Below are 115,343 nucleotides of genomic sequence, written 5' to 3'. Positions count from 1 at the left end.
TCGACATGCGCCCCAAGAGCCTTGTCGAAGCGATGAGTCAGGCCGACTGACGCACCGCCCCCGGAGCAGCCAGGGATCATGTCGCGAGGCGGCGTGATCCCTGGCTGTGTTCCGTGGTGCGGGCGAGGAAGAATTGAATGGATAATCCGCACCCGCTTCGGGTGCCTCGAATTCCTCGGGTACTCCCCGGCGCCGTCACCGGTTCACCATCGGGATTCTCTCGTTTCCGCATCGCGGGGCACGGACGGTGCCTGCCGCAGCCGATAGCGCGCTGATAGCCGGTCGATGAGCCGGGCGGGAAGCATGGGCCGCGCCGGTCGCAGGAACGCCCGGCAGCCGCCGCGGCGCATCGACGGGGGCACGCTGCGAAGACGCAAGCACTGATGGCGCGGCACACGTATGCGACCTGAAGGAGGCTGTCCCGTAATCCCCGGCGGGCGCGCGACGACAGCCACCGCACCTCGCGGTGTTGCCGGAACGTCCGCGTGCATCCAGTGTGCGGACGTCCCCCTGCCGTGCGACGCACCGCGTCCGACGCCGCGCGCTGACCCGCCAGCGATCACGGGACAGCCTCTGCCGCCTGGCCGAGGAATGGTTTTCCCTCTTTCTCACTGACCCATGGGAGGAGTTCGCGGTGGAACTGGTGGAGCGCGAAGCACCGTTGGCACTACTGACCTTGCTGGCCGAACAGGCGCGGGACGGACACGGATGCGCCGCGCTGGTCTCCGGACCGGTGGCGGCGGGCAAGAGCGTGCTGGTGCACAACTTCGCCGATTGTGCCCCGGGCCTGGGAATGCTCCCGTTGTCCGCGCTGGGATCCGAGGACGAGCGGCACCTGCCCCTGGGAGTGGTACGGCAGTTGGTCGACGACGCGCCGCTGGACTCCCAGGACCGGGCGCGGGCCGTCGCGCTGATCGAGGACGGCGTGCGCGCCGCCCGGTGCCGGGGCACCGGGGCGCAGGTGGACGACGGCATCGTGCACGGGCTCTGCACCGTTCTGCTGGAACTGGCCGAACGCCGCCCGCTGTACATCGCCGTCGACGACGTGGAGCAGGCCGACCAGGCTTCGCTGACGTGTCTGGCGTATCTGACGCGGCGGCTGAAGAGCGCCCGGGTGCTCGCGGTGTTCACGCACAGCGGGCACGGGTGCGACACCGAGTTCCGCTTCGGGGCGGACCTGCTGCGACAGCCCAACTGCCACCGCGTCGAGGTGACGCAGCTCTCCCCGGCAGGCGTGCGGCAGTTGGTCGCCCAGCACCTGGGCGAGGTGACCGCCGATGAGCGGTCCGCCGACTGGCACGCCTACAGCGGGGGCAACCCGCTGCTGGTCGAAGCGCTGGTCCGCGACCACCTCGGTGGTGACGAGGCGGGTCCGCGCTACCGCGAGGCCGTACTGTCCTGCCTGCGCCGCGTCCGCCCGGACACGGTCCGGGTGCTGAGCGGCTACGTGGTGCTCGGCGAACTGGACAACCTGGACAGCCTGGTGGGGCTGAGCCCGGCCCGGACCACGGAGGCGGTACACGCGCTGATCGCCGGCGGACTGCTCACCATGGACGGCTTCCGGCACGGGGCGGCCCGCGACGCGGTGGTCGGCTCGATCGACTCCGAGGAGCTCGCCCGGCTGCACGTCCGGGCGGCGGTCCTCGCCCACGAGCGCGGTGCCGGCACCGCGGTGGTCGCCGACCACCTGCTGCACGCCGGTGCGCCGGCCGACGGCGGCGCGCTGGAGGAGCCGTGGGCGCTGCCGGCACTGGAGGACGCCGCGGCGCACGCCCTGCGGGACGGCGCGGCCGGCCGCGCCGTGGACTGCCTCCGGCTCGCCCGGCTGGTCTGCACGGACCCGCTCCGGCGGGCACGCATCACCGCCGCTCTGATCCGGGCCGAGTGGAGCATCAACCCCGGTGTGTCCAGCGGCCGGCTCGGCGAGCTCGTCGAGGCGATGCGAAAGGGCTGCCTGCGTGGTGCCGACGCGCTCACGCTGGTCCGGGCGCTGCTCTGGCACGGCCGTTTCGAACAGGCCCAGGAGGTGCTCGGTCACCTGGCCGCCTCCGGGCAGGCGATGGACCCGGAGACGGCCACCGAGCTGCAGATCACCCGGCGTCGGCTGCGGCACACCTATCCGTCGTTCCTGGCCGCTCTCGGCCCGCGGTCCGGCGCCGGACGTCCCCCCACGCACTCGGTGAGCGCCGACCGCCGGCTGCAGGCGGTGTCCGCGCTGGCCGCCGTACTCGGAGAGGGTTCCCATCCGGAGGCCGTCGGTGTGGCGCAGCGGGTGCTCCACGGCACCCGGCCGGACGAGTTGTCCACCGAGACCGTCGAAAGCTCCCTCCTCGCCCTCGCGTACAGCGGGCGGGCCGAGCGCGCGGCAGCCTGGTGCGATCTGTTCCTGGACCGGATGCAGGCACGGCACACACCGGGCAGACAGGCGAGACTCGGCGCGGTACGGGCCGAGATCGCCCTGCGCCGGGGTGACCTCACCGACGCCCTGCGGTACGCGAGTGACGCGCTGGCCACCCTGCCGGCGATCAGCTGGGGTGTCACCGTCGGCGCGCCGCTGAGCACGCTGATCCTGGCCACCACCGCGATGGGCCGCTACGACGAGGCACAGGCCTACCTGGACCACCGGGTTCCGGAGGCGATGTTCGAGACCCGCTACGGCATGCACTACCACTACGCGCGGGCGCGGTTCGGGCTCGCCACCGGCCATCTGGAGATGGCCCTGGAGGATCTGCGCCGGTGCGGTGCCAAACTGTGCCAGTGGGGAATGGACACACCCGGCCTGATTCCGTGGCGTACCGACGTCGCCGAGGTGTATCTGGGGCTGGGGCGTCCGGACGACGCCAGGCGGATACTCGAGGAGCAGTCGGCCAAGTTCGCCGTCATGCCGAACCGGGTCCGCGGCACCGCGACCCGGGTCCTGGCCGGGGCCGGCGCTCCGGCGCACCGGCCGACGCTGCTGCGCCGGGCGGCGGAACTGCTGCAGTCCGACGACGGCGACCGGTACGAACTCGCCCTGGCCTTCGCCGATCTGGCCCGCGCCTACCGGACCCTGGGTGAGTTCCGGCGTGCCGCGGCGGCCGAGCGCCGCGCGGTCATCGTGGCCGCCGACTGTCACGCCGAAGCGCTGGTCCGGGGCCTGGCGGTGGAGAGCGCCACCGCGCTGCCGGCACTGGCCGACGGCGGTGACGGGCTCACCGAGGCGGAGCGCCGCGTGGCCGCGATGGCCGCGGTCGGCTGTTCCAACCGGGAGATCGCCGAGGGTCTGCACGTCACGGTCAGCACGGTCGAGCAGCATCTGACCCGCACCTACCGAAAGCTGCGTATCAGCCGGCGCGCGGACCTGCCCTCCCTGCTGGGCGGACCGGCGATGGTGGACCTCACCGACGCGCGGCGACGGTGACCGGACCGCCGAACCGGCTTCCCTCCGCGGCCGAAATCCCGCCAATTCGGCCCGGTCGCCTTCTCGGCGCCCGTGGGTGAATCCGCGCATTTCTTCCCGTCACTGAATCTCCGGTCACTTCAGTGACACCGTTCACTGGATAGACCCGATCGAGTCAGGTAGATATGATGTTGGTGCGTAGCTGACCGGCGGGAACTGTGTCGTGGATGTGAAGGACGGTCATGCGCTTTCGTCTATTAGGGCCGTTGGAAGTGGTCGGCCCTGGTGGCCCAGCGCTGATCACCGCCGAGCGTCAGCGAATTGTCCTGGCGGTTCTGCTGCTGGAGCCCAATCGGATCGTTCCGATGGATCGGCTGGTCGACGCGGTCTGGGGCGCTTCTCCGCCACCCACCGCACGCGCCCAGATCCAGATCTGTGTCTCCATGGTCCGCGCCAGCATGGCGAAGGTCGGTCTGCCCGATGTCATCCAGACCAGGTCACCCGGCTACCTCGCCGAGGTCGGGGATGACGAGCTGGACCTCCATGCCTTCGAGCGGGCCGCTTCGGCCGGACGTGCCGCGGAGGAGGCCGGCCGCTTCGACGAGGCGGCGTCCGCCTTCGAAACCGCGCTCGGGCTCTGGCGCGGGTCCTCGTGCTTCGGCGGTGGCATCACCAGCACGGCGCTTCAGGCTCCGGCCGCGCGGCTGGACGAGCAGCGGCTCGCCGTCGTGGAGCAGTGGGTGGACGCGCGGCTGGCCCTCGGCCTGCACCAGCGGCTCGTGGCGAGGCTGATCGACCTGGTCATGCAGAACCCGCTGCGTGAACGCCTCCGCGCCCAGCTCATGGTGGCGCTGTCCCGGTCGGGCCGCAAGGCCGAGGCGCTCGAGGTCTACCGGCGTGGCCGGCGCGAGCTGATCGACGAACTCGGCATCGAGCCGGGGGAGGAGCTCCGCCGGCTGCAGGAGTCGATTCTGTCCGGGCGGCTGGACGGCGCGCAGCCGGTGAGTACGCCGCCCGCATCGCCCTCGGTACCGGCGACGCCCGCGGCCCCCGAAGCGGCGCCGGCACCGGCGCCGGCCGCGTCCTTCGCCGGGCCGCCGGCGGTGCCCCGGCTGCTGCCCGGCACGATTGCCGATTTCACCGGACGCGACGACCTGCTCGCCAGGCTCGAAGCGGCGCTGGAAGAAGCCACGGAGACGCCGTACGCCCTGCGGATCGTCTCGATCACCGGCAGAGGAGGCGTCGGCAAGAGCACCCTCGCGGTACATCTCGGACACTCCCTGGCGAATCGATACCCCGACGGCCAGATGTTCGCCAAGCTGAGAGGACCCTCGGCCCAGCCGATCCTGCCGACACGTATCCTCGAACGCTTTCTGCGCAGCCTGGGGGTACGGGGCTCGGCCATGCCGTCGAGCATCGAGGAACGGGCGGAACTGTTCCGGAACCTCGTCGCCGACCGGCGTATGCTCATCGTCCTCGACGACGCGATCGACGAGGAACAGGTGCGCTGGCTGTTACCCGGATCGTCCAACTGCCCGGTTCTGATCACGAGCCGGTCCCGGCTGGCCGGTCTGGAGGGCACGAGTTCCGTCCAGGTCGATGTGTTCTCCACCGAACAGGCGTTACAGCTGCTCAGCCGGATCCTCGGCACCGAGCGGATCCACAGTGAACTCTCCAGCGCCCTGCACCTGATAAAGCTGTGCGGCAATCTCGCGCTGGCGCTGCGGATCGTGGCGGCGCGGCTGGCCGCCCGGCCGCACTGGCCCCTGAGCAAGATGGTGGCCCGGCTCCGTGACGAACGCCAGCGGCTGGATGAACTGACCCACGGCGGGGTCGGCGTCCGGGCGGGTCTGGCGATGGCCTATCAGGGCCTGCCCGCCGACGCGCAGCGTCTGTTCCGGCGTCTGTCGATGCTGGAGGCGGCGGAGTTCTCCAGCTGGGTCGCGGCGCCCTTGCTCGACGTCGCCGCGGCGGAGGCCGAGGACACCCTGGAGTTCCTCGTGGACGCCCAGCTCGTCGATGTCGAGGTGGTGAGGGGCAGCCGCCCCCGCTATCGCCTGCACGACCTGGTCCGGGTCTACTCCCAGGAGTGCCTGGCCCAGTACGAGAGCACCGCCGAGCGGTCGGCCGTGCTCGGCCGGGTGCTGAGTACGTGGCTGTTCCTGGTCGAGGAGGCGCACCGGCGGGCCTACGGCGGGGACCACACGCTGATCCACGGGAACGCGCCGCGCCTGGCACTCGACCGTTCGGTCATCGACCGGGAACTCGGCGATCCGCTGGGGTGGTTCGAGGGGGAGCGGACCTGTCTGATCACGGCGGTCAGACAGGCCGCCGCCGCGGGCCTCGACGAGCTCTGCTGGGATCTGGCGCTGACGCTGGTCACGCTGTTCGAGATGTACGGCTACTTCGACGACTGGCGCACGACGCACGAGATCGCGCTCGCGGCCACGCAGCGCAACGACAACCGGCGTGGTCAGGCGGCGATGCTCTACTCGCTCGGCACCCTGCACATGTTCCAGTACAGGCTGGACGAGGCGCGGGGCCGCCTGGGGCTCGCCGGTGAACTGTTCCGTCAGGTCGGCGACGTGCACGGTGAAGCGCTGGCCCTGCGCAATCTCGCGTTCGTCGACCGCGTCCAGGGCCGCCTCGACGAGGCGATGGCGGGCTACGAGAAGGCACTGGCCATGCTCTCCGAGGTGAACGACCCGACCGCCGAGGCGCATGTGCTGAGCAACATCGCGCAGATCCATTTGGACCGCGGCCTGGTCGCGGAGGGGAAACGCACCATGACGGCCGGTCTGGCCGCGGTGGAGCGCTCGGGCAACCGGCGGGTGCGCGCGCAGATTCTGTGCCGCCTGGGCGAGGCGCATCTGCAGATCGACGAGGTGGCCGAGGCCGAGCGCGTGTTCGCACGGGCTCTGGAGACCGTACGTTCGGTCGGGGACCCGGTGGGCGAGTGCTACGCGCTGCGCGGTCTGGCCGTCGTCCGGTCGCGCCGGGGAAGTCACGGCGCGGCCTACGAGATGCTGGAACAGGCCATGGTGATCGCTTCCCGGGCCCATGAGCACCTGGCCATCGGACGGATCCAGCTCTCGCTCGGTGAGGTGGCCGCGGACAGGGGCAGCCATGAACGCGCCAAGGAGCACCTCGCCTCGGCACTGGACATCTTCGGGCGGATGCGGGCCACCAAGTGGCAGAATCAGACCTTGCGCCTCCTGAGCGACGTCCGCGCGGCCTCCGACGGCGTGGCCCCGGACAACGCGGCCGCTGCCTACGCGCGGGCGAGCCCGGGCTGATGCCGGGCCTCGGAGCGGCCGGCGGCAGACCCGTCCGCCGCCGTCCCCGGGTCCGGCAGCCGGACCCGGGGACCCGGCACCGGAACCGGCCAAACTGGAAACGGAACTCCGGTGTCCCTTCCGGCCGCGTGGCACGATGCCCACCTCGGCGGGAGGCTCCGTCCGGACAGCGGATGCCGGGCGGTGGGATTGAAGGACCGAACCGTCGCGGCGGCGGCGGCGGACGGGGCTGATGTTCGCAGACGGGACGCATCCGGTGTTCCGTCCCACAAAGGATGCAATCGATGAGGCCGGTGTTACGTGAAGCTCGGAGTGTGTGTCTCTGATGGAACCAATGGGCGGCCCGTCGACGGGCTGATGATCCGCATCGAACGGCCTGGCCTGGACGAGTGGCAGACCGTGTGGCACGGGCTGACCGGGAGGGACGGGAGGCTGGATCGTCCATCCCTCCCGGAGGACACCCCCGGGCCGTTCCGGCTGGTCCTGGAGAGCGACCGGTATTTCGCGACGCTCGGGAGACGGCCGTTCTACAGTCACATCGTGGTCGCGTTCGCCGAGTGGGAGACGGATCAGGAGATCCCGATCGTGATCGCTCCCTACGGATACGCGGTGTGCGCCGTCGGCCAGTAGCCATGGCGCACGAATGACGAACGAGGCCGGGAGCCCCCACCCCGGTCATCTCCCCCGCGGTGGCGCGGACGCGTGACGTCCGGCGGTTCGCCGCCGGCGCGGACGGAACCCGTGCCCACGTCGACGGGGCAGCGGCGGGCGAAGGCGATCCCTGTCCCGCACACCTCGCCGAGCGCGGCGCCCGCCGGGTCGCCGACCACGCCGACCTGCGACGACCGTGGCCCCACGAGTGGGTTTCGCCCTCCAACACCCCCTGCTTAAGGGCTGTCCCGCAATTCCTGGCGGGCGCACGACGACAGCCACGGCACCTCGCCGCGTTGTCGAAACGCCCGAATACATCCAGTATGCGGGCGCCTCTCCGCCTTGCGATGCACCGCATCCGACGCCGCGCGCTGATCCACCAGGAATTGTGGGACAGCCCTTAGCGAGTACTTAGCGTTCCAGTAGGAGGACGAAAAGGGAACTCACTAGAACTGGAGGAGTCCACCCGGACCTCCGGGACACGAGTTTCCGCATGGGAGATCGCTATGTTGGCTCTGCCGTACAACCTGGCCGAATTCGCCGGCGTCCACGTCCTGGACGACACCATCTGGGGCTGACTTTCCGCCACTCGGCAGGCGGTCGTCGCCGGAGCCGGCGCGGGCCGCCCACCACACGGCGCGGGGGAAGGGCCGGACGGAGTGCCATGAAGGGCGCTCCCCGGCCCCGGTGGTGATTCGGCTCGGGCGAGGAACACCCCGGACCGCATTCGGCCGGCGAGCGCCTTCACGTACTTATGACGCAGGATGTGATGCGGTGTTGATGGCATGTGAGGAGCGGACGGTGAACGGCCTGCGCCGACCGGGAGGTGACGGCACATGAGCATCTCGGTCCGGGTCATCGATTCCACCAGTGGCTGTCCGGTCGAGGATCTGGTCGTCACCCTGCACGCCCGGGAGCACGGCGCATGGCCGGCCGTGGCCCGGTCGCGGACCGACAGCGCGGGGAAGATCGCTTCGCTGTCCGACGAGGCCCTGCCCCACGGGTCCTACCGGCTGGTCTTCGAAACCGGTGAGTACTTCGCCGAGCGGGCGGTCGACAGCCTGTACGGGGAGGTCATCGTCTCGCTCCACTACCAGGGTGACCCGGGCCACCTGCACGTTCCGTTGCTGTTGAGCCCGTTCTCGTACACCACCTACCGGGGGCTCGTCCCCAGGACAGCGGCGGCCGAGAAGGTGTGAGAGGGGGCGGGCGACGTGCGCGTGCCGGAGTCCGCCGGTCCCTGTGTCACCGGCCGTGCTCCGCCCGCGGGCGACCGCGACGGCACGGCGGACCGTCGAAGCGCGACGGTGCGACGACGCCCTGGGCCTGAACCGGCCCCACCCTCCGCGGGACGTGTGCGCCTGCCGGTGCGCAGGGAAGCACACAGGCGAACCTGCCGCAGGGCCCACCCTCTTCCGCATGCGACCCGCACATCACAGCGGCCCGTTCGAACAACTCCACAATGCCTTCGTCCGACCTGGACGGCCCGGCCGTCGCCCTCGTCCCCTTCGCCGTCGCACCGGCGCTCACCTGTCCTCGCGGGATCGGCGCGGGGCGCGGACGGGCGAAGGCTCGCAGTGAAGGCGCCCGCGGACACGGCCCAGGGGCACCGCAAGCAGAAGGGGTGGAACAGTTGTCTGACGCATCGCAGTCGACGATTCACACAGTGCCGGTCGAATCCCTGCTGCCGGCGGACTCGCCGCGTCTGGAGGGTCTGAGCGAGGGCCACGCGCTGGCACTGGCAGGGAGCGGGACCGAGTTCGAACCGATCCTCGTGCACCGGGACACGGGACGCGTGGTCGACGGCATGCACCGGCTCCGCGCCGCGACCCTGCGCGGAGAACACCACATCACGGTCCGCTATGTCGAGGGCGCGTCGGCCGATCTGTTCATCCGGTCGGTGCAGGCCAACATCAGCCACGGCCTTCCCCTGACACTCGGGGACCGCAAGGCGGCGGTCCTGCGCATCCTCGCGACCCACCCCCACTGGTCGGACCGGGCCATCGCCGCCGTCACAGGGGTGTCGCCGAAGACGGTAGGGGCAGTACGGGGGAGATGTTCGACCGAGGAACCTCCTCAGTCGAATCCCCCGGTCCCACGCGTGGGCAGGGACGGCCGGGCGCGCCCGACGGACATGCCGGAGCGGCGGGAGAAGGCCCGGTCCCTGCTGACGGAGCGGCCTCGCGCGACCCTGCGCGAAGTGGCCCAGGAGGCCGGTGTCTCCGTCAGTACGGCGCACCGCCTGCGGCAGGAACTGAGGTCCTGCACGGCCGCGGGCGAATCGGACGAGCGGACACCGGCCGCCGCTGACACGCACGAGGACTCGGCGTGCCTCCCCTCGCTCGTGGTCGCGGCCCCTCAGCGCTGTTCCGTCCCGGTGTCCCTCCCGGCCCCGGTGGAGCCCTCCCCGCGGGCAACGGCGCGCATCCGGGTACGGGCCATGGACGTTCTCTCCAACGATCCCTCGATCCGCTTCACCGACAGTGGCCGCGCTCTCCTGCGCTGGCTCAACGGCCAGGCCCACGGGCTGGCGGCGGGCGAGCAGCTGCTGGCCGCCGTTCCACCGCACTGCGCGCGGGCCCTTACCGAAGTGGTGAGCCACTACGCCAGGGAGTGGGAACGGCTGGCCGCCGGGCTGCAGAGACCGAACCGGTGAACGGCTCCCGGCGAGCGGTCCGGTGGGACCACCCCCGGAGCGCCGCCGACCGCTGCGCCACGGCATCGGCGCGCATTTCCCGGGACGGTCGGCGGACATGGGAAACGCTCGGTGACGAAGCTCACGTTTGATGCGCGGATCGCATCCGCTTGGTCCCATTTGAGTGGGGACAGGGTGGCGAATATGCCCAATGACCGGACTCGTGCGCATGGGTGAAACCTTCTGCGGCGCTCACTTCGTGGCTACGGTGAGACGCGAAACGAGGGGGCAGGCATCGAGCCCCGGGCTTCGCGGCCGTGCTCCCCTCGCCCGGATCCGTTCTGCTGATCCGAGTGATGCGGTCCGCACGTCAGGGACCTCGTGTTTCCCGGGTACCGGTGGCGGTCCGTCAGAGGCGGACCCCGATGTCATCGGTGACGTCGACGCGTCGGAGCACGGGACGGCCCGCGTCACGAACAGGTGACCGGCGGGCCCATGCGGCAGGTGCGATGTGTTCTGACAGGAGCAGAGTGAACATCTCGGTGGACGATGTCAGAGTCAAGGCCAAGGCCCTTTACGAGTCACGTGCGACGGGCCGTCCCATCCCTCCCTTCACCGACGAGCATCCGGCGCTGGACATGCACGACGGATACGCCATCCAGCGCGAACTGGTCGGCATGCTCACAGCGGCCGGCGACAGCGTCGTCGGCTACAAGGCGGGGCTCACCTCCGCCCCGATGCAGGAGCTGTTCGGTGTCAGCACCCCGGACTACGGACCGGTGCTGGGCTCGACCGTGTTCGAGAACGGAGCCACCACGCCGAGCGGCTCGTTCATAGCGCCCAAGGTCGAGGCGGAGATCGTCTTCCGGCTCGGAACGTCCCTCAAGGGGCCCGGTGTCACCGTGGCCGCGGCACGGGAGGCGATCTCCGAGGTCATGGCGGGGCTGGAGATCGTCGATTCCCGGATCGAGGGCTGGCGGATCCGGCTCGCGGACACCATCGCCGACCTCGCGTCGAACGGCGCGGTGGTGCTCGGCCCTCCGGCCGCACTGCCCGAGGACTGCGATGTGCGCCTCGTCGGTATGGCCTTCTCCCGCAACGGCGAACTCGTGGCGACCGGAGCCGGTGCCGCCGCCCTGGGGGATCCGGTCGCGGTGGTCGCCTGGCTGGCGAATGTGCTCGGCGAGCACGGTGTGACGCTCGAAGCGGGTCAGCTGATCATGACGGGCGCCCTTCACGCCGCCGTCGCGATGCGTCCGGGCGACAGCTTCGTGGCCGAGTTCGACCGGCTGGGCACCGTCACCCTTCACGTGGGCGACGCGTAGACCACCGGCGCGCCCCAAGGTGAATCTCCAGCGAGGGAAGGGCAATGCAGCCATGAAGCGAAACGGGCGCCTGCCCGTGGCCGTCCTCGGCGCCGGTCTCATCGGAGTCGATCTGGCAGAGAAGATCATGCGTTCGGAGTTCCTCGACTGCGGTCTGGTCGTGGGACGCGACGAGAAGACGCCCGGCCTGCGGCAGGCGGCCGAACTCGGTCTCGCCATCGGTACGCGCGGCATCGAGTCCCTCCTGGACGCCCCGCAGCCGTTCGCCATCGTGTTCGACGCGACCAACGCCATGGCCCATGCCGAGCACGCGGAACGCCTGGGTCTGTCGGGTACGAAACTCGTGGACCTGACACCGAGCAAGGTGGGGCGGATGGTGATTCCGAGCGTGAACGGGGCGGAGGTCCTGAGCTGCGACGACATCAACATGATCAGCTGCGGCGGCCAGGCGTCGATACCGGTCCTGCACGCGATCACCCAGGGACACAGGGTCGAGTACGTCGAGGTCGTCACGACGGCCGCCAGCGCGAGTGTCGGGCGCTCCACCCGGCTCAATCTCGACGAGTACGTCGAGACCACCCAGGACGCGGTGCGTGACTTCACCGGCGTCAAGGACGTCAAGGCGATCCTCAACGTCAGTCCGGCCAGGCCGCCGGCGACCTTCCGGGTGGCCATGTCGATGCTGGGGGAGGGGTTCGGCTCGGCCTCGGTGAACGCGGCCGTGACGGCCGCGGCCGAGCAGGTCCGCTCCTTCGCCAAGGGGTACCGGATCACCGCCTGCGTCGTGGAGGAGAACAAGGTGTTCGTCGCCGCGGAGGTCACTTCGTCCGGCGGACGCATCCCCCGGTACGCGGGCAACCTCGACATCATCAACTCCGCCGCGGTCCATGTCGCCGAACAGTGCGCGGCGGCCGGCCGGGCGAGCACGGGTACGGAGGCGTCATGAGCGCAGCAGCATCCCCCGGCGGCGCCGGAAAGCCGGTGCTCATCTACGACGCGTCCCTGCGCGACGGCCATCACGCCGTCCGCCACCAGCTGGACCGTGAACAACTGCGGGCCTACGCGCGGGCGGCGGACGCCGCCGGCGTCCCCCTGGTCGAAGTGGGGCACGGCAACGGCCTGGGAGCCTCCTCCCTCCAGGTCGGGCAGGCCCGGCTCGGCGACGACGAGATGCTCTCGATCGTGCGGGAGTCCCTGCGCGACAGCAGGATGGCCGTCTTCATGCTGCCGGGATGGGGCACGACCGCGGACCTCGAACGGGCCATCGCCCACCAGGTGGACGTGGTGCGGATCGGCACCCACTGCACCGAGGGAGACCTCGCCGAACGGCATCTGGGCTTCCTCCGCGAGCAAGGGGTCCAGGCCCAGGCCGTTCTTCTGATGAGTCACATGGCGAGTCCCGAACGGCTGGCGCGTGAATGCGCCCGGCTGGTGGAGTTCGGCGCCGACGCGGTGGGCATCATGGACTCCTCCGGCCACTATCTGCCGGCCGACGTCACGGAGCGCGTCGCCGCCATGCGCGAAGCCGTCGAGGTGCCGGTGATGTTCCACGCCCACAACAATCTCGGGATGGCGGTCGCGAACTCGATCGCCGCCGCGGAAGCGGGTGCGGACATCCTGGACGCCTGCGCCCGGGGGTTCGGAGCGGGCGCGGGGAACACCCAGCTGGAGGTCCTGGTGCCCGTGCTGGAACGGATGGGCTTCTCGACGGGAATCGATCTGTACGGTCTGCTCGACGCGGCCGACATCGCCGAGCGCGAACTCATGCCGGCCCCACCCACCATCGACTCGGTGAGTGTCGTCAGCGGGCTGGCCGGAGTGTTCTCCGGGTTCAAGAACCGGGTCCTGGACATCTCGCGGCGTGAGGATGTCGATCCGCGCGACGTCTTCTTCGAACTGGGCAAGAGGCAGGCCGTGGCGGGTCAGGAGGACCTCATCGTCGAGGTGGCCCTCGGCCTGAAGGCGGCTCGTGGTGCGTGAGAGCCGCGAGCCCGCGGCTTTCGGTCGGGTGAGGACAGCGAGCGAGGGAAGAGCCAGTCGTGTACGACGTACTCAAGGACATCCTGGTCGGCGAACTGCACGTACGCGAGGAGGATGTCGTGCCCACGGCCACCCGTGAGGAGGTCGGGCTCGACTCCCTCGCGGTGCTGGAACTCGCCGGCGCGCTGAACGAGCGGCTCGGCATCGAGGTCCACGACTACGAGCTGCTGGACGCCGCCACCCTCGCCGACGTGGCCCGTCTGATGGCGGAACGGCGGCCGGGAGGCTGAGCCCCACAGTCGATTCGGGCGCCGTTCGCACCACTGGGCGCGCGGCGTCCTCTCCACCGGGAGTCCCATGTCTCATCCACCGCTGCGCGCGGTTCTCGAAACCGTCGCCTCCTACAAGCCGTCCGAAGGTGTCCACGGACCGACGGCACGAACGCGCCCGCTGTCGGCGAACGAGTCGCCGCACACTCCTCTTCCCGGCATCGTCGAGGCGATCGAGGAGGCCGGTTCCACGGTGAACCGCTATCCGGACCCCGGCTGCGGAGCGCTGACAGGAGCCCTCGCCCGGTCCCACGGGATCGCGGAGGACCGGATCGTGGTCGGTGCCGGTTCCGTCGCCCTCCTGCAGACCCTGTTCCAGTCGATCGCCGATCCCGGCGCCGAAGCCGTGTACGCCTGGCCGTCGTTCGAGGTCTACCCCACGCTCGCCGCCCTGGCCGGCGTGGAGTCCGTACAGGTGCCGCTGGACGGCGAGGCCCATGACCTGCGGGCCATGACCGCCCGGATCTCCTCGCGGACCAGGCTCGTCATCATCTGCAACCCCAACAACCCGACGGGCACGGCCATCGGCCACGAGGAACTCCGGGAGTTCGTCGAGGCCGTGCCGCCGACCTGCCTGGTGGCCGTGGACGAGGCCTACCACGAGTACGTCCGCGGCCCGGAGGTGACCAGTGCCCTGGGGCTGTGCGCGGCGCATCCGAACCTGGTCGTGCTGCGCACGTTCTCGAAGGCGTACGGACTGGCCGGACTGCGGACCGGATATCTGGTGGGGGACGCCCGTGTCGTCGAGCGGCTGCGCAAGGCATGTCTCCCCTACGCGGTGAACACCGTCGCGCAACGGGCGGCCGTCGCGGCCCTCGGACTTGAGGAGCAACTGCTGCGGCGCGTCGACAGCACGGTCGCCGAACGCACTCGCGTACGTGACGCCCTGGTGCGCCGCGGCTGGGAGATCCCGGACAGCCAGGCGAACTTTCTCTGGCTGCGACTGGGCCGGAACGCCGCCGGCTTCGGCGCGTGGTGTGCCGGCAGGGACATCGCGGTACGGGCGTTCCCGGACGTGGGCGTACGTGTGTCGATCGGTTCCGCCGAGGACAACGACCGGTTCCTCGCCGCGGCCGAGGAGTGGCGCTCCGCGAGGCGGACGGCAGCGGCCGGAGCCGGCCGGACGCGTCAGGCACGAAAGAAGGCGGAAGCATGACCACTCTTGACACCCCACGAGGTGCTCAGGCCGCGGACGACGCCGGGGTCTCCCGTCATGTGGTCGTCGCGCCGGGCATGTGCAGCGGCGGTTCCACGGTGTTCGGCCGGATCGGGGACTGGACCTGGGAGGTGGTGAGCGAGTCGTGCCGGATCAACGTACACGCGGCCCGGACCGCCGGGGGAGACCCCGCCTACCTGTCCTTCTACTACTTCCATGTGCGCGGCGGCGACGTCGTCCATCCCCACGGGCTCACCTTCGGCGACGAACTCCGGGTGGACTCCAGGGCCTTCCAGTTCGGCAGCCAGTCGGTCATCACCCTGCACCGGCTGGCCCCCGCCGGACTGGAACTGCCGGACGGACCACTGGACCCGGCGGAGGTGTACGAACACCCGCACCCGCACTGCCTCTACGCGGAGAACTTCAACCGGTGGATCGCCCGCGGCACCGCGGGCAGCAACCGGGGTCTGGCTCAGGTGACACCCCCGGACTTCGGCTACCAGGATCTGGCGCCGCTTCCGAACGCCTACTCCCCCCGGTCCCTCGTGGGCCGGGCGCGGGCCACCGGAAGCTTCCACCCGGCGGGCCCGCCCGGGTTCCAGGAGGCCGGGCAGCCCCGGACCTTCACATACGCCCTGGACGTCGTGCGCGACCTCAACGGCGCCGGACTGATGTACTTCGCCTCGTACTTCTCCGTCTTCGACACGATGCTGCTGCGTCTGTGGCGGTCGCTGGGACGGACGGACGAACAGTTCCTGCGGCGCAGGGTGATCGACCAGAAGATCGGCTACTTCGGCAACGCCGACCCCGGCACGGTCTTCGAGGTCACCGTACGCAGGTGGCGGAGCACCGGCTCGTCGGACGTCGAGGTGGCCGACATGGCCCTGCGCGACACGGCGACCGGACAGCTGATAGCCGTCACCGCGATCGAGATCGGGATCGAGGCGGCGGGCGTCCGCACCTCGGACGGCGGGTGAGGTCACGGCCTGCGGCCGCCCGCCCGCAGGGGAATGCTCTCTTCGACGAACCGTACCCCGGACGGAGCACATGAGCGACGCATGCACGAACGGTGGCGCGGCCGGCGCGACGGTGTGGCTGACCGGCCTGCCCAGCGCGGGCAAGACCACGATCGCCTCGACCGCAGCCGCCGAACTGCGCTCCGCCGGGCGCCGGGTGCACATCCTGGACGGCGACGAACTGCGCGCACACCTGACGGCCGACCTCGGCTTCTCCCGCGAGGACCGGGAGGCGAACGTGTGCCGCATCGGCTATGTCGCGGAACTGCTCGCCTCCCACGGAGTGACGGTGCTGGTCCCGGTCATCGCCCCGTACGCGGACGCCCGCGCCGCGGTGCGCGAACGGCACGGGGCGGCCGGTACCGCGTATGTCGAGGTGCATGTGGCCACGCCGGTCGAGGTGTGCGCCACGCGCGATGTGAAGGGTCTGTACGCCAGGCAGGCGCGGGGCGAGCTGACCGGACTGACCGGGGTGGACGATCCGTACGAGCCGCCGGCCGCACCGGACCTGCGGATCCCGGCGCACGAGCAGAGCAGGGCGGAGTCGGCGCAGGCGCTCGTCGCGCTGCTGCGGGAGAGAGGGCTGGCATGACGACGGCGACGACACAGTCCGGGAGAACCGGCAACCCGTGCACGGCGACCCACGCGGACGTGCTGGAGTCGGAGGCGGTGCACATCCTCCGCGAGGTGGCGGGGGAGTTCGAGCGGCCGGTGATTCTCTTCTCCGGCGGCAAGGACTCCATCGTCATGCTGCACCTCGCGCTCAAGGCGTTCGCGCCCGCCCCGGTGCCGTTCGCGCTGCTGCACGTGGACACCGGACACAACTTCCCGGAGGTCCTGGAGCACCGGGACCGTGTGGTGGCGGCACATGGGCTGCGTCTCCATGTGGCCTCCGTACAGGACTACATCGACCGCGGGGCGCTCAAGGAGCGTCCCGACGGGACCCGTAATCCGTTGCAGACGCTGCCGCTGACGGAGAGGATCCGGTCGGAGCGGTTCGACGCGGTCCTCGGTGGCGGCCGTCGTGACGAGGAGAAGGCGCGGGCCAAGGAAAGGGTGTTCAGCCTCCGGGACCAGTTCTCGCAGTGGGACCCGCGCCGCCAGCGCCCCGAGCTGTGGCAGCTCTACAACGGCCGGCACGCCCCCGGTGAACACGTACGGGTCTTCCCGCTGTCCGACTGGACGGAGCTGGATGTGTGGCAGTACATCGCCCGCGAGGGCATCGAGCTGCCGGAGATCTACTTCGCCCATGAGCGCGAGGTCTTCCAGCGCTCCGGGATGTGGCTGCCCGTGGGGGCATGGGGTGACCCGAAGGACGGCGAGAGGGTCGAGAAGCGGCGCGTCCGCTATCGCACCGTCGGCGACATGTCCTGCACCGGCGCGGTCGAGTCCGACGCGGTGACCCTGGACCAGGTCATCGCGGAGATCACCGCGTCCCGGCTGACCGAACGGGGTGCGACACGAGCCGACGACAAGCTCTCCGAGGCCTCCATGGAGGACCGCAAGCGCGAAGGGTACTTCTGAGCATGACCACGACCACGGAACTCCCGGCCACCACCCTTCTGCGGTTCGCCACCGCCGGCTCCGTCGACGACGGCAAGTCCACGCTGGTGGGCCGGCTGCTGCACGACTCCAAGTCGGTGCTGGCCGACCAGCTGGAGGCCGTGGAGCGGGTGTCGGCCGGCCGTGGCCAGGACACGCCCGACCTCGCCCTGCTCACCGACGGTCTGCGCGCCGAACGGGAACAGGGCATCACGATAGATGTCGCCTACCGCTACTTCGCCACCCCGAAGCGGCGGTTCATCCTGGCCGACACACCCGGGCATGTGCAGTACACCCGCAACATGGTCACCGGTGCCTCCACCGCGCAACTGACCGTGATCCTGGTCGACGCCCGCAACGGTGTCGTCGAGCAGACCCGCCGTCACGCCGCCATCGCCGCGCTGCTGCGCGTCCCGCACGTCGTCCTGGCGGTCAACAAGATGGACCTGGTCGGCTACCGCGAGCCGGTGTTCGCCGCGATCGTGAAGGAGTTCACGGCGTACGCGGCCGAACTGGGCATCCCCGGGGGCACCGCGATCCCGGTCTCGGCACTGGCCGGGGACAACGTGGTGGAGCCGTCGGCGGTCATGGACTGGTACACCGGCCCGACGCTGCTGGAGCACGTGGAGACGGTCCCGGTCGGCCACGACCCGGCCCACCGGCGGGCCCGGCTGCCGGTGCAGTACGTCATCCGGCCCCGGACCGCCGAACACGCCGACTACCGCGGCTACGCCGGCCAGATCGCGGCTGGTTCCCTTCGCGTCGGCGAGCCGGTCACGATCCTGCCGTCCGGCCGTACGACGAGGATCTCCGGTATCGACCTGCTCGGCAGGCGGGTCGACACCGCCTGGACCGGGCAGTCGGTGACCGTCCTGCTGGCGGACGACATCGACGTCTCGCGCGGTGATCTGATCGTGCCGACGACGGACGCCCCGGCGACCACCCAGGACATCGAGGCGACCGTCTGCCATGTGGCCGACCAGGCACTGACCGTGGGGCAGCGGGTGCTGCTCAAGCACGGCACCCGCACGGTCAAGGCCATCGTCGAGAACATCCCCTCCCGGCTCACCCTCGATGACCTGTCCCTGCACCCCTGCCCCGGCCGGCTCGTCGCCAACGACATCGGCCGCGTCAGGATCCGCACCGCGGAGCCGCTGCCCGTCGACCTCTACGCCGACTCGCGCCGCACCGGCTCGTTCATCCTGATCGACCCCGGTGACGGCACCACCCTGACCGCGGGCATGGTCGGCGGGTCCTGCGCCGTACCCGAACCGGCCGAGGGCCCCGCCGCCGACGACGGCTGGGACTTCTGACACGCGGCCCTCGCCCGCGCGGGCAAGGACGCCCGCCTCGTCCCGGCCCGAGGGGACCCGGTGGGCCGTCCGCCGCCGGGTCCCGTTCCCGCACGCCCGTTCATCGCCCCGCCGCCCCCTCCGCGACCCTGTCCGACAGCACCGCGCCGATCGAGGCGAGCGGAGCGGGATCCAGCATCTCGTAGTGGCCGCACGCGACGTCGACGGCCGAGAGCCGCCCGCCGCCGTACGCCCGCCAGGCGTCCGGGGCGGCGTCCGCGCCGTCCGACGCGGCGCGGAAGTGGAGAACGTCCACACCGCGCGTCCGCGCCGGGGCGGTCCGCAGCGCGTCCACCGCCGAGCGCACCGCGAGCCGCGCGCCTTCCACCGCCCGCTCCCCGAGCAGCGCGATCTGCTCCGACGGCGTCCCGTCCGCGGCGAACCCGGCCGACCCGGCCACGTGCCGGTGCGTCTCCTCCCAGTCGGGCAGCCCCTCCCCGGGCGCCGGGTACGAGTCGAGCAGGGCCACGAACTCCACGGTGTGCCCCGTCCCCACCAGCTCCGCGGCCACCCCGTAGGCGAGGGTGCCGCCGACCGACCAGCCCAGCAGCCGGTACGGCCCCTCCGGCTGCACCTCCCGGATCCGCCGCGCGTACTCGCGCACCAGTTCCTCCGGCTTGCGCGCACCGCCCTCCGGATCGGCGAGGCTCGGCGCCTGAAGCCCGTACAGCGGCACCCGCGGATCCAGGTGCGGCAGCAGCCGGGCGTACGGCCAGGCCAGGCCGCTCGCCGCGTGCACCGCGAACAAGGGCCTGAGACGCCCGCCGGTCCGCAGCGGCAGCAGGACGTCCAGGCCGGAGCTCTCCGCCTCCCCGTCGAGCCGGCGCGCCAGGGCCGCCGGGGTCGGCGCCTCGAACAGGGCTCGGACGGAGAGCTCGGTGCCCAGGACCGCACGCACCCGGCTCACCAGCCGGGTCGCCAGCAGGGAGTGCCCGCCCAGATCGAAGAAGCCGTCGTCGGGTCCGACCCGCTCCACCCCGAGCACCTCGGCGAACAGCGCGCACAGCGGCTCCTCGCGCGCGTGGGCCGGCCCCCGGTGGGCGGTGGCGCCGTACATGGGGGCCGGCAGCGCCGACCGGTCCAGCTTGCCGTTCGGCATCAGCGGGAAGTGCTCCAACTGCACCACCGCCGACGGCACCATGTGGTCCGGCAGCGCGTCGCGGGTGAAACGCCGCAGCTCCGCGCCGTCGAGCGGCGTCCCGGGCTCGGCCGCCAGGACGTACGCGACCAGCCTGCGGTCTCCCGCCCGGTCCTCCCGTACGACCGCGACGGCCTGCGTCACGCTCCCGTGCCGCAGCAGGGCCGCCTCCACGTCGCCGAGCTCGATCCGGAAGCCGCGGATCTTCACCTGGCCGTCGAGCCGGCCCAGATACTCCAGCTGCCCGTCGGCCCGCCACCGAGCCCGGTCGCCCGTGCGGTACATCCGGCCGCCGGGGGCGCCGAACGGACAGGCCACGAAGCGCTCCGAGGACAGCGCCGGCCGGTTCAGATAGCCGCGGGTGACGCCCGCCCCGGCGATGTACAGCTCTCCCGGCTGCCCCACCGGGACCGGCTGCAGCCAGGGATCCAGCACGTACATCCGGGAGTTGGGCACGGGACGGCCGATCGGCGGATCGACGTCGGCGTCCTGGTCGCCGCCGCGCCACCACGTCGAGTAGGTGGTCGCCTCGGTGGGGCCGTAGATGTTGGTGACCGCGCAGCCGGGCACCCGCTCCCGCAGCTCGCGCAGCAGGGCGTGCGGCACCGCCTCCCCGCCGAGCACCACGTGCCGTGCCGACACCTCGAAGGCGTCACCCGCCAGCATGCCGGCCATGGCCGAGGGAACGCCGCTGACCAAGGTCCCCTCCCAGCCGTCCCGTTCGAGCAGTGCGAACAGGTCGTCGACCAGCTCCAGACAGCCGCCGAGCGCCAGGGTCGAGACGATCTCGAAGACCGACACGTCGAAGCTCAGCGAGGTGGACGCCAGGACCCGCGCCATGCCGTCGGCGCCGAAATGGTCCTCGACGGTCGCCACGAAGTTGACGGCGTTCGCGTGCTCGACGACCACCCCCTTGGGGACACCGGTGGTGCCCGAGGTGTAGATGACGTACGCGGGGTGCCGGGGGAGGAGCGGTCCCGGCCGCTCCTCGTCCACGACGTCCGCCTCCTCCTGCTGAGCGACGCGCCGTGCCACGGAGGGGTCGTCCAGGACGAGCGCGGCCGTCCCCTCCGGCAGCACGCCCCTGGTCGCCCCGGTGACGACCGCGAGCAGGGGCCGCGCGTCGCCGAGCATCCGCGCCACCCGGTCGGCCGGATAGCGCACGTCGACGGGCACATAGGCGGCCCCGGCCTTCAGCACGGCGAGCAGGGCGACGACCATGTCCGGGGCCCTCGGCAGCGCCAGGGCCACCCGGGTCTCCGGTCCCGCACCCTCGGCGAGCAGTACGCGCGCCAGACGATTCGCCCGGCGGTTGAGCTCGTCGTAGCCGAGGGCCCGCCCCCGGTACGAGAGGGCGGTCCCGCGCGCTATCCGCGCGGCTCGCGCCTCGATCAGGGCGGGCAGCGTGGCCGGTGCCACCGGACGGGCGGTGGCGTTCCATTCCTCCAGCACTTGCCGGCGCTCGCCGTCCGAAAGACCGGGCAGGCAGCCGGCCGCGCGGTGCGGATCCTCGGCGATCGCCTCCAGGATCCGTTCGAGCCGCTCGGCGATCCCCTCGACCGTCCCGCGCCCGAGCAGATCGGGCCGGAAGTCGATCCGTATGCCCAGCTCCTCGCCCGGAGTGCAGATCAGGGAGAGCGGATAGTGGGTGGCGTCGAACCCCGTGACGCCGACGAGCAGCGCCTCGCCGAGACGGCGTTCGCCCGAGCCCATCGGATAGTTGTCGAAGACGGTCGTGGTGTCGAACAGGGACCCGAAGCCCGCCTGCTGCTGGATCTCCGTCAGCCCGACATGGTGGTGCTCGAACAGATCGAGCTGCTCGTCCTGGACCCGTTCGAGGAGTTCGAGCAGCGTGTCCCGCGGGTCGATCCGCACCCGGGCCGGAACCGTGTTGATGAGCAGCCCGACCATCGTCTCGACCCCGTCGACCTCGGCGGCCCGCCCCGACACCGTCATCCCGAACAGCACGTCGCCCTGCCCGGTCAGCTGCCGCAGCACCAGTGCCCAGGCCACCTGCGTCACCGTGCCGAGAGTGACCCCCGCCTGCCGCGCCCGGTCCGTCAGCGCGGCGGTACGCGCGGCGGACAGCGTGCGCACCACCCGTTCGGGCACCACCGTGCCCCGCGCCCGCGGCGCCACCAGCGTCGGCCCCTCGATCCCGGAAAGCGCCTCCGCCCAGGCGTCCCGGGACCACTGGGGGGCCACCCCGCCGAGCCAGTCCAGATAGGAGGTGTACGAGGGGGCGGCCGGCAGCGGGTGCGCCGCGGCACCGGCGCCGTACAGCTGGAACAGTTCGTCGAGGAGGACCGAGGTGGACCAGCCGTCCAGAATGATGTGATGGTTCGTCAGCGCGAAGCGCCACCGGGCGCCGTCCAGACGGATCAGCAGGAAGCGGACCAGCGGCGGCCGGGCGGTGTCGAAGCGCCGCCGCCGCTCCTCATCGACCAGCCGCGCCGCCTCGGCCTCCCGGTCGTCGGGCGGCGTCGCGGTGAGGTCGGCCGTCCGCCAGGCCAGCTGGACCCGGGGCGGTACGAACCGTACGGGCGCGCCCGACGCGTCCGTACGGAACCCCGACCGCAGGCTGTCGTGCCGGTCCTGGAGCACCTGGCAGACCTCCCGCAGAAGCACGGGGTCGACCGGCCCTTCGAAGTCCAGTGCCAGCTGGGTGGTGTAGATGTCCTGGCCGTCGGTGTCGAACGCCGTGTGGAAGAACAGTCCTTGCTGGAGCGGCGCCGGCCTCGACGTCCGCTCGTGGGTGCTATCTGGTGTGGTCACGCCGTCTCTCCCGGTTCGCCGGTGCGTGCGGTCAGGGTGGTCAGTGCCTCGGACCAGGCGTCGGCCAGGGCCTCCACCCGGGGCCGCTCCAGCACGGCCTTCGGATATGCCCAGGTGACGTGGAGTTCCGGACCCTGTCCGCGGTCGTGGACGACCGCGGACACTTCCAGCAGGTGCGTCAGGGGCATCTGGGGGTCGCCGCCTCCGGCGACCGCGCCGGCTTCCGGCGCCAGGCCCCAGTCCGACTCGTCCGGCCGGTCGAACCGGCCCAGGTAGTTGAACAGGATCTGCGCCCCCGGCCGCGCCCCGAGCACGGGCGCGGTCTTCGGATCGAGATGGCGCAGCAGACCGTAGCCGAGCCCCTTGTCCGGCATGCTCCCGAGCTGGCGGTCCACGGCCCGTACGGCGCCTTCCGGATCGTCCGCCCGCCCCGGGAGCCGTACGGGGAACATGCTGGTGAACCAGCCCACGGTCGACGACAGGTCGAGGCCGGCGGCGATCTCCTCGCGTCCGTGCCCCTCCACGTCCACGAGGAACGGCGCGTCGTCGTCGGCCGCCGCGCCGTCAGAAGCGCCGCCGGGGCCGGGCGCCGCACGCCAGTGCCCCGCGGCCGTGCTCAGCGCGCCGAGCAGCACGGCGTTCACGCCGACGCCGAGCCGGGCGGGCACGCGGGTCAGGAGCGGCTCCGTCCGGTCCGCGGGAAGGACACGGGTGACGGTGTGCTTCGAGCCCTCGACATCACGGGCCGCCACGAGATCCGCGCCGTCGACGAGATCGTCCGTTCCCTCGACGAGCCCCAGCCAGAAGGGGAGTTCGGACGCCCGCCCGCGTGCCTCGCGCTCCAGCAGGCGCCCCCAGTCGGCGAACGACACGGGCGCGAAGCCCGGCCCCGCCGTCCGCGGGGCGGCTGCCGTGCTCAGGTCCTCCAGGAGGATCCGCCACGAAACGCCGTCCACGACGAGATGGTTGATCATCAGGAGCAGCCGGCCCGGCCGGCCGGGCCCCGCGTCGAACCACACGGCCTGGAGCATGTTCCCGTCCCCGGGCGCCAGGCGCCGCCGGGCCGCGTCCGCCTCGGTGCGGACCAGGTCCGCGAGCGTGCCGGCGTCGAGGCCGGCCGCGTCGATCCGTACGACGCGCCCGGCCGCGTCGGCCGCACCGCGCGGCAGGACCTCAAGGCGCCACGCGGGGGCGCGCGTCAGCCGTATCCGCAGCGCTTCGTGCCGGTCGAGCAGCGACTGGATCAGTGCCCGCAGCCGCGGCAGGGACAGGTCCGCCGGGGTCCGTACGAGCACCGACTGGTGGAAGCCGTCGACGGGGCCGCCCCGTTCGCGCTGCCAGTGGACGATCGGGGTGAGCGGCACCTCGCCGGCCGCCGGCGCCGGGGCGGTTCCGGTCGCCGTGCCCGCCCTGGGGGTCCGTACCTTCGCGTGGAGGGCCAGTCCGGCGACGGTCCGGTACCGGAAGACGTCCCGGGTGGAGATGGCCAGACCCTGTGAGCGGGCCCGGGACACCAGCCGGATCGACACGATGCTGTCGCCGCCGAACTCGAAGAAGTCGTCCTCGACGCCGACGTCGGGCCGTCCGAGGACGGCGGCGAACAGTTCGCGGAGGATCCTCTCGGCGGGGCTGTTCGGTTCCCGGTTCTCCCGGGCGGGGGAGGCGGATCCGTGCGGTGCGGGCAGCGCGGACCGGTCGAGCTTTCCGTTGGGCGTCAGCGGCAGCCCGTCGGGCAGCACGACGACGGCGGGGACCATGTACGGCGGCAGCTCCTGCCGCGCCCGCTCGGCGAGTTCGGCGACGAGGCCGTCGGCGCCGCCGGCGTCCCGGGCGGGTACCGCATAGGCGACGAGCCGGCGCTCGCCCGGCCGGTCCTCGCGCACCACGACGGCGCAGCGGGTGACGTGGCGGTGCCGGTCCAGGACCGCCTCGATCTCGCGGGGCTCGATACGGAAGCCGCGCAGCTTCACCTGGTCATCGGTGCGCCCGAGGAAGTCGAGTTCCCCTTGCTCGGTCCACCGGACCAGGTCGCCGGTGCGGTACAGGCGGGCGCCGGGCGGACCGTACGGGTCGGCGACGAACCGCTCGGCGGTCAGCCCCGGGCGGCCGAGGTAGCCCCGGGCCACGCCCGCACCCCCGATGTACAGCTCGCCCGGCACTCCCACGGGCACCGGCCGCAGTCCGTCGTTCATGACGTGGACCCGGGTGTCGCCCAGCGGGGAGCCGAGCGGCGGGCGCTCCGCGTTGTGCGGGTCGATCGGGGCCGCGAGGGACCAGATGGTCGTCTCGGTGGGCCCGTACACGTTGGTGACCTCCGCGGCCAGGGCGATGAGACCACCGGCCAGGGCGGGCGGCAGCGCCTCGCCCCCGACGAGGACGCGCAGCCCCCGGACCGCGTCGGGGACCTCGGCCACGAGGCCGGACCACAGGGAGGGCGTCGCCTGGAGGGCGGTGACCCCGTGCCGTCCGATCAGCCAGCCGAGGGCATGCGGCTCGCGCACCTCGTCGGGGGAGGCGAGGACGACGGCGGCGCCGTGGAGCAGCGGCAGGAGGAGTTCCAGATGGGCGATGTCGAAGGCGACCGTCGTCACGGCGAGCAGACGGTCGGTGGGGCCCAGCGGCAGCCGCTCCCGCATGGCGGCCAGCAGATGGGCCACATTGCGGTGGCTGACCACGACCCCCTTCGGCCGGCCCGTCGAACCGGAGGTGTAGAGGACGTACGCCGTGCCGTCGGCCGGGATCGCCCGGTGCGGGACGGGGCCTTCGGTACCGGCCCCGGCGGTGCGCGCGGCGACGGACCGGGGGTCGTCCAGAGCGAGCCAGTCGTCGGTGCCGAGGGTGTCGCGGGTGGCGCGGTCCGAGAGCACCAGGAGCGGCGCGGCCTCGGACAGCACCCTCGCCACCCGGTCCCTGGGGTGGTGCGGATCGACCGGGAGGTACGCGGCACCGGTCCGGTGCACGGCGAGGAGTGCGACCAGGAGGTCGGGAGTACGGCTCATGGCCACGGCGATCAGCCGTTCGGGGCCGGCGCCGAGCTGTTGCAGCCGCCCGGCCAGCCGGTCCACCCGCGCGTCGAGCTCCCCGTACGTGATCCGGCGGGCCCCGTGGAGCACCGCCACCGCGGCGGGTGTCCTGGCGGCCTGATCACGGAACCACTGCGGCACCGAGCCCGCCGGCGGCCGCGAACCGGCCGCCGGAGCGCCCCACCGGGTGAGGACGGTGTGCCGCTGGGCGGGCGACAGGACGTCCAGCTGCCGCACCGGCCGGGTGGGACGGGCCGCCGCTTCGGCGAGGAGAGTGGTGAAGCACCCGGCGAGCCGTTGTGCGGTGGCGTGGTCGAAGAGGTCGCGGGCGTAGACGAGGGTGCCGTCCAGGCCCCCGCCGGACTCGGTGAGATCGAGGAGCAGGTCGAAGGGAACGGTCCGGTTCCTGCCGTGGCCGAGCACGCCGACGCGGAGGCCCGGCAGTTCCACGGCGCCCGCCGCGTTGTTCTGCAGACTCAGCATGACCTGGAAGAGCGGGTGCCGGGCCGCCGACCGTGCCGGGTCGACGGCGTCCACGACCTGCTCGAAGGGCACGTCCTGGTTCTCCAGCGCGGCGAGGACTGCGGTGCGGACGCGGTCGAGCAGGCCGCCGAAGTCCGGATCCCCGGAGACGTCGGTCCGTACCACCACGGTGTTCACGAAGCAGCCGACCAGGTCGTCGAGAGCGCTGTCGGCGCGTCCGGCGACCGGGCTGCCGACGAGGATGTCCGTCCCGGCGCCGAGTTGCCGCAGCAGGGCCGCCAGGGCGGCGTGCAGCACCATGAACACGCTCGCGCCGTGCTTCCGCGCCAGGGCGGTGACACGCGCGTGGTCCTCCGGGGCGAGCCGGAACGGCACCTCGCCGGCGCGGTGGGTGGCGGCGGCGGGACGCGGCCGGTCGGCGGGCAGCGGGATCTCCTCGGGAGCGCCGGCCAGCGTGCCGCTCCAGTGGGCGAGTTGCCGGGCGAAGGAGCTGCCGGGGTCGTCGGGTTCCCCGAGTCCCGCACGCTGCCACAGTGTGAAGTCGGCGTATTGCACGGGCAGTTCCGGGAACTCCGGGGGCCGCCCCCGCAGCCGGGCGGCATAGGCCCCGGAGAGGTCGCGGAGGAAGGGTGCGGCGGACCAGCCGTCGAAGGCGATGTGGTGGATCGTGACCGCGAGAACGTGCTCCTCGGGGGCGCAGGCGAAGAGTTCCGCCCGCACAGGTCTCTCCCGCGCCAGGTCGAAGCCGTGCTCCGACGCCGCGGCCACCGCCGCCTCGACCTCCCGCTCCGGCACCTCCCGCACCGGGAGGTCGAACTCCACGGCATCCAGAACCAGTTGACATGGCACCCCGTCGGCGACCGGGAAGACGGTGCGCAGGCTCTCGTGCCGGGCCGCCACGTCCCCGAGCGCCGCCGACAGCGCCCCGGTATCCAGCGGACCCGAAAGCCGCAGGGCGGTGGTGACGGTGTGCGGGGCGGCGCCCTCCGCCAGCTCGCCCTGAAGCCAGAAACGCAGCTGGGAGAACGACGCCGGCAGGACGTCCCCGCGTGGCCGGGGCCGCAGCGGGCCGCGGCCCGCACCCGTGGACCCGAACCTCCCGGCGAGTCGGGCGGGCGTCGGCGACTCGAAGACCGCACGCATCCCGATCCCGTCGTCCAGCACCTCGCGCAGCCGGTTCACCAGCCGGACGGCAAGCAGGGAATGGCCGCCGAGCACGAAGAAGTTGTCGTCCGCACCGACCGCCGGCACGGCGAGGATCTCGGCGAACAGCGCGCACACGAGCCGCTCGGCGGACGTGCGCGGCGGGCGTGACCCGCTGCCCTCCGCGGGGGCGGGCAGCGCCGCCCGGTCGAGCTTGCCGTTGGGCGTGAGGGGAAGCCCGTCGGGGAGCACGACGACGAGGGGGACCATGTAGTCGGGCAGGGTCCGCCGGGCGTGCTCGGCCAGTTCCGGTGCGAGGTCGCCGCCGATGTCCGCGGCGGGGACGACATAGGCGACCAGGCCGCGCTCCCCGGGCCGGTCCTCCCGTACGAGGACGGCGGCGCGGCCGACGGCCGGATGGCGCTCCAGAGCCGCCTGGATCTCGCGGGGCTCGATGCGGAAGCCGCGGATCTTGACCTGGTCGTCGACGCGGGTGAGGAAGTCGAGCTCCCCGCCGGCGGTCCAGCGGACGACGTCACCGGTGCGGTACATGCGGGTGCCGGTCGCGCCGTACGGGTCGGCGACGAAGCGCCCGGCGGTGAGTGCCGGGCGGCCGAGGTAACCGCGGGCCAGCCCGGCGCCCGCGACGTACAGCTCGCCGGGCACCCCCACGGGCACGGGCCGGAGCCACTCGTCCAGCACGTACACGCGTGTGTTCGCCATGGGCCGGCCGATCGGCGGCTTGCCGCCGTCCGCGTCCCGGGCCGGATCCAGGCGCCCGGAGGTGGTGAACGTCGTGTTCTCGGTCGGCCCGTAGACATGGGTCAGCGCGGTGCCGGGGAAGTCCGTCAGCATCCGCCGCACGGCCCCGGCCGACGGCTGCTCCCCGCCCGTCCAGACATGTCCGAGCCGGCCGAGCACCGGACTTCCCTCGGCCACCAGCAGGTTGAACAGCGCGGTGGTGAGGAAGGCGCTCGTCGCGCCGCCCTCGGCCACGGCCCGCTCCAGTGCCTGCTGCGAGGAGTCACCGTCCGGCACCATCACGACCGTGCCGCCGCCGAGCAGCGGCACCCACACCTCGTACGTCGAGGCGTCGAAGGAGTGCGGCGAGTGGGCGAGCACCCGCGTGTGGCCGCCGTCCGCCGCCCAGCAGGGATCGGCGGCGAGAGCGACGATGTTCCGGTGGGTCACCAGGACGCCCTTGGGGCGGCCGGTGGAGCCGGACGTGTACATCGCGTACGCGGCGCGGTCACCCGTGATGTCCGGCCACCCGTCCGCATCCGGACCGGGGCCGGCCGGATCGTCGCCGTCGACCAGGACCAGCGGCAGGCCGGGCGGAGCCCCCGCGAGATCCTCGGCCCGCTCCTTCGTGGACGCGTCCGCCAGGAGCAGACAGGGCCGCGCCTCCTCCAGGACCGTGCGCTGCCGCTCATCCGGGTTGCGCGGGTCCAGGGGAAGGTAGGCGGCCCCCGTCCTCAGTACGGCGAGCAGGGCGACGACCAGGTCGGCCGAGCGGTTCACGGCCACGGCGACCAGCTGTTCCGGACCCGCGCCCCGCCGGCGCAGACGGCGGGCGAGGACCTCGGCCCGAGCGTCGAGCTCCGCGTAGGTGAGCCGGGATTCGCCGCAGATCACCGCGGTGTCCTGGGGTGAGGAGGCCGCACGCCGCCGCAGGAGCTCCGGTACGGAGTCGGCCGGGAGCGCGGTGTCGGGGCCGTTCCACCTCTCCAGCAGGGTGCGGCGCTCGGCGGGGGCGAGCAGCTCCAGACGGCCGACGCGCCGCTCCGGCGCGGCGACCGCCTGGGCCAGGAAGTCGGTGAAGCGGCGGACGAGGAGCCCGGCGGTGTCGTGGTCGAAGAGGTCGAGGGCGTGGACCAGGGTGCCGTCGAGCGCCCCGTCGGTCTCCGTGATGTCGAGGAGCAGGTCGAAGGCGACCCTCCGGTGGTTGTCGCAGTCCAGCAGACGGGTGTCGAGATGGGGAAGGTCCACGACGGCGCCCGCGTTGTTCTGCACGCTGAGCATGACGTGGAAGAGCGGGTGCCGGGCCGCCGACCGCACCGGGTTGACGGCCTCAACGACCTGTTCGAAGGGCACGTCCTGGTGGTCGAGCGCGGCCAGGACGCCTGTCCGGGTCTGCCGGAGCAGGTCGTGGAAGTCGGGGTCGCCGGAGGCGTCGGTCCGGATGACGACGGTGTTGACGAAGCAGCCGACGAGGCCGTCGAGGCCGACGTCGGTACGGCCGGCGACCGGGCTGCCGACCAGGATGTCGGTGCCCGCACCGAGCCTCCGCAGGAACCCCGCGAGCGCCGCGTGGAGGACCATGAAGGTGCTGGCGCCGTGTTGGAGGGCGAGCCGGGAGAGATGCCGGAAACTGTCGGGCGGCAGGTGGAAGGGGACGGACCCGGCCCGGTGGGTGGCGGTGGCGGGGCGCGGCCGGGCGGTGGGGAGGGGGAGTTCGGCGGGCGCGTCGGCGAGGACGCGCGTCCAGTGCGCCAACTGCTCGGCGAAAAGGCTGTCGGGGTCGTCGGGAGCGCCGAGCTCCTTGCGCTGCCACAGGGTGAAGTCCACGTACTGGAAGGGAAGTTCCTCCCAGGACGGAGGACGTCCGTCGGCCCGCGCGGTGTAGGCGCATGAGAGGTCGCGGAGGAACGGGGCGACGGACCAGCCGTCGAAGGCGATGTGGTGCACGGTGATCGCCAGCACATGGTCGCCGTGGGAGCCGACGGAGAGCAGGACGGCCCGCAGCGGGATCTCACGCTCCAGGTCGAAGAGGTGCCCGCCCGCTTCGGTCACGGCCGCCTCGACGTCCTGCTCCGCGATCTGTCGTACGGGCAGCTCGACCGTCACCTCCTCCACGACGCGCTGCTCGGGCACTCCGTCGACGAGAGGGAAGACGGTGCGCAGGCTCTCGTGCCGCGTCACCACGTCCCGCAGCGCGCAGCGCAGCGCCACCGCGTCCAGCCGCCCCGTCAGCCGGAGAGCCATCGAAGTGTTGGGCGATTCGCCCCCGGGTTCCATCTCTCCCTGGAACCAGAACCGCAGCTGCGAAAACGACAGAGGGATCACGGTGGTCTCGGCCTCTCGGGTCTCTCGGATCAGTTCACTGCGCATGCTTCGCGGAGGGCGTTCAGATGGCGCAGCCCGTCCAGCACGGTCTTGGTGTCGATGCCGTAGTCGATCAGGCAGGCGATCTCGTCCACGCCGATGCCGCGCAGCCGCTCGACCGTGGCCGCCGCCTCCTCCACCGTCCCGAACAGTCCCCGCTGCTCGAAGTAGGTGTCGAAGGACTGGGCGACGAGGAAGTCGAGGTCCTCGTCCTCCAGCGCGTCGATGTCGAAGTCGGGGTCGAGGGCTGTGAACGAGCGGGCGATGAGATGGACCGAGCTCCTGAGATAGGCGCGCAGCGGCCCGTCGACGGTGGCGCGCACCTCGTCCCGGCCGGTGCCGAGGAAGGTGTGCAGCATCAGGACGACATGTCCCTCCCAGCCGTCGTGCGTCGCACGCGCCGTCCGCCGGTAATCGGCGATCTTCACGGCGAGTTCGTCGACATCCTGGTGCAGAAGGTGGGTGAGGACGCCGGCCCGCGCCGACGCTGCCGAACGGAAGGTCTCCGCGTCCCCGGCGCTGGTCACCCAGAGCGGCAGCTCCCGCTGCACCGGCGGCGGGAAGATCCGTACGGTCGCCGGGGCGCCGTTGCCGTCCACGACCTCGTGGCCGTCCCCGCGCCACAGCCCGCGGAGCTGCTCGATGCTCTCGGTCAGCAGGCGTTTGCGGTCCCCGTACGGCACCCGGCTCAGCGCGAAGTCCACCGGGTGCCAGCCGGAGGCGAGGGACACCCCGGCCCGGCCGCCGGAGAGGTTGTCCACGACCGACCATTCCTCGGCGATCCTCAGCGGATGGTGGAGGGGCGCGACGACGCTCCCGGCGCGGATGGCGACGGTGCTCGTGACCATCGCCAGGGCCGCGCCCACCACGGACGGGTTCGGGTAGAGCCCGCCGAAGGGGTGGAAGTGACGCTCGGGCGTCCACACCGCGCGGAAGCCGTGCCGGTCGGCGAAGCGGGCGCCCTCAAGCAGCAGTTCGTACCGTCCGGCGTCCCCCTCCGGTGTGCTGTCGTCGGCGAAGTAGAAGAGGCTGAAGTCCATCGCGAATCCTTCGATAACCCTTGCCGTAGGTGATCCGGTCGGTGTCGCGGGCCGCGACGAGGTGGCGGACATGCCGCTGTCGGCCCGTGCCGCGTCAGCCGGGGCGAGGCATTCTCCGCAGGCCCGGTCTCGCCCTGCGGGCCCCCGCGAGCCGGGACGCGAGTCCGGCCACCGTGGGCGCGTCGAAGACCGTGCCCACCTGGAGCTCCACCCCCAGCTCGGCGCGGACACGGCTCACCAGCCGGGTGACGAGCAGCGAATGGCCACCGAGGGCGAAGAAGTTGTCGTCGATCCCCACCGCGTACGCCGTGTCCGCCCCGCTCGACGCGTCCACCGCGCTCGCCGTGCCGGCCGGGTCCGTTCCGTCCGCCGGTTCCGCCGTGACCAGCCCGAGGACCTCCGCGTACATCCGGCACAGCGCCGCCTCCCGCGGATTCCGCGGCCCGCGGCCCGCCCCGCGCCGGGCCCGGGCGCGGCGGGAGTCGGGCAGGGCGGCCCGGTCGAGCTTGCCGTGCGCGGTGAGCGGGAACTCGTCGAGGACGACGACCTCGGACGGCACCATGGACACGGGGAGGTACTCGGCCGCCCACGCGGTGACCGACCTGATGAGCTCCGCGTCGTCGGCCGCCGCGAAGGGAACGCTGACATGGCGCTCGGGATCCACCAGCGGCTCGGTCCCGCCCTCCGCCGGGAAGTCCCGCTCCCCGAAGGAGAACTCGGCGTCGACGTGTTCGGGCCCCGCCTTCGCGGACCAGCGCACGGCGGCGCGGTACCCCAGCCGTTCGCCGAGCCGCGCCAGCTCCTCCGGGTCCTCCGGGTGCGCACGGGAGACCGGCGGCCTGCCGGACGCGCGCAGGTCCTCGGTGAGGCGCGCGTTGGGCACCCCGGCCACCCGGACGGGTGCGGCGTCCCGCGCGCGGTCCCGCAGGATGCCGGCGAGGCCGTCGAGCGTACGGACGTCCGCTCCCCAGAGCAGCTCCGTCACCGCACCGGTGCGAGGCCGTGTAGCACCGGCACGGCGCAGGACGACGTCGTAGCGGTAGCGGGTCAGTTCGTTGTGATGGGATCCCCGCTTCAGCCGTACGTCGCAGGTCGCGAAGCGCGGCCCGTCCCCCTCGCCCGGGACCGTCAGCGAACGGAAGAACTCCGGATCCACCAGCAGCTCCGGCTCGGTGACCATGCCGTGTGCCACGGCCCGGCGGTGCTCCGCGCTGCCCGGTACGGCGTCCGCCGAGCGGGCCGCGACCGCCCCGTGGAAGGGCTCCACAAGACCCAGGTGCCGGACGTCGCCGACGAACACCGAGCCACCGGGCGCCAGGGCTGCCGCGGCGAGCCCGAGCACCCGGGCGAGATAGCGCCCGCTGGGGAAGTACTGGAGAACGGAGTTGAGGACGACCACGTCGAAGTACCCGCGCGGGACGCCCCCGTGGTCGTCGGCCGGCCGGCTGTGCAGGACGACGCGCCCGGCCAGGTCCGGTTGCCCCGCCACCTGCCGCCGCAGCCGCTCGATCACCCGGGGCGAGAGGTCGAGCCCCCAGTAGGCCTCCGCCCCGGGGGCGAGGCGTGACAGCAACAGGCCGTTGCCCACACCGAGTTCGAGGATGCGCCGGGGCCGCAGGGCGCGGATGCTCCGCACGGTCTCCTCGCGCCACTCGCGCAACTGCTCCAGCGGCAGCGCGCTGCCGTCGTACCGGCTGTTCCACCCGCTGAAGTCCTCGCCGAAGGCCGTCGGTCCGTCGTCGGCCGGTACGGCGTCGTGGACGCGCCGCCAGTCGGCCACACGGTCCGCCTCGCTCGGGCGATCGGCACCCGCCGGCGCGGCCGGCTCGCGGCGGACGTAGGCGACGAGCCTCCGGTCGCCGTCCTGGTCCTCACGCACGGTCACCGCGGCGGCGGACACCCGGGGGTGGCCGGCGAGCCGCGCCTCGATCTCGCCCGGCTCGATCCGGTGCCCGCGCACCTTGACCTGGTCGTCCGCGCGCCCGGCGAACTCCAGCTCGCCCGATGCCCTTCGGCGGGCCAGGTCGCCGGTGCGGTACATCCGCGTCCCGGCCGGGCCGTACGGGTCGCAGACGAAGCGCCGCGCCGTCATCGCCGGCCGGTCGAGATAGGCGCGCGCCAGGCCCGCTCCCGCGACGTACAGCTCGCCCACCACTCCGGCGGGAACCGGTCTCAGGGCGGCGTCGAGCAGGTAGAGGCGCGTGCCCCGGATCGCCCCGCCGATCGGCGGCGTGCCGGAGCTCTCCGTCAGCGGCCGGCTCATGGTGGCGCAGACCGTGGTCTCCGTCGGTCCGTACGCGTTGATCAGGGTCCGGCCGGGAGCCCAGCGCCGCCGCTGTTCCGCGTCCAGGGCCTCCCCGGCGGCGATCAGGACACGTACGCGCGGGAGGGCGTCGGACGGCAGCACACGCAGCACCGAAGGGGGCAGGGTGGCGTGGGTGATCCGCTGCTCGTCGGCGAGACGGCGCAGGCCGGGACCGGGCAGCAGGGTGCGGGCCGGCGCCAGGACGAGCGCGGCCCCCGCGGAGAGCGCCATCGCCAGCTCCCAGAAGAACGCGTCGAAGCTGGGCGAGGCGAACTGCAGGACTCGGCTGTCGGCGTCCACCGCGAGGGTGCCGCGCTGGTGGGCGGTGAGGTTGGCGAGACCGGAGCGGGTGACGACCACGCCCTTGGGCAGGCCCGTGGACCCGGAGGTGTAGATGACGTACGCGGGCAGATCACCCCGTGCGCGCCGGGCGCCGGCCGGCGGGGCGGACGCCGGGGCGCGCCGCAGCGCCGCGCGGGTCTCCGGATCGTCCAGGTCGGTGCGGGGTACCGCGGTGCCGGCCGGGAGGACCGTGCCGGAGTCCGCGAGGAGCAGTGCCGGGGCGGCGTCGCCCAGGATGTGGGCGATGCGCCGCTCCGGGTATCCGGGGTCCACCGGAAGGTGGGCCGCCCCGGCCTTCATCACCGCCAGGACCGCGACGACCAGCTCCACCGAGCGGTCGAGCGCCGAGGCGACCACCGTCTCCGGCCCGGCGCCCCGGGCGGCCAGCACGTGGGCCAGCCGGTTCGCGCGGGCGTCGAGCTCCCCGTACGAGACATGGTCCTCCCCGAACACCAGGGCGGTGGCGTCCGGGCCGGTCCCGGCGCGCTCCTCGAAGAGGTCGAGCAGCGGCCGTGCCGGGGCGTCGGGGGAGTCCCGCGGTGCGGGGACTTCCGGGGCGCCGGGCGCGGGGAGGGCGGCCCGGTCATCGGTCCCGCCCGGCTCGAACCGGCCGTCCGCCCGGCCGAGGGGGGCCAGGTGTCCGCCGGGGAGCCGGCGAACCCGGTCGCCGGTGCGGTACATCCGGGTGCCGGCCGGACCGTGGGGGTCGGCGACGAACCGCTCGGCGGTCGGCCCGGGGTGGCCCCCGTACCCGAGGACGACACCCTCGCCCGCGAGGTACAGGTCCCCCGGCGCGCCCTCGGCCACCGGCCGCAGCGCCCCGTCGAGGACATGCGCGCGTGCGGCGGGCAGCGGCGAGCCGAGGTGGGGCAAGGGGCCGGTTACGGGTGCGGCGGTGGAGACGGACGTGCACTCCGCCGGCCCGTACAGATGGAAGGCGTCCACCCGTCCCCGCTCGGCGAGCCGCGTCAGGTCCGCCCAGAGCGCCCGGGACACGGGCTCTCCGCCGAGGAGGAGCCGCAGCGGAGGGCGCTGCGGCCCCTCGGGCACCACGTGGGGGCGCAGCGCCTCCCACTGCGACGGGGTGACGTCGAGGTCGGTGGCCCCGTACTCCCTCAGGAACCGGGCGAACAGCTCCGGGTCGGCGCGCAGTCCGTCGGCCGGGAGGAGCAGTGTGTCGCCGCGGCAGATCCGGGTCCACTGCCGGACCGAGGCGTCGAAGCCGAGGCCCGCGTTCCACACGACCCGCGCCGGGGCCGGGGGAAAGACGCCGCTGTCCTCCAACGCGCGGACGAGGCAAGCGGTGTTGCGCCGCGTGAGCGTCACGCCCTCGGGGCGCCCGGCGTTGCCCGGGACGTGGACGACGCACGCCGCGGTCCCGCCCGGCACATCGCGTGCCGGCGCCGGTGTGCCCGGGGCCGACGGGCCGGGGCCGGAGGCCGGATCGACACATCGGATGCCCGTCGGCCACTCGGTGCCGTGCTCCCCCGCGGTGAGCACCAGGCGTGCCCCGGCATCCTCGGCGAGCCGGCGCCGCCGGTGCGCCGGGTGGGCCGGGTCCAGCGGTACGTAGGCCGCGCCGGCCCGCCACACCGCGAGCATCGCCGTCACCAGGCCGATACCGCGGGGGAGTTCGAGGGCGACGGTCGTACCGGGCTCCGCGCCCGCCGAGCTCAGCACCCGGGCGGTCCGCTCCACCCGCTCGCCCAGTCCGCCGAACGTCACCGACTCCGACGGTGTGACCACGGCGGCGCGCTCGGGGTGCCGGGCCGCCTCCCGCACAAAGCGTGTGAGGAGGTCGATCGCGCTGGTGACCACGGACAGCTCCTTGCGGGGGAAGGGGGGCCGGTGTGGGGCGGGGCGGAGGGACCGGGGGCGCTCGCGGCGCCATCGGAGCGGGCCGTCGCCAGTGCGGGCGCCATGTCCGTCGCGGTGCGCGGGCTCGCCGGCCGCATTCCGAATGCCGCGTCCACCCGCCCGGAACACGAATTCCGAGGGCCGGAGGGAGTGCTGGTCATCCTCGATGACAGAGACCAGGAAATGACCGCGATCATCCTTGAACGGATGGGTCGTCCGGGCCGACCTTCCCACGGGCACCGTTCGTTGGCAATGAACGAGGTCGACCCCGTGAGCTGTCTTTGTGGGAAAAGGACGCCCTGGTTTCCGGGGCGATGAACTTGTACGCTCCAGCCCGAACCAGCGGCCACCGCACCTGCTCCGTGGCGCGTCAGAAATCAGTCGGTTGTCGAAGTCCGGAGGCCCCTGATGGAATCCGCCGTGCCCTCCGCCGCGCAGTCCGCGAAGGACCAGGACCGGCGGCCCCACCGGAACTTCCGGCTGCTGCTGATCGGCGAGACCACCAGCAAGCTGGGCACCAGCGTGACGTCCGTCCTGCTGCCGCTCGTGGCCGTCACCACTCTGCACGCCTCACCGTTCGTGATGGGTGTGCTCACCGCCGCTCCATGGCTGCCGTGGCTGGTCATCGGCCTGCCCGCCGGCGCGTGGGTCGACCGTCTCGCGCCGCGCCGGGTGATGCTCGTGTGCAACGCCGTCTCCGCGGCGGTGTTCGCGAGCGTGCCGGTCACCTGGTGGCTGGGAGCCCTGACCATCGGGCACCTGCTCGGGGCTGCCCTGATCTCCGGTGCCGCCTCCGTCTTCTTCTCCACCGCCTACTCGGCGTATCTGCCCCAACTGGTCCCCAGGGAAGACCTGATGGCGCGCAACGCGCAGCTGCAGGCCGGAGATCAGACCGCCAGGGTGGCGGGCCCCGGTCTCGGCGGGCTGATCGCCCGGACCGTGGGCAGTGTGCCGGGGCTGCTTCTCGACGCGGTCTCCTTCGTGGTGTCATCGCTCTGCCTCATGGCCATCCGCTCCGACGGACCGCGCCCCGTCCCGGCACCCCGGCGGCGGTTGAGCCGCGAGATCGCCGACGGCCTGCGCTTCGTCGTCGGCAATCCGTGGGTCCGGGCCGTCACCGCGTTCGGCGCGGCGGTCAACCTGGCGATGGCCGGCCTCCAGGCCGTCCAGATCGTCTTCCTCGTGCGGACCGTCGGCGTCGGCTCCGACACGCTCGGCTGGCTCGTCTCCTGCGGCGGTCTCGGCGGGGTGCTCGGCGGTCTCGTGGCCGGCCGGCTCGCCGAGCGCCTGGGCACGGCACGCGCCCTCCTGGCCATCCAGTTCGCCGCCTCGCCCTTCGGCCTGCTGGCCTCGCTCACCGGGCCCGGGACCGGGCTGGTGTTCTTCGCGACCGGAACGGCCGTGATGCTCGCCGGGGTTGTGGCCTGCAACGTCATCATCGTCAGCTTCCGGCAGGCGTACTGTCCGCCCGAGCTGCTGGGCCGCGTCACCGCGACCACCCTGTTCCTCAACTACAGCACCATCCCGCTCGGCGCCCTCCTGGGCGGCTCTCTCGCCTCCCTGTTCGGCGCACGCCCCACGATGTGGGTCGTCACCGCCGCGCTGGTGGCCGCGGGCGGATTCCTGCTCGTGGCGCCGCTGCGCGGCCTCCGCGACCTGCCGGGCGCACCCGGCGCCGACGGCTGAGAGCTTCGGCCAGGACCGAGCAGAAGAGGGCTGAGCACGGCCTGCCGTTCTCGTCCGGAGCCCGGTGCGGCCGGGCGAATTCCTGGTCGCCGCATTGTGTCGCTTCCCTCTCGGCGTCATCGGCCACACCAGCTGCAAGGAGCGGAAGCCTGGTCGGTCGCTGCATCATCTGGCGGAAAAGCGCCGCCGACGAATGCTTTCGCGAGGTCGCGGACAGGGAGAACGTTGTCCGATAAGGCACTGGTCATGTGTCCGGCGGTAGTAGTGGGCTCTCAATAGGACACGTGGATGGTGATCGACCGGGCCGGAGCGCACCGATCGGTCCCGTCGAAGTCGGCTAAAGCTTCGGAAGGTCATGGTTGACACCAGATCGGCTTCGTTGTATCAAAAAGTGGTTATGGGGGTGGGCTTGTGCGATTCGCACCGGCACGATAATTTGCAGTCGGTCCCAGTACTTTGGGATGCTCCGGAGCGGGGGAAGCGTGCATGCTTGTCGGTGCATGTGTACCGGGGTGAATGCGGGCGCGGTGTCTCGGCAGTATTTTCCGAGTTGATGGGTCTCAGGTCTTCGCAGGCCTTCATGCGGTACTCGATCGCTGGTGGCGAAGGGTGGATGGACCCTCATTCATGGGTGCCGGCGCCGGCCGGATTCAAAAGATTGCGCAACTGCGCACGCATCTGGCATGAATAGCTGAACCACCATGACGCGTTGTGCCCTCGGGCTGCCTTCTGTTCGCCACGCCAACTTTCACTGAGCTGTACAGACCACGATACTTTCCGAATTCTTGAGGAGAAGGTCCATGCTCGATCTGCTGGGGATCGGATTCGGCCCGTCCAATGTGGCGCTGGCTGCTGCCATGACAGAGACGGAGAACCCGCCGAGAGCACTCTTCCTGGAGGCCAGAGAGAGACTTGCCTGGCATCCGGGAATGCTGCTGGACGGCGCCCGGATGCAGATTTCTTTCCTGAAGGACTTAGTGACGCTGCGCAATCCGGAGAGCCCTTACTCCTTCCTTGCTTATCTCAAGGCCAAGGATCGCCTGGAGGAGTTCGCGAATCTCCGGGAATTCTATCCCTCTCGTATTGAATTCCAGGACTACCTTCGGTGGGTGGCGGGGCACTTCGAGCACCAGACTGTCTTCGGGGCGCGTGTGGCCTCGGTCAGTCCGGACTTCGGCATCGACGGCATGGCGCGGAGCTTCACGGTCAGTGCGGAACTCGCGCATTCGGGGGAGTACGTCACCTATCAGACGCGCAACGTCGTGTACGCCCCGGGGGGAACGCCGAACCGGATCGAAGGTGTGGTTCCGCGCGACGAGCGTGTCATTCATACCGCGGAATTTCTTGAGCGTTTCCCGGAGAGCTTCCCCGATCGCTCGGCGGATCTGTCGTTCGCCGTGGTCGGCGGCGGTCAGTCCGCCGCGGAGATCATTGAGTACATCCTCGCGAAGTACCCCTTGAGCCGCATCCACGCGATTCTTCCCGGGTACTCCTTCCGGCCTGCGGACGACAGCCCGTACAGCAACGAGGTCTTCTTCTCCGCCGAGGTCGACGACCACTTCACCGCCCATGACCGCGCGGCTCGGCTGGCGGGGGCGCGCAGCACCAACTACGGCGTCGTGGACCTCGACCTCATCGAAGACCTGTATCGCATGGGCTACGAGGATCGGGTCCGGGGGAATGTGCCGCGGCTCACTCTCTGCCGTTCCAGCAGGCTGCTGTCGGCGGACGCCGGCTCGACGGGAATCGATGTGACCGTCGGTGGCCCGGAGGGCAGCCGGAGCCTGAACCTGGACGGCCTCGTGCTGGCCACCGGCTATCACCGCGAGCTCGATCCCGAGATGTTCCGGGATGTCATCCCGCATCTGCGGCGGAACGGATCAGGTGATTTCCTGGTCAGTCGTGCCTACCGGGCGGACAGTGCACCGGAACTGACGGCAGGCATCTATTTCCAGGGACTCGCGGAGTCGTCGCACGGTATTGGCGACACCTTGCTCTCGCTCCTGCCCTTCCGGTCCGCCGAGATCGCTGAAGAAGTGCGGAAGAGTTCGGAAGTACCCCCGGCGGACGAGATGGAGTACCCGCCGGCCCGGCATGTCGAGACGGATAATGTAGCCCTTCTGGAAACCGTGGAGCGTTTCCCGCTCGCGACGTTGATCTCCTCGGACGAGGACAGCGAGGTGTTCGCGACGCATCTTCCGCTGATCCTGGACAGGGAACGGGGGGAGCAGGGGGTTCTGTTCGGTCATCTCGACGTCGGGAATCCGCAGGTCCCGAATCTCAACGGCCGTCGAGTGCTTGCCGTGTTCCACGGTCCGAATTCCTATATATCGCCCAGGACCTACACGACGGACCAACTGCCGACCTGGAACTATGTAGCTGTCCATGTGCGGGGTCACGTGCGTGTTCTGGAGAACCAGGACCAGGTTGTTTCGGGTCTCGCCGGCATCAGTGAGACGGCCGATCGGTCGGAGGACGCGTACCGCTTGGACAAGAACGACTCGCGTATCGAGAAGCTCATCGGTGGAATCGTGGGGTTCGAGCTGGACATCGAATCGCTGACCGGCCGGTTCAAGCTCTCTCAGGACCGGAGCGACGAGGACCGGAAGCGTGCCATGGCGGTTCTCCGTGAGAGTGCGGGTGACGAGCACCATGACTTCGTGGCCCGCATACACCAGCAGTGAAGCGCTCCTCAGTGGCAACTGACCGGAACTTGGACGAGGGATGATGGAAAACCCCAGCGCATATGTGGTTGTCCGCAATGGTGAAGAGCAGTACTCGATCTGGCGCGCCGGTCGACGAGTTCCGGACGGCTGGACGGTGGTGGGCGAGCCCGCGGAGAGGGCCCAATGTCTGGACCGTATCGAGGAGCTGTGGACGGACATGCGTCCGAAGAGCGCGCGGTGAGGGCCGGTGCCGTGGGGGAATTCTCGATGAATGATGTCGGACCGGGCTGTGTGCACGAGCTGTTCGACCATCGGGCGACGCGGTCTCCCGAAGCCGTGGCTGTGCGGTCGGAGGGGATGGACCACTCGTACTCCTCGCTACGGAGGGCCTCCGACAGCATTGCCGCGGTACTCGCCGGCAAGGGGGTGCTGCCGGGCGACGTCGTGGCGGTCGCCTGCCCGAGGTCGTTCGACCTGATCGCCGGCATGCTGGGCATCCTCAAGGCGGGTGCGGCGTACCTACCGATCGAGCGGGAACTGCCCGACGCCCGGGTGCGGGGCATGCTGCGTACGTCCGGTGCCCGGTTGGTGCTCACCGGCGGTGCGGGAGCCGAGCGCGACTGGGCGGACCTCGGAGTGGAGCAGGTGTCCGCAGGTGAGCGCACGGCTCGGCGGCAGGCGCCAAGAGGCGCGGTCTCTCCCGCCGTTGCCGCCTATGTGCTCTTCACCTCCGGATCGACCGGGAAACCCAAGGGGGTTGTCTACCCCCACGCAGGCGCGGTGAACCGGCTCCGCTGGCTCCAGGGGACATACGGCCTCCGCTCGGGCGACCGGGTGCTCCAGAAGACACCGTACGGATTCGACGTATCGTTCTGGGAGTTCTTCTGGCCGCTGTCCGTGGGTGCCACCCTGGTCTTCGCCTCCGCGGGAGACCACAGGGATCCGGCGCGAGTGGCCGCACTGATCAGGGACGAGCGGATCACTGTCGCCCATTTCGTTCCGTCGGTCCTCCGTATCTTCCTCGACCAGAAGGACGTGGCGGAGTTCACCTCCTCGCTCCGTCATCTGTTCGCCAGTGGGGAGGCGCTCTCCCCCGAACTGGCGGAGGCTGTGCACCGGAAGCTGGGTATCCGGGTGGACAACCAGTACGGGCCCACGGAGTCGGGCGAGTGCACCTGGTGGACCTACCGGGAGAACCACGGCCATGCCTCGACGCCCATCGGGAAGGCCATTCCGGGGTTCCGTACCTACGTCCTCGACGAGCACCTCACACGGGTTCCCGACGGTGAGGCCGGTGAGCTCTTCCTGGGGGGCGACGGGAACCTCGCGCACGGCTACTTGGGGGAGCCCGTCCTCACGGCGGAGAGGTTCCTGCCGGACCCGTTCGGCTCACCCGGTGAGCGCATGTACCGGACCGGTGACCGGGTCAGGAATGACTCCGAGGCCGGACTGCTGTATCTGGGCAGGACCGACAGCCAGCTGAAGCTGCACGGCAACCGCATCGAGACCGGGGAGGTGGAAGCCGCTCTCCGGAAGCTGCCGGGCGTCCGGGAGGCCGCCGTCAAGGTCGTCTCCGACGAGACCGGTGGACAACTGGTCGCCTATGTGCTGACGGACCTTGCCTTCAGCCCCGGTGACGCACGGCGTCTTCTCTCCGAGACCCTCGTGGCGGCCGCCGTGCCGTCGCACTACGTGGTACTGGACGAGTTCCCCGTGAACCGCAACGGCAAGCTGGACCGTGACGCCCTGCCCGTACCCGCGCTCGATGCGGAGGCCGGGAGCGGGTCCATGGACGGTGCCTCGGAACTGCACGTCGCCGTCGCCGAAGTGTGGGCGGGAGTGACGGGCCGGTCACCGGTGTCGATCGATCAGGAATTCCTGGACTCGGGCGGCAACTCCCTGAAAGCGGTTCAACTCGTCGGTCGGCTACGCCGGCTGACAGGGCTCGACCTCACCGTGGAGGAGTTCTTCACGGCCGGCACCGTACGTTCCATCGCCACAGTCCTCGAGCAACGGTTCGAGAACCTCGATTCCCCCGGGATACCGTTATGAGTGAACCCCTGTCCCTGCTCGACCGGCTCCGGCAGGCACCGTCCGCGGCCGGGTTCCCCAGGAGAAGGACGGCCGACCGTGCCCCGGCATCGGCGGCGCAGCGCCGGCTCTGGTTCCTCGCGGAAGCTGACGAGAGCACCGTTGCCTACCACGTGCCCGTGGCCTTCCACATCGACGGCCCGCTGGATGCCGGGGCTCTGGAGCGCGGTGTCTCCCGGGTCGTCGAACGCCACGAGGCGCTCCGCACCGCGCTGGTCGTGGACGCCGACGGCCTTCGCCAGGAGATATCCGAACCGTCACCCATCGTGGTCGAGCGCGGGACCGCGGAGTCCGTCGACGATTTCCTCGATGCCGCGCACCAGGACGCCTGCAGGCCCTTCGACCTCTCCCGTGCGCCGCTGCTGCGGGTCCACCTCTACGCGCTGGCGGACGGCGGTCATGGACTCCTGTTCGTCTTCCACCACGCCGTGATCGACGCGTGGTCGCTCGACATCTTCTTCGGCGATCTCAACGCCGCCTGCGCCGATGTGGCCCTGCCCGCCGTGGCCCACCAGTACGCGGACTACGTCCAGTGGCAGGAGGACTGGCTGTCCGGCGACGAGGCGCGGCGATCCCGTCACCACTGGACGGGGGCGCTCGCACAGGGGTACCCGCCCCTCTCCATCCACCCGCGTCGCCACCACGGCTCCGACGGTCCGCGTGCGGGTGCGGTACACCGGTTCGGTGTTCCCGCCGCACCGGTCGAGGAGGTCTCCTCCCTGGCTTCGGCGACGCCGTTCTCCGTCCTGCTGGCGGCCTTCCAGACGCTGCTGCACCGCTACTCGCTCAATGACATGGTGAGCACGGGGGTGCCGGTGGCCTGCCGGACGACCCCGGAGAGCGAGTCGATACTCGGCTACTTCGCCAACACCGTGGTCGTTCCCACCGAGTTCGACAAGGGAACCTCGCTCACGGATGTGGTCCGGAGCGTCGTGCAGCGCATGCGTGAGGCACTGAGCCATCAGGAACTGCCGTTCGACGAGGTTGTGGGTGTCGTCGCACCCCATCGGAGCGCGGATGTGAACCCCCTGTACGACTCCGTCTTCGTCATGCAGAACACGGAGTCGGCAACCGCTCTCTCCCTGCCCGGCTGCACGACGCGGCCGGTGCAGGTCCACAACGGAACGGCAAAGTTCGACCTCACGCTGTCCCTCGTCAGGGAGTCGGACACGTTCAGCTGCGAGCTCGAATACGCGACGGACACCTTCGACGCCGACTGGGCCGAGGAATTCGGCCTGGCATTCGGCGAATTGCTGCGCAGGGCGCCAGTCTCCGGCGCCCTTCCCGTCGGGGAAGCCCCGCTGCTCTCGGAGGAGACGAGGGCCGGAATCCTCCGGGACACCGCGCAGGGCGTGGAGCCCTACCGGATCGATGCGACCATGCACGGCCTCGTCGCGGAACAGGCCGCCCGAACCCCTGACGCGACCGCGATCGTCGCGGGCACAGCGCACACCACCTACGCCGAACTGGACCGGCGATCCGGCGCACTGGCTGCCGTCATGGCCGCACGGGGCATCGGCCGGGAGTCCGTCGTCGGTGTGTGCATGCAGCGCTCGGTCGAGCAGATCGTCTCGCTGCTGGCGATACTGAAGGCCGGTGGGGCGTTCGTGCCGCTCGACCCGCGGCTGCCGAGGGCACGCCTGGCCGGCATAGCCGACGACGCTTCGCTCGCCCTCGTCGTGAGCGACGAGCAGTGCCTCGACCTGGTCGACGGCCTGGCACCCCTGCTCGTCCCGGGATCAGAACCGGTTCCGGACGCCGTCCCGGCTGTCCGCACCACTGATCCGTCCGGCCTGGCCTACGTCTACTACACCTCGGGTTCCACCGGTAGGCCCAAGGGCGTGGCCATCGATCACGCGTGTGCGGGAATCCGGCTGGAATGGCTGCGGCGCCGCTACGCGCTGGGCGGCGGGAAGGCGGTGCTCCACAAGACGCCGCTCATCTTCGACGTCGCGATCTGGGAGATCTTCCTCCCCCTCATGACCGGTGCGACCGTCGTCATGGCGGATGCCGAAGCCGAGTCCGACATCCAGCACATCGCGGACCTCCTCCAGCAGCACCCCGTCGTGCTGGCACACTTCGTGCCGTCGATGCTGGAGGTCTATCTCGAAGGAGTCGCCCCGCAGGAATACGCCCACCTCCAGTGGGTCGCGCTCAGCGGAGAGGCGGCTTCGGCCGCCCTGATCAAGCGGGCTGTGGAGCACTTCGGCGTGCCCGTGCACAACCAGTACGGCCAGACCGAGACCTCCGAGGTCGCCGTATGGGAAGGCGACGGTGACTCCTTCCCCGAACTGTCGGTCATCGGCACGCAGGTGGGTGCCTACCGGCTCTATGTGATGGACGAGTCGCAGGAGCTGGTTCCCCACGATGTGCCGGGCGAGCTCTGCGTGGCCGGCCTGGACGGCCTGGCCCGCGGCTACGTGGGCAGGCCGGGTCTCACCGCACAGGGCTTCGTTCCCCACCCGTACCCGGCACGGCCGGGCGAACGCCTCTACCGCACCGGGGACCTGGTCCGGCGCCGCGCCACCGGTGAGATCGTCTATCTGGGCCGTGGCGACCACCTGGTGAAGATCCGGGGCTGCCGGGTGGAGACCGGTGAGGTCGAGAGCGTTCTCCTGGACCACCCTGCCCTCACCTCCTGCGTGGTGATCGCGCGTCCCGGACCGGGCGGTGACCTCTGCCTGGTGGCCTACACCGTCGGGCGGGAGGCTGGGCGCGCGGAGCTCGCCGGCCACGCCGCGGCCAGCCTGCCCTGGTACATGGTTCCCAGCGCGTTCGTCCACCTCGGCGAAATGCCGCGCACGGCGAGCGGAAAGATCGATCGGAACCGGCTGCCCGAACCGCGGCCCTCCGATTTCGAGGAGGAGAGGCCCTGGGAGGAACCGCAGACGCCTCTGGAGACTCATCTCGCCGCTGTGTGGTCGCAGGTGCTGGGAATGGGGAGAATCGGCCGTCGCGACAGCTTCTACGCCCTGGGCGGCAACTCGCTCCAGACCACGCGCGTACTGGCGGCGCTCAAGGCCTCGTTCGAGATCCGGCTGTCGGTCCGGGACTTCATGCACGCCCCCACGGTGGAGGGACAGGCACGGATGGTGATGGCCGCCCTGGACAAGAAGGCTGCCGCACTGCTGGAGGAGAACGGCGCATGAGCGAGCACCTCACCGGATCCGCCTCCCGCCACGAGCAGTTGGTGGCCGAGTTGCTCGCGCGGGGGCTGGGCCGGACGGCACCCGGAGCCGGAGCCGGAACGCACACCGTGGGGCCTCTGTCGGCCGCCCAGCGCCGGCTGTGGTTCCTCGAACAGCTGAAGCCGGGGACGGCCATCCACAACATCGCCCTGATGGCGGAGTTGCACGGGACACCGTCCCCCGACGTCCTTGGGAACGCCCTGCGGATCGTGCAGGACCGGCACAGTGTGCTGCGCTGCCGCTTCACCGAGCAGGACGGTGAACCCCGGCAGGAGGTCGTGCCGGGCGAGGGCGTTCCCCTCGTCTGGCACGACCTGCGGGCGCCGTCCGCGGACGCGGACCCCGACGGGACGGCACGCCGGATCGCCGCGGACTACGCCGAGCGTCCGTTTCGGCTGGACGAGGCGCCGCTCTTCCGGTGCGCGGTCGTCCTTCTTCCCGATGACCGCTGGCACCTCGTGCTGTGCTTCCACCACATCGTCGTGGACGGCTGGTCCGTCGGCGTCCTTCTCGAAGAGCTGGGCACCCTGCTGGGCGGCGGTAGCCCCGGCCCGGTTCCGTCCTTCCGGTTCCTCGACTGGGTGGCCGACAACCCCGGGCAGTCGCTCGATCCCAAGGACGAGGCGTACTGGACCGAGAAGCTGTCCGGCGCCCCGGCCGCGGTGACTCCGTTCAACGATGCCCCGGGCCGGCCGTCGGATCACGCCACCGGCAGGCTGATGAGCTTCGTCGTCCCGGCCTCCACGGTCTCCGCCCTGGAGCGGCTCGCCACGTCGGCCGGAACGACCGCCTTCGTGGTCCTCCTGTCCGCGTTCAAGGTGCTGCTGCAACGGGTGGGCGGCATGGACGATGTCGTGGTCGGCACACCGTTCGCGGGACGCCCCGACCCGCGCCTCGACAAGGTCGTCGGCTTCTTCGTCAATACACTCCCGCTGCGCACCGAGCTGGCCGGCGCCCGGACGTTCCGGGACGTCCTGGAACGGGTGCACGTCACGGTCATGGAAGCGCAGGACCACCAGGACACGCCGTTCGACCGCATCGTCGAACTCCTCGGCCTCAGCGGGACCACCTCGCAGAGCGCGTTGTTCCGCACCATGCTGGCCTGGCAGAACACTCCGGGCGGACAGCTGCGGTGGCAGGGCAGGACGGTGGCTCCCACACATCTGGACACCGGCACGGCCAAATTCGACCTGACGCTCTCACTCGAGCAGACGGGCCGTGTGATCGAGGGGCAGGCCGAGTGGCTCCTCGAATCGGCGGACACGGCGTTCGTGGACGGCTTCGTCCACGCCTACCTGGAGTTGCTCCGCTCGCTCACCGGCCGGCCGGACGCCCAACTGGCGGCGCACGCACTGACCGGTCCCCATGACGAGGAGACGGTCGTCCCGCCCGCCGCCTCGCCCCGGCCGACGGTGCCCCACCGGACCCTCAGCGAGCCCTTCGGAGAGCAGGCGCGGCGGACACCGGACGCCGTGGCGCTCCTCGGTGACGAGGGGACGCTCACCTACGCGCAACTGTCGGAGAGAGTCGAGCGGTTCGCCGCCGGCCTGTACGAGCGCGGTGTACGGCCCGGCGACAGGGTGGGCGTACTCATGCGGCGCTCCTTCGACATGGTTGCCGCCCTGCACGCGGTGTGCGCGATCGGCGCGGCCTACGTCCCCCTGGACCCCTCGGCCCCGCAGGAACGTCTCCACGGCATGCTGTCGACTCTGGAGATCGCCCATGTCGTGGCCCATGGCGCGACCGCTGACAAGGTCCCCGACGGGCCATGGGAGGTCGTGCGCACCGAGCACCTGGCGGATCCGGACGCGGCGGCCGATGTTCTTCCGGACGCCGCCGGCGACGCGCTGTCGTCGCAGAGCACGGCCTATGTGCTGCATACCTCGGGGTCCACGGGACGGCCGAAGGCCGTTGCCTATCCCACCGACGCGTCCTTGGCCTTTCTCGACTGGCTCCAGGGCCTGATACCGGTGGGCCCGGGTGATCGCCTCCTTCTCAAGACGCCCTACGGCTTCGACGTGTCCGTGTGGGAGCTCTTCTGGCCCCTCCACCACGGGGCCACGATCGTGGTGGCGGAGCCCGACGGCCACCTGGACCCGAGCTATCTCGCGCGGTTCGTCCAACGGCATGAAGTGAACGTGGTGAATTTCGTCCCTTCGATGCTGGAGAGCTTCCTCGGGCAGCTCGACGCCGCCGGCTGCCCTTCACTGAGCCATGTGCTGTCCGCCGGTGAGGAGCTCAAGCCGGGGCTGGTGGCCCTGACCCACCGGAAGCTCGAAGCCGAACTGATCAATCTGTACGGGCCCACCGAGGCCGGCGGGGTGAGCTACCACCTCGCCCGGCCCGGGGCCACGGGGACCGTGCCCATCGGCCACCCATTGCCCTACGTACGCCTGTACGTGCTCGACGCCGACCTGCGGCCGGTCCCTGTGGGCATGCCTGGAGAGCTGTACATCGCCGGCGAACTGGGGCTGGCCGACGGCTACGAGGGCCGTCCCGCTGCCACGGCGGAGAAGTTCCTCCCGGACCCCTACAGCAGAGTGCCGGGCGGCCGGATGTACCACACCCAGGACGTCTGCCGGCAACTGCCGGGAGGCGAGCTGGAATACCTCGGCCGCAGCGACCGGCAGGTGAAGCTGAGAGGTATCCGTCTGGAACCCGCGGAGATCGAGCAGGCGATGCTGGCGTCGGCCGGGGTCGCCGCCGCACGCGTGCTGGCGGTGGGGAGCGGACCCGAACAGAAACTGATCGGCTTCTATGTGCCGGTGGAGGATGCCGCACCGGACCCGCGCGCCCTGCGCAGACACCTGGAGCACTGGCTGCCGCGAAGCATCATCCCCTCCGCCCTGGTGGAGGTGGAGGCCATCCCCACCACTCCGAACGGCAAGACGGACCAGGCCGCCCTGACGGCGGTCTGGGAGGAGAGACAGCGGACGGCGGGTTCCGGGCGACGGCCGGGGGACACGGGCAGCAGGCCGAAGCCGGCCGACGGATCGCTGGAGGCTCGTGTATGTGCCGTCTTCGAAAGCGTCCTTGAGATCCCGACTGCCGATCCCGACACCGGCTTCTTCGCCATGGGCGGGCACTCCCTCCAAGTGCTCAAGCTCACGGCCGTGTGCAAGGAGCGCCTGGGCATCAAACCGTCCGTGGCGACGGTCTTCGCCCACCCCACGCCGCGAGAACTCGCGCTATGGATCAGCGAGACGACGACCAGTGAGCAGGACATCGTCGTGCCGCTGACGCCACGAAAGGAAGGGACGCTGGTCATCGGCGTGCACGCGGCCACGGGTTCCGCGCTGCCGTACCTCCCGCTCAGCCGCGCGCTGACGGACAGCTGTTCCTTCATCGGGCTGCAGGCACCCGGTCTGGAGTCGGATGCCAGGACTCCCAGCTCAGTGGAGGAGTTCATCGCCGTCTACCTTCCGGTCGTCGAGCGACTGGCCGCCTCACGGCAACTGGTGCTGATGGGCTGGTCCTTCGGCGGCAACGTCGCCTACGAACTCGCCGCGGCGCTCGACCGCCGTGGACGTGCTCCGCTGGCCACGGTCCTCATCGACTCCTGGTACGGGGACGGCCCCGAGGACACCGCGGGGGATACCCCCGAGGAAGCGGTGGGCACGCTGCGCCGGCACGGGCTGGTGCCGGAGGGACTCCCCAGCGAGACGGAGGCCGGGATGCTGCGGGTGCTGGCCGGGACCCTGAAAGCCTTCAGTGACTACCGCCCGGCACGGTCGGAACTGGTTGTCGACCTGGTCAGGGCCACGGCGGACGAAGCGGAGAACCCCTACCCGCGGCAGGTACGGGAGTCCGCCGACCGCGGAATCGGGGCCTTCGCCAAGGCGGTCCGTGTCCACGACATCGACGCGGATCACTACAGCGTGATGTCCGCAGACCACGTGAGCACGCTGGCTGCGATCTTCGAAGGCGTTCTGTGCGAGCGCACATGAAAGCGGGTGATGAAGACTCGACCGCAGGGGGGCGTCCACGACGATACCTACGGGTCAGGCCCGCTTCCCTGGGTCTGGTGATGGCCCTGCAGCTCACCATGGGCACCGCCTGGTGGATGGCACTGGTTGCCAACCAGGCACGGGCGACCTACGAACTGGGTGCGACGGAGCTGTACCTCGCCCTGGTGGCCACGGTCTGGGGCGCCCCCACCATCCTCCTGGGGCCATGGGTGGGGCGACTGGCCGATCAGTACAGCCCCGCGGTCGTGGGGGCGGTGAGCACTGCCGTCGGCGTCGGTGGGGCGGTCGGCCTTGCCGTCGCGGACTCGGCGTCGTGGCTGCTCGTGGCGGCCCTGACCAGCGGAGTGGCCAGGGCGGTCACCCAGGTCGCCATCGACGCGCTGCCCAGCAGGGTGCTGGGCAGCGACCAGGAAGTGAGATCGAGTATTCTGCTGGGCTTCGCCAGCAGCGTACCCATCGTTGCCGGCCCCAGCCTGGCGGCTGTCATGCTGGCGAACTGGGGCAGCAACAGCGCCCAGTGGGCGAACGCGGCCGTCCATCTGGTCGGATTCGCGGTCTTCTGCGTCCTGCGCGTCGATGTGCCCTCCCGCGGCAGGAACAGGGGCGGGGACGCGGGCGGCCGTCACCGGAGCCTGTTGAGAGACCCGTCGCTGCGTGAGGCACTGGTGCTGACGGGCGTTGTCTGGATATCCCTGGGCTGGATCGGCCCGTTGGAGATTCTCTTCGTCGACGAGGTGCTGTCCGAGCCGGCCGAGACGTACGCGGCTCTCCAAGTAGCCTTCGGAGTCGCGCTCCTGGCGGCGACGTACGTGATGTCGAAGGGACAGGCTCTCGCCGTCCGCCGTTGGTTCTTCGTCATGACCGTGGTGCTCGTCGGCGCAGGGGAAACCCTGTTCGCCTCTTCGCACAGTGTGGGTATGGCATTCGTCGCCATCTCCCTGTGGGGACTGGCCGCGGGTCTGTTCAACCCCGCGAGCAGGATCGCCTTCCTCAAGGCCGCTCCCGTGGAGATGCACGGACGCGCCATGGGGCTCTGGAGGGCAGTGCAGTCCTTCGGCAGCCTGGCCCCTCCGATTCTCGCCGGTGTCGTCGCACACGCCTGCGGACTGCGGACGGCCATGCTCGGCATGGGTGTCTGCACTCTGCTGGCCACAGCGGTGGTGCTCGGGATCTCCGCCCGGCGTGGGACACCCGGAGCGCGGCAGGCACCACGGGCGGCGGCCGACGCGCGAGCGGATGAGGAATCGGGTGGACCGACGAGCTTCAGAACCGCTGACCAACAGATTCACAGCGAGCCGTACCGGAGGCGTTCGATGCTGTCACATTTCGTCACCACGAATTCTAGAACGGAGCGGTGAATGTTCCGTATGGCCAAGCCACACCGACTGCTGATGTGCCGTCCCCAGCACTTCGACGTCGTCTACTCGATCAACCCATGGATGGCGCCGGAGAAACCGGTCGACAACGGCCTGGCGGTGCGTCAGTGGGAGGAGCTCCGCCGGCTCTACACGCAACTGGGGCACGCCGTTGAGGTAGTGGAGCCTGTCCCCGGCCTGCCGGACATGGTCTTCGCTGCGAACGGTGCCACGGTCGTCGACGGAAAAGTCCTGGGTGCCCGGTTCCGGCATGTCGAGCGCACGGCCGAAGGGCCCGCCTATCTGAACTGGTTCGTACAGAACGGCTATGAGGACGTCCTGTGGCCGGAGTTCATCAATGAGGGAGAAGGCGACTACCTGACCGTCGGGCGCAGGATTCTGGCCGGCACGGGCTTCCGTACGGACTCCAGGTCACACGCCGAAGCCCAGGAGTTCTTCGGGCTTCCGGTCACTGGACTGACCCTGGTCAACCCGAGGCACTACCACTTGGACACCGCTCTGGCCGTGCTCTCCGACACTGAAGTCATGTACTATCCGGCGGCGTTCACGACCGGCAGCCAGGCAGTTCTGAAGGAAATGTTCCCGGACGCCGTCATCGCGTCGGACGACGACGCCGCGGTGTTCGGACTCAACGCCTTTTCGGACGGTCGGAACGTTCTTCTGCCCAAGGATGCCACCGGCCTGATCATGCAGCTGGAGAAACGGGGTTTCAGCCCCGTCGGAGTGGACGTATCGGAACTCCTCAAGGCCGGCGGCAGCGTGAAGTGCTGCACGCTGGTGCTTCGCTGACCCACAAGCCAACAAGGAGGCTCAACCATGAATACCAACCGCGAACTGCTCAAACAGGATTCCGTTCTGATGATCGACGGACCCGATGGCGGGCCCTACTCCGCACAGGAGATCGACAGGCTGGTCAGGCTCTGCGAGGAGCTGCCGCGTGATGTGGGTATCGGCGACAACAACAGTGTCGAGGTCGGACGCATAGTCGTCGACTCCTTCGACATCGCGGTTTCCGAGTCCAGATCCGCACCTCATGAGGTGGCGGCGCCGCACATCGCCGAGAAGATCCTTCAGATCCTTGCCAAGAGTGAGGCCATGGCCTACTGGGGCGAGCTGTGCGGCCACGAGGTGTCCGTGCGACGGGCGCAGGCCAACTACATGCGGCACGGCCAATACATAGGACGTCACACGGACTCGGAATCGAACCCGGAGTACTGCGCCAACGTCGTGATCGGCCTCAGTGATGACTACACCGGTGGTGAGTTCGTGGCTCACATGGATGACGCGCAAGCACGCCGGTTCATCCTGCGCCGCGGCTCGATCCTCGTCGGCACCAATGACCTGCTGCACGAAGTGAGCGAAGTGAGTTCCGGCGTACGCGGTTCGCTGGTCATGTTCCTGGTGCCCGAAGGCCGGTGACTCCTTCTCGTCCGGGCGGTGCCGCCCACGCAGGCCAGGTGCCCGCAGGGCGGAGGCCGGCGCCGGGCTGGTGATCGTGAAGTTCTGGCCGCGGCCGTCTTCGTGGCCGCCTCGGGCCGAACACCGGCGGCGGTCTCCGCCGGCGTTCGGCCCGGCTCGGCAGACGGTCCACCGGCGGATCGCGCGGTGGAGCCTGGCCCCTGTGTGGGCTCGGCCCCACCGCGTGGTCCTTCACGAACCTGTTCGCCATCCCGGTCCACGTCCTCCATGCGTAGTCGCGCAGGACCGCGAGGAAGCCGGTTTCCTGGCCGTGCAGGTCAGCGACGATGGGAAGGGTGTTCGCCGCCCGTCGATCCATGATGCACGGGCAGGCCGGGAAGCCGGGTCAGTCGATGCGCAGACGCCGCTTCCATTTCGAACCGTCGAACTCCATCACGTCCCTGGGCCCGATGGACCACATGATCCCGTCGGCCGCGCTCAGGTGATAACAGGTCTCCGGAACGTCGTCCCCGAAATCGACGGGCTTGAGCTTGCCGTCTTCGAGCCGGTAGACAAAATGGGTGGAAGACACGTACAGCTGTCCATCGAAGACCTCCATGCCCCAGAGGTCTTCTCGAGTGCTTTCATGCTCGATCACTTCCCATTGCTCACCGCGTCCCCGAAGCAAGGTGCCGAGCCGGCCACAGGCATAGGCGAAACCGTCCGATGCGCAGCGAACCTTGGAGAGTGCCAGGTTGGTCGGGCTGTTCAGCTGGGTGAAGAGGGTACCTTCGTACTTCCAGATTTCGCCTTCCCAGCCGACCGTGTATATCTCCTGTTCGCTGAACCCATCGATGGATTCGAAGCTCGTGTCGGTGATCGGAGTGTCACCGGCTTGGGCGCTCTGGTCAATACACCTCCACTGATCCTCGCCATCGCGGACATAGGCCTGCCGGCAGGTTCCCACGGCATAGGCTCTGCCTTTCGCGATACCGCGTACTTCACGAAGAGGGCCGCGCTTTCTCGGATCCACCCCGCAGCTCGCGATGGGTGCCTCTTCCTTCACGGCGCCACCACCACTGGCTCGTACCGATCCATCGGTGCCCAGCACCAGATAACGTTCGGTCGGTACGTGGCAGACCGTTCCGGAACAGGCAAGCCAATCCACTGTGCCGGCGCCCCAGTTTCCACGGTCCAGGGAGAAGAGCAGGGAATCTGTATAGCCGTCGTTGACAGCGGCATCGTTCGTGGCAATCAAATAGCTGAGATCTGAGTAGCGAACGACTCCAGTGCCGATGCTGAGTCCGCTGAACCGTGGATCTTGGGTGTCCATGTTGGTCTCCTGCTGTGAGTGAATCAACGGCCCCCCTCAGGGCTTCCTCGAAGGCGGTGACGGCCGCCGCGTGGTCCTGTGCGGCCTGCTTCTCGGCGCCGGTCCTGACCAGGGCGTGCACGGACTGTCAGTTCGGGTCGTGGACGGCCTCCTTGGTGCCGGTGTCCCGCAGGTCGAGCCGGGTCCGCGGAAACACGGCACGCAGACGGTCCAGCGTGGGCCGGTCGAGCTCGGTGTACCGCAGGCCCGCGAACTTGAGCCGGCGCAGTTTGAAGAACGACTCCGGAAGGGTGGTGAGCGCGTTGAACGACAGGTCGATGTGCCGCAGGTTCGACAGGTGGGCGAACGCGTCGTCGGGCAGCGCGCGGAAGGCGGTGCGCGCCTTTTGGCCGTCGAACCATTTCTCGTCCCAGCGGTCGATCTCCAGGTGTTCGAGGGTGGCGATGTCCCAGATTCCGGTGAGCAGGTCGCGGCTGGGCGGGGGCTGGTGGGGGCCCGGGGTTCTGCCGCTCAGGCGCAGGACGCGCAGCCGGGGCAGCCGGGCCAGCTCGGGCAGCCGCGTCAGCCGGGCGGACAGGGAGCCGTTCAGGTTGAGTTCTTCCAGTTCGGTCAGGTTCAGCAGCTCGTCGGGGACGGAGGCCAGCCAGACGTACGACAGGTCGAGCGTCCTCAGTCCGGTCAGGCGGGTGACGACCGAGGGGAAGCCGACCAGGGTGTCGCAGTTGTAGCGGCCCTGGTGCCGGCGGGACAGGTCCAGTTCGCGCAGCGTGTGCAGCCGGGCGAGCGTGTCGGGGAGCGGGCAGCTCAGCCGTGCGGCGCGCAGCACCTCCAGGCGGTCCAGGTCGCCGAGTGAGTCCGGCAGGGCTGCGAAGTCGTTGTCGGAGATGTCCAGCAGCCGCAGGTTCCGCAGCCGGCCGATGGACTCGGGCAGCCCGGTCAGCTGTGTCCCGGCCAGGTGGAGCTCTTCGAGGGCGGCCAGTTCGCCGATGCGCGGGTCGACTGTCCTGAGCTCGGCGTTGCCCTCCAGGGAGAGGACCCGGAGGTTGGGGAAGGAGAGGAGCTGCTCGGGGAAGTGCCTCAGCTTGCGTCCGGACAGGTCGAGTCCGGTCACCTCCTCCGCCCGCACCAGCAGCGCGTCCAGCTCCTCCATGGCGGCCAGATGGATCGGCCGGACCCCGGCGCGCAGCACCTGCCGTCCCTCGCTCAGGGCCTCCTTGATCTTCCGCGCGTCGGCCGTGCCGTGGTCGTCGAGGAGTTCGGGCAGCAGGACGGTGTCCAGTTCCTCGTCGGTGAAGTCCACCGGGCGGTTGGTGCGGCAGGGGTCGGCGACGAGCAGTGCCTGCGGTTGCTCGGCGAAGGTCACGCCGAAGTACGACATGCTGATGATGGTCCGGGCGTGGGTCCGCCCGCCCACCAAGAGCACACCGCCGTCTTCCCCGTACGAGCCGCAGATCCCGCCCGCCACCTCCAGGTCACCACGCACCACCACGTCGGGGCAGCCGGACAGGAACACATTGCGGGCCCTCAGACCACCCGTCACCATGAGGAAGTTGCCGCCGCTGTCGTCCCGCCAGGCCAGGTCACCGTCGACGGTCAGATCACCGTCCACGACGGTGTTGTACGGCACCCAGTCGCTGTCGCCCTCCGGCTCCAGATGGCCCACGACACGCAGTCCGCCCTCGTACAAGCGGATCTCCTGCTCGTCGGCGAAGTCCATGTACGGGTAGTCGACATCGGCGGAGACCCGGAACCGCTCCTCCGCCTCCCGGGCGCTGATGAGGCGGTACCCCACGGGTGAGTGCACCGTTGCGAGGGCGGGGGATACCGACGGGCCGCTCTGGGATTCGTCATCGGCCATCTGTGGTCGCTCCGTGGGGTGAAGTGCCCGGCAGGGCTGATTCGGTGGGGGAAGCGCGAGGCGTGGTCGGCCGGGGCGGGCCGCCGGGCCCGACGCGTACATGCCCTCAGCGGGCCTCGGCCCGCGCGTCCGCGCGGAAGACCGGCACCGGGCCCCGACGGAGTCCGGCCGAGGACGTCGACCGCGGCGTTGTCGGCGCCGCGCTCCAGCACCGCCCGGTGCAACTGGAACGGACCAGGGCGGCCTGCTCCAGGGCGTCGCCGACATGAGCAAGGCTGACAGCAGCAAAAAGGGATTCGCTCATGACTTCGCTCATGGTGAGGACTCCTGGACGGCGCGGTGACAACGGACCCCGGCAGGCCGGACCTGACGGAGCGTAGAACATGTGACCAGGCCGTTCGGTCATGAGCAGGGAGGTTCCCACGGTTTCCGTGGCCGATTGCGTAGTTCCACTGACACCGGCGCCGGTCGAGACGCACAGGGGAGGGAGGGTGCCATGCTCGGACGGGCCCGGCACCGCAGGCCCCGCCCGCATCACGAAGGAGAAGCAAGCTGTGCAGCTCGACGAAGAAGGCCGGGCCAGCTCGATCCCGGAGATCCTCGAACAGTTTCCCGGCCGCGAGTGGTCCTGGGCGCTGGAGGCGTTCGAGTACTGGGGCGAACTGCCGACGGTGAGGCTCTACCCCTCCGGATGCACGACGACGCAGCCGGTCGAAGCCGGCGACGTCCCGTTCTTCGTGGTGGTCGACGGCGACCTCACGTCCACCGCCCCCGTGGATCTCGTGACGTGCGACTACACCCCGGGGCTCGTGATCGTGACCGGGAGCCTGCACGCCCCCTTGCTGTACTTCGCCAACAACATCCGTGTGTTCGTCGGTGGCGATGTGCGCGTCAGCGGTGCCTGTCTCGGGCAACACGGAGACCGCAACGCCATGCTCGCCGTCGCGGGCGAGCTCCACGCACGCGCCCTGATCCTGGGCTCATACGCCGAGGTCTGCGCGGACGGAGGCATCCGTGCACTCGTCTACGCCCACGGGTGGGAACAACTCAGCCCCGACATCGTCAACGACGGCTTGGGAGACGACTCCCCCTTCTTCCGCCCGGAGTTGCTCGACCACCACGAGAACCACCCCCGCAGACTGTCCGTTACCGCCGCGGTCAAGGCCGCCTTCGCCGGAGAGGAACTGTTCCTGCCCGGGGTGGAGGAGCGCTTTCCCGAACGCCTGGTGCTGCGCCGCGACTCCGCATGACGGGCTTCCGGCGACGGCGCCGGACTTCCGTACCAGGTGGGACAGTTCCACGGATGCCCACGTCGGACGGCATATGCCAAGCTCCCTCCGAGCCGCCGGGCCCACCCCAGCCCCCGGCGCCGCCGCCGTCGGGGCGGCCTGCGCTCTCAGGACCGGCAGGCCGGCGCGCGGCGCCGCTGCGGGGCGGCCTGCGCGAGCCCCGCAGCGAGGACGACCGCCATCCGGCCGCGGGCCCGGTCATATCCCCCCGGGGAACGACTCCTCGCGCCGGGCGCTGTCGAGCATTCTGCGCAGGAACTCCACGAAGGGGATGCCATCGTCCATCCGGTCCGGCTCCTCGTCGTGGCACCAGACGTGGACGCGGTCGTCACCCTCGTGCTGGAGCGAGAGCAGAGCGAAGTTCGCGTACCCGTCATGGCCCATGACCGGCATCATCCTCGTCATATCCGCGAAGCCCGCGTTCTCCTCGTGCCAGCCGTCGTGCAGCCAGCGGGTGTAGACCGTGTGCGCCCCCGGAATGTCCGCGGGATGGATGAATTTCTGTGTCGTCGGCTCCAGAGCGGCGCCGGGCATCGCTTCCATGGGCCGGAGCAGAGTTCCGGTGCCGATCACCCGCAGAAAGGCCCGGTAGTCCGCCGGAAGCGGCCCGAACCGCGCTTCGAGGACGGCGATGTCGTCCTCGCTGACCGGGCTGAGATCACCGGTCGGATCCAGCCAGCCCTCCGCGTCCAGCTCCTCCTCCCCTCCGTGGTCGTCGAGCAGCTTGGGCACCCAGTGCTCGCGGTACCAGGTGCGGTACTCCTCGAAGAGTCCGGTCAGTGCGGCGGTGGTCGCGTCCTCGGCCGGTACGCGGGGCTCCGGCGCTCCGGACGGCGAGGGCTCCAGGTGGGGTGCCTGCCGGAAGTAGTCCTCGATCAGCGGGGCGAGCCTGCGGTTGTCCCGCCGGGCCGCCAGTCGCTCAGCCGTGTCCCGGGTGCGGATCATGGCGAGATGGCGGGCGAACACCAGCCGCTCGTTGTTGCCGCGGGCATGGCGCACTGCCGCGTCCAGGACGGGAGCGGCGCCCGTCCCTTCCCGTGCCAGCAGGGTCAGCAGGGTCGCCTCGTCCAGACAGCCGGGCTGCCGTTCGACGAGCCGCTCGCCCCGGTCTACACCGGCGGTGGTGACCAGCATCCGCACCACCTCGTCACCGCCACCTCCTTGGGCGAGGCAGCCCTCGGCCGCCCGGTCGGCCCACTCCCGCTCGTCGGGGAACACGAAGGACAGCGCCGCCTTCACCGGCACCGGTGCCGCGTCGAACGCGGCTGCCGCGACCGCGCGTGCCGCACGGTGGTCCGCCTCGTCGGCCACCGCGAGCACGCCCCGCAGCAGCTGCCAGCTCGACTCGCACTCGGCCACCTGGAACGAGGCATGTGCGGTGCTCTCGATGAGCCAGACCCCGCTCCTGTCCCACCGCGGGTCGTGGTGGACCTCGTGCTGGTTGTGGGCCAGTTCATGCAGCCGCAGCATCGCGCGCAGCGTCCATACGACCCCCTCGGCCGCCAGCCAGAACGGCACCGCGTCCCACGTCGTCTGCAGTTGCAGTTCCACGATGGCCACTTCCACGTCCAGGTCGAGCACGTCCGGACGCTCACCGCTGCGGTACAGCTCCGCCGCCCTCAGCCCGAGTGCGGCCATCGAAGGCGCCGCGTGCCGCGCCCCCTTCTCCACCTGGTGGACCGCGTACTCCCAGCCCTTGTCCGTGTCGTGACGGCTCTTGTCACGTGCCTCGGCGAAGCAGCCCACGGCGTCGAACGGCGGCACCGCCGCCAGCCAGCACGGCCCCCGGTCGAGGCCCTCGGTCAGATGGTCCGGATTGACTCGCGCGCGGGTGGAATACACCTTGCCGCGCTGTTCCTCGGTCCACACCACGTCACCGGCCACACGTTCCTCCCACAGCAATCCGCGGCAATCGAACTGGTTCCCCACGCTCGCACCGACAGTCTGGTCGGATGGCGCCCCCGACGTCCCGTCGCCCATCCCCTGTCGAGCGAGGTTCAGTGAAACTACGCAACTCCGCCCGCACTCCACGGCACGCCCTCCCGGGCCGCCCGGCCGAGGGGTGTCCCCGGTCCGCGTCCGGCCGACGGCTCGGTCACGAGGGAGGCGGCGTGCCCGCTGCCGCAACCGCGTGGCGGGCCATCAGGGTGGCGAGGGCCGCGCGGGACGGGACGCCCGTCTTGCGGTAGACGCGGGCGATGTGGCTCTCGACCGTGCGCGGACTGAGGCAGAGCCGGGAGGCCACGGCCTGGTTGGTGAGACCTTCTGCGACCAGTTCCGCTATCTCCCGTTCCCGCGAGGTCAGTCGGGTGAGCCCGGCGGCCGGTCCGGACGGCTCCGCCGGCCCGTCCGCGCCACCCAGCACCTCCGGGCGCTGCTGGTCGGCCAGGGCGACCAGCAGCGTGGCCCCGCCCTCGGCGGCCAGGCGGCGGGCGCGGCGCCACATGGTGGCCGCCCTGGCGCCGTCACCGGCGGCCCTGGTGAACGAGGCGCCGATCAGCAGGCTCTGGGCCTCCCGGAGGGTCGCCCCGGACAGCGCGCTCTCCCGGGCGGCTTCGGTGAACGCCCGTGCCGCCGCGGCCGGGTCCCCGCGGTGCGCCTCGATCCGTCCGAGGGCGCGCAACGCCGCTGCCCGGCGGGTCGGCAGGCCGAGCTGCTCGGCCTCCTTGAGGGCGTGTTCAGCCGCGTGCTCGGCTTCTTCCGTCTCGCCGACGGCCAGGGCCGCGGCGACGAGCAGTTCGAGGAACTCCGGGAGGAGGGAGGGCTGGATCCGGGGCAGGTCCCTGCTCCCGCCGGTCTCCAGCAGGATGTCCCGTGCCCGGTGCGGGTCATCGGCGCTCATCGCGGCGAAGGCGAGCAGGGACCGTGCCAGTGTGGACCACCAGCTCTCGCCTGTGCCTTCCACCGCTGCCGCCGCCTCCTCCGCGGCGGCCAGGACGTCCGGATCGCCCGGCGGGCGGGCCTGCATGAAGAACAGGGACCGGATCGCGAGGGTGAGACCGAGCAGTTCGCCGCTGCCCAGGGCACGGGCGATGGCCGCGGCCTCGTCGGCCAGCTCCAGCGCCGTGGTGACCCGGCAGGTCAGGAAGTGCGCGTACGCCTTGCACAGCAGGAGCTGCGACAGCATGTAGGGCCGGCCGGTCCGCCGGGCGATCTCCGCACCCCGGTCGCTGTGCCGCTCGGCGTCCGTGTACCGGTCGAGCATCACCTCGGCCCAGCCCAGTCTGATCAGGGGCTCGCACAGCCCGGCGAGGTCACCATCGGTGAGCGCGTCCGCCAGCCCCGCCGCGGTCCGGGCGAGCCGACGGGCCTCGGCCGTGCCACCCTCGTACGCCTCGCTCATGGCGGCCAGCGTCAGGGCACCCATCTCGCCGAGTCCGTCACCCAGATCGCGGGCGTCGCGCAATGCCTCGGCCAGTTCCTCCCGTACGTCGGGGAAGCGGGCGACGAACTGTGCGCGGCAGCACCATTCGATGACGAGACCGATCCGCCGGGACGGTGACGGCCCGGGCCTCCGGTCCAGTTCGCGGCGCAGCAGCGCGTCGGCCTCGGCGTAGCGCCCGAGCTGACGCTCCGTGACGGCGCACTGCACGACGGCGGAGGTACGCAGAGTGTCCTCGCCGTCCTCGTCGCCGGTGGGCATGTCGATCACTCGGTGGAAGAGGTCCCTGCTCTTCCGCAGCGCCCCGGTCGTGCCGAGCGCCCCGGCACGCATCAGCATCAGCTCACGGCGTTCGGCGAGGTGTCCGGGGGTGCTGGGCAGGATCGCGAGGACGACACCGAGCCAGTGGGCCGAGGCGGCCGGGTCCGTCACGGCGGCCTGTTCGGCGGCGCTGGTCAGGACCGCGGCGGCCTCCGGGTCCCAGCCGGTCAGTGAACGCTCGATGTGGTGCGCCCGCTCGGCGAGGGGTGCGCCGGCCTCGGCCAGTCCGGCCGCCGCCCTGCGGTGGAGTTCCCGCCGCCGCCAGGGGTCGGTGCTGTCGTGGACCAGCGTCCGGATCAGCGGGTGGCGCAGTACCAGACGGCGTCCGGCCCGGTCCGTGCGGATCAGATCGCGGCGCATCACCCCGCGCAGGGCCTCGACGACGTCGGGGACGGGTGAGCCGGTGAGAGCGGCGATGAGGTCGGCCGTGGCATGGTCGCCGAGTACGGCGGCGGCCTCTACGGTGCCGCGCTCAGTCGGGTCCAGGGGGGCGAGTTCGTCGAGCATCAGTGCTTCCAGGCCCGCGGGCGGACCACCGTCCCGGACCGGGGGGCCGGGCAGCCGGGCGCTGCGATGTGCCGTCAGGAGTGCCAGGAAGTACAGCGGGTTGCCCTCGCTCGCGGCGTACATCTCGGCCGCCCGCCGCTGCGGCAGGTCGCGGGCCAGTTCTTCGACGCAGTCCCGTTCGTCGAGCGGGCCGAGAGGCATCCGCAGCACCGCGCCGGTGTCGGCCCCGCGCGCCAGCGCCGTGGTGAGCGCCGCCGGGGCCTGGCGGTCGCGGTGCGACACGACGAGCAGGAAGGGGGCCTTCACGGGGTGCCGCACGAGATGGTCGACGAGTGCCAGGGACGACGGGCCCGCCCAGTGCAGGTCGTCGAGGACCACGACGAGCCGCGCACCCCGGATACGGCCCAGTGCGTCCGAGGTGGCCCGGTGGAGGCCGAAACGGTCCGTGTTCCACGGCTCGCCCGGGGGCCCGGTCCTTCCCCGCAGCACCGGATGGAGCTCCCGCAGCGACGGGAACACTCTGAGCGCCCGCTGGTCGAGGTCGGCGAACGCGTCGGCGAACGGCTGGAACGGGCTGTGCCGTTCGAGCTCGGTAGCCCGGCCGCGCAGCACGGCCGCCCCGTGGCGGCGGGCGAGCGTACTGAACTCCGCCAGCAACCGGCTCTTGCCGATGCCGGCCTCACCGGTGACCTCGACGAGGGCCGGACCGCCGGCTCCCATGTGCTGCAGGGCCGCGTCGAGCCGGCGGAGCTCGGCCGACCTGCTCACGAAAGGCACGCTGTCCGTGCGCCGGCCCGGTCCCCTGTACAACTCAACCACCACGGTCTCCCTCGGAACGAACGCCGCCACGGCACCAGGGCCCCGGTGGCTACGGCACGGGGCTGGGCGACTGTCGCTGTCAGACAGCGTTCTACAGCACGAGTACGACAACGCGGCCCCTGCGGGCGGGCACGGCCGCGCTGCTCAGAGGGCCCATGGTGACCGACGTACGGGAAGCACATCACACTGCTGACCAGTCGCTACGGAACATCCCGACGACTCCGCAGCAGTACTCGGACCGCGTCCTGCACGGTCGGTTGGCGGCTGCACCGGTCACGGGGAGTGGGCCGTGGCGATGGATCGTTCCGGACGGACTGTGTGCGGTACGCGGAGGGTGAGACCGAGCACGTAGTGCCACCTCTTCGCCGCTCGCGTGCCCTGGCGGCGCGGCTGTTTCGACTGCGTCCGTCACGCCGGCCGTCGTCCCGGCGGGGCCGGTGGACCAGCCGAGAGCGGTGGCCCGCTTTGCAGCAGGTCAGGGCGGCGATGGAAATCCGTCCACGGGAGCGTCCGCAGCCCTTCACCACCGGGGTCCGGCCGCACCGGGCCCACGTCTTCGTCTGCGGCGGCGTCCTGGAGCCCTACGCCTGCCGCCGTCGCTGAACCGAACGGACACCGGCCCGCTGGTCCCTGGCGATCGCTGAGGGCCGCCTCACCCCGAGCGAACCGCTCGCCTGCCTGAAGCCGTAACTCCTCACGGAACCGCCGCCGTTCGACGACTCCACAAGTTCAACCTCGGTAACCGCCGGTACGGAATGGCGCAGCCCTTGGCCCGGGGTTTCCGAAAGGACTGCACGGCTGTGTGAAGCCGGATCAACGTGGATTGCGATCAGGGTTGCTGGGGAGTCCATGAAAACCTGCATCATGAAAACAGGTTTCGCATTGGAACTCGTCCGGCGGCATCCGGCTGACGAATCGCTTGCACCTGGCAGAGCATCCTTCGTCGGGGAGGCACATGGTGGGGAAGGTCGGCCACGCAACCGTGAAACCGATCCGAGAATGCGCGAGATTCGGATCGTTCGTACTGAAGGTGTGCGTGAATTCCTCCAACCGATTTCTGCGTTGTCCCACGAGAGCCTCGCACTTGACGGCAATCGAGTGCGCGTCATGAGGGGTGATCGAATTGGGGCGGGCCGTTATGATGCAGGGAGACCCGCTGCCGCCCAAGTGTGAGCCGATTGCATCTTCGATGATCAACGGCGCGGTGCCCACATTGTGGACTCCGATTCCGTGTGTGGTTTCTGCTTCCTGTCCATTCAGTTGAGGTTGCGAGAAGTCCGCCCAGGGCTGAAGAGTTTCGTCCTCCGTGTGCGAGATGAAGCCGACGAATTCCAGCGCTTCGGGCTCGTTGTTCTTGATCTGGAGCTGCCAGGGGCCGGAGGGGGCGCTGTGGTTGACGGTCACCAGGTAGGTGTCGATGTCCTCAGCGATACGGTGGCAATCGGCGGTTGCCACGGTCGTTTCTCCACTTCCCGTGATGTCGACCGGGTCGGCACCCTCCTCCACCGCCGTGGGATCGCCCAGGCCTGCCTTGATCAAGAACGTCGGCGGTGCCCCGCCGTGTACGACGTTGGCTTCCAGATGTGCGATCGCCCGGAGGAACGTCTGCTCGGCACCCAGCAGCACGACGAACTCGATCGGGGAACTCATCTCGTTCTCGGCCAGACGGGAGGTTCGGAACGGTTCGAATACCATGATCCATTTCTCCTTGCCGCATATATCTTGCCGCATGCAGTCGAATGACCTGTCATTTGATGCGCTTCCGCCCGCCCGTTCGAGAACGGTTCATCGGGAGTCGTGAATGCAGACGTAGTTCAGAACATCGATGTCAAGCATTCTGATCGCCTCTCAGGACGGGTCGGCCACGATCTGCAGGGTGGTGTGGGCGGTCTTGTCGTCGTTGGTTCTGAACGTGTGCACAAGGTTCCGGCGGCTGAGGACCTCCCCACAGCTGAACGCCAGGTGATCGACGCCATGCGGGGCGATCTCCGCAGGACGGTGGACGAGGACGACGGGGGAGTCCTGCCCGCCGACGGCTGTTCCCGGACTGTCGTCGATCGTGAGAGTTCCGGTTCCCTGGTTCCGTACGACGACGAAGCCGACCGGGCTTGCGCTGGTGATCGACAGCTGGTCCTCCAGTGCCATCCAGGGCTGGAGCGTGTCGTCCCTGACGTTCGAGTTGACCCAGACGAAACGCAACGTCCGGTCGGCCTGGTTCTTGATGCGCAGTTGCCAGCTGGTTCTCGACTCCGTGTGGTTGACGACCGTCAGGAGATAGATGTCATCGTGCAGGGGCTGACAGCTCGCCGTCCCTCCCCCCTTCGGGCCGGGAATGTCGACATCCGTGCCGTCCGCGGCAACCGTGGTGATGAGGCCTTGGCCCAGCTTGATCCCGAAGGCCGGGGCGACACCGTTCAGCGGCGTGTTGTCGGTCCACAGCGCGATGACCCGCAGCAACATCGGCACGGGCTCGATCGGTACTTCGAAGTCGACCAGCGGGCCGGTCTGGCCGGGCGCCAGCGTCAGTGGCTCGTCCGAGGGAAAGACCTGGATAACGCTCATTGCACATCCCCGATTCCTGCGCCGGTGGGGAGAGCCCGTGCGCGGCGTCGCGGCACCGGCTCGTTCCTGGAGATCGCCGCACTAGACGTTCCGGTGGTCGGGCGGTACGTCGAAGTGCTCGGCCCCTCGATGCCCGCAGGTCTCGCATGGACCGCCCACCGCAAGGGGCGGCGGCACGTACGCCGGGCACCGCCCGCAGGCCCGGCAGTAGGCCGGTTCCCCGTCCGGCGAGTCGTGCCGGGCGGAACGGGGCAGGACCTCGAACAGCAGGGTCGTGTGGGCGCGGTTCATGTCGTTGGTGTCGAAGGTGTGGCTGAAGCGATCCGCGAAGGGGACCTGCCCGCACGCGACCACCAGCTCGTCCGTGTCGTGCGGGGCGATCGACGCGGGCCGCCGCCGCAGCACCACCGGCGATCGGTCCGACCCCAGCCGGGTGCCCGGCGGATCGTGGAGGATCAACGGCGCCGGGCCCAAGTTCCGTACCGTGATCGCGGTCTCGGAGTCTTCACCGTGCAGCGCCGGCAGACCGTCCTGGGACGTGGTGGCGCGATCCAGCGCCATCCAGGGCTGCGAGGTCTCCTCCTCGCGGTACGACGCGACACAGGCGAACCGCAAGGTCTCAGCGTCGTTGTTGGTGATGCGCAGGTGCCAGGGGCCGGGGTTCTCCTCAAGCCCGGACAGGGTGATGAGGTAGCTGTCTGCGGGCAGCCGCCTCACCTCGGCCAGGGCCGCGACGTCACCCTCGGTCTGACAGACCTCGACCTTGCCCGTGCTGGCGTCGAGGGCGGTGAGCAGGCCGTCACGGCCGGACTTGAGCTCGAACGTCGGGTCATGCCCGACGAGCGGACGGTTGTCGCGCCAGAGAGCGATCACGCGGATGAACATCTCGGTCGCCTCGATGGGCACGCCGAACGGAAGGGGTGGCCCCGTCGCGTCCCCGCGCAGTTCGAGCGGCTCTGTCTCCGGCAAGAGTTGGAACACCATCGGTCTTCCCTCCGGGCATGGGCGGTCATGTGAGTTCGGCGATGTCGGCGTAGACGGGGCCCGCGGGCTCGCCCGCCGCTCCGGGAGCGGACTCGGTCTCGGTGACGGCGATACGCATCGGCCGTTCGTCGTCGGGCCGCAGGTCGAGTACGAGGTTGTCCCCGAGCCGCCCGGTCGCCTGGGCCAGGGGGGTCCAGCCCGATGGCCCGATCAGGCCGTCCCGGGCCGCGCGCGGGTCACCGGCGAAGGCCTGCAACTCGGCACGGACCGTGGTGAAGGGAGGCCCGGTCGGCCCCGGACCACTGAGCACGACACCCGCGCGGCCGGCGGTGCGCGTGATGACGAGATCGCGCGGCGGGAGGAGCCGGACCGGATCGATCGCCAGCGGCGGGGACAGCCGCTGGTCGGGGTCCGCGGTGTTCTCCTGGTAGCGGGCCAGCGCCAGTCGGACGAACGGGCGGTACGAGGCCGCGGCAAGGGGGGAGAGGTCGAGGTCGGCGAACCAGCAGTCGGCATCCTCGTCGTAATGCGAACTGGCGTCCAGGTGGCTGGCCATCGCCACGACCGGGGCGCCCCCCAGCTCCGCCAGGTTCACCGTCCCGGAGACGTCCGCGCGGATGTGGGTGTCATCGAGGACGGCGGACGGCGCCGTGGTGGCCTGCAACGGGTCACGGCCGGCCAGGCTGAGATGACGCCGTTGCCGGTCGGTGGGCGAGGCCGACGGCCGCGGCCAGGCCAGGACGGCGAGCGCCTCGTCGGCGCCGGTGACGAACCATGGCCGTTCGAGCATGACACGCAGGCCGCCTCCGCTGCGCGACGACCGGATCACCGCTCCGCCGCCTTCGACGGACCGGGTCCACCGGACGCTCGGCACCACGTGACGGACCTTCGGGGCCGGTGGCCGGGTGGTGCTCGCCACGTCGGTGGCATCGAGCTTCCCGGTGACGGTGCAGGCCTGCGGATCCTGCGCGACGACCCGGCCGAAGTACTCACCGAAGCGTGAGACGGCCGTGACCGTGTAGCTGACCTTCCGCCGTCGCGCGTCGCCGAACTCGTGGCGCATCGGCGGGAACGCACCGTCGGGTGCTTCCAGCAGCGGCGGCTTGTGCGCGATCTCGAACGAGCCTACGTCCGCCACGACCCGCCTCGATGTCGGCCGGGCGGGGGCGACGTCGACGACATCGTCCCATTCGGCCCGGACGTCGATCCGTCCGGTGCTGCGCACGTCGATGTGGAACGCCGACGTCTTCAGCTCGGCGTCCGTGCCGCCCATGTGCCGGACGGCGCCGAACCGGCCGGTGGGGTGTGCCAGGGGGCGTTGCACCGCATGGACCAGGGTGACGGTGCGCGACGGGCTCACCAGCGGGTTGCGGCCGTACTCCGCCTCGACGTTGACCGGGTTGCTCGCGTCCTGCGTGGCACCCGCCCAGTGCGGGATGCCCAGGTCCGGGACGGCCAGCATGGAGGGACACGAGGGGATGTCGACGGTGACCTGCTCGGCCGGGCCCAGCGAGACCGTGAACGTGCGAGGGCCGAGACCGGGACTGCGCCTGATGGTGCACCCGCCGGGAGCCGGCTCGACCCGCAGCGCGATGGGCTCCATGTCCGGCCAGGTCCCCCGCCACAGGCTCTGGGAGTCCTTCGAGTCGAACCCGTCGGCGGTTCCCGGATAACCGGTGTCCGGATCGGTCGGCCGCAGCCGGCTCCGGAGGTTGACCCAGACCGTGCCGCGGTCGGCGAGCCAGGCCGGTCTCGGGAACGGGGGGTTCGCGGGAACGACCACATAGGTGCCGGATCCGTCCGGGGCGCTCTCCAGATGTGCCCCGGTGATGTCGGCGACGTCCTTGTCCGCGCGGGTCGCGATCTCGAACTGCTTACGGACCTCGTCCATCGCGGCACCCGGTCCGAACGCGGTGCTGAACGCCCCTTCGTACTGGAGGGCCAGCTCGAACGAACTCTTCGGGGGGAACAGGTAGCGGAGCTCGGCGGCAGGGTAGCCGTGCGCCGCGGCGTAGGCGGCCGGGTCGGTGCCGCGCTCGGTCCGTAGCACCATGCGGTGCGGCCCGGCGCCGTCGACGTAGGCCGCGGTCGGCAACAGCTCCGGTGCCGGATTCGGATCGAAGCGCCGATGGACGATCTTCTCCGTGGCGTCCTCCGAACCGGGCTGGTCGCGCCGCAGCCCGCCGCCCGCGAGGTCGGCCAGCCGCGCCCGGAACCGGTAGGTCGAGCCGAACTTCAGTCGGGGCAGCGACCCGTCCACGGCCTCGGCTGCCGCGGCGAACGGCGGCGACGGCTCGGCCGCGGCCGGATCCACCACCCGGTCGGGCCGGGGCACCACCTGGTTCCAGCCGTCCCAGCGGGCAAAGACCTCATGGATGTGGAGCGCGGCGCTCGCACCGGAGCCTGTCGTCGCCGAGCCGACGGGGACGAAGCCCTCGTCGGACAGTCCCGGCAGACCGGGCTCCGGGGGGAGCGCGACCCCGCCGACGGTGTAGCGGACCTGGCGCCGGCACAGCGAGTGCCACTTTCCGGCGGCGAAGACGTCGAGCCGGTATCCCGCGAGCAGGTTCTCGGCGGTCAGCGGTGAGCTGAGGAGTTTCTGCGGTGTGTCCCGGTCGGTGGCTCGCTGCAGCCGCGCGAAGTGCTCCTCGAGGCGGTTGCGTTCGATCAGGGCGAAGCCGGTGGAGCGCAGTGCGGGCAGACCGGCGGCGTCAGCCGCCTCCGGCGGTACGTGGCCGCGGTCCGACTGGGCGACGCTGACCATCCGCAGCGCCGCGCTGTCGATGTCGAAGGGCATGACCGCGTACGGGGAGCTCGTGGGTGTGCCCGCCAGGGTGACCTTGGCCAGGGGCAGCATCCCCTGGGGGCGTACGGTACCGGCCGCCGGCGGCATCAGCGGGACGAACCGGGAGCCGGTCAGCGCGTAGGCGGTCGTCGGCCGCAGATCGTCCTGGTGCGCGTCGGCCCAGCCAGCCGGGGCACCGGGGTCGGAAACGGGCCACAGGGGTTCCAGACGGAGGTGCGCGGGGCCGTCCGTGGCGGACAGCTCGGCCACCGGCACCGCGAAGTCGATCACCAGGCCCACCGTGCGCAGCAGGAGGGGGTGACCGGCCAGCCGGGCGACGACGTCATGAAAGTCCAGGTCCTGGGCCTCCTCCTCGGCGGGCGTCGCGAGGTCGGGGTTCTCCCGACGGTAGAACTGGTAGGCCCGCACCAACGGTGATGTGTCGGCCTCGGCGGCGTCGCGGTCGGAGAGCGTCGCCGCGGCCTGCCAGTCTCGCGCGATCTCCCGCAACGCCGCCTCCCGCCGGGCGCGCTGGTGATGGTCGCGGGCACCCGTCCTGGCGAGGGCCCATGTGGTCCGCGTGTACGCCTGCTTGATCTCCGTGCCGGCCTCGTCCGCCGGGAAGTCCCGGACCTCACGGTCCCGGTAGCTGGTCGGTCGGTAGGGCCGGACGGGCATGGAGGCGGGGAACATCGTTCGCCAGGCGGACAGCTGCTGCTCCGGCGTGCACAGCGGCCGACCGTCCTCGGAGGCGGGCCGGATCCGGGTGAGAGTGAGCCGCCGGTCGCCCCGGTACGCGGCGAAGTCCATGTCCTCCAGGCGGGAGGGCCAGGTCTGCATGCCGAACTCTCCGACGGTCAGGGGAGTCCCGGGTGGGGCCAGCAGCCGCGGGGTGAGCAGCACCGAGAACAGGGCCCGTCGTGCTCCGGTGGTCTCCGCGCGGCCACCGGGTATGACGGTCCAGACGAACTGGCGGGTGAGGGCGAGCGCCATGATCACTCCTGCGTGAATGCCTTGCAGTAGGTGTGCCAGGGAAAGGACGATCCGACCGGGCCCCATGCGTGCTGCACCGAGGACGGGTTCGCGGCCGTGAGCGGAGCACTGTCGTGGGGCGCCACGGCCTGGTCCGAACCGGTGAAGGTCTTCTCGCAGGTGATCTCGACGGAGGTGGACCAGAAGGTGAGGTCCACCGCAATGACGAGCCGGGCCCTGCCGTGCAGGATGTTCGGTTCGACGAAGGTCAGGCTGATCGTGAGCTCGACGGAGACCGAGACCAGCCCGAGGACACGGACGGATCCGCCGATGCGGAGGTAGCCCGCGATCTCGATGGTGCTGCCGCGTTTGGTGAACACGACGCCGCCGAAGACGTGCACCTCGCCGCGGGCGACTCCGAAGTCCATCGCCACGGCGGCGCCGAACTCGATGCCGCCGACGAATCGTTCCAGGCCGGAATCGTTCCCGCCGGCCCGGATGCCCAGCTCCAGGTAGCCGCCGCCACCGAAACCCATCACGGTGACCAGGAACGGACGGTCCCGGGTCCCGAAGGAGAAGTCGACCGTCACCGGATCGTCGCCGAGCGACAGGGTGATGCCGGCCTGCAGCAGCAGGTTCTGCACGACGAACACTCCCAGCTGCGGCGGTGGCGAGACGGCGAGCGCGTAGCGCACGCGCACCTCGCGGCTGCCCACCTCGACGGTGGGTGCCTTGCCGCCGATGCCCGGGAGGTAGCTGCTGAGTTGCTGTACGAACTTCAGCTGCCCGCCGAGCCGCGCCGAGCTGACCACCAGCGTGGTCTCCGGGAGTTCGCCCGGTTCGGCGTGGAACTTCAGGGCGGTGAACCCGAGCTTGACCAGGTACTGGTTCTCTGCGGGGGAGGGGATACCGAGCGCGAAGTTGGTGACCGTGCCGTCGATCGTGCTCCGTGGCCGGCCGTCGACCAGCTCCGTCCGTATGTCGAGTGTGACCCTGCACTCGGCCAGGGGCTGGAAGGGGCCCTTCTCGCTGGTCAGGGACTCGGTCCAGTGCAGGGTGGCCTGCGGCGTGGGGGTGCGCGACCAGGTGATCGTCGGGCGCCCGGTGACCTCGCCGATGATGTCCACCAGGGGGACGACGCCGAGCAGTTTGGCGCTGCGGTCGAACAACTTCGCCGGGTCGGTGGGCAGGTTCGCCACCGTGGGACCCAGCTCGCGATGAATCCGGTCCACGGCCATCGACGGTGCGGCCGCGACGGCGGCGCGGGCGGCGGCGAAGTTCACGGGGACCTTGTCAGGGAGCTCAAGCAGGACATCCGGCGGTCTCCCGGACCCCGCGGCGTCCGCCACCTCCCGCGCCAGCGTCGCGCGGATGGTCTGGTGCTGCCCCAGCAGCTGCTGCACCGCCGGGAGGGTCACCTCCAGCCCGGCGATCCGGGGGTGGAAGGCGGTACCGCTCCCGATCCTGGTGGCTGCGAGGGTGAGTGACCGGACGTGCTGCTCGGTGCGCTCGACCGCCTCCACGACCTTGTCCGCCCGCCGGCGCACCACCAGCGGAACGGCCCGGTCGACAAAGGCCGTCGGGGGGCCGGGGGCGGCTTCGAGATCCTCCCGCGGCCCGCCCGCGTACAGGGTGTTGAGGAATCCGACATCGGTGCCCTTCTCGGCGAAGACCAGCGGCAGGTGCAGGGGAACGACGTCGCCGGCGGAGGATGCGTGGATCGTGAACATCACCGGGAGTCCGTCCCGCGTCAGCCAGTGGGCGCGGGAGCCGGCCGCCGGCCGGTCGAGCGGCGTCACCAGAACGGGCTCGATGGCCACCCGGTGGAACGGAAACTCGCGCTCGTGCCGTGCCTCGATGCCGTAGTCGAGGACCGGTTGCGTCACGACCAGGGTGACGGTGCGGTGCAGCGCCGCCACTCCGGTGACCGGGTCGAACTTCCGCTCGGTCACCTCCACGGTGGAGGCCTCGTTCCCGAAGGGGAACAGGACTCCCCGCTGCAGCAGCCGGATGTAGACGTCGCGGCCCATCACGACACGGTGAGTCCATTCCAGATCCGGGTAGGCCACCGAGCCGGAGAACCACGCGCCGCACGAGGAAAGGACGAGCGAGTCGACGGAGACCGGAGTACCGGGGTGGTCGTAGCCCCGGGCGGCGATCTTCTTGACACCCTCGCCGAGCGGGGTGCTGTCGGCGAACGGTGTCTCCAACGGCAGGCTGGCGAAGGGGAAGACGGCCGAGTACGCGGGTGAGGACGGTGCCAGGATCCGGGTGTGCCATATCGCGGTGACGCCGTCGTCACTGGTGGCGGGGCGCTGGGGGTGCTGACAGCGGGCCTTGTCCTCGACGGCGAGAAGAAGCCGCCACGGCAGTTCGAGCGTGCTGGCCTTGCCCTGCTCGCGTGGCGTGCCGACCAGCTTCAGCTTGTTCGCCGCGGCGAGCACACCCTCGACGGTCAGGGGGATGACGTAGCCGGGCGGCACGGTGAAGTGCAGGCTGGTCGGCCCCGCCGGCCGCCCCTGCACCGAGGGCGAGCCCACCACGCTTTCCGCGACGTGCTGCGGCTCCAGGTCGATGATCAGGCGGCCCTCGCCCGTGGCGACCCATTCCCTGACCCCGGCGGCACCGGTGCGTTCCTGCAGGCCCGTCGAGCGGACCGTCAGCGACACGAGATCGCTCGGACGCAGGACCGCATATCGCTCCGTGGCACTCATGCCAGACCTCGAATGCTGTTCGGGTCGCCCGGGTCCGATCCTGAGAAACGTTCCGCACGCGGGATGTTCAGGAGGAGATCTTGTGGTTCCCCTGCCACACGTGGCCGGGGTTCCCCTGCCACACGTGGTCGCCGACTCCGGGCGCCGTTCTCGTCCCCCATTGTCCGCCGCTCCGCAACGCCCCGCACTCCGGTACGGGGCGGGGCGTCCCCCGTGACCTGACGGGCAGGGCCGCCCGACCACGCGCAGGTGATCATCCGTGTGCCCGGACACGAGGCGGGAGTGCCGGGCCGGGTGACCGGCGGCTGCCGCGTTGTTCGGACCGCGCCGCGAAGCGGTACGGGACAGGCGGAGGCGAGCGACGGCATCCGGAATCGGGGGCCCGGCGGAGCGCCCGCCATGTCGAGGAACAGGCTCGCCCTCGCCGTTCGTCCACGTTGTTCTTCACACCGCCGGGCCGGGCTCAACCGTCCCCCCGGAACCGAGGTGCTACGGGTCTACGTGGCGGAGCCGCAGGAGACGAGCACCGTACGGGACGTCCTGGTCGACGCTCTTGGCATCCGGACCGCTGGGTCGTTCCCCTTGAGGTGGTTACAGCTGTCTCATCAATCTGCAGAACCTTGCGCACCGGCACCGAAGGGCCGCCGGAAGCCGCTCTGTCGGGCATGAAACGGGGAGTCCAGGGAACCTTGGACTTCCTCGCGCGGGGAGGTAGCACGCCTGACGCGAACAAGCTCTTCCGGTGACGTCGCCCGGTCGTACGGCGCGAACGCCAATCCTGTGGGGTTGGTCATCGGAGGCGATCCATACACCGGAGTTTCAGTCGCCAGCCGCGCCGGCTGGGTTCTCGACTACCTGGATCTGGTTCTACTGTGGCGCGGTGATGACTGAGGTGATCGTTCTCAACGGTGGTTCCAGCTCGGGGAAGTCCGGGATCGCCCGGTGTCTGCAGGCCGTCTTGCAGGATCCGTGGCTGGCTCTCGGGACCGACACGCTGGTCGACGCGATGCCCGCGTCCATGCAGGCGTCGGATGCGGGCATCGAGTTCGCTCCGGACGGAGAGGTGATCGTCGGTCCGGAGTTTCGGGCGCTGGAAGCGGCATGGATCGAGGGGGTCGCCGCGATGGCCCGTGCCGGTGCCCGGGTCATCGTCGATGAGGTCTTCCTCGGCGGGGCGGACTCGCAGCAACGGTGGCAGGAGGCTCTGCGTGACCTGCGGGTGCTGTGGGTCGGCGTCCGGTGTGACAGCGCGGTGGCCGCAGGCCGCGAGATCGCACGAGGCGATCGGGTCATCGGGATGGCCGCCTCCCAGGCCGAAGTGGTCCACCAGGGCGTGACGTATGACCTGGAGGTGGACACCACGCACACCGAGTCGATGGAGTGCGCACGGGCCATCGCAGCGCGGGCCAGGTGATCGACGGCCTGGCCGGCTGCCGCTGTGACCGCGGCAACGTGATGGTCAGGCTGCTGCGCCGCCACCGGGAAGCTCGCCTCCCACCTGCGCGAAGCACGCATGAAGACCGGACTCACCCGCACCGATACAGCCCAGCGGATCGGCTGCTTCGAGTCCACGGTCCAGCGTGCCGAAGCCGGCACAGTAGGTCCGCGTCCGCCGACTTCGACACCGACAGGGGTGGGTACAACGCCCAGCTCACGTCCTTCGACGGCTCGGAGACCTCGTCGACTCCTCGCCGACCGCAGTGGTGAGCAGCTGCAAGAGCACCGGGGGAATGAGTCCGGAGCCGAACGTCGCTGGGGACGGCTGCTCGCGCACCTGTACACGTGCGGCTCGTGCCGGGCGCGGGCCGTGTCCATGTCGGGAACGGCCGGGAGCAGCAGGGGCTCGGGGTGGGGCCGGTCGCCGTTTGCCCTCACCGGTCTTGCCGGCGGCCCGGTGAATTCGGTCGGGACTGGTCAGCGGTCTGAGTAGCCTCGTCCTGTGGTGGATGAAGGGGAGTACGTGCGGTATCGGGAAGACTCGAAGGTGCTGGCCGTGATCGGGGAGCATGTCGATGCGCAGGTCGGCCGTGTCACGGTGCGACTGCCCGGGGCTGTGGCCGAGGCCGCGGTGGGCGCCTGGGAGCGTGACGAGTTGGGTGACGTCGGGGAGGAGACCCATGAGCAGTATGTGCTGCGGGATCAGGCTGGTGATCTGGCACTGATCGGTCTGGTGATCTCGGAGCGTGGCCGCTGGGAGGGTGAGGAGGTCGTGATCGACCTGGATGTCGTCCTCGCGGGGGCAGCCCTGCGGGCGTCGCTGTAGTCGGGCCGCGGCGGTCACCACCACCGGGACGATGGCGAAGAGCGGGAAGCCGCCCTGCGGCGTCGGTAGGGGGACGGGTGAATGACGGTGAAGTTCGGCGGGACGGACGGCTGGGTACCGTTCCGCAAGGGCCCGCGCCCTGAGCAGGGTCCCCGCGAAGCCGGCAGCGCGCCGGTCCGGACGAGAAACCCGGGGTGCGGTCCACCGGTGGCGGCGATGCCGCCCGTGGAACCGCCCGGGGAATGTCGACGACCAAGTAGTGAGGGCTGCGCGAGCCCCAGGAACACCGAGCCGCCGTCGGCGAACCCAGGTTCCACGACCGTGCGGTGGCCGGCCCAGGAGCAGGAGTGAGATATGCATTGCGTCAACTGTGAACAAGAGACCGAGTATGAACACCAGCCCCCCATGGGCGGCTCACCGGAGATAGGAATGGTGCACGTCAGCAGCGGTAGCCAGGCCTGTTTTCCGGAGCGTGGTCCGGCAAGCCCGCTTGTCAAAGCTCCGGTGCCACCGCACATCCGCCGCTATCTGGAACAGAGACCGTCAATGCCTCCGCCACACCACCCGGATTCCTGAACGAGCAGGACGGGCCCGGTTCGGGGGCTTCCAGTCCAACGGCACCGTGAGTCCGTTTCAGCGGACCGCCCCAGCCGTCGGAGCGTTGTCCGACCCGGACCCGTGACCCTGGCAGGTTCTCTTCGATCTCCCTGGCCGGGCCGCGGCCCGGCCAGGGTTGTGCTGCGGGTAGCGCAGGCGCGAGTCGGCCGGGCCGTTCGGCGGCGTGGCCGATCACCGGTGTGGGAGAACCGGTGCACCGGTTCCCTGCCGCGGTTTGGCTGTCGCGGATCAAGCGGGCCTGGAGCATCAAGCGGCGTGCGTCACGCGTCACTGAGGTAGTCCCGCAGCTCATGGGAGCGTGAGGGGTGCCGGAGCTTGCTCATCGCTTTGCCCTCGATCTGGCGTATACGCTCGCGGGTCACGCCGTAGGTGTTGCCGATCTCCTCCAGGGTCCGCGGGCGACCGCCGAGGAGGCCGAACCGTAGGGAGATGATGCCGGCTTCACGAGGGTTGAGGCCGGCCAGGATGGCCTGCACGGCTTCCTGGAGAAGTCCGAAGGCGACCACTTCCCAGGGGGAGGGCGAGTCGTCGTCCATGATGAGATCACCGAACCCGGTATTGCCGTCGTCGGAAAGACTGAGGTTCAGTGAAACGGGCGCCTTGGTATAGGCGTCGAGTTCGATCAGTTTCTCCATCGGGACCTCCGCCTTGTCGGCCAGTTCCTGCTGGGTGGGCTCGGCCCCGGTGTCGCGGAGGAACTCACGGCGGATCCGCGCCACGCGGTTGATGATTTCCACGGTGTGTACAGGGATGCGGATGGTGCGGCTCTGGTCGGCCAAGGCCCGGGTGACCGCCTGTTTGATCCACCAAGTGGCGTAGGTGGAGAACTTGAAGCCCTTGGCGTAGTCGAACTTCTCCACCGCTTTGATCAGCCCGGTGTTGCCTTCCTGAATGAGGTCGAGAAAGTGGAGTCCTCGTCCGGTGAAGCGTTTGGCGACGGCGACCACCAGACGGAGGTTGGCTTCGGTGAAGTGCTGTCTGGCGCGGTGTCCGTCTGCGGCCAGGAGGCTGAGTTCGCGGTGGTAGTGCGCCTCCGGGCCCGGCTCTTCGACGAGAAGGTGCTCCGCGTACAGTCCGGCTTCGATCCGTTTGGCCAGCTCCACCTCCTGTTCGGCGGTGAGCAGTTTGATCTTGGCAATGAGCCGGAGGTAGTCCTTGACCTGGTCGACGGTGCCGCTGTCCGTGGGAAGAGTGGGTGGAGGCGCTTCGCTCTCGTCGTCCTGGTCCAGCTGGAGGTCCTGCGGGTCCTGCGGGTCCGCGGCGTTCATCGGTTCCCCACCATGTGCTTGAGGAACTGCCCGGTGTGTGACCCATGGTGGGCCGCGATCTCCTCCGGGGTGCCTTCGGCGATGACCTCGCCGCCCCGGTGTCCGCCTTCCGGCCCCATGTCGATCACGTGGTCGGCTGACTTGATCACGTCGAGGTTGTGCTCGATGACGACGACCGTGTTGCCGCCGTCGACGAGGCGTTGCAGGGCAGTCAGCAGCCGGTCAACGTCGGCGACATGCAGGCCGGTGGTGGGTTCGTCCAGTACGTAGAGGGTTCGGCCGCGGCTACGGCGTTGGAGTTCGGCGGCGAGCTTGACGCGCTGCGCCTCGCCTCCGGACAGGGTGGTGGCCGCCTGGCCGAGCTTGACGTAGCCGAGCCCGACGTCGTCCAGGGCCCGTAGGTGGCGGGAGATGATCTGGTGGCCGTCGAAGAACTCCAGGCTTTCCGTCACGGTCATCGCGAGGACGTCGGCGATGGACTTGCCCTTGTAGCGGACATCCAGGGTCTCGCGGTTGTACTGGGCGCCTCTGCACACCTCGCACGGCACGTACACGTCCGGCAGGAAGTTCATCTCGATCCTGACGGTGCCGTCGCCGTAGCAGTGTTCGCAGCGTCCGCCCTTGACGTTGAAGGAGAACCGGCCGGGCTGGTAGCCGCGGACTTTTGCCTCCGGGGTCTGGGCGAACAGCTTGCGCAGGTGATCGAAGACGCCCGTGTACGTTGCCGGGTTGGAGCGGGGGCTGCGGCCGATCGGGGTCTGGTCGACCTGGACCACCTTGTCGAGGTGCTCGACCCCGGTGATGGTGCGGTGCCGGCCGGGCACCTTGTACGCATGGTGGATCCGCTGGGCGAGGGCGGTGTGCAGGATGTCGTTGACCAGGGTCGACTTGCCGGAGCCCGAGACGCCGGTGACCACGGTGAACAGGCCGAGCGGGAACGACACCGTCATGTTGCGCAGGTTGTGCTCGCAGGCCCCGTGCACGGTGAGGGCCCGGCCTGCCGTCGGCTTTCGTCGCCGTGCGGGCAGGGGAATGGTCCGACGCCCGGAGAGATAGGCACCGGTGACGGACTCGGGATGCTCGGCGACCTCCTGCACGGTGCCCGAGCAGACGATGCGACCGCCGTGTGTACCGGCGCCGGGGCCGATGTCGACCACCCAGTCGGCGACCCGCAGGGTCTCCTCGTCGTGCTCGACGACGATCACGGTGTTGCCGCGGTCGCGCAGCCGCTTCAGGGTCTCGATGAGCCGCTGGTTGTCGCGCTGGTGCAGCCCTATGGAGGGCTCGTCCAGCACGTACAGTACGCCGGTCAGCCCGGCGCCGATCTGCGTTGCCAGCCGGATCCGCTGTGACTCCCCGCCGGAGAGGGAGGCGGCCGGCCGGTCGAGCGAGAGATAGTCCAAGCCCACGTCGAGCAGGAATCGCAACCGCTCACCGATCTCCGCGAGTACGGCTTCCGCGATCCGCAGCTCACTGCCTGTCAGCTGCAACTCCGCCACGAAGCGGGCGAGTTCACCGAGCGGCAGCGCGGCTGTCTGAGCGATGCTGTGCCCTCCCACGGTGACCGCCAGCACGGCTGGGGCCAGACGGGCGCCTCCGCAGGCCGCACAGGGCACTGCCCGCATGTATCCACCGAAGCGATTAGACGCGCCACCGGACTCGATGCCTTCGGTGAAGCGGCGCACTATGTGCGGGATCACGCCTTCGTAGCGGGCCTGGTACGAACGCTCGCGGCCCAGCCGGTTACGGAAAGAGAGGTGCAGCCGACGGTCCGCCCCGTGCAGCACCATCTCCTGTATCCCGGAGGAGAGCTGGTGCCAGGGAGTGTCGGTGCTGAATCCGGCGTCGGAGGCCAGAGCTTCGAGAAGGCGGGTGAAGTAGTCGGCGCCGCTGGTGTTCGTCCACGGGGCGATGGCACCCTCGGCCAGCGACTTGGTCTCGTCGGGTACGACGAGACCGGGGTCGACTTCCATGGCCGAACCGATGCCCGTACACGCAGGGCAGGCGCCCCAAGGGGCGTTGAAGGAGAACAACCTCGGCTCCAGCGACTCCAAGCCGATGTCATGGGAGCGTGGGCAGGCCATCGCCTCGGAGAAGACCAGCTCGCGCCCGGCCGAGCCGGGCTCCCGGTCCATGAACTCGACCCTCAGGACACCGCCACCGACTCCCAGTGCGGTTTCCACTGACTCCGTCAGCCGCTGCCGGATGTCCCGCTTGACGGCCAGCCTGTCCACGACTACGTCGATGGAGTGCTTCTTGCGCTGATCGAGCGCGGGCGGGGTGGCCAGCGCGAGGACCGTCCCGTCCACCCGCACCCGGCTGAATCCGTCAGCGGACAGTTGACGGAAGACCTCGGCATGCTCGCCCTTTCGGTCACGGACGACCGGGGCCAGCACCTGGAAACGGGTCCCTTCGTCCTCGTCCAGCAGCAGGTCGACGATGCGCTGCGGTGTCTGCCTGCTGACTGGTTCACCGCACTCGGGGCAATGGGGGCGGCCGATGCGGGCGTACAGCAACCGCAGGTGGTCGTAGACCTCGGTGATGGTGCCGACCGTGGAGCGCGGGTTGCGACTCGACGTCTTCTGATCGATGGCGATCGCCGGGGACAGCCCCTCGACGGCATCGACGTCGGGCTTCTCGAGCTGCCCGAGAAACTGGCGCGCATATGCGGAGAGGGATTCGACATAACGACGCTGACCCTCGGCGAATATGGTATCGAACGCCAGACTTGACTTTCCTGACCCGGACACGCCCGTAAACACGATCAGCGCGTCCCGCGGCAGTTCCACGGACACGTCACGGAGATTATGCTGCCGCGCGCCCTTGACGACAAGCAGATTTCTCACTTTGTCAACCCCGGGTGTTGAGAGTTAGTCAGATTCCACCGTAACACCACAACATTGCTGGCCAGGGCGGCTGCTCGGCAGATTCTCGCTGTGGGGGATATCGCACTTGACAGTGAGTCCAGCGATGTGGGCAGAGAATTATGCGGCCAGTCGGAAGGCTGAGGGAATGGCCCGGTGTGCACTATTGACTTCAAGGTGATCCCGTGGGCAACAACAAGGCGTCAGGCGATGGTGCCGACGGCCACGGATCATTGGATGGTGTGGGGAAATCCTGCTCGCAGTCGTGATTCGACGGGGTGATTCATGACAGCTGAGCCGCGACCTCGGGCGAACGGAGCGGGTGCGGCGACAGGGCGCGGGCGTGAGAGCGCGGCGGTCTCGGGCGGGGACGGCATGTCGCTGGGCAAGATCGAGCACGCCATCGACGCGTCGTGCCACGAGCGCTACCGGTGGAGCCCGGCCGGGAGGGGCTGCATCCCGAAGGGGCGGGCCGGCACAAGGGCTGCGGCCGGCATGGGGCGGAGTACGTGGAAAGTCCCGCGATACGGGCGCTGGGCCCGTCCACGGACGACGGGGCGGCCGAGACGTACGCCGATGGGCCGCTCGCCGAGAGCCCTTCAACGACCTCCGGCTGCGGGCGAAAGCGGCCACGGCCGCGCCGGTGTGGTGTCCGGGGTGAACGCGAAGTGGGCCGAGCGCGCTCAGGGGCCGGATCAAGTTTCCGCGCGCAGCTCTTGATGGATCCCGGTCAGCTCGACAGCTATCGCACCGGAACAGTCGTAGGCGTATGCCCACGGATCGAGGGAGAGACGACCGGTGCGCGGGTATCCGTACGCGGCCGTCCACAGCCCGATCGCGAAGCGTGCCGAGTGCTGACGCAGCGGACGGCGATCCTCTCGTACCGGACGGCGATCCTTTCGTACCGGGCGGCGACGCTTCTGGCCTGCTTCACCAGGCCGATCCCGCATACGGCCTTGTGCCTGCGCGTGCGTGCTCCGTGGTCGAAACCGGGTGGCCGGCCGCCGGGCCCGACGGCGACGGTGTCCGCCATGGTCCCGTTCCCCGGGGTGGTGTGCGGGATCCGCCGTCGCCCGGAAGCATCGCGGATCGCCCGGGACGAGTACGCCCGCTCGGCCCGGACGCGGGCGGGCCGGGTGCGCGGGCTCCTGCCCGGATCCGCATATCGGTCAACACGCCACGTCAATCGTGCGGCAGGCGAACCGGACCGATCCCGACTGCTCAACTCCTCTGTACGACGACTGCGCCCCGGACGCGTCATCCGGACGGCAGGGACCCGGCGGGAACAGATTCGGCCATCGCTTGCCTGTCGCACGTTCTTCCGGTCGCCATTCTCCGGGCGCTCGGAGACTATCGCCGATCCCGAGGAATGCGAGGGGTTTCGGTGTGGCGGCGGGACTTCAGGGGATAGGATATCGCGCGCTGCTCGCGATAGCGGTCGGTGAGGTCGGGGTGGGGGCGAAGGCGCCGTGATTGAGCTGCGAAAACACGCAACCCGGGGCGGTCCTGCCCGAGCTGGTGAACGCGCGTTCGCCTTTTCCTGGCCCGACGCGCTTACCGCTCACCCACAATGATCACCACAAAGCGGTCCGCACAACAGCGGTGGGCCCTTTTCCTTCCGTGACGTTCGTGACCGGAGTCCGCGCCTGGGGTCACGAAGTGGACGTGCAGCGAGAAGCGGGTGCTTCGTTTTCACGACAAGAGAAATGTGGAGTGTGATGCCATGAACCGACTCGGCAGAGACTCGCGCCGGTTAGCCAGGGGGCTTGTGGAGCCAACGGCGCGCATCGCGATATCCGTTCTTCTGCTGGCGGGCGGCGCCGTGGGAGCGACGGCTGGACCGGCCGCCGCTTCGACCGCCGACGGCACGCTGACAGTTGAGGTGCTGCGCGACTTCTTCGGCACCGGCGTGATCAACGCGACGATGGATGTGCCGCAGCGGGGCATGAAGGTGGAGATCTCCGACCCCGCCGGACACGTGGTCACCGGCGTCACGGATGCCACAGGAAAGGTCGTGGTGTCGCCCTCGACCGTGTTGAGCGGTGGCCAGTACCGCGTCGACGTCAGCATCCCGGCGCCGTACAGCGACTATCTGCAGGCGGCGCCCGCATCGACGGCGGGGGACCACTTCGACAGCTTCACGTCGTTCGTGGATGTGTCGGGCGGAAAGAACGCCTCGGTGGTGACGGCGGTGTGGGATCCGGCCGACTACGCGCTGCCGGAATCGCGATACTTCGTGCCGATCCACAACGGCGCCAACGGGACCGACGACCGGGCGTTGGTGGCGTTCGGGACGAAGACCCGGGGCACGTGTCCCGGCGATGTGGAGTGCCCGGCCACGCTGGCCACGCAGGACCAGGTGGGCACGACGTTCGGGTTGGCCTACGACAAGTACCGCACCCGACTGTTCCAGAGCGCGTTCGCCCGCCGGTACGCCCCGTACGGGCCGCAGGGCGGCGGTGCGATCTACACCGTGCCGGTCAACGGCTCGGGTGCGCCGGAGCTGTTCGCCCAGGTGCCGGACGCCGCGGTGACGCGGCACGACACCGCCAACATGATCAAGGATCCCGGGTTCACCGACGCGCCGGGCAAGGAGAGCATCGGTGGCCTGGCCCTGTCGGAGGACGGCTCCACGCTGTACGCGGTGAACCTGCGTACCCGTGACTTGGTGAGCTTCGACGCGACAGCGGCCACCGCCGCGGCGCCCAAGTCGACGGTCCCGATCCCGGACCCGGGGTGCGCGAGCCCCGACGACTGGCGGCCGTTCGGTCTCCAGGTCCACAACAACACGCTGTACGTCGGCGGCGTGTGCAGTGCGGAGAGCACACAGCAGCGCGCGGATCTGAAAGCCTTCGTCTCCACCTACGACGGCAAGCGGTTCACCACGGTGCTGAGCCGTCCGCTCACGGACGTACGCGGCAGCGTCTTCGGTTCCGGCGACAAGGCCACCCACTGGAACCCCTGGAACACCAGCCTGGACACGTGGGACGACCGGAAGGCGGGCAACGTCTTCATCGATCCGCAGCCGGAGCTGGCCTCCCTCGCCTTCGCCCGGGACGGCTCGATGATCCTTGGTTTCCGCGACCGGTTCATGGACGTGCTCAGCTGGGGAGGGCTGGACCCCCGCCCGGGGAACGACACGGCGGAGAACGGCATGTCCGGTGGTGACATCACCATGGTCTGCGCCACTCCCACCGGTGAATACCAGTGGGAAGGCACCGGGAGCTGCCCCAACCACGCGACCCCCGCCAACAGTGGCGGCCAGGCCGCCGATGTCGTCGAATACTTCCCGGGCGACTTCTACGCCAACGCGCACCAGGAGACCGCGCTGGGGTCGGTGGCCTATATCCCGCAGCAGCAGTGGGTCGTCAGCACGGAGTTCGACCCGGTCGTCGACGTCGCGGCCTCGGGGACCGGGTACCACGACATCACGTCCGGTCAGGGCCCGGGCAACAACCCGACCGCGAACGGGTTCCAGTTCGTCAGCCGGGAACAAGGCGGGTTCGGCAAGGCCGGCGGGCTCGGTGACATCGCGTACGCGGCGGCGAACGCGCCGATCCAGATCGGCAACGTCGTGTGGTTCGACGGCGACCACAACGGGATTCAGGACCCGGGGCACGTGCTGCTGCCGGGGGCGACGGTCAACCTGCTGGACGCAGACGGCAAACAGGCCGCCACGACCAGGACCAATGCGGACGGTGAGTACTACTTCGGTGGTGTCGGCGCCGCGTACGAGCTCACGCCGGGCGCGAAGTACACGGTGCAGTTCGACGTGTGTACGGCGGACACCAGCCAGGTGCCCGAGCAGCCCCTGGCGAGCGAGCTGAGGTTCACGCTCCCGCGGGCCGGTGCCAACCGTGCGCACGACTCCAATGTGACCCCGCCGACCACCGGACCGTTGTGCAACGGCTACGCGCCTGTCACGGCGCCGGACAAGCCGGGCGGGGTCGATCACACGATCGACGCCGGGGTGTACATCCCGAAGGAAACGCCGACTCCCACACCGACACCGACTCCGACGCCGCCCGCGGCCTCCACGCCGCCGACGTCCGCGCCGCCTGCCAACCACCCGGCCCCGGCCGGTGGAGGCGGGGGTTCGCTGGCGAACACCGGGACGCCCGGTCTGGCGGAGATGATCGGCATCGCCGGTCTGCTGGTGGGTGCGGGCCTGGTCATCGCGTTCGTGACCCGGAACAGTCGCGCCGGGCAACACTGAACGAACCGCACCGACGTGACCTGCCCCTCCGCGCCCCGGACGGCGCGGACGGGCGGATCGCGTCCCGGCCGGTCCAGAAGGGCCGGCCTTGGCGTCGTCCGCCACCGAACTGCCGAGTGCCGCCGCAGGTCCGCGGCGGCCGGACGGCGTGGTGATCGAAAGGATGAATCGGAGTGTCAGCGTCGAACCGCGTGCGGAGCGTGAGAATCCGGCAAGCCCCACCGGGTCGTCCGGCTGGCCGGCGCCGATGGCCGCGGTCGCGCCGGGCCGCGGCCGTCGTCGGTATCGCGGCCGTCGCGGTGGCCGCTGTGGCCGCGTTCCTGGTCGCCGACGGCGGCTCCGGCGACGACGGTCCGCGCCCGCTGACGACGGATGAGGCGAACCGGCTGGCGATCACGCGATTCCGCAACTACCAGGAGCAGGGGCGCGCGGTGACGGTCACCGTGCCGGGCACTGCCGGCGGACTGACCGTCACCGGATCCGTCGACTATCGGCGCAAGGTCGGCTACGGCGTGGTGCACGGCACCGGGCGCGTCAAGTCCAGCGACGGGCTGATCCAGTGGACGCCCACCTCGGTGCGCGTCCGCCCGATGACGGACGCGCCGGCGCACGCACCCGCGTCGCCGCCCCGTTCGGGCTGGTACGACCGTCCGCTGCTGTCGTCCGGCAGTGCGCTGGACACCTCCCTGTCCATCGTGCTCGGTCTCGGCGGCGACCGGCCGGAGAACGCCGAACTGCTGCCGCAGAACGGTGCCGCGTGGTGGGGGCGGGAGCAGGTGGACGGGCGCTGGGCGGACGTCATGACCGGGCCGTCCTCCCCTCACCGCTCCGGTACGGGGGGCAACGTGCGCTACTGGGTCGGCTCCGACGGCACCATGTACCGGGTCCGCGTCAGCGTGGGTTCGCAGCCGGAGCCGGTGGTCATCGATTTCGACACCCACAAGTACGTTCCGGTCGGGCCGGTACCCGGAACCACCCCGACCCGGTAGCTGTTCAGGACGTCCGCACCCGCGCGTTCGCGGCGAGCAGGGACGTCGGCGGCAGCCCGACGCCCTCCGTCCTCGGCAGCGCCGGGACGGGCGGGACAGCGGTGGCGCCCGCGGTTGCGGCGTCGGGGAACTGCGGTTGCGGAGCAGGCGCCGCGACCTCGGTGAACGGGATGCCACCGGGTGCGGTCGGCGCCGTCCATGTGCCGGCCGGCGAGGACGACCCGGCTGGAAGAGGGCAGGCCGCAGTCGTCGCGAGCCGGGCGGGCACGGTGGTGCGCAGATCGTTGCCCCGCAGGCAGTTGCCCCGCCCCCGTGTGGCGGTGGGGAACATCCAGCCGACGTCGACGCCGTTGCCGGTGAACGTGTTGTCCACGATCCGGTTGCCGACCGGAGGCATATCGGCGGTCGCGGTGATCACCAGCCCGGCGTTGCGGTTGCCGGCGATGCGGTTGCGGATGAAGTGGTTGTCGCTGCCGCCGTCGACGCCGGCGCCGATGCCCCACCCGCCGTCGGCCTGCTGCGGGGTGGCCGTCTGCTGGTTGGCGGCGATCAGATTGCCCGCGATGACGGAGCCTTTCTGCGGGAGCAGTTTCTCCTGGTGGTCGGAGGTGGTGGTGAGTCCGACCCGGTTGCCGACCAGGCGGTTGCCGACCACGTACATGTCCTTGCTGGCGTTGGTGCCTTCGTAGCCGACCGCGTTGAGTTCGGCGACGTTGTCCCGCACCACGATGTTGCAGGGCTTGCACTGGCCGACATAGATGCCCGAGTCGGCGCTGCCCGAGGCGTAGGAGTGCTCGATGACACCGTTCTGGGCGGAGAACGCGTAGATGCCGTACAGGCCGTTGCGGGTCGCGGTCACGTGGGAGACCAGGAACGACTTCAGGAAGGTGACGGGCTCGTCGCCGGTGTCGTAGCCGCCGCTTCCCCCCGGCAGGCCGTCGGCCGCCTTCGCCGAACCGGTGACCAGAACCCCGTTCTGCGTGTTGTTCTCCACGGTCAGGTTCTCGACGGCCACCCCGGGCGCCGAGACGACGACGCCGTTCGGCTGCCGCAACCGCCCATCGATGACGACCTTGTCCCGGGACACCCCGCGAAGAGTGATGCGCGCCGTGTCGATCTTCACCGACTCGTGGTACACGCCCCGCGCGACCAGCACCAGATCACCGGGCTGGGCCAAGGACACCGCATCCGAGATCGTCGGGGCATCGGCAGGTACGCGGATCGTCACATGCGCACCGGCCGGGCGCCGGCCCTTGCCCGATCCGCCATCGCCATCGCCATCGCCGCCGCAGCCGGCCACCAGCGTCAGCGTGGCCACTACCGCCGCCCACACGCGAAGAGTTGATCGAGGCATGATCCCAGTCTGGCATGTCGCCCAATTCCACGCCAGAAACGCGAGGTTGACCGGCAGGTGCGACACAGGTGTGGCACTCTGCACCCCATGCGCCGAGCCGATCACCACCCGTCACGCCGCAGGTTCCTCGATGTCACCGGCGCCATGATGGCCGCCGGTCTCACCGCCGGGTGCACATCGGACTCCGCCCGGCCGGGCCGGCACGCCCCCGCCCCAGGGGCCACGCCAGAGGCCGTTCCGGCGACGGGCCGCCATCAGGCAGGCATCACGCACCCTCGGCAGGCCCAGCCCAACCTGCTCGCCGTGGTGGCCGACCTCGGTGCCACCGTTGCTCCCGGCCCGCTACTGGCCGAACTCGGCCAGGCCATCCGCACACTCACGGCGGGGACCGACACGCGGCTGTTGGGCCTGCCGCCGGGCGACCTCACCGTGACCGTCGGCGTGGGCCCCCGACTGGTGCGCACGGCCGGTGCCTCGCTGCCCGGCGCGGCCGAGCTCCCGCGATTCTCCCGCGAGCGGATCGCCCCGCAAGCACGCGGCGGCGATCTGCTGATACAGATCTGCGCCGGCGACGCGCTGCTCTTGCCGGTCGTCGCCTCCGCGCTTCTGGACCAGGCCGGTGACCGCGTCCGCGAACGCTGGCGCCAGTCCGCACGCCGCGGTACGAACGTGTCCGTCGGCAACGGCCTCACCGCGCCACGCAACCCGCTGGGTTTCATCGATGGCATCGTGGGCCCACACACGACCGCCGAACAACGACGCGACCTGTGGCTGGCGGGGCCCCCCGCGGTGGCCGGCGGCACCATTGCCGTACTGCGGCGTATGGAACTCGACCTGCCGCGGTTCGCCGCCCTGTCCGTAGCCGAACAAGAAGCGGTCGTCGGGCGGCGCCGGGCCAGTGGCGTCCCCCTCTCGGGCGGCCCCGCCTCCTCGGGCCCGGAACTCGGAGCCAAGACACCGGACGGGCGCTATCTCGTCCCCACCGACGCCCACGTGCGCAGAGCGCACGCCACCGTGGTCGGGGTCGGGCTCATGCTCCGCCGCTCCTACAGCACGGACGAGCCCGCCCCCGGCCTGCTCTTCATCAGCTTCCAGAACGACCTTCGGACCTTCACCGCCACCCTCACCCACATGGACACCTCCGACGCGCTGCTGCCTTTCACCACCACGACCGCCAGCGCCTCATTCCTGATCCTCCCCGGCTTCGACCGGCAACGCCCGCTTGGTTCCCAGCTGTTCGGCTGACAGCGGCATACCCGTCACCGGACCCGGACCCGGACCCGGAACAGGGACAGCGCCCGTTGGTGTGCGAAACGGCATTTCTCTGGCTGAGGGCGGCTGGTTTCGGCCAATGCCGGCTCCAGGCTTCCCAGGCATCAGTAACACGGGACCATCGGCGTGTTCGCGAAATGTACCTAGGAGTTCGCTGTGGGTGCGCACGGCAAGCCGAGTGCCGGCCCATCACTGGGCAAGCCGCCACCGGGCAACTCGGACGGGCAGGTTCCGCCATCTCCGCCGCACAACCGGCGCAGGCAGTAACGGATGGCGCCGGCCGACGCCCGAGCCGCGTCGACGAGCTCATCCCGATTAGGACCCAAGCTGTCGTATTGCTCCAGCCGTAGATCGTGATCTCGGTGGTGAGGGGCGCCGAGGCGGCAGGTGGCCGACGTCGATCATCTCGCCCGAGATCGCCCACGCCGTCGTGGGCGTCGGCTCGTTCTCCGTCTACCCGAGTTCACCGAGACGGAGGGCATCCCTGATCTCGCTGAGCTTCGCGGTCGTGGCCGGGGTCCGATCCTGCGCTTGTTCAGCGAGTCGGAGGGCGCCGTCAATCTCGTTGAGCTTCACGGCGGACAGGACGGCCGCCCGCTCCATCAGGTCGTCCCGGGACACAGTGGTCAGCCATGTGCACGGGGTGAAGCCAGGACGCGGGAACGCGAGCCGCAGCACGCCTTCGAACGGCAGTCCTTCACCGGCGCCGACCGCCACTTCGATGCCCAGACCGCTGATGTCGACGCCCGCCGGAGCGACGACCTGCATCACCCGGATCCCGGACGTGTCGTCTCCCGACAGCAGTACGACCAACCTCCGCTCGTCGAACTGGACCCACCAGACCTCGCCACGTTGCACAAGTCCTCCAGACACATGACGGCAGGCAGACGCTGCGCGACCCTGACGCGCTGTGGAGACGGGTGCGGCCACCGTTGATCATCGGTGTGCGAAGACTGAAGATCATGCGGTGGCCGCAGGTCACAGCGTAGAGCCTGCCCGCTGGCAGGAGGCGTTCGAGGGCGTCATGGCCCGGATCGCGGGCCGGTTCGCACGGGTCGAACCCCGACGTCGGGTCTAGCTGTTGGTGCTCGCCTGCTGTCGGACCTGCCGCGCAAGGACTGCTGGACGATCGCAGAGCGGGCCGGAGAGAGCACCCCGGACGGCATGCAGCACCTGCTCGGGCGGGCCGAGTGGGACGCCGACCAGGTCCGCGATGACGTGCGGGCCTACGTGGTGATGCATCTGAGGGACAACCAGGCGGTGCTGGTGGTCGACGAGACCGGCGACGTGAAGAAGGGCACACCGACACCGTCGGTGCCCGGCGCCAGTACACCGGCACCGCGGGCAGGATCGAGAACGCGCGGGTCGCCGTCCATCCCGTCCACGCCGGCCGCCGCGGACACGCTGCGGTAGACCGGGAACTGTACGTTCCGCGTTCCTGGACCGCGGACCGCGGACCGCGGACCGCGACCGTTGCCGGGCCGCCGGACCCGGTGACAAGACCGAAATCCGCGACCAAACCGCAGCTTGCCGCCCGCACGGTCACCCGATTCCTGGACGCCCGACACCGGGCCGCCTGGCTCGCGGGAGACGAGGGCGCACCGCGAAGCTCCGCCGGCGCATCGAGAACGACCACCGCGAGACGGAACAGGCCCTGGGCCCGGCCCACTTCGAAGGCCGGACCTGGCCAGGCCGGCACCACCACGTCACCCTCGTCCCGGTCGCCCACGCCTTCTGCACCGTCCGCGCGGCCTGGATCCGCGGGCTGTGTGTCCAGGTCGTAGACACGATAAGGTCCGCTCGATAGTTCGAAGCCTTCCGGTCCGCCGGAAGGCTTCTCGCGTTCTTGAGGAGGATCAGATGGCAGACGTTGTTGTCCGCAGAGCTGGCGCCGAGGACCGCGGTGTCCTGGAACGACTCTGGCCGCTTTTCCTGCACGACCTGTCGGAGTTCTGGGGCGTCCTGCCGAACCCGGACGGGACATACCGCCGCGAGTGGCTGGAGTCGGCGATCGGCGATCCCACCTGGTCGGCCTATCTCGTATGGTCTGGTGACCGGCCGGTCGGCTTTGCGTTCGTGCGCGCGCTGGACAGCGATGCGCGCGTGCTGAACAGCTTCTTCGTGGTGCGTGGGGCACGCCGGTCGGGCCTCGGGTTGCGAGCGGTGCAGGCCGTCCTGGCCGCGCACCCTGGCCGATGGGAGATCGCTTTTCAGGAGGAGAACGCGGGCGCGGCACGCTTCTGGCGTCGCGTCGCTTCCGAAGTCGCGGGCGATGCCTGGACCGAGGAGTGGCGGCCGGTGCCCGGGAAGCCCGAGCTGCCGGGGAACACATGGGTCGCCTTCGATGCGTGGTAGTCCTCCTTCGCGTTGGTCCGTGAAGGAGTGCGGGTCGGGCCGGCCGGTCACCGAGGCAGAGGTGGCCGGCACAGTCCATGCAGTCTTCGGGGCTGCCGATAGGTGGGCCGGTGGGCAGGAGGCTGTCCTCGTGGCGGGTATGCCGGATGTCGCCCACTGCTACTGAAGGGCACCACCGAAAGTGAGGAACGCAAGGCCACCGCAGTCGTCACCAACTCACCGTTCCAGCGCTCGTGGGCCCGCACCGGAGGTCCGGACCCACCACACGGACACCGGCACTCCGCTCACCGCACAACTGGTCCTTCGTCCGGGCTGAATCCCGGCCTTCCCCGAACCGGGCCTCGTGTGCCATGGCTGGCCAGGTGGATGCACACGTGCGTGAGCGTCCACCTGGTGCCAGGGCGGGCGCGGCTCAGCGAACCGGAGCACTCTTGCAACTGCCCCCGATCGCCCCGTGGCCGGCCACCGGCCCGGCGTGTGTCAGGAGTGCGGGGAGGAGTCAGGGCTCGCGGTCGGGCATGATCGTCACTTGGTGCTTCACCAGTTCCGCTGTGAGGGCCACGAGGTCTTCCGGTGCCAGGGGAGATGCTGTCCTGCCGGGTTCGGGGTCGATGCCGTTGTCGAGCCAGAAGCCTTCGTGTCCGCCGGGCGTGATGAGGGTGAGCAGCCTGCCGGGCAGGGCGCCGGTGTTGGTGAAGCCGTGCCGGTTTCCGCGGGGGGCGAAGAGGAGGTCGCCGGGGCCGGCCTTGATGGTCTCGTCGCCGTTGACGAAGTCGCTCGGCGGCGCGGCCCATGCTCGGAATACGGGCCGTACCTGCCGATCAGACGGAAACGTGTCTCCGGGCCTGCTCGGACAGCGGACCCCGCCCTGCTGTTGTCCGCCCCGGTCCTGCCCTGTCGCTCCTCAGGGTGTGCGCGCGCCTTCGCGGACGTGCAGCGTCGTCGTGCTCGGGCGGTGCGCGTCGTCCCCTTCGTAGGCGACGACGATCTCCTGATCGCCCTTCGGCGCCGTGCGCAGCGTCGCCATGCCCAGCTCGTCCAGGAGGACCGTGCCGAGGGACACCCCGTCCGCGGTGAAGGTGACCCTGCCCCGGGGCGGGGCTCCGCCCGGGACGGCCCGTGCGATGCGGACCGTGAGGGCCGCATATCCAGCGGTCGCGGTCGCGGGGGAGCCCTTCGGGGTCGAGGAGTACGAGCGGGCGCCCGGCGGAGCGACGACGAGGGTGCCGTCGCGCGTGACCCGGAAGCCGCTGCACACGCCGTGCGTGGTCCGTGGCTGGTAGCCGCTCGCGGGAGCGAGTACGGCGGTCAGTTCGCGGGGGTTGTGCGGCAGGGCGTCGAGGGCCGCGAGGCCGACGAGGTCGCTGTCCGCCTCGGCGGCGCCGAGTGCCACGGGGAACCCGCTCACGACGAGGGTGCGTGTGCCGCGCCCGGTCAGGAACGTGTCGCAGGACGGGTCGTAGTCGACGTTCCCGTCGGCGCGGACGGTGTACGAGAAGTCGGCGGGCAGACCGGGTGCGGTGTGGAAGGTGTATCCGGCGGCCGGAAGCATCGTGAGCCGGTGCACGGTGTCCGGGGACAGGAAGGAGCCCATGCCCGCGTCGGGCACGCCGACCGGCAGCAGGCCGTGGGAGAGGGACCGGCCGTCGATCGTGACGGTGCGTCCCTGGATCGTGAGGGTGCTTCCGGTAGCCTCGGCGACACCGGCTTCCGCGGCCTTCAGGGCGAGCCGGACCTCCCCGTCGGGTGCGACGGAGAAGGCGAGGGCGCCGACGGAGGTGCCCGCCTCGACCAGCAGCCGGTAGGTCGCGGAGGGCAGCAGGAGCAACTCGTGGACGCGGTCCGAGGACAGCGGACCGGCGCCCGCCAGCTCAGGCGTGAGCGGGTGGTCCAGAGCTCTGGCATCGATGGTGACCGGCGCCCCTCGCACGGTGAGGCGGTGTCCGCCGCGGCCGTCGAGGAACGCGTCGTGCTCGGGCGCGAAGTCGAGGGTTCCGTCCTCGCGTACGTCGAAGGTGACGGCGGCCGTCGTGCCGTCGCCCAGACGCAGCCGATAGCCCGTGCCCGCGGGTAGCGCCACCTTGGGCGGCGGTACGGCGGCCCCGTCGACGAGGCCGTCCCGGGCGCTGTTCCCGGCCCCGGCCCCGGAGCCGTCCCGGCAGACCGCGACGAGGGGGAACGTCAGCTGTGAGGTGTCGATGGTGATGGAAGGCATCGGCTCTCCCGAGAGGGGGCGAACGGGTCAGGGCATCCGGAAGCCGCTCAGAACGGTGTGGTTCCCTGGATCTCCAGGCGCGGCACGGTCTCGATCCGGGTCAGCGTGCGGGCGGGCCGCAGCGGCACACCGGTGATCCGCTCCCACCGCAGGATCCGCCGGTCCCAGCCGCCCGTCAGGAGCTCGGCCCCGTCCCGTGTCGTCGTCATGGACCAGATGGCGGTCGCGTGCGCGGGCAGCGCCGCACCGATACGCTGCCCGGTCCGGTCCCAGCGGTGCAGAGTGCCGTTCGAGCAGGCCGCCGTGATCTCGCCGTCCCTCGTGAGCAGCACGCACCGCACCGGCGCCCCCGCCATGAGCGGCGCCCCGGTGGGCCGGTCCGCACCGCGGTCCCACCGGCGCACCGTGCCGTCCAGGCCGCCGGAGGCGAACTCCTGTCCCTCGGGGCCGATCGCGAGCGACTGCACCGGACCGTCGTGTCCGCGCAGCGGCTCGCCGAGCGGCGTGCCGGCCGTGCGGTTCCAGCGCCGTACGGTGCCGTCCTGGCCGGCCGTGACGATCAGGTCGTCGTCGGGGGTGAGGGCCACCGCTCGCACCGCGCCGAAGGGTCCGCGCAGTGGTTCGCCGAGCGGGCTCCAGGTCGTCCGCTCCCAGCGGCGGACCGTGCCGTCCCGGGAAGCGGTCACCAGTTCGTTGCCGTCGCGGGTGCGGGCCAGGCCGAGGACCGGTGCCGCATGGGCGGCGAAGCGTTCGGCGAAGGCCGTACCGGTCGGCCGGTCCCAGCGCCCCAGCGTGCCGTCGGCGCCCCCGGTGACGACCTCCAGGTCATCGGGCGTCAGCACCATCGCCCAGATGGTCCGCTTGGCGTGCAGAGCGAACGGACCGGCCAGTTGCAGCCCGGTCAGCCTCTCCCAGCGGAACATCCTTCCGTAACAGTCCGTGCCGACGATCTCCGCGTCGTCGGAGGTCAGGGCGATCACCGACACATCCGTGCGGATGTCGAACCCGGACCCGTCGATCCGGGACGCCTCGGTCCCGAACCGCGTGGTCCCGAGCGTCTCGGTACCCGCGGCCTCGGTGCGGATCCGTCCCAGCCGGGGGAGCGGGCTGCCCCGCCCCGCGTTCACCGCTGCTCCTTCGGCGGTACGGCTCCGTCGAACGCGAGGGCGCTGGAGGCCTCGCCCCTCCCGGCACGCACACGGCGGCCCACCCACTGGAAGACCCGGCCGTCCTCACCGCGTGCCACCACCGGCACACGGGTGACGGTCACTCCCGACCGGGGGATCTCCTCGTCGCGGAAGGACACCCGCTTCACCTCCGGCTCCAGGATCCGTCCGGCCGCCTTGACCTGCGGCAGCCTCGTACCGTTCGCCGCGAAGCGGGGAATCTGCCCGCGTCGCAGACAGACGGCGGCCGATCCCGCATCGAGGGGCACCGGCACGAGCGGGATCCAGTGCGCCGGCACGGGGGTGAGCAGTCGGTAGGCGAGCGCCGCCGGATCGGTCGGTGGCACCTGCGGATCCGTGTCCGACGGCTCGTCGGCGCGTACCCGCGGCCTGCCGGTGGCACTCTGCACGACCTGTTCGATCGCGAAGCCCAGGTTGGCCATCTCGTCGCGGGCGAACAGCACCTCCTCGACGGCCGTGCCCTCCAGTCGGGCCGAAGCGGTCGGCAACAGCGGCAGCAACGGCGGCCCGGCCCTGCCGTCCCGGGCGTTCGTCAGCCGGAACACCGACCAGGCGTCGTGCTCGGCCGGTCCGACCACCGTGGTGTCCTCGAAGGTGTCGACGACAGTGAGCCCGGAGATCCGGTGGAGCGCGCTCGTGGCCAGTTCCAGGGGGATCATCCAGTGGTCGTTGCCGTAGATGTTCGCGAACTCGACGACGAGGAGCCGGGCCAGGTCCGGCACCCCCGCCCCGACGGCGGGCAGATTGACCCGCGCGTCCTCGAACTCCCACCAGCGGTCCGCCGGCATGCCCGGATACGTGACCCGCGTGGGCAGTACGCCCTTCGCCGTGCCACCGGTCGGCGCGGGCAGCGGGGTCGTACCGGTGTCGAGGTCGAAGTGGTACGCGTCGGCGGCGCCCCCGGTGAACTCGGGTGCCGTCAGTGTCACCGCCCGCCCGCCCGGCTCGGCCGTGACGGCGAACCGGTGCTCAAGCCGCTCCCGGGCCCAACTCGACGTCACCGGTGCCCCGTACCGATCGGTGAACCACTCCAGCCACAGTTCCGCTGCCTTGTCGAACGCGGTCTGCTGCGCTCCGGAGAGCCCCGGAGGCCGCCAGCCGTCGTCCAGGTGCCCGGCGAGCGCGACCCCGTCGGGCACCCTGCCCGCGAGCACCGCGCGCAACGCCCGCCCGCCGGGGTCGCGCCGGAGCGGGTCCTCCTCCGGTTGCGCGGGCGGCCGGGGCAGCGGCGCCTTCGCCAGCACCGCGGCGTCGATCTGCTCCAGGACGGTGTCCGACAGGCTCTGGGTGCGCAGCGTGTCGAGGAAGCGCCGCCCGGCCCGGGCCAAGGCCCGCAGGGGCAGCGCCTTCGCGGTCTCACCGGGCGCGCCCCCCGCCTCCGCGAGGAACTCCAGCGGAACCCCCTTCGGCAGAGGGATCTCCGCCCCTCCACCCGCCGGGCGGAACGCGCCGAGCGGAGTGCTCTCGGTGGCGATCTCGCACCACACCGGCGAGCCGCCGTCCTCGCCCGCGAACTCCGCCAGCTGCCACTGCCGGGCGAGCATGAACAACGGGTCGGCCACCCGGGCGGCCAGCGACTCGTCGAGCTGCCCACCGGTGCCGCTCGGCCGTACCACCGGCTCCAGGCGGTGGTACTGGTTGAAGGAAATGACGTCGAACATCGTCAGGACTCCTTCTTGATCAGTTGCTCCATGACGTCGGCCAGGTCCGGCCGTTTCATGATGTTGAGCAGGTGCACCGAGGGCTGCGTCCCCATCGCACCCTCGGGCAGATACGCGGCCGGCAGGTAACGTCCCAGCCAGCCCAGCGCGTCCAGGTCCACGAGCCGCAGTTTCGCCAGGGCGAACGCCTCGTCGACGGTGGCGGCCAGCACGTCCGGGGTCCACGGCACCCCGACCACCGGCGCCACCGCGACCAGCACCGCCTGCGGAGCCCGCGCCCCGGGGGCGTCGTAGTGGAACGTGGCGCCCGCCGTGTGCTGCTGAGCGGGGATCAGCTCTGCCCACGCATCGACGACGAGCACGGCGGCCTTCCCCGTTCCGAGCGGCTGTGCGGGGCCGTGCACCAGCAGACCGGTGGCCGGCTTGTCCTCGTCGGCGGGTTTGCGCAGGGCGCCCACCCACCGGTCGCCCGGCGCGAAGGGCACCTGCCCGATCCGCAGGGCGTAGCCGGTACCCGTCGCCGCGGCACCGGTGTGCAGCAGCAGATCCGCCAAGGCGCCGGTGCCCGGCCGCACCGTGCCCATCAGCTCCGCCCAGTCGCCCGGCACCAGGCGAGCGTCGCCGCCGCGGTCGAGTCCGGGGCCGAACGAGGCGTCCAGCGCGTCGGAGGCGGGTGCGGCTGACCGGCCCACGGCCCGGAACCCGGGCCCGAAGACCGCCTCCAGGACCTCGGCCGCGGCCCCCGGTCCGCCCTCCGCCGTCTCCTGCTCGGCGAGCCGGATCCGCTCCTTCGCCTCGCGCAGGGCGGCGGCCAGCTGGTCGGCCTGCTCGTCGGCCGGTCCGGTCGGCGGCCCGGTCACCCCGTATGCGGCGAGTTTCTCCAGGTTCGCCGCTTCCAGCGCCGCCCGCAGGCCGGCGAGGGCCTTCTGCGCGCGGTCCGAGAACTCCGGGTCCGTGGCCTGCGGAGGCGGATTGTCCGCGGGTGCCAGGTCGGCCGTGGTGCCGGGCCGGGCGGCCGCGAGCACGGCCGCGACCGTCGCACCGAGCGCCTCCAGCTGGGCGATGTCCACGGTCGTACGGGTCCAGCCCGAGGCCCGGTCCGGGAGCAGGACGGGGACGGCATCGTCGGGCACGGTCGACGGCCGCTGCGGCAGGAGCGCCTGCCCCAGCACGGTCCGCAGCCGGCCCGCTGCGGCGAGCGCCACCACGTCCAGGGCGCAGTGCCGGGTGAGCGGCCATGTGTGTTCGGTGACCGTGGCGGTGCCCGTTACGGCCTCCTGGCCGGGACGCAGCCACGCGGCGCGCAGCTTGATCCGGGCGGCGGCCCCGAGTTGGTGGCCGGCCCAGGTGTCGAGCAGGGGTTCGGCCTCGGCCCTCGGCCGGGTGGTCTGCTGTGCGCCGTCCCAGCCCGCCGCGCGGGGCGAGCCCTCCGGGACCACGACGAGGACCCGGTGGTTCACCGGGACGCCGCGCCGCGGCGTGTCGAGCACCTGGGGCCGTGGTGGCGGCTGCCCGCCCGCGGCGAGGGAGTCCAGTGTGGCTCCGGCGCGGTCCGGATTGCCCTGGGTCAGCTGGTGGACGCTCTCGGCGAGGAGCAGGTCCCCGACGGCGTCGAGGTCGTCGCGGAGCGCGGTCAGGTGGCGCCGTACGGCCCCTTCCTCGTCGGGGGTCATCGGTGAGCCGCCCGAGTGCGCTCGCAGGTGCGTGACGACCTCGCTCACGGGCACCCCGGCGAGCCGTGCGCCGTCCGTGACGTCGTGGGCACCGATGAACTCCTGCGCTCCCGCGGCGGGGTGCTGGACGCTCTGCACCGACCATTCGGCCCGCAGGGGAGCGATGAACCGGTCCAGCTCCAGGGGCGCGTCGGCCAGTTCCCGTTCGTCGTGCAGCCGCCGTTCGAGCCGGTAGCCGAGCAGAGCCCCCAGGGGCTGGCCCTGGGCGACGCCGTCGAGGACGGTCATGGCCACCCGCATCCGCCGCGAGGACAGGTCGACCGCGAAGGCACCGGCGTCGGCAGGGTGCGACAGGTTGCCGCTGTGCAGCACGGCCGCGGTGGCGGCCTGCGGAAGCGAGGGAGCGAGCACCCATCCCCGGCTGCGCGGCACACCGGCGGGCGTCAGGTTCTCCACCCAGCCGTACGCGCCCAGCTGCACCCCGGTCGGGCTGCGGCCCGGCCGGCGCAGGGCGTGGAGGCGGGCGGTGGCGAGGGATCCGATCCAGGCGTCGAGCCGGTGGGAGACGAGGTCGAGGCATTCGCCGAGCAGCCGCTCCATGGCGGCGAAGGGATCCTCCTCGCGGCCCTGCCAGGTCTTCACCCGGCCGGCCAGGTACTGCAACGCGGCGTCGATCTCCGCCAGGCGCACGCTCCACGGCCGCTCCGTGCCCAGCAGGCCGAGAACACCGTTGCGCCGGGTCGCCGCCTCGAAGACCTGTCCGGCCATGGAGGCACGAGCGTCGAGGATGGTCCGGTACACGGTCGAGCCACTGTCGGTCCCGCCGTCCGCGGCGGCCGTCGGCGCGGACAGCGCCATGATCTTGCCCAGGGTGAAGGGCCGGGCGAGCAGCTTGGCGCTGGTGAGGGTGTTCAGCTCGTGCGTGGGGTTGAGCAGGGCGTCGGCGAACCGCAGCCGGGGCCACAGTGCGTCCGGGTCACGGACTCCGGACGCGGCCCGCCCGTACTCCAGGTTCGCGGTGTGCCGCAGCAGCGCCTCCAGGAGGGTGCGCGCCTCCTCCTTGCGGACCGTGAGCCTGATCAGTTCGAAGCGCTCGACGACTCCGTTGAGGAACCCGGTCAGGTCGTCCGCAGGCTCGGTGCCTTCGGGCAGCTTCGCGGGACGGACGTACGGCAGCCACAGCCGGGTGGCCGCCCCGTTGATCTGGTGGCCGATCTTCGGCCGGTAGCTGATGCCGAGCGCCGCGTTGAGTGCCTGGGAGTGCCGGTCCTCCGGGGTGTCGCCGACGCAGTACCCGGTGCCGCCGAAGCTGATGCCGCTCATGCTGAGCGAGGCGTCCTTGAAACAGGCCAGGAGCCCGCCCTGGACGGAACGCACCGACACCGTCCGCGACACCGGCGCCATTCCGAGGGCGCGCAGCACGTCACGTTCGGGCTTGGGCAGCGTGAGGGTCTCCCCGGGCTGGTCGGGGCCGCCGACCCGGGGCAGGGTGCCGACGCCGACCTCCCAGAACGGGCGCAGCACGCCGAGGACGCGGTGCAGCCCCTTCAGACCCGACGGCTCGTGCCCGTCGGGCTGCCAGCGCGCGGTGGCGGTGACCGGCAGCACCCCGTACGGCTGCCTGCCGACCCGCAGAACCGGGAGCGGCCCCCGGGCCCGTACGTTCTCGTAGTAGTGGCGGCGCAGCCAGGAGCGGTCGACGGTGAGCTCCGTGCCTCCCCGGTCCTTCTCCAGGAGTTCGTCGAGGTAGAAGTCCCCGGTGGCGCTCCACAGGGCCATCTGCAGGGCGCGTGCGTCGGCCTGCTCCGGCTCGTCGGCCCCGGGCAGGGCCGTGAGCGCGGACACCGGAATGCCGAACGCGGCCGCGAGGCGGGAGCAGTTCGCCCACTCGTCGGGCGCCGCGGCGGGGCCGAAGGCACCGAGCAGCCCGTCCACGTCCGGGGGCGGCGGCGCGGAACCGGCCTCGTCCCGGGTGTTGTTGGTCGCCGTGCCCTGCCGCACGAACGCCGCCTCGCCGTCCCCGTCCCGGCCGGCCAGCAGCCGGGTGAGCCGTCCCGCCGAGGCCTCGGGGTCGAGGGAACCGGACACCCCGAAGGCGACCACCCGGGTGAGCAGTGGTTCCCTGGCCGGCTCGTAACCGTCCCGGTCCAGCGGCACGGTGACGGCGAGCCCCTTCTCCTCCGCCTCGGAGAACTTCGTCAGCCAGCGCAGCTCCGGGTCGAGGTGCGGTTCGCCCTCCGCGGGCGTCGCGTCCGGGTCGGGCCCGACCTGCACGACGTCCGGGACTGGCCTGCCCTCCTTCTCACCGACCAGCACATCGCCTTGATACGCCCGTACGACGAAGAGGTCCGGCAGGGTCGAGGCGGTCGCCGCCCGGTTCCAGCCCCGCCCGCGGACCGGGACCTCGGGCCAGGACGGCTCCGGATCCGGTGCGGAGTCGGGCAGCGGCGACGGTGGCCGCGTGTCCGAGACGGGGGTGAGCAGCCGTACGAGCAGGCGGGCCCGCTGCGCGCCGAGTGCGCCCGACAGCTGCCCCCAGGCGGCGAGGAGCAGCCGGCCGCGGTCCCCGTCCGCGTTGTCGCTGCGGCCGGCCCGCCACACCGTCCGCCAGTAGCGGCGGCCCTGCTCCACCTCGCCCGCGGTGGGGTGCGGCTCGTGCGACTCGACATGGATGTCGTCGGGGAAGACGCGCACGAGCAGCTTGTCGTGGCCGCCGTCCCTCCGCACCCGGGTCTCCAGCCGTACGGGCAGGAGCACCAGAGGCACTTCTGGATTCAGGCCGGCGAGCAGCGGGGCGAACCCCTTCCCGGCGAAGGTACGCACGCCCTCGTCCAGGGCGCCCCGGGCCGTGCCGATGCGGCTGAAGGCGGCCTGCCGGTCGGTGGCGGTGGCCCGGGGGCCGAGGAGCGCACGGTGCTCCTCGGCCTCGGTCACGGCCCGGCGCAGTGCGCCGAGATCGGTCATGTGTCGTTCTCCTCAGGGGGACAGGAGTCGTGCGGCCGGCAGGACGACCCTGACGGGCTGCTGGAAACACTGGCGGGCGGTCCCCGCGGCGCTCGCGCCCCACACGAGACCCTCGTGGGCGACGTTGGGCCGCGGGTTGCCCGGGGCATGGGTCGCGGCCAGATAGGCCTCCTTGGAGTCGAAGAGATGGCTCCAGTCGAGGTTGTTCCAGTCGTCCGCAGTGCTGGGGGTGTTGGGCGGCGCGGTGTAGGGGCGGCCCCAGACCCCGGACGCCGGAGGGTCGGTGAGCGCGTTGTCCGGCGGGTCGTCGAGCCCGAACCGGGGCTCGGTCGGCTGCTCCGCGATCACGAAGCACCAGGGCGAGGCGAGGAGTTCGGTCTTCGTGAGGTCGAAACCGATCATGGCTGTGTCGGGATCCAGGCCGCCCCGGAAGATCGGATGGCGGGCGGCGGCTTCGTTCGGCTCGGTGTCGAGCAGCGGAGCCGCGTAGATGATCGCACCGGGGTAGCGGCGCAGCAGGGCGCTGCGCAGCACCAGGACGACCCGGTCGGGCGGGGCGGTCAGATGCGTTCCGAGCGTCAGGTCGCGCTGCCATGTGTGCAGGGGCGGCAGATCCTTCGTCTGTCCCCAGAACGACGCGAAGTACGTGCCGCGCTGGTCGGTCGGGTACTCGCGCCAGCGCAGCTCCCGCGCGAACTCGTGGTTGGCCCCGGCCATGTAGGCGGCGACGAAGGGGGCGTTGGTGAGGGCGAGCACCGCTGTGTCGGCCGGAATGTGCTGGAGACCGGCGAACATCCACTCGTTGGACTGTGCCGACAGCGGCGGCCACATGGGGTCGTCGAAGACCGGCGCCCACTGCACCGGAACCTCCGGATCGGTGCCCGCGGGCCGTTCGACGAGGGTGTCGACGACGGCGGGCACGGTGACCGCGGGATCCGTCATATCCACGATCCTCTGTTGGGCCTGGAGGGCCGGGAACGGGTCCCGTTGTGGGATCGGCGGCGCCTGCGACGGCCCGAGCACCCGGTCGTGCGCCTGGACCAGCATGTCCTTGACGTCCTCGGGGCGGGTGTCGAGCACGGCCGGGGCGGGCAGCAGATCGCTCTGCTTCGACAGTGGTCCCGGGTGGGTGAAGACGCCGAGGCCGAGGCTGCCGGTCGTGTGCCACGTCTCGACGAGGTCCTTGAGACCGTCGGCCGTCCACGGCTCCTGCTCGGGCCCGGGTCCCTCACCGGTGACCAGCAGCCCCCCTGAGCAGTCCGCCCACCAGAGCTCGGTGGTCGGATCGGCGTCGCACCAGTCCCAGCTCCCCGGGCAGGCGCCTCGGAATGTGCCGTGGTGGCCGGCGGACTGCCAGGTACCGGTGAAGACGCCGTCCGAACTGATGTTCTCCGGGCTCCAGTTGCCGGTGCACACGCCGCGCCAGGTGCCGTGCTCCGAGCCGGACTCCCAGGTGCCGGTGTACAGGGCGATCCAGGTGGGATCGCCGCCGTCCTGCCCGGGGCCGTTGCTCCATGTGCCCTCGTAGGCACCCTTCCAGACACCCGACCGCTCCGCGCCCATGTCCCAGCTGCCGGCGCACTTGCCCCTCCACACGCCCGCCGGATCGCCCGCGCCCGCCCCGTCCCAGAGCCCGTCGAACGCGCCGGAGAACCGGCCCCTGGCCACGGTCTCGGCGTTCGCGTCGGAGAGCAGGCCCAGCCCGGCCGGACCGCTCCGGCCGCTGGGGAAGACCAGATCGCCGTGCGGGGTGACCTTCGTCAACGACAGGAAGCCCTCGGGGACCTCGACCTCGGGCAGCGCCGAGAGCCGGAAGGCACGGTTGAGCGAGACCGCGGCGAGCGGGCGGGTGGCGGCGAGCTGCTCGGTGGTGACGGCGCGCTGCACGGAGCGCCGGGCCGCCTCGGTCGCCACCTGCCGCCAGGCCTCCGGCGCCCCGTCCTCCGGCGCGAAGACCTTGCGTACCGCGGCGAGCCGCTCCGGGTCCACCACCCGCTCCGGCGCGAGTGCGAACGCCACCGTGCCGTCCGGATCCCGCCGGGGCACCGCGAGGCCGGTGGGGGAACCGGCGACGGAGGCCAGCACGGTGGCGAACGGCGGCTGCGGAGCGTTCGCCGCCCGCCCGGCGATCAGCCCCACCCGCCGGCTGAGCACGCCCATCGGGCGCACCGCGCGGTGGAACTCCGCGGTGGCCATGGCGTTCGGAAGCAGACTCGCCCGGATCGAGGACCACAGCGTGGTGTCCGCGGTCAGCGCGAGACGGCTCTGCAGGGGAGTGGCCAGCCGCAGGACCTCGTCGGCGGAGAGCGGCCTTACGTGCCGCAGATGCAGCCGTCCGCCGACCAGCCGGGCGAACCGGGCCAGGTCGAGCAGCCGGTTGGCGGCCCGTACGTCGGCGAGCTGCCGCCACGCCGAGGCCATGAGCTGCTCCTGGTCGGCCTGCACGGCCCGGGTGCCCAGTCCGGCGGCCACCCTCCACCGAGGATCGAGGTTCAGGGTGTCGAGCCAGCCCGAGGACGTCGGGACCGCCCCTGTCCGCAGCGCGTGGAAGCCGCCGTACAGCGGGGGCAGGACGTCGGGGTCCTCGTCACCCGTGCCGTCCCCCACCGGCACCAGCGCCTTCGCGAGCCGTTGTTGCCACTGGGCGCTCGGCTCGCCGACCGGCCACGGGTCGCGCGCCGGGGCGTTCGGATCGCGCAGGGCGCTCTCCACCTCCTGGACGACGGGCCCGGGACCGGTCGCGAAGAGCCCGGGGCGGCTCACGTCGAGCGGCCGCCGACCGGCGTGCGGGGGCAGAGGGCGGGCCCGCAGACGGTCGGCCAACGTCTCGAAGTCGCCGCCCTCGCCGGCGGAGAACGTCCAGGAGAAGTAGACCGGCAGTTCGCAGCGGGCCCCCGGAGTCCAGGCGGGTGCGAGATTCCCGCCGGCGACGTCCTTGCCGAGCCCGGCCAGACGCCCCACCTCGAAGGAGGGGACCAGACAGGCGGTGTAGCCGGTGTGCGCCAGCAGCCGGCGAGGAGCGAGCAGCCGGGAGACGGATCGGCGGGGGTCGGTCTCGTGTCCTGGGAGCGTCTGGGCGTGGGCCCACAGGTGCAGTGAGGCCGGATCGGGCAGTTCGGTCCCGTCGACCCGCAGCACGGGCAGCGGGATGCCCGGCTCCCGCTGCGGCCGGCCCGCCGCGAACGGTACGCAGACCAGGGCGAGCCAGGGCCGCAGGGCGCCCGCCGGTCCCGGTGCCAGCGGGGTGAACAGCCAGGGCAGTTCGGCCCGTTCGAACTCCAGCATCGGGAACCTGGTGGTCTCCGCGTCCGGTGTGCCGGGCAGCGGGAAGAGCCGCACGATCTCCTTGTGATCGATCGCCCGCACATCGCCCGGCCCGTACAGCCGCAGCGGTGGGACCGGAACCTGCTGCTCGGGACGGCCGTTCACCGAAGCGGTGGCCGCGAGGGAGCCCCGTACGGGCATCGTGTTGACCAGGGTGTCGGGGTCGGCGAGCGATGCGGCGGCCCCGGCCCGCTCCCAGGACGCGAAGGTGTACGTGGTCATGGCCTCACCTCGTGTGCGGGCACGACCTGGTGCAGCGCGGACCGGCCCGAAACGGTCCTCAGCTGGGCTGTGGCTTCGGTGAAGGTGGCCGTCCGGAGGAACCCGCCCGCCTCCTTGAGGGTGCCGGTGTGCACGATCGCGTACGTCCGCTCCTTCAGGACCGACGTGATCGGCGGGGTCGCGTACCGGCTGCTCAGTGCGTGCACCAGGCTGCGGCCGACCGCCCCCCAGGGCAGTGCGGCCGTCAGGGCGGCGTCGGTGATCACCCAGCGCGCGCCCGGGGTGTGGACGGTGCCGCCGAGCCACTTGGTCTCGTACTCCACCGGGACCGAGTACCGGGGGGCGGTCGCCGAGGACGGGGGAGGGGTCAGTTCGCTGCCTGAGCGAAGCCGCTCGAAGGCGGGCTGGGTGAGCTTCTCGTCGTCGGTGAGATCGAAGAAGTCGGCCCGGGCGAAGTCCTCCTCGACGGGCTTCACGACGCCCGCCCCGGCGGAGAATCCGACCGTCACACCGAACGAGACCGGCGCCGGGAGCCGGCCCGGTCCGAACCGGACCACCGGCGTGTCCAGCGGAACCGTGCGCTGGCTGAAGCGGAGCCGGCCGAGCGGGTGCAGCAGCCGTCCCCCGGCTTCGTCGGTACGCAGCGACACCATCGTGCGCGCCCCCTCCGGGAGGACCGGCTCCCAGCTCCGGGGGTCCTTCAGCGCCTGTTCGAGGAGTCGGCCGACGTCCGGGGGCGGCGGGGCCTTGGCCTCGCCGGTGCAGTTCCAGCGTTCGTCGAACGGGAAGCTGACGTCGAAGAACAGGAAGGACACGCTGGCGCGGCCGGCGACGTTCCAGCAGGGCGTCGGCCCCTCCACGTGGACCCGCAGCCCGACCGAGCACAGCGTCTCCCCGGCGACGCGCAGCGCGAAGGAGCCGCCGAGGTCGAGCATCACACCGAAACTGGGCTCCCAGCGCACCAGGGCGTCGAAGGAGAGCCGCCCGGACACACCGGTGCTGCGCGAACCGATGACGGCGGAGAGCTCGGCGCCCGCCTGGACGGTGCCCGGGGTGAGGGCGAAGTAGCCGGTGAAGACGATCCGCAACAGCGGGCTGTCCGCGATCGGGATCGTGAGGCGCTTCGGCGTCGGGAACCCCGCCGGCGGGGTGAACCGGGGGTGGAAGCCGCCGGCGCTGAGGATGAAGGTCGCGTCCTGCCCGCTCTTGGCGCGCAGCGCGAGACCGCCGTCGATCGAGGAGGTCAGCAGCCGGGAACCCGCCAGGCTGGCATTGATCTCGACCAGCCCGTTCGCGGCGTCGACGACACCCGCGACCGAGGCCCGCAGGTCGAGGATCGGAGCCTGCGGGGCGGGCAGCGCGACCCGGAGCCGGCCGAGGATGCCCACCACACCGCTGGGCAGCTCAAGCACCACCCCGACGTCCGCGGTGAGGAAGGAGACGGGACGGCCCCAGCCGAGCCGGAACATGGGCCCCACGACCGTGCTGCCCGGACGCGCGGGGAACACCGCACCCAGCGAGGCCAGGATGCGCGGCGCCGCGGCAGCCGCGTCCGCGGGGAAGAGCAGGTCGTCCAGGTGACCGGACTGGACGACCTCGGCGAGGCCCGCCCGGTCGAGCGCGCGGCCGATGCCGAGAAGACCGCCGACGGCGTTCAGCGTGAAGGCGAGGCCCAGTTCGATGGCCGGGGTGAACTCGGCGCTCATGGCGACCAGGACCGACACCGGACGGGTGTCCAGGATCCCGAAGGCCTGCACCTCGACGACGCCGAGGCTGAGCGACAGGGCCCCCCGGTACTGGCCGTCGTGCTCGGCGAGGAACCCGCTGCCCTTGGCGGGGCCGACGGCGAGGGTGAGCCCGAGGCCCTTCGGTGGTACCAGGGCCGCCGTGTACCCCGCGCCGGAAGGGCGGACCACAAGCCCCGCGCCGTCCACCGCCGCGTCCGCGAGACCGAGCAGCGACGCCCGGAAGGACGCGTCGAGCCGCAGTCCGCCGTTCTCGGCGGACACGTACAGAGAGGGCGCGCGCACCCCGGACGGGGCCCCGCTGAGGGGGACCGCGATCCCCTTGCCGCTGCCGCCGCCCTCCAGGCGGAGCCCGCTCCTGCCGAGCGTGGCGCCCAGTCGGCCCTTGAGGACGAGGCCGCCGGGGACGAGGAGCTTCAGCAGCGCGTGGTCGGTCAGCGCGAAGTCGACACCGTCGGCCCGGAAGGTCAGCGAGGAGTCGTCGGGTGCGGCGGACGGCAGGGAGAGCACGAGACTGACCCCGTCGCGTACGGCCAGGCCGGGTACGAGGGGCAGCGCGCCGGTGAGGACGAGGGAGAGGTCGATCTTCGGGGGCAGGGCACCGACGAGGGGATCCTGCACGGCACTCGGCCCCGCTGTGAGGACCTCGTCGATGGCCAGCGCCCAGGCCGGCGGGGACTGCCTGACGGCCGTCCGCAGCAGGTCGACGAGGACCGGCCATACGTCGCCGGGGGCCGCCACGTGCGTCAGGGCGAACCGTACGAGCAGTGTGTCCGCGGTCAGCGCGTCACCGGGCAGCCCGAGCGCCTGAGCGAGGCGCTTTCTGCGGTCGGCCTGGGGGAGGCCGGAGAGGAGCGGGAGCAGCGGGTCGAGCCCCGCGCGGAGTTCGGCCGCCAACTGCGGTAGGGGGCTTGCCATCAGCTGGCCGTGGGGAGATGGAGGACGTTCATCTGATCGGCACCATTCTCCGCCCACGGGTCACCGGGTGACTCTGGAACCGAGGCGGATGGGGATCGGGAACTCCCCGACGCTATCCCCGCCCGAGGACCGGCGCGCGGCCACGAATCGCGGGACGCCCCCGGTCCGGTGCGCAAATTCACCCGACCAGCAGCGGCCCGCCCCGGACCGTGGTCGGCGCGACGCCGTTCTCGCGGGGCCGGCCGGCGGCAACGCTCTCCCGGGCCATGGGCCTGCCCTTCTTCGGTCCATGACGTCCGAATGCGTACCGTCATACGGTTGGCTGGAAGCCGTTGATGGTGGCCTCGACCATGCGGGAGACCCGCTCAAGTTCGGCTCTGGTCGGATCGGCGGGGACCTTGAGGTTCTGCCACACGACCACGAAGTCGAGGTTCCGGTTGCTGTCGTGGACCTTGAGGGCCTCCGAGACAACCCTCTCGACGACACCGGCGCTGTTGGGCTTGAGCGGGCCGATGCCGATCTTCGCGTGGGTGGCGGAAAGCCCGCCGTTCGGCCACAGGAGTTCACGGTGGAACCAGCTGCGGCCGCCACCCACGAGCATCTGGACAAGATCCGTCGGGCTGCCGCTCTCCAGGCTGCCGTCGAACATCCGTGTGACGAGTTTCGCCATGTCCACGGCTGTGGTCGCCTGGGCGACCTGTCCGTCGTTCGTCGACGCGATCCGCACCGGGGTCCATTGCGCCAGGTAGTCGCCGGCGAGCCAGATGCCCTGCTGGGTCTGGCTACGGAAGAAGCCGTCGTCTCCGGCCTTGGCGTTCATGAAGCCGAACGCGACGCCGTGGATGCTGGCCGCCGCGCCGGCATTCTGCTGCTGGAGGAGCATCCCCCTGAGCTGGGTGCGGTAGTCGAAGGTGAACTCGACGCCGATCGGGCGCCCCGCCGCGTCGAGTTGAGGTTCGAGAACCGTCCGGTAGGCCGGCACGAGCTTGGTGGGGTCGCTCCCGTGCTGGATGGTGATGGCGTTCGGGGTCTTGTTCTTGATCTTCTGGTCGAAGTCGGACGAGAGGGCGAGGAAGAAGGCGTCCGGCGACGACGGCTGTTGTTCCAGGAGCAGTTGACGGGAGAAGAAGCGGAGTGTGTGTGCCGCGTACATGGCGAGGAGTTTGACCAGGCTGCCCGAGAAGTGGACCTCGTTCTGCCGGTGGCCCGCCCACGCGCGGTCGTCGGTGTCCTCCAGAGCCACCACGGTGAGGGCGACCCGTTCGAGTGCGGTGCGGTCGGCTCCGGTCAGCCCGTTCATGAAACCGTTGAGAGCGTTCTGCATGCTCCGGTTACGGTCGGCTGCCCCCTCGGCCTGGAGATTGTCGCCGTACGCTCCGGTGAACAATTCCATGTCCGATCGCCTCCTGGTGTACGAAAGAGATGAACGCCGTGAGGGCGGTGGCGCCGGCGATGAGCATGAATCCCCTTCAATTCCCGTACGTCACTCCGCCCGCCTCAACTTCTTGTCCCAGGCGCACATGTTGCCGTTGAGGGCGTCGTGGACGGGTGCTCCGCTCGGCCTTGTGCGGTCCCACGGCGGACTCCTCCGAGGTCGAGGGGAATCGAACCGAGTCCTGCCGAAACGGGGTACGCCTTCAGTCTCCTGCGGGACAGCACCCCCTGCAATCGGGTGCCCGCGCACGGGAGGACAACCCCCGCGCGGGCCCGGGGAAGTGCGCGTATGGTGAACAAGGGGCACAAGTGAGACTCCGCCGATGACGGCCCGATCTCCCCGTACGTATTCCTCTCCGCCGCACCGAACGCATGCCGGTGCTCTGTGCCAGGGCCACCGCTCCCGTGCGGCGCGTACGGCCTTCGGCCGCCAAGGCCTCGGCCACGAAGGAGAGCACGATGGAATCGGGCAGGATCGAGCGGAACCCCGACGTGCCGGAGACGCCACCACCACACCTCCGATCGGGCCGTGAGCTGGAACACGACGCGGCCGAGCGACTGGACGAGATCCGGCAGTACTTCAAGGACCAGTACGCGGAGCGCAACGTCGTCGCCCGCACGACGACCGAGTCCGGCGACGCGCTCGACTGGGTCCCCGCCGAGTCCCCGGGCGAACCGCCCTACATCGAGGCGGCGGACCGCCCCAACGACCCCGACCGCCCGTCCTCGCCCCAGCCCTTCGAAGCGGGCGAGTCGCGCGACGAGACCGGACCTCCCGGCACCGTCCCGATGCTGCGCAAGCCGCTCGACCGCATCACCCCGGTCGGAACCCTGCAGGACTACCTGTCGAAGGGGATCTACGCGAAGCGGTCCACGCCGCCCGACGATCCCGGCCTCGCCCTGCCCCGCGCCGCCACCGCCGTGCACAAGTACGCCCACGCCGCCCAGGGCGTGGCCAACTACGGCACCGAAGGCTTCATCAACACGTGGCGGCCCTACGTCCAGTGGTCCAACGAGTTCTCCCTGGGGCAGCTGTGGGAGGTACGGGGATCGGGGTCCGGGACCGACCTGCAGACCGTCGAGGTGGGCGTGCAGACCTACTACGACCTCTACGGCGACTGGTATCCGCACCTGTTCATCTTCTACACCACCAACAACTACACGCAGATGGGCAACTACCTCGGCGGCTACAACCGGGACGTGAAGGGGTGGGAGCAGCTGTCGAGCACGGTCTACCCCGGTATCCGCGTGGCGGAGAGCGTGTACGCGGGGGACCAGTACGACCTCGCGATCAAGGTCATGCTGTACCTGAACAAATGGTGGATCCGGATCGGCAACGAATGGATGGGCGGCTACCCCACCAGCCTGTTCAACGCCACGGGACTGCGCGACCACGCGGCCTCCATCGACTGGGGCGGCGAGATCGTCGACGACGTCGCCAACCACCCCGAGGCCACGTACACCTGGATGGGCAGCGGGCGCTTCCCGTCGGAGGGCTGGGGCCGAGCGGCCTACATGCGCAACCTGACCTACCAGTCCGACGCGGCCGGAACGATGACGCCGGTGGTGGGCTACCCCTATGTGACGAACCCGAACGCCTACCAGATCTCCACCGACTTCACCGGCACGTCGACCTGGGGATCGCACTTCTACTGGGGAGGCCCGGGTGGAGTCGAGTGACGTTCCGGCGCGGGACGACCGCCCAATGGTCATCCCCTGCGAGGTCGATCCGGACGTCGAGTGCGTCCGGATCGACCGAACGGACGACCGCGCCGGACCGCCACCGTCCCCCGATCTCCCGGAAGAAGGGGCAGGACCCCCTTCGGCGCCGGCCGTGGAGGGCAGAAGACTCTGTCCCGAGGGCTATCTACCGCGGCGACGGCACCGCGACTACACCCTGGACGGCAAACGAGTCGTCAGCGACTCCCCGCCGATCCCCAACCCCGACGACCCGCCCGTTCGGCCGCCAGGGCCAGGCTGATGGATCGGGCGATCGACACATGTGCCCGGCCTTGACCCGGAAATGCCCCGGAACAGCTGGTCGGAGGTGGGACAGGGGCGGGAGATGGCGGGAATCACCTCGCACTTCGCTCCATGGTCTGGACGCGGGACATGAAGGGCGCCTGGCAGGTGGAACACCTGCTCAGGCGCCCTTTTCCTGTGTCTAGAAGAAGCCGAGCTTCTTCGGCGAGTACGACACGAGGAGATTCTTCGTCTGCTGGTGGTACACGTCCCGTACCCCTGGTGACCAGCAGAAATGTGTTCTTTGGTGGTCTTTGAGTGAGGCTTGGGCGCTGCGGGCGACGCGTGACCGGCAAGCCATCATGGCTGCGACTACCGCCGATTGATGACACTTACCGACGATATCTGTCACCATAAGTGCTTGTCCGTAGGACGAAGAAATAGCGGGTGTGCGCCTGTATCGACCGAGAAAGTCGTCGGCTCGGATGTGGAACCGGTGCGGCCTATCCAGAGCCTGATCAAGCAGAACATGGACGTCATGTTCGGCGTGCGGTTCCTCGCCTCCAAGTACTCCGCCGGACGGGTCACGGTGGCCGAATCGACTCACGGGGCCTGGACGAGGACGGCAGCCCAGAAGCAGTCGCAGTCGGTGAGGTTGAGCTCAAGCGCTCGCGCGGCGAGAGCGCGGTCAACCCGGCACCTTTCTATTCTCCCTGGTCGAGGCCACAAGGCCGAGCTCGAGGCGCCGGTGGGTCGAGGCCGAGGCTGTCGGCGGTGTCGACTGGAGCAGCCCGCGGTTCCAGTCGACACCGCCCGCGCTGTGCCGGTCGATATAGAGCTCGTCAACTCCGTAGCCGTCGATTAGGTGGGCAGGAGGCCGAGGCCGATCAATGCACGCCAGTCAGGGCAGCGGCTGCGGGGTGGGGCCGGGTGCGCAGTCTGCCGTTGGAGCGGTCGGCGGTGACGGTGTTGTCGTGGAAGGGAACTCCGGGTCAGCTCCGCGGCTGCGGAACGGTGGGGGGCGAGCCTTGCAGTTGGCTGGTGACCCGTTCGTACTGATCGGGCGTGTACCAGGTCCGCGCGGCGAGGTCGTCGGCCCGGCTACGGGTGACGGCCTCTAGGAGCACGGCGTACTCGTGGGCCGCCGCGCGCAACCGGGCGCGGCCGACCAGGATCGTGCTCGCTCCGATCAGCAAGGCCGGCCACCACAGGGAGGTCAGCAGCAGGTAGAGCGTGCCCCAGGCCATCAGGGTCGCCGCACGGGACAGCGCTGCACGGGCGGCGGTGATCTCCTGGCGCACGTCACCCGGCAGCTCCAACCACAAGTACGGCCAGATCACCCCGATGTCGAGGTGGAGATCGCGGTTCAGGCGCACCCGGACGGCATTGATCCGGTCACCGGTCCAGGTGGGTCGGTCCGGCCGCTCGATGGAGATCGGCAGCATCGCCCGGTAGGCATCGTCCCGCGCCTTGGTTGCGGCGGCTGTCTCCTCGATGGTCTGACTCCGACCGCCTGCCAGATGTCGCGCGACGATTGCCTCCCTCCGCGCTGCGCGTTCGGACGCGTACGCCAGCGCCAACGGGTCCCACCGTGCTCGGCGGCGCTGGACGAGCCAATTCGCCACGTCCCGGGTCGGCGGCGGCCAGTGCTGCCAGCCTTCCGCCAGCGCCAGCCGTTCCACGACAGAGCCCAAGGTCTGCGCGACCGCGCCCGTTCCGGCGGCTGCGGCCAGGAAGGCCAGCAGCACCAGCACCTGTCCACCGACCGACCGCATCACGGCCGCTTGGGCCCAGTGGGTGAGGTGGTCGGCCAGCGCGGCCCACCGGAACGGGTGGATCCACCCCAGCGTCTTCGCCATCACCGTCACCACGACGAACAGGGCGCCGGGCAGTGCCAGCAACGACAGCCAGCGCTCGGCGAGCGACTTCCCGAGCGCCGAGAAAAAACCGCCCACGGCCTCAACCCCGGTAGTAGAAGAGTCGCTTGCTGTCCACCGCGCAGAGCGGAACCTCGATCGACCCGCCCTCGGACGGGGTCCACATCATGGCACAACGCCGACTCGGACACAGGTAGAGCGTCTCCTCCGGCCCACCGCCGGTGCCCGGGAGGCTGGGCCCTCGCTCGCTGTCGCCGTCGAGGCCGCTCGCGGCACCTGCCTCTTGGAGCATTCCATGCAGCGCCTCTAGCAGGTCGCCGAGATCGGCGTGGCCGCCGGCTGCGGCCGTCAGTACCCGGTCCACCTGCCGCCCGATCTCCTCGGACTCCACGGAGCTGCTGATCTCCGTCTTGCGCTGGCACAACTCGGCCAGTCGCCTTTGAACCACGTCCAAACCCGACCCCCTGAGCAACTGCGATAGGCGGTGCACCCGTGACGGATCACGTTCTTCACCAAGTACTCGGTCAGAACCGGCGGGGGCAGAGTACCTTAACTTGCGGGGGAGGTGGGGCCGGTGGCCGAATCGACCGACCGGGACGCGTTAGTGGCCCGAGTCAGCGGCTGGAACGCGAAGTTGGACCATGGTGCGTTCGGCATCCTGAACGATCCGTCGGTCATCGCCGGCCGTGTGGCGCTGTCGGAGCTGGTCCGTTCCGACGAGCGGGGCGAAGTGTCGTTCGCTGAGCCAGCACTGCTGGCCCGCTACCAGCTCGGCCGGCTGGAGTGGTTCGACTACCTCGGGTCGGAGCGGGCCCACGTGGACTCCCAAGAGCGGGCCCTGGAGCTCCTTCTGCCGTGCTTCGTCCACGGCGGCTTCGATGACATGCCCAGCGAACGCCTGCTGGTCTCGCTGGGCCACCTGGCCCAAGGCCCCGCGCTGAAACAGTTAGAACGGCTGACGACCGAGCCGAACTCGGTCGATGTCGAATCGGCGGAGCGACTGGCGGGGCTGTGGAGACGCATTGTCCGCAGCCAGCCGAGACGTCCTGATGAAGCATGGCGATGGCACTGCCTGGCGGTCGTGTTGTCCCGGGTCTACCCGGCAGACGATCAGCGATCGGTTGCGGCCCTGCTGGAGGCCGCCGAGGCCGCCGACAAGGCCGTGGAGCTCGGCTACGTCTACGACCTCGACAAGGCGGAATACCTGCTCAACGCGGGCCGGGTGTACGAGAAGCGCTACGAGCAGACGGGCGATCAGGCCTACAGGGCGACGGCCCTGGCACGGTTCGAGCAGGTCGACGACCTCAGGGCGGCGGCGGCGTCGGCTCGGATCAGCGGCTACATCGGCCGGTCCCGGCTGACTGGGACGGACGACCCGGGCGGCGCCGCAGCGTTGTTGCGTGAGGCAGTCGCACTCCTCCCTCTGCTGGCACCGCGCCATCTGGAGCGCGGAACCGGCCTGCGCGAGTTATCCGGGTTCAGTGGCCTCGCCCGGCGTGCGGCCGCACTGACCCTGCACGCCGGCTCCGGCTCCACCGCCGAACCTGCCTTCCAAGCCGTCCAGGCACTCGAACTGGGACGCGCCGTGCTGCTCGGCCACGGGCTGACGGCCCGCACCGACCTCAGCGAGTTGGTCCAACAACGCCCCGAACTGGCCAGAGAATTCGCTGAGTTGCGCGACTGGCTCGACGAGGAGACCACGCGACCGACCGACCCTGACGTTGCCCAACAGCGGCAGAGCCAGCGAGAGTTCTGGGCCAATCAACTCGACTGCTTGCTGAGGGAGATCCGCTCCCTGGAGGGATTCCAGCGGTTCGGTCTGCCGCTGGAGCGCGACCAGTTGCTCGCGCTGGCGGACCAGGGCCCGATCGTGATCCTGACCACCACCGAGGACCACTCCGATGCCCTGCTCATCACCGGTGACGGCATCGAGGTCGTCCACTTCTCCGGCCTGGACGAGCAGCAGGTGAACCACCGGGTGTCGGCCCTCCAGGAGCAGCTCGAAACGACCCGTCCAGGCAGCAGCATGAAGGCCCAACTGCAGGCCCAGGCCGGGATGACCGAGTTGCTCCGATGGCTCTGGGAGGAAATCGCCGAGCCCGTGCTCCGGACGGTCACGGCCGACCATCGCACTACCGCGGAGCCGCCCAGGGTCTGGTGGATGCCCTGCGGCCCGTTTGCGCTGCTTCCCGTCCATGCGGCCGGGAAGCACACGAAGGGCTCGCGCGACACGGTGATCGAGCTGACCGCCTCCTCCTACACTCCGACGCTGCGCGCCCTGCACTACGCACGTGGCCAGGCCGCCAAACGTGGGCGTGCCGGATCGAGGACCACGCACCCCCTGATCGTCGCCGCCCCCAGGGTGGCCGGCCAGAACGAACTCGACGTCCGCCAGGAGACCGAGGCGCTCATCAGAGCCCGGCCGCACGCCAGACTCCTGGAGGGCCTACCGCCCTCACCCGCCGCCGCGACGGCGACGAACGTGCTGAAGCACCTGCCCGACTGCGACATCGCGCACTTCGCCTGCCACGCTGAGACCGACCCGGACGATCCGTTGCTGAGCAGGATCATCCTCGACGGCGACGCGGACGGGCCGCTGACGGTCGATAGGCTCGCTTCGGTCCACCTCGACCAGGCCAGCCTGGCCTACCTGTCGGCCTGCCGCAGCGCTGACCCCAGCAATCTCGAACTGGCCGACGAGGTTCTGCACTTGGCCTCTGCCTTCCAACTGGCGGGATTCCCCCAGGTGGTCGGCACCCTGTGGAACGTCCAGGACTCACATGCCGCCCGGGTGGCGAGCGACTTCTACGCCGCGCTCGGCCCGACGGAGGAGAACGCCGCCCGCGTGTTCCGCGACGTGGTGAGCGGCGTGCGCGCACGAACGCTCAGGAGCCCGTACATCTGGGCCCCGTTCGTCCACATCGGCATCTGACCACGTACCGCACCCACTCCGGAGGACAGCACCATCATGAAGCCGACGTTCGTGGACTTCTCCGCTGACCCGCCCCTGCTGGGCAACGCCGAATTCTCCTACCAGGCGGTCCAGCAGACTCCCGGCCACTTGACCATGGATCGCGGGGGCACCGTCGACATCCGGTTCCAGGTGGCGCACCGGGACCCGGCCCTGGAGACCGAGATGACACTCGAAGTGACCGCGCTGGTGTCCAAGAACAACGAGGAACCCGGCTTCGCTCCGATGGACGTCCTGGTCAACGACCAGCCGGTGATCTCGGACTGGCGCATTCCCGGCGGCGGCGACCAGGAGCAGGTGAACAGGTTCGCCGTGCCCGGACGGTTCCTGCGGACCGGGGAGAACACCCTCTCCATCCGATGCTCCGAGCGGGCCACCATGATGCTGTGGCTGTACCGGATCACGCTCGATGCCGTCTACGACCGTGACAAGTCCAGCAAAGAGATGCACGCCCGCGACACGGCGGACGAGGTCTTCGTCTACCGGACCGAGGTACGCGCGATCGGGGACGTCACCTGGAACCCGCAGCCGGATCTTGAGCTCTACCTGGGCATGGGCGAGCCACGCCAGGTCCGGCTGAGCAATCTCTCCTGGCAGGAAGGCGACGGCACCCAGGTGGCCGTCGGCTTCGGGACGGCGGACTTCCGCGGAAGCCGCCGCAGTCCGGCCGGCGAACTCCAGGATTTCCGCGGCGAGTTGCTAAGCCGCGTGCCGATCGCGACGGACGCTCCGCCTGCGGACGCGGTGGAGTTCAACAACCGCTTCGACTGGGGCGACGGCTGGTACGACGCCGGGCGCCTGCTCCTGCTGTTCAGGAACGGTGACCGCCAACCGACCACGCTGACCTGGCGCAACGCCGAGGGCGAGGCCGGAGCGATCCAGTTCGACAGCAACCGCACCCGCCTCGCCGGATACCACCACGCCCGCAACGAGGGCCCGGTCGCCTACGACGGGGAACCGACCGACCCCAAACTGCGGCAGCGCCCGCACTGACCATCACCGCCGCGCCGGTGCACGGCCAACGGCCCCGCACCGGAGGGGGTGGGTCCCCGCCCGTGGCGTGGAGCGGCTGGTCGCCTTCGGCGTGGGCGGCAGGGCGGGCGCCTCTGGCGCGTCCTCGCCGACCAGCGGGGGCAGGTGCTGTAGCGGTCCAAGACGTCCCGCAGATGGGCACCGCGCCCGGGCCGACCCGGCGAACACCTCGTTCTCGCTCCACCACCGCTGATCGTTGACGGCGAGGTCGTCGTGCGGGCGCCGGTGGTCAGGGTTGCGCCGTCAACCGTCGCTGGCACCCGCAACCTGACGGGTCGGTGTGCACAACGGGAGCACGCGGCGGCGGTGACCGGAGCGTTCACCCTGTCGGCCGCTCGGGTCGGTGTCCCGGGTCCAGGCGCTGGGCGAGGCGGTCCGCGTAGGCGGTGATGCGCCGGCGCAGGACGAGGCGTCCTGCCTTCTGGTTGGCGGGGGTGTAGGTCTGAGTGATGTTGTCGATGAGCCGTCCGGTGTCCGCCTTCGCCTCGCGGAGGCCGGTCAGTACGGGGCTGTGGGTGTATTCGGCCTGGGCGATGTCGGTCCACACCAGGACGGTGGCGGTCAGCCGTCCGTCGTCGCCGGCCATCCGGGGGAAGCGGGAGCTCAGGTCGTCGAAGAGTTCGGCCCAGTGTTCGGCGGGCAGCTGCCAGTGGTTGAGGGCTGTGCGGCGCCGGGTGTAGTCGACGCGGGTCTGGTCGTCGTCGAGGCGGCGGGCGATCTGGTCCACGCGGTGCTCGAAGTCCCTCCACGGGGTGGGGCCCATCTGCGGGCGGAGCTTGTTCATCGTGCTGGTGGCCTTGGCGACGGGGATGCCGAGCAGGCGGGCGCACTGGGAGTAGGAGCCGCCGGCCGCCATCTCGGCGAGTTTGAGGCTGACGGCTCGCCGCAGGTGCCGGGGTGTGTAGCTGGTGGGGTTGTTCAGGCGGTCGGCGAAGTCGGCGGAGTGCTGGTCGTACCAGGGCTGGGGGAGGTAAGGCGGGACGTGCTGAGGGCCGAAGCGGCAGTCGCGGGAGGCGACGCGCACGCTGTCGTTCTCGGTGCGGCCGGCGGCGTGGAAGCCGTGCCGGTGGCGCACGAGCGCGCGAGCCAGGCGCTTCATCGTGCCGCGGTCAGCGAGGAAGACGACAATCAGGTCCTCATCCACCACGGCGGCAAGAACCTCGTCGGCCGTTGCTCCTGACCAAGCAG

The 115,343-nt window shown here is 70.8% G+C and carries 63 protein-coding genes and 3 pseudogenes (1 of these 66 running past the window's edge); 37 read left to right on the top strand and 29 right to left on the bottom strand.

Annotation, left to right across the window (positions count from 1 at the left end; translation table 11 throughout):
- The 15 genes from ABT170_RS27000 to ABT170_RS26930 form a co-directional block, all read left to right on the top strand.
- A protein-coding gene (locus ABT170_RS27000; protein ID WP_329944456.1) for an MbtH family protein crosses the window boundary here: on the top strand, positions 1–50 show its end. Its footprint begins 166 nt before the window's first position; the window shows 50 of its 216 coding nt (coding positions 167–216); its start codon lies beyond the left edge, outside the window; its stop codon occupies positions 48–50.
- 584 nt (positions 51–634) lie between these two features.
- On the top strand, positions 635–3,400 hold the full coding sequence (locus ABT170_RS26995) for a helix-turn-helix transcriptional regulator (RefSeq protein WP_351871558.1): 2,766 nt from the start codon (positions 635–637) through the stop codon (positions 3,398–3,400).
- A 221-nt stretch (positions 3,401–3,621) separates the two neighbouring features.
- Positions 3,622–6,675: an AfsR/SARP family transcriptional regulator gene (locus ABT170_RS26990; protein ID WP_351871555.1), complete on the top strand. Its 3,054-nt coding sequence runs from the start codon at positions 3,622–3,624 to the stop codon at positions 6,673–6,675.
- A 300-nt stretch (positions 6,676–6,975) separates the two neighbouring features.
- Complete coding sequence (locus ABT170_RS26985) at positions 6,976–7,305, top strand: hydroxyisourate hydrolase (RefSeq protein ID WP_351871552.1); 330 nt, start codon at positions 6,976–6,978, stop codon at positions 7,303–7,305.
- Positions 7,306–8,162: 857 nt separating this feature from the next.
- The gene (gene uraH, locus ABT170_RS26980; protein WP_329944461.1) at positions 8,163–8,525 is read left to right on the top strand and encodes a hydroxyisourate hydrolase; all 363 of its coding nucleotides are present in this window, start codon (positions 8,163–8,165) and stop codon (positions 8,523–8,525) included.
- Between the two features lie 467 nt (positions 8,526–8,992).
- On the top strand, positions 8,993–9,982 hold the full coding sequence (locus tag ABT170_RS26975; RefSeq protein WP_329944462.1) for a helix-turn-helix domain-containing protein: 990 nt from the start codon (positions 8,993–8,995) through the stop codon (positions 9,980–9,982).
- A gap of 509 nt (positions 9,983–10,491) precedes the next feature.
- The gene (locus ABT170_RS26970) at positions 10,492–11,286 is read left to right on the top strand and encodes a 2-keto-4-pentenoate hydratase (protein WP_329944463.1); all 795 of its coding nucleotides are present in this window, start codon (positions 10,492–10,494) and stop codon (positions 11,284–11,286) included.
- Between the two features lie 52 nt (positions 11,287–11,338).
- Positions 11,339–12,232 (top strand): acetaldehyde dehydrogenase (acetylating), encoded by an 894-nt coding sequence (locus ABT170_RS26965; protein ID WP_329944464.1) that lies wholly within the window; start codon positions 11,339–11,341, stop codon positions 12,230–12,232.
- Positions 12,229–13,266: a 4-hydroxy-2-oxovalerate aldolase gene (dmpG, locus tag ABT170_RS26960; protein WP_329944465.1), complete on the top strand. Its 1,038-nt coding sequence runs from the start codon at positions 12,229–12,231 to the stop codon at positions 13,264–13,266. The genes ABT170_RS26965 and dmpG overlap by 4 nt, the downstream gene beginning before the upstream one ends.
- A 59-nt stretch (positions 13,267–13,325) precedes the next feature.
- Entirely contained in the window at positions 13,326–13,556 is a 231-nt protein-coding gene (locus ABT170_RS26955) for an acyl carrier protein (protein WP_329944466.1), read from the top strand.
- A gap of 67 nt (positions 13,557–13,623) precedes the next feature.
- Positions 13,624–14,751, top strand: a complete 1,128-nt coding sequence (locus ABT170_RS26950) for a histidinol-phosphate transaminase (protein ID WP_351871545.1) — start codon at positions 13,624–13,626, stop codon at positions 14,749–14,751.
- A complete protein-coding gene (locus ABT170_RS26945; protein WP_351871542.1) occupies positions 14,748–15,728 on the top strand; it encodes an LnmK family bifunctional acyltransferase/decarboxylase in 981 nt (326 codons plus the stop codon). Before ABT170_RS26950 ends, ABT170_RS26945 begins: the two co-directional genes overlap by 4 nt.
- 70 nt (positions 15,729–15,798) lie before the next feature.
- Positions 15,799–16,359 (top strand): adenylyl-sulfate kinase, encoded by a 561-nt coding sequence (gene cysC, locus ABT170_RS26940; RefSeq protein WP_329944469.1) that lies wholly within the window; start codon positions 15,799–15,801, stop codon positions 16,357–16,359.
- On the top strand, positions 16,356–17,291 hold the full coding sequence (gene cysD / locus ABT170_RS26935; protein WP_329944470.1) for a sulfate adenylyltransferase subunit CysD: 936 nt from the start codon (positions 16,356–16,358) through the stop codon (positions 17,289–17,291). The genes cysC and cysD overlap by 4 nt, the downstream gene beginning before the upstream one ends.
- 2 nt (positions 17,292–17,293) lie before the next feature.
- Positions 17,294–18,622: a sulfate adenylyltransferase subunit 1 gene (locus ABT170_RS26930; RefSeq protein WP_351871539.1), complete on the top strand. Its 1,329-nt coding sequence runs from the start codon at positions 17,294–17,296 to the stop codon at positions 18,620–18,622.
- Between the two features lie 100 nt (positions 18,623–18,722).
- Here ABT170_RS26930 and ABT170_RS26925 read toward each other — a convergent pair whose 3' ends face one another.
- The 4 genes from ABT170_RS26925 to ABT170_RS26910 form a co-directional block, all read right to left on the bottom strand.
- Positions 18,723–22,574, bottom strand: coding sequence for a non-ribosomal peptide synthetase (locus tag ABT170_RS26925; RefSeq protein ID WP_351871536.1), 3,852 nt, complete (start codon positions 22,572–22,574; stop codon positions 18,723–18,725).
- Entirely contained in the window at positions 22,571–30,334 is a 7,764-nt protein-coding gene (locus tag ABT170_RS26920; RefSeq protein WP_351871534.1) for a non-ribosomal peptide synthetase, read from the bottom strand. Before ABT170_RS26920 ends, ABT170_RS26925 begins: the two co-directional genes overlap by 4 nt.
- Positions 30,319–31,368, bottom strand: a complete 1,050-nt coding sequence (locus ABT170_RS26915) for a MupA/Atu3671 family FMN-dependent luciferase-like monooxygenase (RefSeq protein WP_351871531.1) — start codon at positions 31,366–31,368, stop codon at positions 30,319–30,321. Before ABT170_RS26915 ends, ABT170_RS26920 begins: the two co-directional genes overlap by 16 nt.
- 94 nt (positions 31,369–31,462) lie before the next feature.
- On the bottom strand, positions 31,463–35,833 hold the full coding sequence (locus ABT170_RS26910; protein ID WP_351871528.1) for an amino acid adenylation domain-containing protein: 4,371 nt from the start codon (positions 35,831–35,833) through the stop codon (positions 31,463–31,465).
- A gap of 447 nt (positions 35,834–36,280) precedes the next feature.
- Here ABT170_RS26910 and ABT170_RS26905 point away from each other — a divergent pair, with 447 nt between their 5' ends.
- From ABT170_RS26905 to ABT170_RS26865, 9 genes are all read left to right on the top strand, one after another.
- Positions 36,281–37,558 carry an MFS transporter gene (locus tag ABT170_RS26905; protein WP_329944476.1) on the top strand — a complete coding sequence of 426 codons (1,278 nt, stop codon included), beginning with the start codon at positions 36,281–36,283 and terminating at the stop codon, positions 37,556–37,558.
- A gap of 800 nt (positions 37,559–38,358) precedes the next feature.
- Positions 38,359–40,242: a SidA/IucD/PvdA family monooxygenase gene (locus tag ABT170_RS26900; RefSeq protein ID WP_351871524.1), complete on the top strand. Its 1,884-nt coding sequence runs from the start codon at positions 38,359–38,361 to the stop codon at positions 40,240–40,242.
- Between the two features lie 43 nt (positions 40,243–40,285).
- On the top strand, positions 40,286–40,465 hold the full coding sequence (locus ABT170_RS26895) for an MbtH family protein (RefSeq protein WP_329944478.1): 180 nt from the start codon (positions 40,286–40,288) through the stop codon (positions 40,463–40,465).
- A 26-nt stretch (positions 40,466–40,491) separates the two neighbouring features.
- Entirely contained in the window at positions 40,492–42,276 is a 1,785-nt protein-coding gene (locus ABT170_RS26890; protein ID WP_351871520.1) for a non-ribosomal peptide synthetase, read from the top strand.
- Entirely contained in the window at positions 42,273–45,464 is a 3,192-nt protein-coding gene (locus ABT170_RS26885) for a non-ribosomal peptide synthetase (protein ID WP_351871517.1), read from the top strand. The genes ABT170_RS26890 and ABT170_RS26885 overlap by 4 nt, the downstream gene beginning before the upstream one ends.
- The gene (locus tag ABT170_RS26880) at positions 45,461–49,450 is read left to right on the top strand and encodes a non-ribosomal peptide synthetase (RefSeq protein ID WP_351871514.1); all 3,990 of its coding nucleotides are present in this window, start codon (positions 45,461–45,463) and stop codon (positions 49,448–49,450) included. The genes ABT170_RS26885 and ABT170_RS26880 overlap by 4 nt, the downstream gene beginning before the upstream one ends.
- A gap of 80 nt (positions 49,451–49,530) precedes the next feature.
- Positions 49,531–50,829: an MFS transporter gene (locus ABT170_RS26875; protein ID WP_329944497.1), complete on the top strand. Its 1,299-nt coding sequence runs from the start codon at positions 49,531–49,533 to the stop codon at positions 50,827–50,829.
- Positions 50,830–51,636, top strand: a complete 807-nt coding sequence (gene ddaH, locus ABT170_RS26870) for a dimethylargininase (protein WP_329944482.1) — start codon at positions 50,830–50,832, stop codon at positions 51,634–51,636.
- A gap of 27 nt (positions 51,637–51,663) precedes the next feature.
- Positions 51,664–52,266 (top strand): 2OG-Fe(II) oxygenase family protein, encoded by a 603-nt coding sequence (locus ABT170_RS26865; RefSeq protein WP_329944483.1) that lies wholly within the window; start codon positions 51,664–51,666, stop codon positions 52,264–52,266.
- 385 nt (positions 52,267–52,651) lie between these two features.
- Here ABT170_RS26865 and ABT170_RS26860 read toward each other — a convergent pair whose 3' ends face one another.
- From ABT170_RS26860 to ABT170_RS26850, 3 genes are all read right to left on the bottom strand, one after another.
- Entirely contained in the window at positions 52,652–53,578 is a 927-nt protein-coding gene (locus ABT170_RS26860) for a beta propeller repeat protein (RefSeq protein ID WP_351871511.1), read from the bottom strand.
- Positions 53,579–53,705: 127 nt separating this feature from the next.
- Positions 53,706–55,436, bottom strand: a complete 1,731-nt coding sequence (locus ABT170_RS26855) for a leucine-rich repeat domain-containing protein (RefSeq protein ID WP_351871508.1) — start codon at positions 55,434–55,436, stop codon at positions 53,706–53,708.
- Between the two features lie 106 nt (positions 55,437–55,542).
- Entirely contained in the window at positions 55,543–55,740 is a 198-nt protein-coding gene (locus ABT170_RS26850) for a hypothetical protein (protein ID WP_329944485.1), read from the bottom strand.
- Positions 55,741–55,990: 250 nt separating this feature from the next.
- Here ABT170_RS26850 and ABT170_RS26845 point away from each other — a divergent pair, with 250 nt between their 5' ends.
- Positions 55,991–56,686 carry a hypothetical protein gene (locus ABT170_RS26845; protein WP_329944486.1) on the top strand — a complete coding sequence of 232 codons (696 nt, stop codon included), beginning with the start codon at positions 55,991–55,993 and terminating at the stop codon, positions 56,684–56,686.
- A gap of 237 nt (positions 56,687–56,923) precedes the next feature.
- Here the strand turns inward: ABT170_RS26845 and ABT170_RS26840 are convergent, their stop codons facing one another.
- The 8 genes and pseudogenes from ABT170_RS26840 to ABT170_RS26805 form a co-directional block, all read right to left on the bottom strand.
- Complete coding sequence (locus ABT170_RS26840; RefSeq protein WP_351871504.1) at positions 56,924–58,609, bottom strand: SMI1/KNR4 family protein; 1,686 nt, start codon at positions 58,607–58,609, stop codon at positions 56,924–56,926.
- A 211-nt stretch (positions 58,610–58,820) separates the two neighbouring features.
- Positions 58,821–61,703 carry a helix-turn-helix transcriptional regulator gene (locus ABT170_RS26835; RefSeq protein ID WP_351871501.1) on the bottom strand — a complete coding sequence of 961 codons (2,883 nt, stop codon included), beginning with the start codon at positions 61,701–61,703 and terminating at the stop codon, positions 58,821–58,823.
- 452 nt (positions 61,704–62,155) lie between these two features.
- Positions 62,156–62,332, bottom strand: a pseudogene (locus ABT170_RS26830) (IS630 family transposase); the annotation flags it as partial.
- 235 nt (positions 62,333–62,567) lie between these two features.
- The gene (locus ABT170_RS26825; protein ID WP_351871498.1) at positions 62,568–63,449 is read right to left on the bottom strand and encodes a hypothetical protein; all 882 of its coding nucleotides are present in this window, start codon (positions 63,447–63,449) and stop codon (positions 62,568–62,570) included.
- A gap of 153 nt (positions 63,450–63,602) precedes the next feature.
- Positions 63,603–64,316, bottom strand: coding sequence for a hypothetical protein (locus ABT170_RS26820; RefSeq protein WP_351871495.1), 714 nt, complete (start codon positions 64,314–64,316; stop codon positions 63,603–63,605).
- A gap of 81 nt (positions 64,317–64,397) precedes the next feature.
- The gene (locus ABT170_RS26815; RefSeq protein WP_351871492.1) at positions 64,398–65,285 is read right to left on the bottom strand and encodes a hypothetical protein; all 888 of its coding nucleotides are present in this window, start codon (positions 65,283–65,285) and stop codon (positions 64,398–64,400) included.
- A gap of 40 nt (positions 65,286–65,325) precedes the next feature.
- Positions 65,326–69,078 (bottom strand): hypothetical protein, encoded by a 3,753-nt coding sequence (locus ABT170_RS26810; protein ID WP_351871489.1) that lies wholly within the window; start codon positions 69,076–69,078, stop codon positions 65,326–65,328.
- Between the two features lie 2 nt (positions 69,079–69,080).
- Positions 69,081–71,771 carry a hypothetical protein gene (locus ABT170_RS26805; RefSeq protein ID WP_351871486.1) on the bottom strand — a complete coding sequence of 897 codons (2,691 nt, stop codon included), beginning with the start codon at positions 71,769–71,771 and terminating at the stop codon, positions 69,081–69,083.
- 883 nt (positions 71,772–72,654) lie between these two features.
- Between ABT170_RS26805 and cpt the strand changes: the two genes are divergently transcribed.
- From cpt to ABT170_RS26790, 3 genes are all read left to right on the top strand, one after another.
- On the top strand, positions 72,655–73,185 hold the full coding sequence (gene cpt, locus ABT170_RS26800) for a chloramphenicol phosphotransferase CPT (RefSeq protein WP_351871483.1): 531 nt from the start codon (positions 72,655–72,657) through the stop codon (positions 73,183–73,185).
- 84 nt (positions 73,186–73,269) lie between these two features.
- Positions 73,270–73,701 (top strand): helix-turn-helix domain-containing protein, encoded by a 432-nt coding sequence (locus ABT170_RS26795; RefSeq protein ID WP_351871633.1) that lies wholly within the window; start codon positions 73,270–73,272, stop codon positions 73,699–73,701.
- Positions 73,702–73,731: 30 nt separating this feature from the next.
- Positions 73,732–74,034 (top strand): hypothetical protein, encoded by a 303-nt coding sequence (locus tag ABT170_RS26790; RefSeq protein WP_351871480.1) that lies wholly within the window; start codon positions 73,732–73,734, stop codon positions 74,032–74,034.
- A gap of 878 nt (positions 74,035–74,912) precedes the next feature.
- Here ABT170_RS26790 and ABT170_RS26785 read toward each other — a convergent pair.
- Together ABT170_RS26785 and uvrA are read right to left on the bottom strand one after the other, a co-directional pair.
- Positions 74,913–75,920: an RNA polymerase sigma factor gene (locus tag ABT170_RS26785; RefSeq protein ID WP_502970572.1), complete on the bottom strand. Its 1,008-nt coding sequence runs from the start codon at positions 75,918–75,920 to the stop codon at positions 74,913–74,915.
- A complete protein-coding gene (gene uvrA / locus ABT170_RS26780; RefSeq protein WP_351871477.1) occupies positions 75,917–78,766 on the bottom strand; it encodes an excinuclease ABC subunit UvrA in 2,850 nt (949 codons plus the stop codon). The genes ABT170_RS26785 and uvrA overlap by 4 nt, the downstream gene beginning before the upstream one ends.
- 1,840 nt (positions 78,767–80,606) lie before the next feature.
- Between uvrA and ABT170_RS26775 the strand changes: the two genes are divergently transcribed.
- The gene (locus ABT170_RS26775; protein WP_351871631.1) at positions 80,607–83,000 is read left to right on the top strand and encodes an SdrD B-like domain-containing protein; all 2,394 of its coding nucleotides are present in this window, start codon (positions 80,607–80,609) and stop codon (positions 82,998–83,000) included.
- A 308-nt stretch (positions 83,001–83,308) separates the two neighbouring features.
- Positions 83,309–83,989, top strand: coding sequence for a hypothetical protein (locus ABT170_RS26770; RefSeq protein WP_351871474.1), 681 nt, complete (start codon positions 83,309–83,311; stop codon positions 83,987–83,989).
- 4 nt (positions 83,990–83,993) lie between these two features.
- Here ABT170_RS26770 and ABT170_RS26765 read toward each other — a convergent pair whose 3' ends face one another.
- Complete coding sequence (locus ABT170_RS26765) at positions 83,994–85,343, bottom strand: right-handed parallel beta-helix repeat-containing protein (RefSeq protein WP_351871472.1); 1,350 nt, start codon at positions 85,341–85,343, stop codon at positions 83,994–83,996.
- 87 nt (positions 85,344–85,430) lie between these two features.
- Here ABT170_RS26765 and ABT170_RS26760 point away from each other — a divergent pair, with 87 nt between their 5' ends.
- The gene (locus ABT170_RS26760) at positions 85,431–86,588 is read left to right on the top strand and encodes a Dyp-type peroxidase (protein ID WP_351871469.1); all 1,158 of its coding nucleotides are present in this window, start codon (positions 85,431–85,433) and stop codon (positions 86,586–86,588) included.
- A 480-nt stretch (positions 86,589–87,068) separates the two neighbouring features.
- On the opposite strand, the gene ABT170_RS26755 is transcribed toward ABT170_RS26760, so the two are convergent.
- A complete protein-coding gene (locus ABT170_RS26755; protein ID WP_351871466.1) occupies positions 87,069–87,473 on the bottom strand; it encodes a type II toxin-antitoxin system PemK/MazF family toxin in 405 nt (134 codons plus the stop codon).
- A 166-nt stretch (positions 87,474–87,639) separates the two neighbouring features.
- Between ABT170_RS26755 and ABT170_RS26750 the strand changes: the two are divergent.
- The 3 genes and pseudogenes from ABT170_RS26750 to ABT170_RS26735 form a co-directional block, all read left to right on the top strand.
- Positions 87,640–88,210: pseudogene (locus tag ABT170_RS26750) on the top strand (IS701 family transposase); the annotation flags it as partial.
- A gap of 2 nt (positions 88,211–88,212) precedes the next feature.
- Positions 88,213–88,422 (top strand): annotated as a pseudogene (locus ABT170_RS26740) (hypothetical protein); the annotation flags it as partial.
- A gap of 53 nt (positions 88,423–88,475) precedes the next feature.
- Positions 88,476–88,970 (top strand): GNAT family N-acetyltransferase, encoded by a 495-nt coding sequence (locus tag ABT170_RS26735; protein WP_329940589.1) that lies wholly within the window; start codon positions 88,476–88,478, stop codon positions 88,968–88,970.
- Between the two features lie 904 nt (positions 88,971–89,874).
- Here the strand turns inward: ABT170_RS26735 and ABT170_RS26730 are convergent.
- The 7 genes from ABT170_RS26730 to ABT170_RS26700 form a co-directional block, all read right to left on the bottom strand.
- The gene (locus ABT170_RS26730) at positions 89,875–91,185 is read right to left on the bottom strand and encodes an Ig-like domain-containing protein (RefSeq protein ID WP_351871463.1); all 1,311 of its coding nucleotides are present in this window, start codon (positions 91,183–91,185) and stop codon (positions 89,875–89,877) included.
- A 47-nt stretch (positions 91,186–91,232) separates the two neighbouring features.
- The gene (locus ABT170_RS26725) at positions 91,233–92,312 is read right to left on the bottom strand and encodes a WD40 repeat domain-containing protein (RefSeq protein ID WP_351871460.1); all 1,080 of its coding nucleotides are present in this window, start codon (positions 92,310–92,312) and stop codon (positions 91,233–91,235) included.
- Positions 92,309–94,033: a hypothetical protein gene (locus ABT170_RS26720; protein ID WP_351871457.1), complete on the bottom strand. Its 1,725-nt coding sequence runs from the start codon at positions 94,031–94,033 to the stop codon at positions 92,309–92,311. Before ABT170_RS26720 ends, ABT170_RS26725 begins: the two co-directional genes overlap by 4 nt.
- Positions 94,034–94,035: 2 nt before the next feature.
- Complete coding sequence (locus ABT170_RS26715) at positions 94,036–98,670, bottom strand: hypothetical protein (RefSeq protein ID WP_351871455.1); 4,635 nt, start codon at positions 98,668–98,670, stop codon at positions 94,036–94,038.
- Between the two features lie 12 nt (positions 98,671–98,682).
- Positions 98,683–102,216 carry a serine/threonine-protein kinase gene (locus tag ABT170_RS26710; RefSeq protein ID WP_351871452.1) on the bottom strand — a complete coding sequence of 1,178 codons (3,534 nt, stop codon included), beginning with the start codon at positions 102,214–102,216 and terminating at the stop codon, positions 98,683–98,685.
- Positions 102,213–104,879, bottom strand: a complete 2,667-nt coding sequence (locus ABT170_RS26705) for a DUF6603 domain-containing protein (RefSeq protein ID WP_351871449.1) — start codon at positions 104,877–104,879, stop codon at positions 102,213–102,215. The genes ABT170_RS26710 and ABT170_RS26705 overlap by 4 nt, the downstream gene beginning before the upstream one ends.
- A 310-nt stretch (positions 104,880–105,189) precedes the next feature.
- On the bottom strand, positions 105,190–106,272 hold the full coding sequence (locus tag ABT170_RS26700; protein ID WP_329940582.1) for a hypothetical protein: 1,083 nt from the start codon (positions 106,270–106,272) through the stop codon (positions 105,190–105,192).
- Positions 106,273–106,772: 500 nt separating this feature from the next.
- Between ABT170_RS26700 and ABT170_RS26695 the strand changes: the two genes are divergently transcribed.
- Complete coding sequence (locus ABT170_RS26695; RefSeq protein WP_351871446.1) at positions 106,773–107,993, top strand: neprosin family prolyl endopeptidase; 1,221 nt, start codon at positions 106,773–106,775, stop codon at positions 107,991–107,993.
- A 1,274-nt stretch (positions 107,994–109,267) separates the two neighbouring features.
- Here ABT170_RS26695 and ABT170_RS26690 read toward each other — a convergent pair.
- Complete coding sequence (locus ABT170_RS26690) at positions 109,268–110,230, bottom strand: hypothetical protein (protein WP_351871444.1); 963 nt, start codon at positions 110,228–110,230, stop codon at positions 109,268–109,270.
- Positions 110,231–110,234: 4 nt separating this feature from the next.
- The gene (locus ABT170_RS26685; RefSeq protein ID WP_351871441.1) at positions 110,235–110,600 is read right to left on the bottom strand and encodes a hypothetical protein; all 366 of its coding nucleotides are present in this window, start codon (positions 110,598–110,600) and stop codon (positions 110,235–110,237) included.
- 126 nt (positions 110,601–110,726) lie between these two features.
- Here ABT170_RS26685 and ABT170_RS26680 point away from each other — a divergent pair, with 126 nt between their 5' ends.
- Together ABT170_RS26680 and ABT170_RS26675 are read left to right on the top strand one after the other, a co-directional pair.
- The gene (locus ABT170_RS26680; RefSeq protein WP_351871438.1) at positions 110,727–113,084 is read left to right on the top strand and encodes a CHAT domain-containing protein; all 2,358 of its coding nucleotides are present in this window, start codon (positions 110,727–110,729) and stop codon (positions 113,082–113,084) included.
- A gap of 36 nt (positions 113,085–113,120) precedes the next feature.
- On the top strand, positions 113,121–114,116 hold the full coding sequence (locus tag ABT170_RS26675; RefSeq protein ID WP_351871435.1) for a hypothetical protein: 996 nt from the start codon (positions 113,121–113,123) through the stop codon (positions 114,114–114,116).
- A gap of 358 nt (positions 114,117–114,474) precedes the next feature.
- Here the strand turns inward: ABT170_RS26675 and ABT170_RS26670 are convergent.
- The coding region (locus tag ABT170_RS26670; RefSeq protein WP_502970571.1) for a hypothetical protein at positions 114,475–115,343 on the bottom strand (869 nt) is incomplete at its 5' end.

Origin of the sequence: Streptomyces sp. NPDC001787 (genome assembly GCF_040297465.1) — a bacterium.
Taxonomy (GTDB): domain Bacteria; phylum Actinomycetota; class Actinomycetes; order Streptomycetales; family Streptomycetaceae; genus Streptomyces.
The sequence above is the reverse complement of the archived record's forward strand: the minus strand, read 5'-3'. Positions and strand labels throughout refer to the sequence as shown.

Coding starts and splice junctions, on each gene's coding strand:
- ABT170_RS26730 (WP_351871463.1), bottom strand. CDS start 91,185: ATGCCTTCCATCACCATCGACACCTCACAGCTGACGTTCCCCCTCGTC.
- ABT170_RS26715 (WP_351871455.1), bottom strand. CDS start 98,670: ATGACCGATCTCGGCGCACTGCGCCGGGCCGTGACCGAGGCCGAGGAG.
- uraH (WP_329944461.1), top strand. CDS start 8,163: ATGAGCATCTCGGTCCGGGTCATCGATTCCACCAGTGGCTGTCCGGTC.
- ABT170_RS26765 (WP_351871472.1), bottom strand. CDS start 85,343: ATGCCTCGATCAACTCTTCGCGTGTGGGCGGCGGTAGTGGCCACGCTG.
- ABT170_RS26695 (WP_351871446.1), top strand. CDS start 106,773: ATGGAATCGGGCAGGATCGAGCGGAACCCCGACGTGCCGGAGACGCCA.
- ddaH (WP_329944482.1), top strand. CDS start 50,830: ATGTTCCGTATGGCCAAGCCACACCGACTGCTGATGTGCCGTCCCCAG.
- ABT170_RS26720 (WP_351871457.1), bottom strand. CDS start 94,033: ATGTTCGACGTCATTTCCTTCAACCAGTACCACCGCCTGGAGCCGGTG.
- ABT170_RS26810 (WP_351871489.1), bottom strand. CDS start 69,078: ATGGCGCTCGCCCTCACCCGCCAGTTCGTCTGGACCGTCATACCCGGT.
- ABT170_RS26920 (WP_351871534.1), bottom strand. CDS start 30,334: ATGCGCAGTGAACTGATCCGAGAGACCCGAGAGGCCGAGACCACCGTG.
- ABT170_RS26965 (WP_329944464.1), top strand. CDS start 11,339: ATGAAGCGAAACGGGCGCCTGCCCGTGGCCGTCCTCGGCGCCGGTCTC.
- cysD (WP_329944470.1), top strand. CDS start 16,356: ATGACGACGGCGACGACACAGTCCGGGAGAACCGGCAACCCGTGCACG.
- ABT170_RS26950 (WP_351871545.1), top strand. CDS start 13,624: ATGTCTCATCCACCGCTGCGCGCGGTTCTCGAAACCGTCGCCTCCTAC.
- ABT170_RS26895 (WP_329944478.1), top strand. CDS start 40,286: ATGGAAAACCCCAGCGCATATGTGGTTGTCCGCAATGGTGAAGAGCAG.
- ABT170_RS26675 (WP_351871435.1), top strand. CDS start 113,121: ATGAAGCCGACGTTCGTGGACTTCTCCGCTGACCCGCCCCTGCTGGGC.
- ABT170_RS26785 (WP_502970572.1), bottom strand. CDS start 75,920: ATGAACGCCGCGGACCCGCAGGACCCGCAGGACCTCCAGCTGGACCAG.
- ABT170_RS26760 (WP_351871469.1), top strand. CDS start 85,431: ATGCGCCGAGCCGATCACCACCCGTCACGCCGCAGGTTCCTCGATGTC.
- ABT170_RS26865 (WP_329944483.1), top strand. CDS start 51,664: ATGAATACCAACCGCGAACTGCTCAAACAGGATTCCGTTCTGATGATC.
- ABT170_RS26875 (WP_329944497.1), top strand. CDS start 49,531: ATGGCCCTGCAGCTCACCATGGGCACCGCCTGGTGGATGGCACTGGTT.
- ABT170_RS26900 (WP_351871524.1), top strand. CDS start 38,359: ATGCTCGATCTGCTGGGGATCGGATTCGGCCCGTCCAATGTGGCGCTG.
- cpt (WP_351871483.1), top strand. CDS start 72,655: ATGACTGAGGTGATCGTTCTCAACGGTGGTTCCAGCTCGGGGAAGTCC.
- ABT170_RS26705 (WP_351871449.1), bottom strand. CDS start 104,879: ATGGCAAGCCCCCTACCGCAGTTGGCGGCCGAACTCCGCGCGGGGCTC.
- ABT170_RS26880 (WP_351871514.1), top strand. CDS start 45,461: ATGAGCGAGCACCTCACCGGATCCGCCTCCCGCCACGAGCAGTTGGTG.
- ABT170_RS26915 (WP_351871531.1), bottom strand. CDS start 31,368: ATGGACTTCAGCCTCTTCTACTTCGCCGACGACAGCACACCGGAGGGG.
- ABT170_RS26825 (WP_351871498.1), bottom strand. CDS start 63,449: ATGGTATTCGAACCGTTCCGAACCTCCCGTCTGGCCGAGAACGAGATG.
- ABT170_RS26820 (WP_351871495.1), bottom strand. CDS start 64,316: ATGAGCGTTATCCAGGTCTTTCCCTCGGACGAGCCACTGACGCTGGCG.
- ABT170_RS26890 (WP_351871520.1), top strand. CDS start 40,492: ATGAATGATGTCGGACCGGGCTGTGTGCACGAGCTGTTCGACCATCGG.
- ABT170_RS26885 (WP_351871517.1), top strand. CDS start 42,273: ATGAGTGAACCCCTGTCCCTGCTCGACCGGCTCCGGCAGGCACCGTCC.
- cysC (WP_329944469.1), top strand. CDS start 15,799: ATGAGCGACGCATGCACGAACGGTGGCGCGGCCGGCGCGACGGTGTGG.
- ABT170_RS26805 (WP_351871486.1), bottom strand. CDS start 71,771: ATGAGTGCCACGGAGCGATATGCGGTCCTGCGTCCGAGCGATCTCGTG.
- ABT170_RS26860 (WP_351871511.1), bottom strand. CDS start 53,578: ATGGACACCCAAGATCCACGGTTCAGCGGACTCAGCATCGGCACTGGA.
- ABT170_RS26855 (WP_351871508.1), bottom strand. CDS start 55,436: ATGGCCGATGACGAATCCCAGAGCGGCCCGTCGGTATCCCCCGCCCTC.
- ABT170_RS26905 (WP_329944476.1), top strand. CDS start 36,281: ATGGAATCCGCCGTGCCCTCCGCCGCGCAGTCCGCGAAGGACCAGGAC.
- dmpG (WP_329944465.1), top strand. CDS start 12,229: ATGAGCGCAGCAGCATCCCCCGGCGGCGCCGGAAAGCCGGTGCTCATC.
- ABT170_RS26710 (WP_351871452.1), bottom strand. CDS start 102,216: ATGACCACGTACACCTTCGCGTCCTGGGAGCGGGCCGGGGCCGCCGCA.
- ABT170_RS26700 (WP_329940582.1), bottom strand. CDS start 106,272: ATGGAATTGTTCACCGGAGCGTACGGCGACAATCTCCAGGCCGAGGGG.
- ABT170_RS26735 (WP_329940589.1), top strand. CDS start 88,476: ATGGCAGACGTTGTTGTCCGCAGAGCTGGCGCCGAGGACCGCGGTGTC.
- ABT170_RS26945 (WP_351871542.1), top strand. CDS start 14,748: ATGACCACTCTTGACACCCCACGAGGTGCTCAGGCCGCGGACGACGCC.
- ABT170_RS26850 (WP_329944485.1), bottom strand. CDS start 55,740: ATGAGCGAATCCCTTTTTGCTGCTGTCAGCCTTGCTCATGTCGGCGAC.
- ABT170_RS26930 (WP_351871539.1), top strand. CDS start 17,294: ATGACCACGACCACGGAACTCCCGGCCACCACCCTTCTGCGGTTCGCC.
- ABT170_RS26990 (WP_351871555.1), top strand. CDS start 3,622: ATGCGCTTTCGTCTATTAGGGCCGTTGGAAGTGGTCGGCCCTGGTGGC.